At 40.4% G+C, this 115,343-nt stretch carries 121 protein-coding genes (1 of these 121 running past the window's edge); 85 read left to right on the top strand and 36 right to left on the bottom strand.

The window, feature by feature from the left end; translation table 11 throughout:
• The 5 genes from OQE68_RS31105 to OQE68_RS30395 form a co-directional block, all read left to right on the top strand.
• A protein-coding gene (locus OQE68_RS31105) for a DUF4279 domain-containing protein (protein ID WP_180571639.1) crosses the window boundary here: on the top strand, positions 1-169 show its 3' portion. It extends 131 nt beyond the left edge of the window; only the last 169 of its 300 coding nucleotides appear in the window; its start codon lies off the left edge, out of view; the stop codon is at positions 167-169.
• Between the two features lie 184 nt (positions 170-353).
• A complete protein-coding gene (locus tag OQE68_RS30410) occupies positions 354-608 on the top strand; it encodes a hypothetical protein (protein WP_180571638.1) in 255 nt (84 codons plus the stop codon).
• Between the two features lie 68 nt (positions 609-676).
• On the top strand, positions 677-1,255 hold the full coding sequence (locus OQE68_RS30405) for a barstar family protein (RefSeq protein WP_180571637.1): 579 nt from the start codon (positions 677-679) through the stop codon (positions 1,253-1,255).
• 93 nt (positions 1,256-1,348) lie between these two features.
• On the top strand, positions 1,349-1,744 hold the full coding sequence (locus OQE68_RS30400; RefSeq protein WP_180571636.1) for a hypothetical protein: 396 nt from the start codon (positions 1,349-1,351) through the stop codon (positions 1,742-1,744).
• Positions 1,745-1,834: 90 nt separating this feature from the next.
• Complete coding sequence (locus OQE68_RS30395; RefSeq protein ID WP_180571635.1) at positions 1,835-2,086, top strand: hypothetical protein; 252 nt, start codon at positions 1,835-1,837, stop codon at positions 2,084-2,086.
• Positions 2,087-2,258: 172 nt separating this feature from the next.
• On the opposite strand, the gene OQE68_RS30390 is transcribed toward OQE68_RS30395, so the two are convergent.
• Both OQE68_RS30390 and OQE68_RS30385 read right to left on the bottom strand, forming a co-directional pair.
• Positions 2,259-3,122 carry a nucleotidyl transferase AbiEii/AbiGii toxin family protein gene (locus OQE68_RS30390; RefSeq protein WP_266195993.1) on the bottom strand — a complete coding sequence of 288 codons (864 nt, stop codon included), beginning with the start codon at positions 3,120-3,122 and terminating at the stop codon, positions 2,259-2,261.
• Between the two features lie 23 nt (positions 3,123-3,145).
• Positions 3,146-3,754: a type IV toxin-antitoxin system AbiEi family antitoxin domain-containing protein gene (locus OQE68_RS30385; RefSeq protein ID WP_219340239.1), complete on the bottom strand. Its 609-nt coding sequence runs from the start codon at positions 3,752-3,754 to the stop codon at positions 3,146-3,148.
• Positions 3,755-4,495: 741 nt separating this feature from the next.
• On the opposite strand from OQE68_RS30385, the gene OQE68_RS30380 reads away from it, so the two are divergent.
• The 4 genes from OQE68_RS30380 to OQE68_RS30365 all read left to right on the top strand — a co-directional run bounded on the left by OQE68_RS30380 (position 4,496) and on the right by OQE68_RS30365 (position 9,627).
• On the top strand, positions 4,496-6,139 hold the full coding sequence (locus tag OQE68_RS30380; protein WP_180571518.1) for a MotA/TolQ/ExbB proton channel family protein: 1,644 nt from the start codon (positions 4,496-4,498) through the stop codon (positions 6,137-6,139).
• Positions 6,136-6,843, top strand: a complete 708-nt coding sequence (locus OQE68_RS30375; RefSeq protein WP_180571519.1) for an OmpA/MotB family protein — start codon at positions 6,136-6,138, stop codon at positions 6,841-6,843. The genes OQE68_RS30380 and OQE68_RS30375 overlap by 4 nt, the downstream gene beginning before the upstream one ends.
• Entirely contained in the window at positions 6,840-7,979 is a 1,140-nt protein-coding gene (locus tag OQE68_RS30370; protein ID WP_180571520.1) for an HNH endonuclease, read from the top strand. The genes OQE68_RS30375 and OQE68_RS30370 overlap by 4 nt, the downstream gene beginning before the upstream one ends.
• Positions 7,980-8,892: 913 nt before the next feature.
• The gene (locus OQE68_RS30365; protein WP_266196050.1) at positions 8,893-9,627 is read left to right on the top strand and encodes a substrate-binding periplasmic protein; all 735 of its coding nucleotides are present in this window, start codon (positions 8,893-8,895) and stop codon (positions 9,625-9,627) included.
• A 315-nt stretch (positions 9,628-9,942) separates the two neighbouring features.
• Here the strand turns inward: OQE68_RS30365 and OQE68_RS30360 are convergent, their stop codons facing one another.
• The 8 genes from OQE68_RS30360 to OQE68_RS30325 all read right to left on the bottom strand — a co-directional run bounded on the left by OQE68_RS30360 (position 9,943) and on the right by OQE68_RS30325 (position 17,051).
• On the bottom strand, positions 9,943-10,509 hold the full coding sequence (locus OQE68_RS30360) for an imm11 family protein (protein WP_266196049.1): 567 nt from the start codon (positions 10,507-10,509) through the stop codon (positions 9,943-9,945).
• Positions 10,509-11,102, bottom strand: a complete 594-nt coding sequence (locus tag OQE68_RS30355) for an imm11 family protein (RefSeq protein ID WP_180571935.1) — start codon at positions 11,100-11,102, stop codon at positions 10,509-10,511. The genes OQE68_RS30360 and OQE68_RS30355 overlap by 1 nt, the downstream gene beginning before the upstream one ends.
• Positions 11,095-11,460: a hypothetical protein gene (locus OQE68_RS30350; protein WP_266196048.1), complete on the bottom strand. Its 366-nt coding sequence runs from the start codon at positions 11,458-11,460 to the stop codon at positions 11,095-11,097. Before OQE68_RS30350 ends, OQE68_RS30355 begins: the two co-directional genes overlap by 8 nt.
• Positions 11,461-11,514: 54 nt before the next feature.
• Positions 11,515-12,000 (bottom strand): imm11 family protein, encoded by a 486-nt coding sequence (locus OQE68_RS30345; protein ID WP_266196047.1) that lies wholly within the window; start codon positions 11,998-12,000, stop codon positions 11,515-11,517.
• Between the two features lie 84 nt (positions 12,001-12,084).
• Positions 12,085-12,654, bottom strand: coding sequence for an imm11 family protein (locus OQE68_RS30340; protein ID WP_266196046.1), 570 nt, complete (start codon positions 12,652-12,654; stop codon positions 12,085-12,087).
• A gap of 3 nt (positions 12,655-12,657) precedes the next feature.
• Positions 12,658-13,671 carry an AHH domain-containing protein gene (locus OQE68_RS31100; RefSeq protein ID WP_266196045.1) on the bottom strand — a complete coding sequence of 338 codons (1,014 nt, stop codon included), beginning with the start codon at positions 13,669-13,671 and terminating at the stop codon, positions 12,658-12,660.
• Positions 13,672-13,718: 47 nt separating this feature from the next.
• Entirely contained in the window at positions 13,719-14,789 is a 1,071-nt protein-coding gene (locus OQE68_RS30330; protein WP_180571743.1) for a hypothetical protein, read from the bottom strand.
• A 1,332-nt stretch (positions 14,790-16,121) separates the two neighbouring features.
• Complete coding sequence (locus OQE68_RS30325) at positions 16,122-17,051, bottom strand: IS630 family transposase (RefSeq protein WP_266196052.1); 930 nt, start codon at positions 17,049-17,051, stop codon at positions 16,122-16,124.
• A gap of 149 nt (positions 17,052-17,200) precedes the next feature.
• Here OQE68_RS30325 and OQE68_RS30320 point away from each other — a divergent pair, with 149 nt between their 5' ends.
• Entirely contained in the window at positions 17,201-18,664 is a 1,464-nt protein-coding gene (locus tag OQE68_RS30320; protein ID WP_266195432.1) for an ISNCY family transposase, read from the top strand.
• A 196-nt stretch (positions 18,665-18,860) separates the two neighbouring features.
• Here OQE68_RS30320 and OQE68_RS30315 read toward each other — a convergent pair whose 3' ends face one another.
• Complete coding sequence (locus tag OQE68_RS30315; protein WP_266196044.1) at positions 18,861-19,028, bottom strand: hypothetical protein; 168 nt, start codon at positions 19,026-19,028, stop codon at positions 18,861-18,863.
• Between the two features lie 133 nt (positions 19,029-19,161).
• On the opposite strand from OQE68_RS30315, the gene OQE68_RS30310 reads away from it, so the two are divergent.
• The 6 genes from OQE68_RS30310 (at position 19,162) to OQE68_RS30285 (ending at position 23,999) form a co-directional block, all read left to right on the top strand.
• Positions 19,162-19,317, top strand: coding sequence for a hypothetical protein (locus tag OQE68_RS30310; RefSeq protein WP_180571498.1), 156 nt, complete (start codon positions 19,162-19,164; stop codon positions 19,315-19,317).
• 47 nt (positions 19,318-19,364) lie between these two features.
• The gene (locus OQE68_RS30305; RefSeq protein WP_180571499.1) at positions 19,365-20,294 is read left to right on the top strand and encodes a hypothetical protein; all 930 of its coding nucleotides are present in this window, start codon (positions 19,365-19,367) and stop codon (positions 20,292-20,294) included.
• A complete protein-coding gene (locus OQE68_RS30300; RefSeq protein ID WP_266196043.1) occupies positions 20,245-20,925 on the top strand; it encodes a peptidase associated/transthyretin-like domain-containing protein in 681 nt (226 codons plus the stop codon). Before OQE68_RS30305 ends, OQE68_RS30300 begins: the two co-directional genes overlap by 50 nt.
• A gap of 145 nt (positions 20,926-21,070) precedes the next feature.
• Positions 21,071-23,152 (top strand): phospholipase C/P1 nuclease family protein, encoded by a 2,082-nt coding sequence (locus tag OQE68_RS30295; protein WP_180571501.1) that lies wholly within the window; start codon positions 21,071-21,073, stop codon positions 23,150-23,152.
• Between the two features lie 133 nt (positions 23,153-23,285).
• The gene (locus OQE68_RS30290) at positions 23,286-23,642 is read left to right on the top strand and encodes a hypothetical protein (RefSeq protein ID WP_180571502.1); all 357 of its coding nucleotides are present in this window, start codon (positions 23,286-23,288) and stop codon (positions 23,640-23,642) included.
• Between the two features lie 33 nt (positions 23,643-23,675).
• Positions 23,676-23,999, top strand: a complete 324-nt coding sequence (locus OQE68_RS30285; RefSeq protein ID WP_180571503.1) for a DUF5992 family protein — start codon at positions 23,676-23,678, stop codon at positions 23,997-23,999.
• A gap of 45 nt (positions 24,000-24,044) precedes the next feature.
• Here the strand turns inward: OQE68_RS30285 and OQE68_RS30280 are convergent, their stop codons facing one another.
• From OQE68_RS30280 to OQE68_RS30265, 4 genes are all read right to left on the bottom strand, one after another.
• The gene (locus tag OQE68_RS30280; RefSeq protein WP_180571504.1) at positions 24,045-24,377 is read right to left on the bottom strand and encodes a hypothetical protein; all 333 of its coding nucleotides are present in this window, start codon (positions 24,375-24,377) and stop codon (positions 24,045-24,047) included.
• 303 nt (positions 24,378-24,680) lie between these two features.
• On the bottom strand, positions 24,681-25,592 hold the full coding sequence (locus tag OQE68_RS30275) for a type 2 periplasmic-binding domain-containing protein (protein WP_266195950.1): 912 nt from the start codon (positions 25,590-25,592) through the stop codon (positions 24,681-24,683).
• Positions 25,593-25,891: 299 nt separating this feature from the next.
• Positions 25,892-26,323: a hypothetical protein gene (locus OQE68_RS30270; protein WP_180571506.1), complete on the bottom strand. Its 432-nt coding sequence runs from the start codon at positions 26,321-26,323 to the stop codon at positions 25,892-25,894.
• 325 nt (positions 26,324-26,648) lie between these two features.
• Positions 26,649-27,155 (bottom strand): GNAT family N-acetyltransferase, encoded by a 507-nt coding sequence (locus tag OQE68_RS30265; RefSeq protein ID WP_180571777.1) that lies wholly within the window; start codon positions 27,153-27,155, stop codon positions 26,649-26,651.
• A gap of 614 nt (positions 27,156-27,769) precedes the next feature.
• Here OQE68_RS30265 and OQE68_RS30260 point away from each other — a divergent pair.
• From OQE68_RS30260 to OQE68_RS30250, 3 genes are all read left to right on the top strand, one after another.
• On the top strand, positions 27,770-28,027 hold the full coding sequence (locus OQE68_RS30260) for a WGR domain-containing protein (RefSeq protein WP_180571776.1): 258 nt from the start codon (positions 27,770-27,772) through the stop codon (positions 28,025-28,027).
• A gap of 101 nt (positions 28,028-28,128) precedes the next feature.
• The gene (locus OQE68_RS30255) at positions 28,129-28,560 is read left to right on the top strand and encodes a LexA family protein (protein ID WP_180571775.1); all 432 of its coding nucleotides are present in this window, start codon (positions 28,129-28,131) and stop codon (positions 28,558-28,560) included.
• 63 nt (positions 28,561-28,623) lie between these two features.
• Positions 28,624-29,313 carry a DUF4097 family beta strand repeat-containing protein gene (locus tag OQE68_RS30250; RefSeq protein ID WP_180571774.1) on the top strand — a complete coding sequence of 230 codons (690 nt, stop codon included), beginning with the start codon at positions 28,624-28,626 and terminating at the stop codon, positions 29,311-29,313.
• 57 nt (positions 29,314-29,370) lie between these two features.
• Here OQE68_RS30250 and OQE68_RS30245 read toward each other — a convergent pair whose 3' ends face one another.
• Complete coding sequence (locus OQE68_RS30245; protein WP_266196042.1) at positions 29,371-29,571, bottom strand: hypothetical protein; 201 nt, start codon at positions 29,569-29,571, stop codon at positions 29,371-29,373.
• Between the two features lie 359 nt (positions 29,572-29,930).
• Between OQE68_RS30245 and OQE68_RS30240 the strand changes: the two genes are divergently transcribed.
• The 12 genes from OQE68_RS30240 to OQE68_RS30185 all read left to right on the top strand — a co-directional run bounded on the left by OQE68_RS30240 (position 29,931) and on the right by OQE68_RS30185 (position 38,499).
• Positions 29,931-30,530 (top strand): hypothetical protein, encoded by a 600-nt coding sequence (locus OQE68_RS30240; RefSeq protein ID WP_180571568.1) that lies wholly within the window; start codon positions 29,931-29,933, stop codon positions 30,528-30,530.
• A 1-nt stretch (position 30,531) separates the two neighbouring features.
• Positions 30,532-30,840 (top strand): hypothetical protein, encoded by a 309-nt coding sequence (locus OQE68_RS30235; RefSeq protein ID WP_180571569.1) that lies wholly within the window; start codon positions 30,532-30,534, stop codon positions 30,838-30,840.
• On the top strand, positions 30,837-31,907 hold the full coding sequence (locus OQE68_RS30230; protein WP_180571570.1) for a hypothetical protein: 1,071 nt from the start codon (positions 30,837-30,839) through the stop codon (positions 31,905-31,907). The genes OQE68_RS30235 and OQE68_RS30230 overlap by 4 nt, the downstream gene beginning before the upstream one ends.
• Entirely contained in the window at positions 31,904-32,404 is a 501-nt protein-coding gene (locus OQE68_RS30225) for a hypothetical protein (protein WP_180571571.1), read from the top strand. The genes OQE68_RS30230 and OQE68_RS30225 overlap by 4 nt, the downstream gene beginning before the upstream one ends.
• On the top strand, positions 32,397-33,926 hold the full coding sequence (locus OQE68_RS30220; RefSeq protein ID WP_266196041.1) for a tail fiber domain-containing protein: 1,530 nt from the start codon (positions 32,397-32,399) through the stop codon (positions 33,924-33,926). Before OQE68_RS30225 ends, OQE68_RS30220 begins: the two co-directional genes overlap by 8 nt.
• Positions 33,916-34,782: a hypothetical protein gene (locus OQE68_RS30215; protein WP_180571573.1), complete on the top strand. Its 867-nt coding sequence runs from the start codon at positions 33,916-33,918 to the stop codon at positions 34,780-34,782. Before OQE68_RS30220 ends, OQE68_RS30215 begins: the two co-directional genes overlap by 11 nt.
• Complete coding sequence (locus tag OQE68_RS30210; protein ID WP_266196039.1) at positions 34,773-35,492, top strand: hypothetical protein; 720 nt, start codon at positions 34,773-34,775, stop codon at positions 35,490-35,492. The genes OQE68_RS30215 and OQE68_RS30210 overlap by 10 nt, the downstream gene beginning before the upstream one ends.
• Positions 35,470-36,495 (top strand): hypothetical protein, encoded by a 1,026-nt coding sequence (locus OQE68_RS30205; RefSeq protein WP_266196038.1) that lies wholly within the window; start codon positions 35,470-35,472, stop codon positions 36,493-36,495. The genes OQE68_RS30210 and OQE68_RS30205 overlap by 23 nt, the downstream gene beginning before the upstream one ends.
• Positions 36,479-37,213 carry a phage baseplate assembly protein V gene (locus tag OQE68_RS30200; protein WP_266196037.1) on the top strand — a complete coding sequence of 245 codons (735 nt, stop codon included), beginning with the start codon at positions 36,479-36,481 and terminating at the stop codon, positions 37,211-37,213. The genes OQE68_RS30205 and OQE68_RS30200 overlap by 17 nt, the downstream gene beginning before the upstream one ends.
• Positions 37,213-37,506 carry a PAAR domain-containing protein gene (locus OQE68_RS30195; RefSeq protein ID WP_266196036.1) on the top strand — a complete coding sequence of 98 codons (294 nt, stop codon included), beginning with the start codon at positions 37,213-37,215 and terminating at the stop codon, positions 37,504-37,506. The genes OQE68_RS30200 and OQE68_RS30195 overlap by 1 nt, the downstream gene beginning before the upstream one ends.
• A gap of 74 nt (positions 37,507-37,580) precedes the next feature.
• Complete coding sequence (locus OQE68_RS30190) at positions 37,581-38,060, top strand: hypothetical protein (protein ID WP_180571790.1); 480 nt, start codon at positions 37,581-37,583, stop codon at positions 38,058-38,060.
• Positions 38,047-38,499: a hypothetical protein gene (locus OQE68_RS30185; protein WP_180571789.1), complete on the top strand. Its 453-nt coding sequence runs from the start codon at positions 38,047-38,049 to the stop codon at positions 38,497-38,499. Before OQE68_RS30190 ends, OQE68_RS30185 begins: the two co-directional genes overlap by 14 nt.
• 126 nt (positions 38,500-38,625) lie before the next feature.
• On the opposite strand, the gene OQE68_RS30180 is transcribed toward OQE68_RS30185, so the two are convergent.
• Positions 38,626-39,360, bottom strand: coding sequence for a hypothetical protein (locus tag OQE68_RS30180; protein WP_180571788.1), 735 nt, complete (start codon positions 39,358-39,360; stop codon positions 38,626-38,628).
• A gap of 217 nt (positions 39,361-39,577) precedes the next feature.
• Between OQE68_RS30180 and OQE68_RS30175 the strand changes: the two genes are divergently transcribed.
• The 13 genes from OQE68_RS30175 to OQE68_RS30115 all read left to right on the top strand — a co-directional run bounded on the left by OQE68_RS30175 (position 39,578) and on the right by OQE68_RS30115 (position 51,087).
• Positions 39,578-41,137, top strand: a complete 1,560-nt coding sequence (locus OQE68_RS30175) for a DUF8615 domain-containing protein (RefSeq protein ID WP_266196035.1) — start codon at positions 39,578-39,580, stop codon at positions 41,135-41,137.
• 76 nt (positions 41,138-41,213) lie between these two features.
• Positions 41,214-41,471 (top strand): hypothetical protein, encoded by a 258-nt coding sequence (locus tag OQE68_RS30170; RefSeq protein WP_180571909.1) that lies wholly within the window; start codon positions 41,214-41,216, stop codon positions 41,469-41,471.
• On the top strand, positions 41,468-43,288 hold the full coding sequence (locus OQE68_RS30165) for a hypothetical protein (RefSeq protein WP_266196034.1): 1,821 nt from the start codon (positions 41,468-41,470) through the stop codon (positions 43,286-43,288). Before OQE68_RS30170 ends, OQE68_RS30165 begins: the two co-directional genes overlap by 4 nt.
• Positions 43,289-43,307: 19 nt before the next feature.
• The gene (locus OQE68_RS30160) at positions 43,308-43,949 is read left to right on the top strand and encodes a hypothetical protein (protein WP_180571415.1); all 642 of its coding nucleotides are present in this window, start codon (positions 43,308-43,310) and stop codon (positions 43,947-43,949) included.
• A gap of 4 nt (positions 43,950-43,953) precedes the next feature.
• The gene (locus OQE68_RS30155) at positions 43,954-44,556 is read left to right on the top strand and encodes a hypothetical protein (RefSeq protein WP_180571414.1); all 603 of its coding nucleotides are present in this window, start codon (positions 43,954-43,956) and stop codon (positions 44,554-44,556) included.
• Between the two features lie 29 nt (positions 44,557-44,585).
• Positions 44,586-45,074 carry a hypothetical protein gene (locus tag OQE68_RS30150; RefSeq protein ID WP_180571413.1) on the top strand — a complete coding sequence of 163 codons (489 nt, stop codon included), beginning with the start codon at positions 44,586-44,588 and terminating at the stop codon, positions 45,072-45,074.
• Complete coding sequence (locus OQE68_RS30145; RefSeq protein ID WP_180571412.1) at positions 45,071-45,631, top strand: hypothetical protein; 561 nt, start codon at positions 45,071-45,073, stop codon at positions 45,629-45,631. Before OQE68_RS30150 ends, OQE68_RS30145 begins: the two co-directional genes overlap by 4 nt.
• 4 nt (positions 45,632-45,635) lie before the next feature.
• Positions 45,636-46,133, top strand: a complete 498-nt coding sequence (locus tag OQE68_RS30140; RefSeq protein WP_266196003.1) for a hypothetical protein — start codon at positions 45,636-45,638, stop codon at positions 46,131-46,133.
• Between the two features lies 1 nt (position 46,134).
• Positions 46,135-46,914: a hypothetical protein gene (locus OQE68_RS30135; protein ID WP_180571410.1), complete on the top strand. Its 780-nt coding sequence runs from the start codon at positions 46,135-46,137 to the stop codon at positions 46,912-46,914.
• Positions 46,915-47,015: 101 nt separating this feature from the next.
• Positions 47,016-49,022 carry a hypothetical protein gene (locus OQE68_RS30130; RefSeq protein ID WP_266196033.1) on the top strand — a complete coding sequence of 669 codons (2,007 nt, stop codon included), beginning with the start codon at positions 47,016-47,018 and terminating at the stop codon, positions 49,020-49,022.
• Positions 49,023-49,024: 2 nt separating this feature from the next.
• Positions 49,025-49,372: a hypothetical protein gene (locus OQE68_RS30125; protein WP_180571409.1), complete on the top strand. Its 348-nt coding sequence runs from the start codon at positions 49,025-49,027 to the stop codon at positions 49,370-49,372.
• Positions 49,369-50,769: a baseplate J/gp47 family protein gene (locus OQE68_RS30120; protein WP_180571408.1), complete on the top strand. Its 1,401-nt coding sequence runs from the start codon at positions 49,369-49,371 to the stop codon at positions 50,767-50,769. Before OQE68_RS30125 ends, OQE68_RS30120 begins: the two co-directional genes overlap by 4 nt.
• 48 nt (positions 50,770-50,817) lie before the next feature.
• Entirely contained in the window at positions 50,818-51,087 is a 270-nt protein-coding gene (locus OQE68_RS30115; protein ID WP_180571407.1) for a hypothetical protein, read from the top strand.
• A 72-nt stretch (positions 51,088-51,159) separates the two neighbouring features.
• On the opposite strand, the gene OQE68_RS30110 is transcribed toward OQE68_RS30115, so the two are convergent.
• Positions 51,160-51,717, bottom strand: a complete 558-nt coding sequence (locus tag OQE68_RS30110) for a hypothetical protein (RefSeq protein WP_180571406.1) — start codon at positions 51,715-51,717, stop codon at positions 51,160-51,162.
• A gap of 224 nt (positions 51,718-51,941) precedes the next feature.
• On the opposite strand from OQE68_RS30110, the gene OQE68_RS30105 reads away from it, so the two are divergent.
• From OQE68_RS30105 to OQE68_RS30050, 12 genes are all read left to right on the top strand, one after another.
• Positions 51,942-52,760, top strand: a complete 819-nt coding sequence (locus tag OQE68_RS30105; protein WP_180572047.1) for a hypothetical protein — start codon at positions 51,942-51,944, stop codon at positions 52,758-52,760.
• Positions 52,757-53,188 carry a hypothetical protein gene (locus OQE68_RS30100; RefSeq protein WP_219340378.1) on the top strand — a complete coding sequence of 144 codons (432 nt, stop codon included), beginning with the start codon at positions 52,757-52,759 and terminating at the stop codon, positions 53,186-53,188. The genes OQE68_RS30105 and OQE68_RS30100 overlap by 4 nt, the downstream gene beginning before the upstream one ends.
• A gap of 18 nt (positions 53,189-53,206) precedes the next feature.
• Positions 53,207-53,830, top strand: coding sequence for a defense against restriction DarA-related protein (locus OQE68_RS30095; protein ID WP_266196032.1), 624 nt, complete (start codon positions 53,207-53,209; stop codon positions 53,828-53,830).
• A 3-nt stretch (positions 53,831-53,833) separates the two neighbouring features.
• Positions 53,834-54,940: a defense against restriction DarA-related protein gene (locus OQE68_RS30090; RefSeq protein WP_266196009.1), complete on the top strand. Its 1,107-nt coding sequence runs from the start codon at positions 53,834-53,836 to the stop codon at positions 54,938-54,940.
• Positions 54,941-54,956: 16 nt separating this feature from the next.
• Positions 54,957-55,280, top strand: coding sequence for a hypothetical protein (locus tag OQE68_RS30085; RefSeq protein WP_180571447.1), 324 nt, complete (start codon positions 54,957-54,959; stop codon positions 55,278-55,280).
• Positions 55,281-55,282: 2 nt separating this feature from the next.
• Complete coding sequence (locus OQE68_RS30080; protein ID WP_180571448.1) at positions 55,283-57,034, top strand: hypothetical protein; 1,752 nt, start codon at positions 55,283-55,285, stop codon at positions 57,032-57,034.
• A gap of 32 nt (positions 57,035-57,066) precedes the next feature.
• Positions 57,067-57,783, top strand: coding sequence for a hypothetical protein (locus OQE68_RS30075; protein ID WP_180571449.1), 717 nt, complete (start codon positions 57,067-57,069; stop codon positions 57,781-57,783).
• A gap of 185 nt (positions 57,784-57,968) precedes the next feature.
• Entirely contained in the window at positions 57,969-58,451 is a 483-nt protein-coding gene (locus OQE68_RS30070; RefSeq protein ID WP_180571450.1) for a DNA N-6-adenine-methyltransferase, read from the top strand.
• Positions 58,452-58,489: 38 nt separating this feature from the next.
• A complete protein-coding gene (locus OQE68_RS30065; RefSeq protein ID WP_266196031.1) occupies positions 58,490-64,615 on the top strand; it encodes an SNF2-related protein in 6,126 nt (2,041 codons plus the stop codon).
• A gap of 2 nt (positions 64,616-64,617) precedes the next feature.
• Positions 64,618-65,046, top strand: a complete 429-nt coding sequence (locus OQE68_RS30060; protein ID WP_266196030.1) for a hypothetical protein — start codon at positions 64,618-64,620, stop codon at positions 65,044-65,046.
• A gap of 184 nt (positions 65,047-65,230) precedes the next feature.
• Positions 65,231-66,793: a portal protein gene (locus OQE68_RS30055; protein ID WP_266196029.1), complete on the top strand. Its 1,563-nt coding sequence runs from the start codon at positions 65,231-65,233 to the stop codon at positions 66,791-66,793.
• Complete coding sequence (locus OQE68_RS30050; RefSeq protein WP_180571537.1) at positions 66,771-67,799, top strand: hypothetical protein; 1,029 nt, start codon at positions 66,771-66,773, stop codon at positions 67,797-67,799. The genes OQE68_RS30055 and OQE68_RS30050 overlap by 23 nt, the downstream gene beginning before the upstream one ends.
• Positions 67,800-67,912: 113 nt before the next feature.
• Here OQE68_RS30050 and OQE68_RS30045 read toward each other — a convergent pair whose 3' ends face one another.
• The 5 genes from OQE68_RS30045 to OQE68_RS30025 all read right to left on the bottom strand — a co-directional run bounded on the left by OQE68_RS30045 (position 67,913) and on the right by OQE68_RS30025 (position 74,006).
• Entirely contained in the window at positions 67,913-69,010 is a 1,098-nt protein-coding gene (locus OQE68_RS30045; protein ID WP_180571653.1) for a ParB/RepB/Spo0J family partition protein, read from the bottom strand.
• Positions 69,011-70,345 (bottom strand): AAA family ATPase, encoded by a 1,335-nt coding sequence (locus tag OQE68_RS30040; protein ID WP_180571654.1) that lies wholly within the window; start codon positions 70,343-70,345, stop codon positions 69,011-69,013.
• 245 nt (positions 70,346-70,590) lie between these two features.
• Positions 70,591-71,667: a replication initiation protein gene (locus OQE68_RS30035; protein WP_180571655.1), complete on the bottom strand. Its 1,077-nt coding sequence runs from the start codon at positions 71,665-71,667 to the stop codon at positions 70,591-70,593.
• A gap of 495 nt (positions 71,668-72,162) precedes the next feature.
• Positions 72,163-72,903: a recombinase RecT gene (locus OQE68_RS30030; protein ID WP_266196028.1), complete on the bottom strand. Its 741-nt coding sequence runs from the start codon at positions 72,901-72,903 to the stop codon at positions 72,163-72,165.
• Positions 72,900-74,006 (bottom strand): PD-(D/E)XK nuclease-like domain-containing protein, encoded by a 1,107-nt coding sequence (locus OQE68_RS30025; RefSeq protein ID WP_266196027.1) that lies wholly within the window; start codon positions 74,004-74,006, stop codon positions 72,900-72,902. The genes OQE68_RS30030 and OQE68_RS30025 overlap by 4 nt, the downstream gene beginning before the upstream one ends.
• 324 nt (positions 74,007-74,330) lie before the next feature.
• Here OQE68_RS30025 and OQE68_RS30020 point away from each other — a divergent pair, with 324 nt between their 5' ends.
• Positions 74,331-74,723 carry a hypothetical protein gene (locus OQE68_RS30020; protein ID WP_180571392.1) on the top strand — a complete coding sequence of 131 codons (393 nt, stop codon included), beginning with the start codon at positions 74,331-74,333 and terminating at the stop codon, positions 74,721-74,723.
• A 154-nt stretch (positions 74,724-74,877) separates the two neighbouring features.
• Entirely contained in the window at positions 74,878-75,372 is a 495-nt protein-coding gene (locus OQE68_RS30015) for a ParB/RepB/Spo0J family partition protein (RefSeq protein WP_266196026.1), read from the top strand.
• Between the two features lie 85 nt (positions 75,373-75,457).
• Here the strand turns inward: OQE68_RS30015 and OQE68_RS30010 are convergent, their stop codons facing one another.
• From OQE68_RS30010 to OQE68_RS29990, 5 genes are all read right to left on the bottom strand, one after another.
• Entirely contained in the window at positions 75,458-75,832 is a 375-nt protein-coding gene (locus OQE68_RS30010; protein WP_180571390.1) for a DUF2750 domain-containing protein, read from the bottom strand.
• A 524-nt stretch (positions 75,833-76,356) separates the two neighbouring features.
• Positions 76,357-77,001 (bottom strand): response regulator, encoded by a 645-nt coding sequence (locus OQE68_RS30005; protein WP_180571618.1) that lies wholly within the window; start codon positions 76,999-77,001, stop codon positions 76,357-76,359.
• 13 nt (positions 77,002-77,014) lie between these two features.
• Positions 77,015-78,490, bottom strand: a complete 1,476-nt coding sequence (locus OQE68_RS30000; RefSeq protein WP_180571617.1) for a sensor histidine kinase — start codon at positions 78,488-78,490, stop codon at positions 77,015-77,017.
• Positions 78,487-79,518 carry a type 2 periplasmic-binding domain-containing protein gene (locus OQE68_RS29995; RefSeq protein ID WP_180571616.1) on the bottom strand — a complete coding sequence of 344 codons (1,032 nt, stop codon included), beginning with the start codon at positions 79,516-79,518 and terminating at the stop codon, positions 78,487-78,489. The genes OQE68_RS30000 and OQE68_RS29995 overlap by 4 nt, the downstream gene beginning before the upstream one ends.
• Positions 79,488-80,189 carry a class I SAM-dependent methyltransferase gene (locus OQE68_RS29990; protein WP_180571615.1) on the bottom strand — a complete coding sequence of 234 codons (702 nt, stop codon included), beginning with the start codon at positions 80,187-80,189 and terminating at the stop codon, positions 79,488-79,490. Before OQE68_RS29990 ends, OQE68_RS29995 begins: the two co-directional genes overlap by 31 nt.
• A 1,103-nt stretch (positions 80,190-81,292) precedes the next feature.
• Here OQE68_RS29990 and OQE68_RS29985 point away from each other — a divergent pair.
• From OQE68_RS29985 to ssb, 12 genes are all read left to right on the top strand, one after another.
• Positions 81,293-81,637 carry a hypothetical protein gene (locus OQE68_RS29985; RefSeq protein ID WP_266195960.1) on the top strand — a complete coding sequence of 115 codons (345 nt, stop codon included), beginning with the start codon at positions 81,293-81,295 and terminating at the stop codon, positions 81,635-81,637.
• Between the two features lie 35 nt (positions 81,638-81,672).
• Positions 81,673-83,433, top strand: a complete 1,761-nt coding sequence (locus OQE68_RS29980; protein ID WP_180571677.1) for a hypothetical protein — start codon at positions 81,673-81,675, stop codon at positions 83,431-83,433.
• 50 nt (positions 83,434-83,483) lie between these two features.
• The gene (locus OQE68_RS29975; protein WP_266196025.1) at positions 83,484-91,367 is read left to right on the top strand and encodes an RHS repeat-associated core domain-containing protein; all 7,884 of its coding nucleotides are present in this window, start codon (positions 83,484-83,486) and stop codon (positions 91,365-91,367) included.
• Positions 91,364-91,657 (top strand): S1 RNA-binding domain-containing protein, encoded by a 294-nt coding sequence (locus tag OQE68_RS29970; protein WP_180572010.1) that lies wholly within the window; start codon positions 91,364-91,366, stop codon positions 91,655-91,657. Before OQE68_RS29975 ends, OQE68_RS29970 begins: the two co-directional genes overlap by 4 nt.
• Positions 91,658-91,670: 13 nt before the next feature.
• Complete coding sequence (locus tag OQE68_RS29965) at positions 91,671-92,021, top strand: hypothetical protein (protein ID WP_180572009.1); 351 nt, start codon at positions 91,671-91,673, stop codon at positions 92,019-92,021.
• Positions 92,022-92,036: 15 nt separating this feature from the next.
• On the top strand, positions 92,037-92,594 hold the full coding sequence (locus OQE68_RS29960; RefSeq protein WP_266196024.1) for a DUF416 family protein: 558 nt from the start codon (positions 92,037-92,039) through the stop codon (positions 92,592-92,594).
• Positions 92,595-92,994: 400 nt separating this feature from the next.
• Positions 92,995-94,260 carry a hypothetical protein gene (locus OQE68_RS29955; RefSeq protein WP_266196023.1) on the top strand — a complete coding sequence of 422 codons (1,266 nt, stop codon included), beginning with the start codon at positions 92,995-92,997 and terminating at the stop codon, positions 94,258-94,260.
• 1,420 nt (positions 94,261-95,680) lie between these two features.
• Complete coding sequence (locus tag OQE68_RS29950) at positions 95,681-96,820, top strand: hypothetical protein (RefSeq protein ID WP_180571417.1); 1,140 nt, start codon at positions 95,681-95,683, stop codon at positions 96,818-96,820.
• Positions 96,786-97,238 carry a hypothetical protein gene (locus OQE68_RS29945; protein WP_266195966.1) on the top strand — a complete coding sequence of 151 codons (453 nt, stop codon included), beginning with the start codon at positions 96,786-96,788 and terminating at the stop codon, positions 97,236-97,238. The genes OQE68_RS29950 and OQE68_RS29945 overlap by 35 nt, the downstream gene beginning before the upstream one ends.
• Before the next feature lie 57 nt (positions 97,239-97,295).
• The gene (locus OQE68_RS29940; RefSeq protein WP_180571419.1) at positions 97,296-97,976 is read left to right on the top strand and encodes a hypothetical protein; all 681 of its coding nucleotides are present in this window, start codon (positions 97,296-97,298) and stop codon (positions 97,974-97,976) included.
• Between the two features lie 84 nt (positions 97,977-98,060).
• The gene (locus tag OQE68_RS29935) at positions 98,061-98,459 is read left to right on the top strand and encodes a putative endonuclease domain-containing protein (RefSeq protein WP_219340231.1); all 399 of its coding nucleotides are present in this window, start codon (positions 98,061-98,063) and stop codon (positions 98,457-98,459) included.
• On the top strand, positions 98,444-98,917 hold the full coding sequence (gene ssb / locus OQE68_RS29930) for a single-stranded DNA-binding protein (protein ID WP_180571420.1): 474 nt from the start codon (positions 98,444-98,446) through the stop codon (positions 98,915-98,917). Before OQE68_RS29935 ends, ssb begins: the two co-directional genes overlap by 16 nt.
• Positions 98,918-99,614: 697 nt before the next feature.
• Here ssb and OQE68_RS29925 read toward each other — a convergent pair.
• The 3 genes from OQE68_RS29925 to OQE68_RS29915 form a co-directional block, all read right to left on the bottom strand.
• Positions 99,615-99,740: a hypothetical protein gene (locus OQE68_RS29925; protein ID WP_255491078.1), complete on the bottom strand. Its 126-nt coding sequence runs from the start codon at positions 99,738-99,740 to the stop codon at positions 99,615-99,617.
• A 137-nt stretch (positions 99,741-99,877) separates the two neighbouring features.
• Entirely contained in the window at positions 99,878-100,054 is a 177-nt protein-coding gene (locus tag OQE68_RS29920) for a hypothetical protein (protein WP_180571421.1), read from the bottom strand.
• Between the two features lie 83 nt (positions 100,055-100,137).
• Positions 100,138-100,404, bottom strand: coding sequence for a hypothetical protein (locus OQE68_RS29915; protein ID WP_180571422.1), 267 nt, complete (start codon positions 100,402-100,404; stop codon positions 100,138-100,140).
• Between the two features lie 196 nt (positions 100,405-100,600).
• Between OQE68_RS29915 and OQE68_RS29910 the strand changes: the two genes are divergently transcribed.
• From OQE68_RS29910 to OQE68_RS29880, 7 genes are read left to right on the top strand one after another with little or no spacing between them, the layout of a single operon-like run.
• Complete coding sequence (locus OQE68_RS29910; RefSeq protein WP_180571423.1) at positions 100,601-100,849, top strand: hypothetical protein; 249 nt, start codon at positions 100,601-100,603, stop codon at positions 100,847-100,849.
• The gene (locus tag OQE68_RS29905; protein WP_255491079.1) at positions 100,812-101,333 is read left to right on the top strand and encodes a transglycosylase SLT domain-containing protein; all 522 of its coding nucleotides are present in this window, start codon (positions 100,812-100,814) and stop codon (positions 101,331-101,333) included. The genes OQE68_RS29910 and OQE68_RS29905 overlap by 38 nt, the downstream gene beginning before the upstream one ends.
• Entirely contained in the window at positions 101,333-101,671 is a 339-nt protein-coding gene (locus OQE68_RS29900) for a hypothetical protein (RefSeq protein ID WP_180571424.1), read from the top strand. Before OQE68_RS29905 ends, OQE68_RS29900 begins: the two co-directional genes overlap by 1 nt.
• Entirely contained in the window at positions 101,640-101,870 is a 231-nt protein-coding gene (lysC, locus tag OQE68_RS29895; RefSeq protein ID WP_180571425.1) for an Rz1-like lysis system protein LysC, read from the top strand. Before OQE68_RS29900 ends, lysC begins: the two co-directional genes overlap by 32 nt.
• On the top strand, positions 101,863-102,312 hold the full coding sequence (locus OQE68_RS29890) for a hypothetical protein (protein WP_180571426.1): 450 nt from the start codon (positions 101,863-101,865) through the stop codon (positions 102,310-102,312). Before lysC ends, OQE68_RS29890 begins: the two co-directional genes overlap by 8 nt.
• Complete coding sequence (locus OQE68_RS29885) at positions 102,309-103,424, top strand: hypothetical protein (RefSeq protein WP_180571427.1); 1,116 nt, start codon at positions 102,309-102,311, stop codon at positions 103,422-103,424. Before OQE68_RS29890 ends, OQE68_RS29885 begins: the two co-directional genes overlap by 4 nt.
• On the top strand, positions 103,417-104,913 hold the full coding sequence (locus OQE68_RS29880) for a terminase (protein ID WP_266196022.1): 1,497 nt from the start codon (positions 103,417-103,419) through the stop codon (positions 104,911-104,913). The genes OQE68_RS29885 and OQE68_RS29880 overlap by 8 nt, the downstream gene beginning before the upstream one ends.
• A gap of 8 nt (positions 104,914-104,921) precedes the next feature.
• Here the strand turns inward: OQE68_RS29880 and OQE68_RS29875 are convergent, their stop codons facing one another.
• On the bottom strand, positions 104,922-105,200 hold the full coding sequence (locus tag OQE68_RS29875) for a hypothetical protein (RefSeq protein WP_180572105.1): 279 nt from the start codon (positions 105,198-105,200) through the stop codon (positions 104,922-104,924).
• 235 nt (positions 105,201-105,435) lie between these two features.
• Between OQE68_RS29875 and OQE68_RS29870 the strand changes: the two genes are divergently transcribed.
• Together OQE68_RS29870 and OQE68_RS29865 are read left to right on the top strand one after the other, a co-directional pair.
• Positions 105,436-106,050, top strand: a complete 615-nt coding sequence (locus tag OQE68_RS29870) for a recombinase family protein (RefSeq protein WP_266196021.1) — start codon at positions 105,436-105,438, stop codon at positions 106,048-106,050.
• Positions 106,051-106,166: 116 nt separating this feature from the next.
• Complete coding sequence (locus tag OQE68_RS29865; protein WP_180571830.1) at positions 106,167-106,742, top strand: hypothetical protein; 576 nt, start codon at positions 106,167-106,169, stop codon at positions 106,740-106,742.
• A 91-nt stretch (positions 106,743-106,833) separates the two neighbouring features.
• Here the strand turns inward: OQE68_RS29865 and OQE68_RS29860 are convergent, their stop codons facing one another.
• The 3 genes from OQE68_RS29860 to OQE68_RS29850 all read right to left on the bottom strand — a co-directional run bounded on the left by OQE68_RS29860 (position 106,834) and on the right by OQE68_RS29850 (position 107,984).
• Positions 106,834-107,256, bottom strand: a complete 423-nt coding sequence (locus OQE68_RS29860; protein ID WP_180571829.1) for a type II toxin-antitoxin system VapC family toxin — start codon at positions 107,254-107,256, stop codon at positions 106,834-106,836.
• Positions 107,247-107,525: a type II toxin-antitoxin system Phd/YefM family antitoxin gene (locus OQE68_RS29855; RefSeq protein ID WP_180571828.1), complete on the bottom strand. Its 279-nt coding sequence runs from the start codon at positions 107,523-107,525 to the stop codon at positions 107,247-107,249. Before OQE68_RS29855 ends, OQE68_RS29860 begins: the two co-directional genes overlap by 10 nt.
• Before the next feature lie 258 nt (positions 107,526-107,783).
• Entirely contained in the window at positions 107,784-107,984 is a 201-nt protein-coding gene (locus OQE68_RS29850; RefSeq protein WP_219340270.1) for a YhfG family protein, read from the bottom strand.
• An 80-nt stretch (positions 107,985-108,064) separates the two neighbouring features.
• Here OQE68_RS29850 and OQE68_RS29845 point away from each other — a divergent pair, with 80 nt between their 5' ends.
• On the top strand, positions 108,065-108,355 hold the full coding sequence (locus OQE68_RS29845) for a MarR family winged helix-turn-helix transcriptional regulator (RefSeq protein WP_266195975.1): 291 nt from the start codon (positions 108,065-108,067) through the stop codon (positions 108,353-108,355).
• Between the two features lie 7 nt (positions 108,356-108,362).
• Here OQE68_RS29845 and recD2 read toward each other — a convergent pair whose 3' ends face one another.
• Positions 108,363-110,516 (bottom strand): SF1B family DNA helicase RecD2, encoded by a 2,154-nt coding sequence (recD2, locus tag OQE68_RS29840; protein WP_266196020.1) that lies wholly within the window; start codon positions 110,514-110,516, stop codon positions 108,363-108,365.
• 263 nt (positions 110,517-110,779) lie between these two features.
• Between recD2 and OQE68_RS29835 the strand changes: the two genes are divergently transcribed.
• From OQE68_RS29835 to OQE68_RS29815, 5 genes are all read left to right on the top strand, one after another.
• Complete coding sequence (locus tag OQE68_RS29835; protein ID WP_266196019.1) at positions 110,780-111,115, top strand: HU family DNA-binding protein; 336 nt, start codon at positions 110,780-110,782, stop codon at positions 111,113-111,115.
• A 521-nt stretch (positions 111,116-111,636) separates the two neighbouring features.
• Positions 111,637-111,840 (top strand): type II toxin-antitoxin system VapB family antitoxin, encoded by a 204-nt coding sequence (locus OQE68_RS29830; protein WP_180571991.1) that lies wholly within the window; start codon positions 111,637-111,639, stop codon positions 111,838-111,840.
• On the top strand, positions 111,840-112,223 hold the full coding sequence (locus OQE68_RS29825; RefSeq protein ID WP_180571992.1) for a type II toxin-antitoxin system VapC family toxin: 384 nt from the start codon (positions 111,840-111,842) through the stop codon (positions 112,221-112,223). Before OQE68_RS29830 ends, OQE68_RS29825 begins: the two co-directional genes overlap by 1 nt.
• 605 nt (positions 112,224-112,828) lie before the next feature.
• A complete protein-coding gene (locus tag OQE68_RS29820) occupies positions 112,829-114,313 on the top strand; it encodes a tetratricopeptide repeat protein (RefSeq protein ID WP_180571600.1) in 1,485 nt (494 codons plus the stop codon).
• 315 nt (positions 114,314-114,628) lie between these two features.
• The coding region (locus OQE68_RS29815; RefSeq protein ID WP_266196018.1) for a substrate-binding periplasmic protein at positions 114,629-115,343 on the top strand (715 nt) is incomplete at its 3' end.

Below are 115,343 nucleotides of genomic sequence, written 5' to 3'. Positions count from 1 at the left end.
TCAGTTCATGTGCTGGAGATTAAATAGCGGGTATGATGATAGGGAACCTTTGGAAACCCACATTGAAGAGTTGCTCTACATGTGTAACGCAATGGGAGACAAAATTCGTTCCCTTAGCCCTGATTATAAGGTATATATTACTTGTGTTGGTTATTTACCCAGGAAGTAATCATCGCTTGTACCTTAGACATGAATGGATAAAGTCTGCTAGTCATCTAGGTCTTGAATTCGACTGTGACTTTTACTTCATATCGGATGAAGATTGGGAAGATGGCTAAAAAAATCAATTTCGCTCTTACTGGTCGCCAGACACAGGAAAACTACGGTCGGTTATCTGCTTAAGGAGAACAAAATTGTCTGAAGCGGGTTATGAAGCTCTATTTTGGTTGTTGTTATTTGTCCATGTCGTCCTGGCCGTTATGCTTTCTATAGAGTTGACTGAGATAATTATTTTATCTCAATCAAAAAAAATATTGTGGTATTGCTTGGTGTGGTTTTTCCCAGTTGCAGGTTCACTCATTGCACATCGTGCTTTTAAGGTCGGCATTGCAAAAGGTAATGGGCTGCAAGGCCACATTGGCACGACACCGCCGAACGATGGTTTTTAGCATGGAATCGAGGTAAGAGCTGGCACTTTGCCAACACCGCTGGCGTTCTGGTGACTTAAGTATTAAATATGAATGACATACAGATTTACATTGCACTATCTGAGTTGATTTCCATAGTGCTTATTGTCCAAATATGGAAAAACGAGGAATATCTTGCTTTTAAACTACTTATATCTGCTATAACACTGATTCCATTTATTGGGCCAGTCCTTTATTTTTTCGTAAGTGACAAAACCCCTCCTCAAGAAATATCACTACAAAATAGAGGTGCAAGAGGTGAATATACCCATAATTTTATTAGTTTAAAACCTGTGCTAGATAGATTTAAGAAGAAAGATCATAATGATTTAAAAAAACTAAATAATATGGAGATTACAGTAGACTGGAAACAGATTCAGTCAGAAGGTGATTTCTACGATATATTTCTCCCTCAGATTCAAGCACCTGAATGGCATGGTAGAAACTTAAATGCTCTGATTGATAGCCTGGTTGCAGGAGATATAAACTTAATTGAGCCTCACTATACAATACGTAATATAAATATAGCTTCTGTACCTGAGCATTTATCTAGTTTTCAGCTCATAATTTTAAACACCTTTAATAAAGGTATTGCCGAAAATAGAGGCATTAAAATTGTTAACGAGTAATAACCTAAATAGGATAAGAGTTGATATCTAGCCAGCTCTCCAAACCACCAGAGTCAGAGTGAAGTCCATTAGTAGTTATATAGTGTGAATATTATGAGTACCGAAAGCAAAATTTACTATGAAGAGCTGACGGAAAAAGATTTTGAAATTTCAGGATGTTGGCTTCTAAATATACATTCAGATAAGGTTAGCCCTGTAAATGGCATAAACCAATTCAATGAAGATATTCCATATGTGTCTTATGCCAAATACAAATTAGTCTGTGGTATCGAGCTAAGTGGTTATATGTGTGCATATGATAGAAGTGGAAATAGAGTTTTTCACAATGGAGATAACATTCCGTTGTGCATGTATTGCGAAGCAACTATTGAAGAGGCAAATAGTTTTAGTAAAAAAATAGGCTTATGTGTTCATGATATATTCCCTATAGAATATAATACTGTTGTAGCCTGTATGGGACATAACACTGGCACTATTAAAGTTGAGTAGGTAATAGTCTCAAGTAATCGGGTAAGATCAGGTGTTCTCCACACGCCCCTACATAGGTCTTACGCATAATTCAAACTCAATGAGAAAAGCATGAGTAAAGTATTTGGAAAAGCTGAAAAAATAATAATGGCATTAATTTGGGCTATTCCAGGTGCTTTTATTGGGGCTCTTGTTAGACTATTTTCGTACCCTACTACATTTGAGTCTGTATCTAGCTTGTTATGGCAATATGTACCTTGGATGTTAGGATTTTCAATATTGTTAGGAGCTTTTGGTTTTTTATTTCCTAGAATAAGTGCACTTATTTTAGAGTTTTTACTGAGTATAGAAATTGGAAAATAATATATTCTCTAAAATACCTATCGAAAGTTATCTGCCTATCAGTAGATAACTAAAAATAGCCGATAATCTACCATATTGGCCAACTTTCAGCCAAAAACTCATTAACTTTTGTATAATAGTTAACCAGTTTTCATGTTATAAATCAATCACTTAGGGTTTTGCTACACAGTCACTAATTCCATGGGCCGCCTGGACTCCACTCAAGCCTGAATGTTGTATTCATGATAGGAGGCATTAGAAAATCAATTAATGTTAGGGCAATATCAGGTAAGGATACGGCTTCTAAATTATTTTTGCGAATGAACGCCTTCCACTGGGTTTGTTTTTGAGCATCTTGTGTGAAAGCCTCGGTGAGGCCAAATGGTGTTTGATCTGGTAGCGAAGTTTTTCTCCTCTCGAAAGTTGCCTGTATGGCCTGTTTAAGAGTTTCCCCTTCAAAGTTTGAATGTTGGGAAAGTACCCATAGGTCGAAATAGTCCTTCATTCGACTATTTGCAATGCCTAAGGATGTGAGCGCTTGAAATTTCTCCGCAATAACAGTGTACTTTGGATATACCAGCAGTTTTGGAGCATCAAACTCAGGGAATATTACAGGATAATCGACCGATTCTGGAGAAGGTGTTACTGCGTCACCAAAACCAATATCGACCTGTACTTGGCATCGAGCACTATCAAGAATACACAACAATGTAATACGTACTCCAGCATAGTGTGAATCTTTGCGGATTTCCGCCGCGTTGACAGTATCTTTTTGAAAAAGGATTCCATCATCTACTTCAACGGTGCAAATATTCTTGAAAATTTCCTGTAGGTGGGGCAATTCAGCTGAGCCAAAACCAAGAAAATCTACATCTCGGGTAGGCCGGTGTGGAATATCAAACCAAAGATCAAAAAGTAAGGCTCCCTTCAATAAAAAAGTATTGGAATGCGGTGATACGCTGATCCGGTATAGGAGCCTTTCAAGTGCATAACGGGTAAGTACCAGATTGAAATCTTGCTTAGTCGCTCTGGCATGATTTAGTAGACGGGCTCGCACAGATGCAGCTATATTTCGTTTACTCATGAAGTCAGGCTCTCAAGGTAAGGACGGATAACATTAGTGACACGGCAAATACTGGCATAACGCCATAGTTCATCAATTTGCACTCGCCTGTTTTGCCATGACTCATTCAGTGCCTCAAGAGCCACATCTAGGCCTATTTTATTTCGGAATTTAAAACAGTCAGCCACAGTCTTAGCAACACAAGTTATGTGAACAGTTACGCCTTCCACTAGATGATCTTCAACCCCTTCAATTAGCGACTTCCCGGAGAATCGTACGACACGAAGCGGCGGATATTCTATTGCGGGAGCATGAGCTTTATTTGGTATGGCTATCCAAACTTCAAATGGTGCCTGGGTAGTTAGTCCATGAAACTGAAGTGCTGATAGTAGACAAACCAGTGCTTGAGGGTTCTTTCGGGATACCTCGGCTAGGCTGGTATGTTCTGAAACTGAGCGATCGGGGATAGAATAGAGCCCCCGATCAACTCTAACAAGTAGGCCACGTCGAACCATTCGCGTGAGAGTCACTCTCGGCACGTTGACAGCGTCCAGATCATGGCTCCTAATCAACCCATGAGAGCCCACCAGCTTCAGAACTTGCTGAAAATGTGTTTCCGTTTTCATATTCTTATGATGTTCCATATTCTCGGTATTTGTCAATATTTACCTAGAATATGGAACATTTCGGGTAGGGGCTAATAGGCCAACCCTCTATGATGGTTTTGTTCGCCGTATGGGTGAAGTTTAAATTATTTACCTTGGGTGGCCTCATAAGTCCCATCAGCAAAAGTGGCAAAAGCTGGGATGACCTTAAAAAAACGTGAATTCGGAGTAAAAAATACACAATTAGTAAATTGTTTGAACAGTTTGATTGCTTGTTGCTCTAATTAATACCTTTTTGGCTCTGAAACAATAGAGAGTAAGCCTACATAACAAGTCACTAATAAAATCTTCTATGCTTTGCAACTACTTGCAAACCTTATAAGCTCATAAAACCCTCAATTTTTGGTTATTTTTTACTCCGAATTCAAGTTAAAAAAGGTGATGCTCTAACAACCAAATACAACTATTTACTCAAAATGCTTAAGTATCTCGCTGCTGCTTTGGCTATATATTTGGGGATATGGAGACCTCTTTCGGTAGTTATCTGGGGTTGAGGAATTGAACCAGAGGGCGGCCTATCAGCCTCTGTAATAAGGACTTTTGGCCAACTATTAACCATTTAGCTGCTTAATTAATGCAGGAACCATTGCAGACTCTCATTAGGATAACTATACCTCGAATAATCATGGACGCAATCTGACTAATTTTAGTAACCTCTCTGGCTAAATTTTTCTGTCACAATGTTAAAAAAGGAATTAGCCAATGTTGTCAGGTGTCATTGAAGAGGGGTTGAAAGCGGTTAAACCGGAATTCCTTACAGATGTTATCCTTGTACTTCTTTTCCTGGTGCTTATTAGCGCCATTTATTACAAACGTAAAAATGAGCATACAGGATTTACCAACTATGCTCCGACACTACTGACATCATTTGGTATATTTGGCACATTCATAGGTATAGTGGCTGGCCTCTTGCATTTTAACACTAGTGATATTGAAGGCAGCATTGGGCCTTTACTTGAAGGATTAAAAACTGCTTTTGTAACGTCTATTTTCGGTATTCTACTTTCCATTCTTTACAAGCTAGTTGACTCCTATATTGAACAAAAAAACTCTTCTGAGGGCGAATATCGTAAAGATAACGTGGACGCTTCAGATATTTATGAGGTTATGTCTCAACAATTAGCTATATCCAGTGAAGTCAAAGTTGCCATAGAAAAGGGTGATGGTAATAACACCAGTTCAATTACTCAGTTGAAGGAGAAAATGGAGGAGTTTATTAACACAGGTAAAGAGAGGGAGAGCAATTTTGCGGAGTTCCAAGAGCGGCTGTGGAACAAGCTTGATAATTTCGCAGAGCTAATGTCTGAGTCAGCAACAGAACAGGTCATCGTAGCACTAAATAGTGTAATCAAAGACTTTAATAATCAGCTTAAAGAACAATTTGGAAAAAATTTTTCAGATCTAAACGAGGCTGTATTTAAGCTTGTAGAATGGCAAGAAAATTATAAGATCCAATTGGCAGATATGCAGGAAAAATATGCGCTAGGTGTTCAGGTCATATCTGAAACTGAAGCCTCAGTATCTAAAATTACCGAGCACACCAGCTCCATCCCTGAAAACATGAATAGTTTGAAAACAGTTATAGAGGTCAACCAACATCAAATTAAAGAACTTGATAAACACCTCGATGCATTCGTTCAAGTCAGAGATGCAGCAGTTGCATCTGTTCCAGAGATAAAAGAAAAAATTGACTCTGCAATTGAAGGCGTAAAACAAGCAAATGACTTGTTAGCAGAAGGCATTACTACTAGCGCAGAAAAAATTGAAAACGTCATATCTCAGAGTGCTGACCAATATATAGAATCTGTAGATCAGACAAGAGCTGCATTAACTGAGTCAGCACAAACTACAGCAAATGCCAGTGACGAAATTAAGGAACAATTTTCAATCGTGCTAGAGGACATCAACGGACAAATGCGTGTATTGATCGAAGAACTTAAATCAGGAAGCTTGGAAGTTGGCGCATCACTCAAAAATGCTGGTAACAACCTACTTCAAGATACAACGGAGTTTTCGCAATACTATAACAAAGAACTAAACCAAATCCGTGATCAACTTGCGATCACAGTAGAAGAGCTCACTAAACTCCACAGGCAAGAAGTCGAGAAACTATTTGGTGGTATCGAGCAGTCCATGGAGCAAACGTTACTGAAAAACAATGATACTATTTCAACGTCAATGAAAATGATCGATCAATCCATGGGAGAAGAGCTAGAGCGAGTGATTCAACAACTGGGTAGCAATCTTGGTGCTGTTACAGAAAAATTTGCGTCTGACTACACCAGGTTAATTAAAGTTATGGAAAACGTCTTGACTCAACAACCGATCAGCAGGGTTGCTCAATGAAGGAACTCATGACTGCTCAGGGAAAAAATAATCAGGAGGAGTCACATTGGTTATCTATATCGGATTTAATGGCAGGTCTAATGGTCGTATTCATGTTCATTGCCATTGCTTTTATGCTGAATGTGCAAAAGGATAAAAACCGGATTGAAGGAATTGCTCTTGAGTACAGGGATACTCAATTGGCGATATATAGAGCTCTCTTGCTAGAGTTTGGCGAGGACCTTAAAAGATGGGATGCTGATCTAAGTAAAAAGACCCTTACATTAACATTTCGCTCTCCAGATATTCTGTTTAAGGGAGGAAAGTCTGAAATTAATGAGCAGTACAGACAGCTGCTAAACGAGTTTGCACCTCGTTATTTTAGTGCGTTAACACCATTTTTTGATGTAATACAGGAAGTACGAATAGAAGGTCATACAAGCTCCGAATGGGAAGGCAATACTCCCCCTAAAGAGGCATACTACCAGAATATGGAATTATCTCAGGAGCGCACTAAATCTGTTCTCACACATCTTTATGCCTTACCTCAAATCAGTGATGACCTGTTTATAAGAAGTAAACTCGTTGCCATCGGATATTCTTCATCTAGGTTAGAACGACACAAAAATAATTCTGAAAATAAAGAAGCGTCTCGTAGAGTGAATTTTACAGTGATAACCAATGCAGATGCGAAATTGAGAGAGATATACAAGGATAGATCATGAAGCTAAATGTTGATTTTTCCAAGTTAGAAAGAAGTTTGGTGATGATGGAAGCTGAGTCATGTGATTTCGAGATTGAACCAGCGATGCCAGAAGCTGAATTTGCTTTTGACCAAGAACTAATTGAAGGTATTCAACTCAAGATAGATCACGTTCAGACTAATACAGGCCTAATAAGTACGAATGGGAGGCAGACTTTACTATACATCCCTGACCACAAAAACATAGAGGCTGCACTTAAAGATGGCAGTGAAGGAAATAAGTTTCATGTCGCTGAATGTAAAAAAATCATTGAAATGAGGGAAAAGGATTCAGGTGATCGCTATATTGTCACCACAGGAACTTCGGGCAAGTTTAAAATATATGGTGAACGGCGAAGTAATAAAAAAGAGATATCTGGAGAAGTGAAACTTCGGGTATGCAAACTGTGTTTGAGATATCTGAATTACAACGGTTACGCAAACGCCCCCTTAGAAGCAAAAGAAGAAATTGTTAGCAAATTCGATCTGAAAGAGTTTTTTTCTACTTATAGCTCAATGTTTCAGCATCTACCCAGAGAACAGTTTGCTCACCGGCACCGTGGCTATGATGATGACTTTTATGAACGCTCAAAGGCATGTAGGAAAAGGGTTAATTACACATGTCAAAACTGCAACGTTAATCTTCGAACGAAAAAGCACTTATTAGATGCTCATCACCCTGAAAGAATCAAGTCAAACTCGTCTATACAGGACTTAATAGCACTCTGTAAAGACTGCCACCGGAAAGAGCCATTTCATCAACATATGCCAGTCTCTTTTCATCAAATGAGCACCATAACTAGATTGAGACGAGAGCAAGGGTTAACAAATCCAACAAATTGGCAAAGTGTTAGAAAGTTTGTTGATCCTGCCTTATTTGGTTTTATTGAAATGTGTCAGTCGCTTGGTTTAGAGTTACCGCATGTACAGTATCCTGTCACTAATCAGCAGACTAATGAAACTATTTACTTAGACATTGCTTGGCCGAGCAAAAGAGTAGCACTGCTTAGTGGGAAAGCTGTAAAAGTAGACAAGTGGTATATTTTAGAATTTAAAGACGCACACAATGTTTTGAATAAAAAAGAAAGGTTTAGTAAATTTAAGTCTTATATGCGCTAATACAATTTGCTAAACCAAGTGAGGGTAGCCTAGGCCTCTTTCAGGAGAGTCTGGCAAATAATTCATTAGTAATAATATAGAAAGATAAGTGAAACATATCCTACGAAGAAAGTTTATAAAGTATGTGAGAATAAATTCATTAGTAAAAGCTGCACTAGTTAAACATATAATTTCTATTTTATATATTGTAGCAAGTGTAATATGGTTCATATTTTGGGGAATAGAGTTAATATTTTTAACTATGCCGTTACCTTTAGCGAAAATAGGTGGAATAATAATTTCGTATTTTATCCCAGTAATATACTTTTACTATGACTATAAAAAGCTAAAAAGAGTGAGCCTTAGAAGAAACGTAATAAGAAAACAGTTTTGATAATAAATAATACTGCCACATAAAATACCATCCTAATCATGGTCTTATCGGCTGTTTTTGAGAAGACGACAGGAGAGGCGGGTAGGGGATGGAGCATTGAGGAGAGTAGTGGCTTAGGTATAGTGATAATTAGGTATAAGTTTGAGTCCCTATGATAGTTAGCTACCGAAAATCAACTTATATGGTATTATATAAAAGCATAATGGTAAGATATCAACTTATATTATTCGAGATCGAGTAAGGAAAACAAATTATAAATAATATTTTTTCACAATTAATCTCATTAATATAAATTTAAGTTACTCGATACTTTTTAATTTTTACATTAGTATTTGGTAACTATCTTAGTCTGAAGAGTTGTTTCGTTATTATATGATTATATGTTCTATTACCCACCCAATAATGGTTGTTCTAAGGGGTGGCTTTATTTTCCCGCACACATCCAAGGCCTGGAGCATTTAGGTGCCCAAAATATGACGAAAGTTGGGAGGCGATCTTACTAAAGACTTTATTTGTCTACCCACCAATGAGGTTGATAGTATGTATGGTTTTTTTTATAAAGCAAATAAATATATGATAATATCACTTTTATTATTTTATTCACATGCGTTTGGAAGTTCTAATTCGATAATGCAGATAACAGCTGACCTTCCTCCATTTACAGTAGAAGATAGTAAGGAACAACGTGGTTTTTTATACGAAATAGTAGGTTTGATGCACCAGCATGCAAATCTTCCCTATAAACCAAGATTTTCACCCTGGCCAAGAGCTCAAAAGACAGCAAGAGAAAAAAATAATTATTTAATTTTTGGGCTAACTCGTACTAAAAACAGAGAACCTAACTATTTATGGATTGTGAATCTTTTGTCTATAGAAGTCAGCTTTGTCATGATAACAGGTTCTCCTCCTAAGACGCTTGTAGAAGCAAAGCGACTTTCTATCAGTGTGGCTAGAGAAACCCCTTGGAGTCGTTTCTTGAATAAGAACAATTTTAAAAGAATACAGTTAGTTACCAAAGAAATTCAAAATGCTAGGATGTTAATTTATAACCGTGTTGACGCATGGTATGTTCCAACCGTAAGAGCATTTTATTTACTTAAAAAAGAAGATATTACAAGACAACCATCATATAGTATTTCGTTCCAAAATGAGGATTTATACCTTGCAGGTAGTTTAAAGCTTTCTAATGAAATCGTAGAGAAGCTTAGAAATGCTTTTGATACAGTAAAGAAAAACGGGTCATACGAAAAAATCTATAAAAAATATTTTATTTAGATTAAAATAATTAATAAAGGGTAGTGGGCTAGAAGGAGGGTTCGGTCGGATTGTTCTGGCTGTTCCACTCCCCCGAAACCCCAAGAGGTATGGCCATGATTCACACTATGTTCAGTAGTTCATAAACACTAGTTCTAATTAACTCTCTTTAGCATATAATTTAACATAAGATAGTTTATGCGAAGTTAACCTGTTACCGTCTTATAGAGTTATTACTAACTTAACTTTAAAGAGCGAGAGTCTCTGCTAGATGTTTGGTCAGGTTGCTGACTGTAGCCCTTATGATTAAAGGGATGTGGTGGATTACAGGTTATATTATGAGTAGTCTTCAGGCCTATAAAAAACAAACCCTGTAAAGCCTTCTGCCTCAAATTCCTGCTTAATACGATCATTTACAACAATAAGCGGCAAGAATTCTCCTAACCGGAAGATTTCAGGAAGTTTATCTTCATCTAGATCAATAAAAGCCAGCTTTTCAATAAAGAGAATAGAGCCTGTACTAGATAACACTAAGTCACAATTATCATAATCTAGACAATTAACAGCCCCTATAATATTGGCTATTTTATAGTCTATAGTCTCTTTTTTGGTGTTTTTCTCTATTAATTTAAGATCAAAATACTGTAAATTATTTATATCTAGCTCTTTTATTTTTTGTCTAATTTTTTCGTTAATAACCAACCCATGACACCCTAAAGCAGCAAGGTTATCAGTAAATACTTCGCCTGGCTCTTTTTCATAATTCAACGATATTTCAGGGTATGTATTAGTTATTTTTTCACCTTCTTCAAAGCTAAGGTCATGCACTTCAATATATTGAGGCGTTTCATAGATAATTATTTCATCATCATCTTGAAGTTCCGTTGCCATTATCCAGTACATTAAGAGTAATACTCTTCAGGTCTATAATACTTGAACCCTGAGTAATCTTGTTTATCCAAAGCTTTTTTAACTCTATCTGTTATGATCACTAATGGCAGAAATGATGATAACCTGAAGATTTCTGGTGGCTCCTGGTCACTGATATCTTTAAAAACAAAGCTTTCAACAAACTCTATATCGCCATCGTCCCAAAATGTTAAGTCAGATTTATCATAGTCCACACAATCATAGGTGCCGATAATATTTGCGATGTAGTAATCTTCAGTTGACTCCTTTGTTTTTTCATTAATCAGCTTAGTTTTAAAATACTGAATATTGTCCAACCCTAAGATTTCTAGTAAGCCTTTTACCTTGTTTCTAATCAGTAGGCCTCTAAAGCCTGGAGAAACTAAGTTATCTGTCATTATCTCATTAGGCTCAATTGTATAAAGCATTTCTATTTCTGGTATTATTCCTGTAACAGCAGATCCTTCTTCAAAGCTCCATTCATTTGTAGAAATGAGTGGAGGCGTGCCATCAAGGTAAAATTGATTATCATCAGACCTTTCACTTATTAGAATCCAGTACATACTTTTAGGCAATAAATCATCCATAATCTATGAGTCTAACCTTTGCGTCTACTCCATGATACCGAAGCATAGCAATAAGATTCCCATCTAAGTTTAAATCATCAGCATCAAATTCATCATAATCAAAGCTATCAACACTAGTCCTTGCTGAAATATGATAAGTTTTTAAAGGGGGATCATCTGCAGATAAGTATATAGTAAAACCAAAGCAAGAGGAAATATAAACCTCTTCTCCATCCCAATCGCCAGACTTATCAAGAGAAAACTTAGGAATCTGTAAAGCACTAGAAACCAATTTCAAAACTTCATCAATTCCAGAGTCAGACTCAATAGTTGCATCACCACTCATCATATATGTTTTAAGCTCAGTATTAGTTGACAATAATTTTTTTCCTTTTCTAACTGTCGGTTGATTGGAGTTCGGACTTTATATGGGTTACAGAGAGTAATCTTCAGGCTTATAAAATACAATCCCGGTAAATTTATGCTTTTCTAATTTTTTCTTAATTTTATCACTAACTATAACAATTGGTAGGAACTTGGCAAGTCTGAATATTTCCAAGCTATCTTTGTTATCAAAGTACTGAAAAACAAGCTTATCTATGAATTTGATACTTCCATCATCGCGCATAACTAGTTCAGACTTATCATAGTCCAAGCAGTTTATCCTGCCAACAATATTAGCTAATTTATAGTTGCCATTTTCTTCTTTACTGTCTTTATTTATTAGTCTGGTTTGATAATATTGGATGTTATTGACTTCCAAGTCATCTAACACAGACTTTACTCTATTGTGGATTAGTAGGCCATTGCAGCCAGGCGCAAAAAGATTATCTGTAAAAATTTCATTTGGTTGCATATCATAAAAAATATCAATCATTGGAAGTGTTGCAGCACAAAACAACCCTTCCTCAAAATTCAAGTCATATTGCTCAATAAGTGGGGGGGCATCCATCTATTTCAAGATCATCTTCACTTGTATATTCCGTTGCCATTATCCAGTACATTAAGAGCTAAACTCTTCAGGCTTACAAAAAACTAATCCTGTAAACCCTTTAGCTTCAAAAGCTTGCTTTATTCTGTCACTTGTAACTATAAGAGGTAAATACTCAGCTAGTCGGAATATTTCTGGTAGTTTACTCTCATCTAGCTCTTTAAAGACCATTTTTTCAATAAACATAATTCTTCCTGAACTAGTAGTTTCAAATACGCATTTATCTATATCAAGACAGTTAAAAGCACCAACAATGTTGGCTATTTTATAGCCTGAATTTTCCTCTTTAGTCGTTTTTTCAATAAGTCTTAAATCAAAGTATTGTATGTTGTTAATTTTTAAGGAATGCAATTCTTGAATAACTTTATTATTTAAAACCAGCCCATTACAGCCAAAAGCAGCAAGGCTATCAGTAAATATGTCGCCAGGCTCTTTTGCATAACTTAATGATATTTCAGGGTATGTGCTAGTGATTTTTTCACCTTCTTCAAAGCTAAGGTCGTACGCTTCAATATATGGAGGTGTATCGTAGATAACTATTTCATCATCATCTTGAGGTTCTACTGACATTATCCAATACATAAACTAGTCCTCATCCCTTTTCTTCATAATTTTTTCATATCGATTAATACTTTTTTCTTTATTATTAAAGGCTTTCCTAGATAACAAATATTCCCAATTAATAATTTTTCTTTTAACGATGCTGGACAGACTATCTAGGTCGTCTATAAGTTTTTTCTGGTTTAGTATGTTACCTTTTACATCTTTTTTACAATACTCTTTACACTCTTGGTTTATTACTTTCAGAGCTTTTAAAACTTTTGAATCATAAAGTTTTCTGCTATGTCGGCCTCTGTGTAACTGTAGATCATGTTGTACTATGTCAGCAATGAAGGAAGGTAGGCAAATACCATTGTTAGAATTATTAGCATCATATCCAATTAGTTTTGCATTATCTCGCAGCTGTGTTACCGAATCAAACAGTTTAATTGATATTAAATGATGTTTTTGAGTATGGTATTCAGGGTATATCATAGCTGCAGCTGTACCAGTATAGTTGGCATTAGGGGCTTCATCCTTGTAGTCAGCCAGAGTAGCATAACTGTTTCGGCCTGGACCATACAACACCCATGGCTCTAAGCCTGCACGTATCCAGTCAGAGTCATAAGTGTTATTTCTTTGAACACTGCCATTGCTTGGATATCTGATTTTTTTCTCATGATTGCCTTTACACTTATTCCATTCACATTTATATTTTTTATTCTCTTTCTCAGCTTCATCAGCCTGTTGTTTTTTCTCTCCTTCATTAAAGGATTTATTTTCTTCAATATGCTTAATTTGGTTTTTCTGCTGGTATTTTCTAGTGCCGCCCCATTGGTGAGCAGATAGTTTTTTTATTTTTTCTGCTATTTCCATTAATATATTGATTATGGCTTCAAGTAATTTCCCCCCTTTTCGGCCTGCTGCGGCTGTAAGTAATGTAGCAGCTGCAACGGGAGCGCCTACACCACCGGCAAGGGCACCGGCAGCAGTTCCGCCAGAAACAATCGTAGCATCAATACCTGTTTGAGTTGCCTGAGAGCTCAGTATTTCAGTCACTTCGTCAGGAGGGAGTACTTGCAATATTCTAAATGGAATGCTGGCAATTAACTCTCTGCTCTTCTCATCTCATCTGATAGCAGCAGTATAAGCATTTCCATTGCTTCACTGGCTTTTGCAAATCCTTTATTATCACGCTGCCAGGCTTGGAACTTCGTTTCTAACTCATCTACATTACCTGTCGCAATTGCATCAACTAGATCAGTTACATCAAGATCAACAGCATCCATTAAATCACCAAATTCTCCTAAATCTGGCACGTACTCAGAAAAGCCTTTTTTAACCCCGGTAGTTACTGATTTGGCTTGCTCCCAAGTCTTCTGTAAAAAAGTTTTTTGATCATACTCTTCTGCTTTGGCCTTATATTTTGCTAACTCCTTTTCAACAGCCTGTTTAAAAGCTTCTTTGATATCAGCTGGTGGCTCTTCTGCTTTAGGTTGGCTACGTGCTACCGCTAACATATGTTTGCCAATCTGTTTGGCTGCATCATCTAATACAAAAGCAAGCTGCTGGTAAGCACCGATGATTGAGTTTGCAGCTTCATTAAAAGCTGCTTCATCACCAAATGTAACCTGAGCCGGTAAATCTGGTGCATTTGGTATGGTTGCACAGCCTTTTTCATCCAAAACACCAGCAATACATTCATCATTACTGAAAGTGATCTTGAAAGGGGTTTTGCCTGCAGGCGTTTTTTCTAAATCGTCGTAAAACAGTTCTAGTTCAAGAGTTTTTTGTTTAGCTTCAGGCTCATCAGCTACACTATCAATGGCTTTATAAGCCAAGCTATCCAGGCTGACCTGCTTTGCTTTTTGAATCATTGGAAGGAGTGGAGGTTCTTGGTTGCTGTAAATGAAAATCTGGTTCCATTCGACGGCTTCAACAAAACGCTCTTCAAGTGCTTTTTCTGAAAGGTTCAGACCAAGTAAATACTGCATGATCGTGAGCCCATCTGTGTAGCCATCAGGCGATTTGCTGGAAAAGCCAATACAACGCCGGAAAAACTGACGTATTTGATGATTCCCAAGAAGCCCTTTGGGATGATAGCCCTCGCTAGGCTCATCAAAGCTTCTATGAAACTCGTAAATAGCGCCGTTTAAAAACTTAATACGGTAACGCATATTATTTGGCGCTCCTTAACTACTAACTGAAAGCACTGCTGTATAACAATCCGATATTTCAACAAGAATAGACCGTATGCCTGATAAGTAATACTCAACTTAGCAAAAGAGCCGTAAACCACGCCCAATGCAGCTAAAGGTAAAACGACTAGTGTTACCTACGGCCACGGGCACACCTACTAATGATGAAATACAGGGGGCTACATTAAAAGGCGAAGGTCAAACGCGCAAGAGCAGAAATGGTAAGTCTATAACAGAACTGCCGGTAGATAATTTGAGTCATTTGTATTTATTAATAATGATTTCCTAGCTTATGGGTTCGTCACAAGCTTAAGCTCACTTGAATCAACGCTGTATGCAAAAGGTCTAAGTAAATGATATTAGCGTTAAAAGAGTTTAATATTTAAACAGTTACTGGCCATTCGAGATAAACAGAAATCTCGTAAAAGCTCAGACAACTCCATATATTTCATCCCAAAGGTTTACTCCATCACACCACTTTTGGAGCCAATTTTCTAAACCGTCTTCCCAGTCGCCATCATAAATATTTGGGTCAAACAGTATTATTTCTCCAGTATCACAATCAAGGCAACTTCTGATTGCACAGCTCCAATCGTTTAGTGGTAATAGCCCTGCTGTTTTGTTAAAACTGGGAGACTCAGCTCTCCCAGTACCTTACCTGTTATGGCCAGAATAAGGCTTGTCTAATCTACCAAAAGCCTACCAGTCGAACAAGGGTTGCACATATTTTCCAGTGTAAATAATTACTTTGTTTATTGTTGAACATTTTTCGTTCATTTTATGAAAATATTTCTAGTTCTACTATGAATATTAGTCATATATAGTAATTATTAAAGAAATGTGAAGAATTACCCCTGTCTTGCTATTAATTTATTTGTTTATAATTCGATTGGTATTACGTGATGTAAATATTAATAAGGATTAATATTGATGGTTTTATGTAGTCATTATTTTGCCCTTTCGATAGATCAAATAAGCGATTATCGATATTCACCACAGTAGTTATACTCGGAAATTACGTCTCAATTTCTTCAATAACTCTATAAAGCCTTACAAAAATAAATCCATTTTTAAGGTAGCAATAACATGATAAGAAGTGCTAGATTAGTAACATTTTTTAGTTTGGTTTATTTTTCTCTGATTTACGAAACTTCTGCAAATACCTTAGCAAAAGGGAAAATTATACAGGTCTCTAACATGACTAGTCAGCCTGGAAACTTTGTAATTTATGTACAAGGGGCTGATAGTTACTCATGTAATAATAAATTGCTTATAGCTTTCCAGAAAATTAAATTGCAACGAAAATTCTGATTATGCGTCCAATAACTCGTCGTATAATCCAAATAAATTTAAAATCTCTTTGGGTGCATTTTCAAATTTCACTAGCATCTCATTGACCTTACCAACCAAATCTTCAAATGTTGGGAAGTATTGCAAATGGGTCCCTTTTTCTTTTATCTTCTTCCACAACATCTCAATTGGATTATAATCGGGAGAGTAGCTGGGTAAATTGTATACACTAATCCTTTTTTCATGTTTCTTGATAAAATCCTTCACAACTGCCCCTTTGTGGTAGGGAGCCCCATCTTGTATAAGAATAATTGGTTTTCTGGTATTTTTTAAAACTTCCTTTAAAAATTCAATATAGCACTCTCCATTCAGGCGACCTTCTACACCCTTTGAAAAGAATCGGCCTGTAAAATAGTCAATGAGTCCAAATACTTTATACCCTTTCCTTTTACCTGTGGTTTCAATCACAGGCTGTTGCCCGATAGGTGCCCAGGTATAGCTTAAAGTTCCCCACTGCGGAAACGAACATTCGTCACCAAACAAAACATAAGCATTCACTTTACCTGCTCGCTTGAGTATTTCTGGCCACTGCCTCTCAAGCCATTCCTGACGCTTTTCTTTATTCTGCTTGCTGGCCACGAACTTGGCTTTTTGGAACGAAAAACCAAGGCTTTTTAATAACTCACTAAGGTATTTGGCGCTATAAAATACGTTGAATCGCTCTTTGATTAAGTGCTGGATCATAGGCGATCGCCAGCAGGCTCCTGGGAAGCCAGATTTACCCGGACCGTCTTTAATCAACTTACAAAGCTCTTTTCTCTGGCTCTTTGTTAGTTTTGATGGTCTTCCTGATCGATGTTTGTCCAGCAAACCTTTTATTCCACTACTCAGGTAAACATTCAGCCATTGTCGTACAGCTTCTTTGCTTACTTTCAACACTTGAGCAACTATCTCGTGCTTGACCGAAAAATCATAACTGATTGATAAATAAGATAATTCATCATAAATCCGTCATCGAAGATTGCTATATTAAGTCCTCATAAAAATGAATCGGCCTAGGTTTTTAGTTAAAACCAGCCAAACTTCGCGGAGAATACGATATGAGGCAAGTCCAAAACCCACAACTTCAATTCGGCCAAACAGATATTACCGAGATCAAGTTTGACCCGAAGTCTAGAGATGATGTGCCTCAATTGTTAAAGGGATTACAGTACATTTATATTACACCCGAAGTTAGAGAGCAGGTATTCACTATTTTAGAGGAGTCTATAGTGGGTAAAACGAATCCAAGACTTGGAAGGCCAGGCATGGAACTTTGGAAAATACTGGTGATGGGGGTTTTGCGCATCAACTTAAATTGTGACTATGATCGTTTGCATGAATTAGTGAATCAGCATCGAACTATTCGAGCGATGTTAGGGCATGGTGTCAATTGGGAAGATCTGACAGAATATCACTTGCAGACCATAAAAGATAACGTCTCTCTTTTGACCCCAGAAATTCTGGACAAAATTAACACAGTTGTCGTCGAGACAGGGCATAAACTGTTAAAAAAAAACGAAGAAGCAAGCCTTGAAGGGCGTTGTGACTCATTTGTGGTAGAAACAGCTGTTCATTATCCCACTGATATCAGTTTATTATGGGATGCAATGAGAAAAGTGATTAATCAACTAGCTGATATGGGCGAAAACTACCATTTAAGTGATTGGCGACAACATAGGCACAATCTGAAGTCACTTAAAAAATGCTTTAATCAGGCAAGGCAAAGCAACCAATCAAAAGCAAAAAATGCCGATGACAAGAAACGTGAGACACATATCAACTATCTGAATAAAGCGCAATGGTTTATTGATAAAGCTGAACTCACATTGGATAAGCTTAAAGCCATAGCAGCCCCGATTTGGTTATTACGAAATATTGCCAACAATCTTTCTCATGCTAAACGGCAGGTGTCGCAAATTCACAGGCGAGTAGTCGAAGATGAAAAAGTCCCAGCTGATGAAAAAGTTTACTCAATATTTCAACCTCACACTGAGTGGGTGAGCAAAGGGAAAGCAGGGGTACCAGTGGAATTAGGTATTAAAGTGTGTGTTATGGAATGTCAGCATGGCTTTATTCTTCACCATCGTGTGATGGAAAAAGAGCAAGATGTTGATGTTGCCATCGTCATGATCAGAGCAACCAAAGCTAAATTCCCTGAGCTCAACCAGTGCAGTTTTGATAAAGGGTTTCATTCACCTGAGAATCAGTTGAAGTTGGCCGAAGAATTAAATCGGGTAGTGCTGCCTAAAAAAGGACGTTTATCAAAAAAGGAAACAGAACGTGAAAACGATGAGGCTTTCAAAAAAGCAAGAAAGCAGCACTCAGCGGTTGAGTCTGCTATTAATGCGCTTGAAGTACATGGCCTTGACCGATGTCCAGATAGCGGTATTAATGGCTTCAGGCGTTACGTTTCATTTGCTGTATTAGCACGAAATATCCAAAAGTTAGGTGCCTTATTGTATAAACAAGAAAAAGAGGAGCAATACCGTCAAGCCAAAAGAATACGTAAAAAAGCAGCTTAATAGTCCTTAACTGAGATTTAAAATAATTTTCCAGTGAGCCTTTGCCTAACTGGCTAGGTTTGGCTGTCTGTGAAAAGACGATTCTAAAGAAGCTTGATCAAAAAACAACCTTATTTTATATACCCAAGTCAAAAACAGTCATAAATGAGTAATATTAACTTATAAGACCAAAATAGTTGCCCCTTCAACTGGCAAACTAGACTACTTTTCTGTCAGGCACTATCTCTTTACAATGGCCATCTGCCAGTGAAAATAAGGCTAGTATTCGCTTTATTTCATTAAACTTGCCTTTTTTCTCTGACTTTTTCAGCTCGCTATCGAACAATTTTTTTTGTGCGTTAGTGAGTTTAAGTAAAAAATCCATTTTGTTCCCCCCATGCACATAAAGCCGCAAACTTTATGTGTCTTATATTCTTCTTGCTGAGGGCATATTATAATATTTCTGTAATAAGCTCTAACTTATTTATTGCCAACTTACTTTTCTGGAAGTCTATAGCATGTCAGAAAGCAATTACCCTGATAAAGGAAGCTTTAACAGGGCTTTTTCAATGGCATTAACAGCTTATGCTGCTGACTATGATGTAGCGGTTTATAGTGGTCCTGATGTACAAGACTGCTCACAATTACATGCACTTATGTTTTTAACAAAATAATTATTTATTTTAGCAAAAAAAATAATTTAAAAGAATATTTAAGTATTATGCCTAGATTTTTATATTTTAGTGTAATTTTCACCCTGTTATTGTCTACTACTAGTCATGCAGAAGCCCATGGTAAATCATTACTTCACGGCAGTAAAGTCTATATAAATGGTGAAAATATATATTTAAAAAGCACGAATAAAATTATTTTTATACATGGGGATATCATAACTCCCATCATGACTGGAGGTAATAAAGATGTAGAAATTTATCCTAGTAGTAGCCGCTCAATAAAAGATAACTTACCAAAAACCTGTCATGGCTCAGTTTGTTTAACAGAACTAAAAAGTCAGGAAAGGGTTGATGAATCTAGACTTATTGCCGCTGGATACAAATTGTCCACCAATGCTGTAAGCCTTTATAGTGGTGACTTTAATAAGAATGGTGAGAGAGATATTGTTTTACTCTATAAGGGTGGTAGACAACTTCTGTATGCTATTAAGGACTATAAAGATGGATATAAAGCAAGCAATATTCAAAATATCACGGATTATATAGCAATCAGTGATGTAACCCTTGAGATAGACGACCTCAACAGTGATGGATATGACGACATTATTGTCTATAAAGATGGTGCAATAAACACAGTTCTATACTCGGACAAACATGGTGTTTTTGCAAAACCAGAAGCTGAAAATGCAGTTAGTGCGGTATGGGCAGGCTTTAGAAAGCACCTAAAATCAGGTGATACTGTCGCTTTAGCAGAACTATTTACTGTTAACTCAAAACCTACCTATCAAAAGGCTTTCAACGATATTAAAGATAGTCTAGAGGAATTAAATAAAAAAATTATCTCTATTAATTTCGTATCTACTACGCCTGAGTATGCCATTGGATTAGTTGAATATAGGCGGACGGATGGAAACATACAGAAACAGTATGTTTATTTTCTCATGGAAGACGGAGGATGGAAAATTGAAGGACTATAAAATATTTACTTTGCTTGCTGTAGTATTTCTCCATGGTTGTGCAATTTACTCAGCTGCACCAGTTACAGGAGTGGTGAAGGATGCAGAAACACAGCAACCAATTGAGGGAGTAGCAGTACTAGCTATTTGGGGGCTACAGGGGGGGTATGAGGGTGACAACCCCATGGGGTTACTAGATACCAACTCAACCGTTACAGATAAAGAAGGGCGTTTTAATATACCTGGCTGGTCATTTGAGCCTGTTAATCTATTAAGCAAACGCGCTAATAATCGTAATCCTGTAGTTTTAATGTTTAAAGAAAACTACAGCCCTTATGTTTTTAATAACCGGGCTAGTGCTGATAGATATGGCATAAATCCAGCTCCTTGGCGCATTCAGTGCTGTTCAAGAAAAGAGCACTTTATAGAAAAGTTCACATTATCCAATAGAGAGTATCTTTTTAGCATTAATGAAAAATTCGAACCTCATTTAAGGTATTTAAGATTCCCATGGCTCTGTACTGGTGATAAAGCTTATAAGTTTGAGAAAGAGTTAAACAAGGTTGAAAACCGATTTACTAATAGAAGAGAAAATAAGTATAGAAATTTTGACCCTATTAGAAAAATAAATGAAAAAAATTGTTGGTTCTAAGTAGGATATTATGAAGTTTTTTAAATTAAATTTAATCTTTGGCACAATTGCTACCATATCAGCTACTCTGTCAACACATAGTACTGCTTATACCCAAAATGTTCATAGGTATTTGTCAAACTATGCAGCAAAAAACACAGCTTTAATGAAAAAAAATTTTTGGCTTAGCAAGGGGTTTGATAATATTGATAGTGATATTGGAGTACCTTACTTTCCTAATATTCCTTATTTAGCTGAAGATACTCAAAAGCATATGGCTGCTTTTGAGTTATTAGGTGAAGGTGCACATATTGAGGACACCAAAATTGATATAGGAGTATACTCAAACCACAGATCACTATACCATTTTTTTGATCCCCAATATGTTGATGACCATGGCAATCGTGGGCGTGGAATGCCTCAGCCAATACGCAAATCGATATCATCTCCAGACTGGATTTTAGAAGATCGATTTACTGTAGATCATCCACGCCATCACGTTCAACGGTTTTCATTTAGAGATGCCAAAGACGCTTATTTTAGAGCGCTAACTAGTCAAAGCAAGGGGGAACGTGATCAAGCGATGGGCCATGCATTACAAGCGTTAGGTCATGTTGTACACCATCTGCAGGATATGGCCCAGCCACAACATGCTAGGCTGGATGACCATTGTAATGAATACAAATGTGCTGTCATAAATAAATATCACCCCAGTTTGTATGAGGCGTATACAGATGACCAATTTGAATGTGGTAAATTTGATCAATCTAAACCTATTGGAGCGAGCTATTTATGTGAGAGAGAAGGAGAGGATATTTTTGGTCGCGCCGTGAAAATTAAACATAAAAAACCTACTACAAGGATCAGCATTCAAGGCTATCCTGCCGTAGAGTTTTCAAGAGCTAGAGATTTTTGGTTAAACAGCGATTATAACGGAATAGCAGAGCTATCCTCGTTTAATTTTGTTACACAGAATACTAGCTATAAAATTATCAACAATAACCCTAGTAACTCAATAGGAATTGACGACCTTATACCTACCAAATTCCCATTACCTGGCAATGAAAACCTAAGTCTAAATCTATACAATGATAACGATGCAGGCCGTATTTTATATGTCAGCAACTCATTTAGAGACAAATATACTAGGACGCAACACAAAACCAAAATAACAGGGTTTTCACTACTCAATGAAACCCTAAAAGTAAAGGGAAAAAATCCAATTGGTATAGTTGATCACAACATATTTGAAGATCGCTATAAAATCCTGCTACCCGCTGCTGTGGGCTATACCAAGGGAATGATCAATCACTTTTTTAAGGTCAACCTTGCTGTACAGAGAAAAGACAGAAAAATCACTATACAAAATCAGTCAAGCGTACCTATTCACGGTGATTTTTATCTTTATAAGACAGACAATGGACATCGTACCTTTACTAATCAAAAGTGGAATCTCAAGATTCCAGCAAAAGGTAAATCCAGTCAACTAGTCTTACCATCACAAGTTAAATCAGGCGACTTTCTAGTTGTGTTTAAAGGCCAAGCTGGTGGAGAACCCAATTTACCAGGTGCAGTCAGGTTTGAGATTGACAAACCTGCAACTCCTTGTGGCACTCCAGTAAAAGCAAAGGGAGGGACAGAAGGTTATTCTGGTATTCACTCATTAGGTGGCGAAGCAGGCGAAGTTACTATTTCATTTGAAGCTTATAAAGTACCTGACTCGCTTACCATAAGGAAACTCACAGGTGAAACTATTTTCCAAACCAACGGGTTAGTTTCAGGGCTTCACCAAAAAACGTTTTATTATAATCCTTCGGAGTTCAGTAATGAGCAAGTGGAAGTAGAGGTAAAAGGTAATCAAAACATTACTACAACCCAATGGCAATTAGGCATTGGCTGCCCTGGTAAGGGCTCTGCATTTGGACGTTTCAATGTGACAGGTGGTTATCGTTTTAACTCTATGGGTAGTTGGTCTTGTCATGCAAGATTAGCAATTGATGGGAAGCTACTGGAAGATAGAAGCAGCTGGAATACCTATTTATCTGAAGGCACCCACTCTGTTGAGTTTAAATATTCATGTTTTTGTGCAGACTCATGGGGGATTTGCAATGGTCCTGCAAACTTTTCTGCAGCCATCAATGCCGGTAATAACAACCTATTTTTAGAAAATGGTAGTTATCCTATAGAGATTACTAACACTGGCTTTATTAAAAAGGGAGTCTGGAGTAGTGGTGGCGGGCCTTTCTAAGAAAGGCCTTTTTACTATTAACTTAATATTATGTTGATGGTTATCCAGCTCTTAAACGAATGGAGTTGATTGTAGATACATGAGTTAAAATATACCTAAAAAAAATCAAACTATAAATACTGTAGAGAAAACTATGAGAAAACTGTTTACACTATTATTTTTATTAGTATTGACAAATTTTGTTTCTGCTGGCGTGTGTACAAACTGTAAGATTAAATCTATAGGGATTGGTCCCCATTATGATAATCTTTGCATCAAAAACGCATGCGCCTTTATCTTGGTAGAAGGAAACTTAAATGACATCGTCCCATGTTCAACTGGGTCTTGGCATTTTGTAGTAGATACTACTACTGACAGTGGAAAAAGTGCCTTATCACTGTTATTAATGGCGCATGCAGCAGATAAAAGAATCAGTATAGCTGGGGATGGTAGCTGCAATTATTCAAGGGAAGCTGAGACTTTTTTATATAGCTATTTGGCTGACAAGTAAACGACCTATCATCAAACTGAAGAGAAGTATACGATGAAAATATTTCAACTCTTTTTTATAATGCTATCAGTTAATATTGCCATAGCAGATCCGCTAGTTACTAATGCTAAAATAACTGGCATTGGCAACACGCCTGACGGTACAGAAAGTTTTTTTGTGACTACAAGCGGCGGCACTGGTCCATGTGCTACTGGCGTGATCGTTTTTCCTGAAAGTATTTCAAGTCAATCTAAGTTCAACAGAGCCTACAGTACAGCATTGACAGCATATACGACGGGCAATGAACGGGTAAATATTGAGACGTTAACAGCGGGTGAAACAAACTGTCGAATGGCTAGTTTTATTTACCTTCGCTAACAAAAAAGCCAGCTATTTTGCTGGCTTTTATCTACATAAAAAGTCCTAGCTCAAATGGCTTAAGGCGGTTTTCAAAACTTTCATTCCATCATCATTAACATAAACTACACGTTGACGATGATCATCAGCATAAGTCCCAGATTCAATAAAGCTGGCATTTGACTGCTTTCGTATTGTGTGGCCATTAAAAAGAGGCTCAATTACATCAGCAAAGTTATGATGAGACAGATTGAGCTTTTGTTTTATATCGGCTGATCTTAGAGGGCCTTCTTTGCCAAGAGTTAATAGTACAATTAACTGGTCAATTGTTAGGCTTGGGTCAATATCTCGAAAAACTTGTAGTGCGCTTGTTAGTGAGTCCGTTTTTAAGTCTGACATTTACCATTACTTCCAAAGTTTACACCTGTTGTATGGTGGATTATTTTACTAATAAATGCAACACAATAGATGCATAAAAAAATTTGTTATGAACTACAGAGGCAGGAGTTTATCCTTATTCTTAACCGTGACATGCTCATGATAGCTCAAAGCCAGTTAATTACTGCTCTTCTCCTTCATTCCTAGAGTGTAGCAAAACCCTAAGTAATTGATTTACAAGATGCAAACTGGTTAACTTTTATACAAAAGTTAACCAGTTTTTTGCTTTGGAAAGAGCTGGTTATATTTCTGAATATGAGCGTATCACATACAGACTTGGTTATTTTCACTAAACCATAATTCCTTTCTTTCAATCGGTGTTGTTTTAAATAAAAATGGACTTTTAAGCTTTATGATAGTTCGTTCTTTTAAATTAGTTTTTCTTATTGCATCACCATTCACTTCACAAAATATCCTATCAAAGGTGCCATCTTTTAATAAAATTGATAAACCTTCATAGAGTCTATTATTTAGTTTTATATTTTGTTTTGAAGTAAATAAATAGCTTGGTTTAGTGTAATGTAAAGCAAGTTTTTTCTCTACAATAAGTTCTGGAAGTAAATTTTTCCTTGCTTCTAACTCAGGAAAGGCTTCATTAATTCCTCTTGAATAGTAGTCGAATCGCTTACTATTAAGCATATGAAATAAACCTTCGTAAGTTGGACTTGAAATATAAGGAAGGTTATTTAGCTCCATGATGTTCCGATTTACCCAAGTATGGCCAAGCCCATTCGTATATTTTCTCAAGTCTTCGATAGATTTTACTTTACTAAATTTATTTTCATCTTCTTTTCTAATTAAAAAAATTCGGTAACCAACAATACCTTTTTGAATTGGTATATACACAGGTAACAAGTCTTCTTCGAGAGTCTTCGTAGTATCCAGCCAAGCAACTGTCACTAGTTGGTTTTCACTTTTTTTTAGTAGATCAATAACTCTAAGTTCGTTTATATAATCTGATGATGGTTTAAGTATATATTTTCCATATTTAGCTTCAGTTCTATTTAATGCTTCGAGTATCAAGGCGATAACTTCTTGTCTTCGAGTATCTGTTGCTGAATGTGGTTTCGGGTAGATATACACCATTGGGTCTGAGTTTGGTGATCCAAAAGTAGTAACTGATGTTAAAGCAAGTAGCATAGTTGCCTTTAATAGAAAAATTTTTATCTTATACATGGAGTAATATGTAGTTTCTTAGTATCGACATAATGAGTATAGAGCTAATATGAATGTAGTTGATCTGCGTGTCGTTTTCACCATAAGTTGGTAAAAGAACGCGAAAAGAACTCCATTTGTTGTCAGTTACACTAACAGTTAATAGTCATCATCGTTTAACAACTACCCTCTTGTCTCCTTTCCCTACGAATGCACTCTGCTCCCTTTCCAAAACCCGCCGATAACTCTTCTACTTAGCGGCAGTTACCGGGAAATATATGACAGTTTGGTTGTAGGTTGATCTATTTTGATTATATGAATTATAAACTATCGTAGTAATCACCAGATCGATGCCTGAAAAATACATTACAATACTGAAGCTCCACTTTAAGTGGTTTTTTGTTAACTAAGTTAATATAAGGGTTTAACTCCAAAACAACGTTTACTTCCTTTTGAGCAACTAACTTTTTATACAAAGCTTGCTTCTTAGTTTCATTATCAGACCAAGGCATTCTAATAATTATATTTTCCTTACAGTTTGGAGCAGGTACAGAAAAATATTGTTTAGGTACTAGTACTTCAAACTGACCACCTTCATTAAATCCATAGTTCGAATTTATTTTATATTTCCCACTTTCTAGTTTGTACATCATATGGTAGTAATCAGAGTATTTTCCTTTATTGACTACTATTTCTTGTGCTTGGATTTTGCTCATCACTATCACAGAGAAAACTGCTAATAAATATCTCATTTTACTACTCACATACCTAACTTAATTAAAATTACATTGATCAATCTATGGACACTGTATTCTGACTGAAAAACGCAATATGGTCTAATTTTAATGTGCACAAAACTAAACCACCTGGCTCTCAATGCTGCTCAGTGCTCTGTTTTCCTGGTCCCTCCCCTCAAGCCTTTGCAAAAATAGCCGATAACACCCACTTATCGGTAGTTACGAGGAAATATATGGCAGTTTGGTTGTAGTTTGATCAACTTAGATAAGGAGGGCCCCCGCACTAGGACTAATGCAGAGTGGTGTGGGTAGAGCTGGATAGATACCAGCTCTTACCTGATTAACTCTTTGCAGAAAAGGATTCATGATAAGTGACAATTCCTTGAGGCAAATCTTCTTGAAATACTAGCGCTTGAAAATATTCCTCTGGTACATCTAGAAGTACCAATCCTTCTCTAGGTCTAAAGCCAAAACGATGATAATAGTTAGGGTCTCCGAGCAATACGCAACCTTTCGCTTTTATATTCTTTAGCTCTTGAATAGCTGCATTCATAAGTTTTGAACCAATACCTTTATTCTGATTGTTCGGATGAACTGATATTGGGCCCAGACCATACCAGCCATCTGTACCGTCAGAAATACTGACGGGAGAAAGTGCTACATGCCCAACGACATTACCTGCCTCATCGGCAACAAGTGAAATCGATAATGCGCATGATTCACGAAGAGCTTTAACAATAAATTGCTCAGTATGGTCGGTATGCTGTGCTTCAAGAAATGCAGCAACAGTAACCTCATGAATACTTTGAATATCGCTTGGTTGTTCTTCTCGGATACTAATAGTCAATCTTGTATCTCCTTTGCGGTTAACAATTAATGAACGTCACTCTGAAGCAAAATACTATGTCGCATAACTAATTGGCATATTTTAACCTAAAGGTTCTTAAATTTACTCACTGCTCCATCCCCAATTGACCTCAACTGTAGTTCTTTCAGAACTAGCCGAAAATTCGTTATGGCAGCAGTTACCAGGAAATATATGACAGTTTGGTTATATTTTGATCAAATCTACCTGATAGGTCTAACCCTTCTGACGTCTATAAAACTCAACTGCCAGGCTCTGAGGGTTTCTCAGTGCTCCATCTCTAACCAACCTGACTTAAGCCTTTTTAAAAATAGCCGATAAGGCCAAGAACCGGACAGCTTCCTACTACGCTGGTAGTATGTTATCAAAAGGCGTAATACGTAATATGATGCATCTGTTATTTATCATTAGTCTTCATACTAAACTGGTAGCCTATGATTGTGAGTAGTTGCTTACAGTGAAGTGAAAGTGTTTATTTGGGAGTACACTATTGTCTAATAGTATTCACCTATCAATATGTAGTCACAAAAAAGTAAATTGATCAACTTGCTTTACCCTGGTTAACTCAAAGCCAGCCTATAACCAGGTGGCCATGGATGATTTACCTAAAACTCAGTGATCCTAAGACCAACACTCACAAGTTTTACACGCTTTTGATTCAGAAAGACCTGTTTGGTAATTGGGCGCTATTACGCCAATGGGGAAGAATTGGCACCAAGGGGACAATCAAGGTAGACACCTTTGATCTTTACGAAAAGGCATACACTGCCCTCGAAAGCATAAAAAAAGAGAAACTGCGCAAGGGCTATTCTCTCAAGCACTCTCAGCCAGTTATAGAGCCCCATGTAGGCTAGTATCTCTATCAACTATTACTTCATCAATAGAAATTTCTGATTGTGAGTAGCTGGCTTTAGGTTAGAATACTGTGATTATATACAGTATTTAGTGGTAGGCAATGCAGGTCATTCAACGCTATACAGCCAAGCAACATGCATCTCAGGTAACAGTGCCCCTATTGTCCAGTCATGTGGCGGCAGGGTTTCCATCACCTGCAGATGATTATGTCGAAGCTGACTTAAATCTTCACGACTTTGCAGTGAAGCATCCAGCGGCAACCTTCTTTGTCCGAGCTAAAGGTGAATCCATGGTAGAAGTGGGGATTCAGTCGGGTGATATTTTGGTGGTAGATCGGGCACTGACACCACAAAACGGTGATGTCGTCATTGCTGCACTTGATGGTGAGTTAACTGTAAAACAGTTGCAACTCGCAAAAAATAAGGCCTGGCTCATACCACGTAACCCACAATTCAAACCGATTGAGATCACAGAGCACTTTGATTGTGTGATCTGGGGTGTGGTTGCACATAGTCTGCATAGTTTTCGCTAGTCATTATTCAACCACTTTTATTAAAAAACTCTATTTGTTTAATTCGTACATAGGATATATGTGATGCAGAAAATTTTGTTATTGGCTGCTGCATTGACGGTCATTAGTTCACTAAGTACTACAACAGTTGCTGAAGATAACACAGTACTATTAACAAAAACGTTTTCTGATAGCCAGGCAAGCTATAGTGTACACATTGATAATGGTAGTATTCAGGTTTTACCTTCAAAGACACAAACAGCACATTTTAATGTTTATTTGAAGCCTATTTGCGTGGAAAAACAATCCTCTTATGATGAGATACCTAATGTAAATCTGAAGTCAGCCTGTCAGCTAAACAAAGAAAACTTTACAATTCAGACGAGTAAGGTTGACGGTAAAACCCTCCTTACACTCAATCAACAGGTATATATTGAGCAGAACTGGCAGGTATTTTTACCTGTGCAAGCGAGCTTAGATATTCGAGCCCGTCAAGGTAAGGCGGATATACAAGTGGTTTCTGGGGATTTAGATGTAGGCATTGTGTCTGGTGATGTTAATTTAATCACATCACCTACTCAGTATAAAAACATGAAAATTATTGCTCTGGCTGGCAATATTTATTCTCAATCGAAACATGTTAGCAGTACTGATTACAATCCCAATATGGTGAGCTTAAGCAATCACATTGATATACCTGGCTCAGGTGATGCCAATATTAAAGTCATTGTCGCCACAGGTGATATCAATGTTAAAGAAAGTGAGTACTATTAAATATTTTCAGTAATTAGTTTTTCTTCTTAAAACTACAGTGCATAGGTACTAGCCAGATTAACCGGCTAGTTTCCAATGCGTAACTAATTTACTGATATTATGACCGACGGTCGTTAAGTAAAATTCGCCGCTATTGTCGTGGTATGCGCGTATTTTTTCAGTAATTAAATCATCTCGATCATGGTATCGACAAATTACGTCAACACGGCTATTTATAGGTGGTAAAGAGGTATTGATATCTTGGTAGTCGTTCGTCATAGAGGCTTTCTGTTGTATTTAATTAATCCCATCATAACCCATTTTAAAAAAATGACATACGATATTTTTTTATCATAGACAGCATGAAAATTTTATGAATAATAACAATTCATGCAGGCGGGTTACCCGTAAGTTGAAACTGTTCATTCCCTCCTTTACCCCCTTACCCGCCTGCTTTCTCCTTATGACCCTTTGAGTTTGCAGGCTTAGTGCCTGCTTTTTTTTTTGCCCATTATTTTTATAAGGTGCAATATTTTTTTATCATGGACGCTCCTGTTTTTTTCTGAATAATAGATCTTGTTCTACATGTAAAAGCCAGCCTTAGGGCCTGCGCTTTATTAAATTGAGGGGGCTGTTGGATGATTAAAAAACTCTGTGCCGTCTCATTGGTAAGTCACCCGAAAGTGCTGGCACAAGGGGCTTTCAACGGTGAATACTTGATTGTTGACCAGTTAACTCCTTTAAGTGGGCGGCTTGAGCAGTGGCAGCCAGGATTATTAGAGACACTCAATCATACATTGAATAAACAGTTTCTGATTTTAGTAGAAGACGCTAGTCGTTTATTTAATATGGGTTATACCTTGACCTTGGATCAATCCGCACCGGCAGAAAACCGCAGTTATCAAAATATTGCTCTGGATTATTATTTTGCTTTAAGTGGTTTAGGGGAAATCCAAGGTAATCAATTAGGTAATATTATTTTTCAACATGGCTTGCAACGTCATCAAATTCACCGAAATTCGATTAATATTGATAAAGACGACAAAGGCCGCAATCGTTATGACATTGATTACCAGAGATTTACCGGTTATCAACGAGCGGTTTTATTATTAGTACTGGGAGCCTTACACTTTAATCCCGCGTCTCATGACTATTTAACCCTATTATTAGGCAGTAAACCCCCTGATAAGCTAGCCCACTTACCGCCAGGATTAGCGGCGATTATCCGAGGGCGCTAGCATGCAACATGCGCGGCTATCCCCGTTAACGATCCAGGATCCCTTATTACGTACTCAGTTTTATAAGGCATTGCGTAATCCACTGCCTGAATGGCAAATCCATGAAGTGGCCCTGGATGAAGTGTTGATGCCAGAGTTAATTTCGCTTCGCTTTTATGGCACTCCCCAGCTCAAAAAAATTGTGGTGATTATTGCTCAGCTAGACGACATGCGCGGGGCATTAAAAGCAGGCACAACCCTACAGTTGCCGCCCATTAAATGGATTCGCCAACAAATCAAAGCCTATGCTGATTCTGAGGGGCGCGCATGAACCCTTTTAAAGGCGTAAATTTTCGGCATCAGGACCGTGAGTTTGCGGAGCTACGCCGCCAACTACGTCAGAGCCGAGGCAGTGCCCGACGCACCTTATCACCGAATCAAATCCGCATGGCCATTCGCACGGGGGAAATGCCCCCCAATGCGGAAGTATTAATCGGTACCCGAGAAGACGGCACCCCATTTACTATCGAGGATTTAACCGGGTTTGCTCAAGCCCAAAAACGCCTGGCTAAGCAGTTTGGTTCGGCTAAGGGCGTGCCTACAGATCAGCTAATTGCTTCATCTCGGGCGATTGATGTGGAACGGGCTAACCTGGAGATTCGCTCCGCTCGACTTTATAAAATACACGGCTCTACCCTTACCTTTAGCGTCACAGCCAGCGGTAAATACCAAGCCCAGTTTCACCAGGTCAAAGTCAGGTTAGAAGACTGGTGGCGACATTTAACTGATGCAGGCAACGTTAACCGAGCCATGACCCAAACCCTGGCCGGCCCGGTATCGTTTGATTGTGATTGTGGGCGTCATCAATTCTGGTATCGCTATGTCGCGACGGTGGGTGGATTTGCGATTCAGCCGTATGAAAAAGACTTCCCCAAAGTACGTAACCCACAGTTACGCGGCTGCTGTTGTAAACATGTATTGAAGGTGTTTCGGGCTTTAAAAAGCCCTACCGTGAAAACTCAGTTAACCCAACAAATGATTCGCCAGGCTGAACAGGCGGGTTTTGCTGGCGATACCCGTCATCAGTTCATGACTCGGCAAGATCATCAGCAACTCAGCCGGGCGCGGGTGGGTGAGTTAAACCAGGAAAAAATTCGTGCTGAACTGGCCAGGCAAGCGAATTTAGGGTTACGCCGTCACGTAAATACACCCGCTAACCGTAAAAAAATTAATCGTGTGAGAACGAAAATGACTCAACAGCTAACCGCACAACAAAGAGCCCAAATCCAACAAGAATTAGCGTTTGCTCAGCGTTACAACATACCGGCAAATACCGTGTACCAAAAATTTGCGGATGAATTAGGGATGTCTGCAGAGGCCATTCAACAGCAATTATGATTCAACCCCAGGACTTTTTAGCATTAACTGAACGGCTGGCGAGTGATACGAAACAATTTTTATTTCAGTCGCGGGATACTCGGCAAGTGATGTTATTTAAGGCTCTGCAAGACCAGGCGTCAGATCCTTTGGACTTGGTAGGTACTCTGGAACAACGCGAAACCACTGTCAATTATGCAGCACCGATTATTGTGAAAGCGCGTTTTTTCCCCAATGACAATCCACAAAATTTATTAGCATCAGGGTTTCAGTCAGCGCCTGATTTTGAAAGCCCTAAAACGGTCTTGCTCGATTCAGAGCCCGTGCCTGAGCAAAGCATTCTCTGGTGTGAAGATCGTTTACCCAATGACAAGAAAACCGTGGAATTATTTTATGTATTGGCTGCTACCCCAATTGGCAAACACGGTTTGGTGGGCGCTAAACACCAGGTATTGCCCATGAGTCATGCCGACACACAAGCATTACTGGCTTTAATTGATGAGGTAACCCATGATTAATGCGAATAGCTGGCCACAACAGCCGGCTAATGATTTACGCATAGACACGGCTTGGCGTGAGAATTATTCCGGTGCCACCATCAACCGTAAATTATCAGGTGTCGTGCCCGCAGGTATTTATAGTGGTTTTCATGTCACCATTGATGCAAACAATCCACTCACTGTTTTGGTGGGCGATGTGATTGAAGAGTCGATAGCCGTAGTTGAAACCCAAGGATATTCACTCACTGCGAGAATGCCAGCAGGAATGCAAAAAGCATTAACCATTACTCCAGGTGACACCCAACATATTATTATTCAAGTGGATTACCAACATCATCAAGTGAGCACGGTGGAACTGGTGGTAACTACCGCCATTACGCCTCATAGTGTTGTGCTCGCTACGCTACAAGTACCGTCAGATGTTGAGCGTTTAACCACTGATATGCTGGACGTTAGCCGTCGTATTGAACGGATCCCGGTATTAACCCATGAACAAAAAAGCAATCCACATCCTCAATATCAACTAGCGGCAACAATGCCCTTAATTATTGATCAACTCAATTCTGATCAAGCGGATGCCAGTTTATCCGCAAGACAAGGCAAAAAACTGCATGAGTTAATAAAAAGCCTACCCCCAACCATTGATCATTTACGTTCACAATCAGCGACCGATATCTTATCAGCCAACCAAGGTCGTATATTAAAAGAAATGATCGATACCATTAATGCTTTTTTATCCTCGGATAGCAGTGAAATTGAATCCTTAAAAAATATTGTTGAATATATTAAGCAAAATAAAGAAAACCTACAGAACTTAGGTATCGATAATATTGCAGGGTTACGAGATGCTTTAAATACCAAACTGGATAAGGCCCGATTTGACCAACTGGCTATCCCAGATGTAGCTCAATTACCCGCAGTATTAGCCAGTAAAGCCAATGACGAGTCGGTTTATAAAAAAACGGGCGGCACACTATCAGGCTCCGTGCATTTTGATATTGTTCAAGGTGCATGGAGCCATGGCATTAACTGGACTGGTTTAACGGATATATTTTCAATTCATGTGCGTGAAACCGCAGGTGGTGAAACTTGTGGGCTGTATTTTCAAGCTCAAGATAACACGAATGATTTATTTGTATTTGAGCACTACAACGATACTCAACCTAAACAGATTTTAGTAATGGATCATAATGCTGCGACCATGGATGTTAATTTTACCTGCAATGGGGCGATTTACGCGAAAGGGGATGTCACGGCATTTTCAGATCGACGATTAAAACAACATATTAACCCTATTTCCTCGCCACTAAATAAATTGCACCAACTTGGCGGTTACCACTATCAGCGCTCTGATACGGGTGATTATCAAGTGGGGGTAATTGCTCAAGAAGTACAACAAGTATTACCTGACGCAGTAAGAACAACAGAGGACGGCTATCTATCCGTTAACAGTACTGGCGTGGTCGCTTTATTAGTGGAAGCGGTGAAAGTCCTTTCTCACAAAGTCTCTGTTTTAGAGGAGCAATTGCATGGCGGTTAGGTGTGAAGGGCCAATCACATTTACGGATATTGCCACTGAATTTAAAGGCAATAAACCGTTCAGCTTATCGCAGTATTACCGGGGTAAAAGCCTGGTTCCTGATGCCCCTTCCAATGCCAAAATTGCCACAACAGGGGTTATTGCCTTTAGTCAGTTTTACTGTAGTGCTAATCAGGTAATTAAACGTATCAGTAGCGCGGTAGTGAATGGGACCAATGCCGATGCTTGGTTTACACCAGGCGAACGACAGGCCTCGTGTATTTTAATTGTCAATCCAGGGGTGTATGTCACCGGGCATGGTGGGGCTGATCGACATGGTGGCGGTCATGGTAATGCTGGGGGTACTGGCATGAATGTCAATATGGCGCATTTTCCTGGTGGGTTAACGTTAGAAGTCTACGGCCATATTTGGGGAGGCGGTGGCGGCGGCGCGGGTGCAAACTATCGGCACAGTTATACCGGTGGGCATGGAGGAACAGGTATTGTCGTGAATCATGGCACCTTAAGACTAAAAGTCCATCCGGGGGGCAGTGTTGTTGGCGGCGGTGGTGGAGGTGGTAGTTCAAGAGAAAATAAAAATGATGGAGGTGGTGGCGGACAGCCCTACGGTGGAAGAGGGAGAGGCGAGTATCATAGCGGCGCAGGTCGAGGCAGCTTATATGGTCCAGGTCATGGTACTGATTATCGATGGGAGTCTTGTCGTACTCATGGTCGTGGTGAAGAGCGCACTTGTAGTAATAAACGAAATTATTCCGGTGCGGGTGGAGCTGTTGGCCATCATGGCGCGGGAGGTAACCGCGGTTCATCGGGTGGGCGTGCTGGTGCGGCTACTGCTGGGAGTGTTCAATGGCTATAACCTCGCCCCCCACACTGACTAACCTATCAAGAGTAGATAAAGCGTTTGGATGTCACCTGGTAAAAGCCTATGAAAACATTGGATCTGATGACTCTAATTTACAATCTTTTTTTATTAGACCATCCCATCATAAAATATTTAGAGGTGAATTAGACAGTCCTTTAGTATTCATGAAGCAATTGGGCAAACAGGGTTATTTTCAACAACAAAACCAAACGGCTGCCGTTACCCTACCCTTAATTTATTATTTTCGGGATATCAGTTTAGCCAGTGCCGATCCCGAACATTATGGTGGGATCTATCAAGATATACTCTGGTTAAAGGATCTAGAAACACCTTATCAACTACAGGTGATGTATTTTGATATTACCTATCGATTGGTTTTTGTCGGTCATGAGCGCAATCACCCGGAACAATTAGCCCTTGCCTGGTATTTTTTTATTAACCAGAAACAACATAATCACCACAAAATTCCATTGATCTATCTGATTGCTGATGAAAAATTCACCGCTGAAGCTTATATCCGAGAACCGGAAACCCTACTGGCAACAGATATTAGTTTGGACCCACATCAAGAAGCCCGGTTATTTGCACTGGAAGTACAGCACACCTTATTAACACCCATTCTGGTAGGAAATGAGGGCCAGTTAATCGAACCTATTCAGTTTAATTTACGAGTATTTCCGTTTGGCAGCCAACCCAACATTTGAACATGTCTTAATTCAGGAAATTCGTTATCAGGATAAACCCTTGGATTTAAGCTGGTTAATTGAAGCGGTTTATATTGAAACGTTGGATTTATCCGGGCCTAAATTAATCTTAAAATTGAATGATCGCGAAGCGATTTTTCGGGATGACTTAGGCATTAGACCTTTTGAGACATTAACAGTTACCCTTGCTGATCCCTACCGACGGGATGAATTAGACACGATAGAGCACTTTGTGATTCTGACCATGCCCATGGATGCTGAATCCGTTTTAACCCTGAACTGCTTGAGTGAGGTGATTTTTCAATTAAAAATGCCAGCAACTCAGGCTCGTTTTTTTGTGGGAGAAGCCCCTGAAACCGTAGTTAAATTCCTGGTAAATCACACGGCGATCAATACCAGTGCATTTCCAGCCATTGAGGATTATCACCTATTGCCAGGTATGCGGCCCAGTCGCTTACTTAAGCAAATTGCCCGTGAAACAGCAGCGGTGATTCATTATCAACGCCAGCAGTTTACTTTTAAGCCCATTTCAGCACTACTCAAAAAAACAGCTCTCATTTCCTACCACTATGACGATGCACGCCAGCAAAATCAGATTCTTTCATTCAAAAAAACCAATGCGGATCCACTCATCCAGAGTTTTACGCAACGCCAGTTTACGGGTTGGCACTTAGCTCAAGGCATTCTTAATTCGAGTAATGCAAATACTACTGATTCGTCCACTGTACCGCGTGAATTGGCAGGATTTAAGAGCCCAATTACGTTAGCCAATTTAAATACCCTGTTAACGCCAACACTGGAATTTACTTGCTTAGGCAATGGAGCGCTGCAAGCGGGTATTACTCTTCAGCTGGCGTTTAATCGTAACCATACGGAACTACCGATTGATGAAAGTTTACCCGACAAAGTGATTATTCAGTCAGTGGCACATCGCTATTCTGCTCAAAAATACCAATGCCGGGTTAAAACCTGTCTGCCTTTAAACAATGAACAATACCACTGAGTTAAATCCTCCCCTCTCACCAAACCATTATCACGGCCAGGTAATTAATACCGATGACCCGAAAAAATGCCTGCGGGTACAGGTACAGATTTTAGGATTAACCGAAGGGGTGCCAACAGACAAATTACCCTGGGCCGAATATTTATTACCCATTGGTGCTCGTTATAACGCTGGCAGTTTTACTCCAGTACAGGTAGGTGACTGGGTTTGGTTGGATTTTCCGTATATCAGCCACGGCCAACCCGATACACGACGCCCACGGATTATTGGCAGCGCCCACTTTTGTCCTGCAGGCCAACCTAATACCCCTCATGAGTCGTGGGCTGGTCCCGAATCATTTAGTCATCAACGCACCGATGAAGAACCCAAGCCAGCGGTAGCACAATATCACCAATCATCAGTGATTACACAGCATGGGATTACCGTCGAGTATGAGCCGCCAGGCTGTTACCGTGTCACACATCGTGCTACTGGGACTGCTTTTGAGTTAAACGAACAAGGTGCCGTATTACATAGTGAACAAAAAAACCTGTTTTCGAGCAAAACCAAAACCAAACTGATTGCAGGCAATCAATTAACCATTAATGTCCTGGCCGGTGATGCTACCCTGAATGTACAAAGTGGGAATTTATCCATAAAAGCAGCAAAAAATATTATTTTCGAAGCAGGCCAACATTTTATTGTGAGAGCGAAAAAGTTTATTGAGGAGTTGGGGTAATGCCAGCTATTGCAATATTAGGCTCCATCTGTAGTGGCCATGGTTGTTGGCCACCTCGTGCAAACAGTGAAGGCGAACCCCTGCATACCATCAATGGAAAACCGGTGCATTGTAAGCGGCATGGCTGGCTACCCCACACCTGTCCTACCATACCTGAAACGCATGCTGGCGTGACTTCAAGTGGCAGTCCCAACCATATTATTAATGGCAAACCTGTAGCGCGAGTCGGGGATAGTGTCAGTTGCGGGTCTACTATTGCTACAGGAGAAGCATTACATACAGTTGATAGATAATAACTACTCATTGATTTACCTCTAATGCTACATTATTATTGCGCGCTTATTGAACTATGTCGCACAAAATATCAATGCCAATATACCAAAAAGTTATATCACTTATTTTTGTCAGTATTTTCCTTGTTGCATGCCAAACAGCTCCTTTGATACCAATTAATGGAATTGCAGCAGGCGTTTTATCAGACACTGGCACCGTGCTGACAACTGAAAACAGTGGTCAGCCTATAAAAAACAAGCAGTCTAAAAGAAACGATTATTTTATTAAAATATTGAAAATTAACGGACACCCTATTCGTTTAGCTTCTAATGAAAGTAGCTGTAAAAACAACTGTGATGCTTTTGACTCTGTAGTAATACAGCCAGGACCAGTTCATGTTCTATTTGGAATAAAGCAAAAAAGCTATTCAGGTTCAGGTCATGCAAAAGCCCAATTATTTTTTACGGCAGAAGAAGGAAAAAAGTATGTAATGGCCTTTTCAAGAGATAAGAACGGAAAAATCTACTTTATTAGTGAGATGGTAAAGGTTGTAGAGAAAAATGCAAAAAATTAAACTGCTTATGCTAATTTTTTGGTTAGTTTTCCTAGGGGCATGTACTGCCACTGGCCCTATTTATAAACCTCATAATAAAAATAATGATAATAATGCTATTATTTATATTTATAGATATCAAGACCCTTCACTGATTGGAGGAGGTGAGTTAGTCGATGTTCCCTATATTTATGTTAATGATCAGAAATTATCTCGACTTCGATTGCTTGGTTATTCAGTTTATGAGACTGAACCTGGTCCAGTAAGAATCAGCGTAAGGTTACCTATAATAGGAATACCTGCCAATACACTTTTAGAATATGACCTTTTAGCAAAACCTGGTCAGTCTTATTATCTTAGCCTTAATTATTTTGATACTACTGATTATATTAGGGTACTTATGAATCAAGTGCCTGATGATAAAGCTAAACAACAGTTAAAGTCTCTCCGCCTTCAGTAAATTTATCTAGTTAAAAGCTGTTAACTTTTTAATCGTTTTGGTTTTTTATATATAAAAAGCCCCTCTCAAGGGGCCTAAGATAATTATAGTAATGCCTTCTTCTTTTTTAATCACTTTTCGCTAGATTTATTCGTGTAACCCCCAATTACGCCTTTCATCATTACGACGATTGCTCTTATGGAAACTTGCTTGCTTAAGTTCCCTATAATTGCCATCTAAGTCAGTCCAGCTAAAGATAACTTCACTATCTTGACTTTTTCTTGAGTTACTACTGTAGACCGTCACACCTTTTGTGACAGATACACCGCCAATATCAAGCTTAAAAGTGCCTTGTCTATAACCAAAATGTTCTACAAATACATCATTGAGTAAGTAATAACTAAATTCTTCTAGTTTTATTCTATCTGGATTTTTGATTAACGTTTTATACGCTTTAAGTTGTCTTTTATGGTCTTTTTCTTGCTCAGAAATTTTCTGTTCACTTGCTGTATAATCAATCAATTGCTGGTCAATAGTCGATGGTTGTTGGCTCTTACCTTTCAACTCAAAGTAGCCGTCGTTATATAATTTAATTAACAACGAAGCTCCATAGGGTGTCACTTTAGGTGTATCAGATAAGTCACCGCCAGATTCAAGAATATGTCTGAAGTCATCACAGGTTAACTCTGTGTTACCTAGAATAACTTTACATGCTTGCTCATCAAACTCACTATCTGTCTGTTCTTCCATTTCCCATTGTCTTGCCCATAACTTACGCTGCTCATATTCAAGGTCTTGTCTTGCTATCCGAGGTTTAACATTTGGTAAATACGACAGTGCTGTTTGTAGCTTCATCAAAAACTGACTTTGTAGAATATCCATCAGTAGCCTTAGTTAAGATTTTGTATCATTTTTCCAAACCCAGTTATTCAATCTGAATATGCAGTATTTGGCAATAACTAAGATAGTTATCTATTAATTAGCCTTGACAAAACAACAAAAAATAAATATCTGCAATATTTTTCAGTCAGCGGGTGGTTTTAATCTTCTATGTTAGGGTGGTGCTCTATCAGTCTGATACCCGGAGTATTCACCTGCTATGGTCGCAACGATCACCCAATACCACAACCGAATTAATACCATTAATGAAAAAGCCGCCCTATTCCGCCAGGCGGTAATCAATCCCCAAGTTGAATCCGCTAACACCAACCGATTTATTACTGACAACGCCGAACGTAACAGCCAGTTAAAAGCCGTTGTTAAAGATACGATTTTTGATGCGGCAGGCGAGCAAGGCCCTTTATTGTTAGGGGTTACTGCGAATGCCGTGCGTGCTTATTATGATCAGCGCGGCTGTTTACCCTCTGCGGAAATGATGGCCAGTGCCTATCACACCATCGAAAATATGCTGGTGAATACTGCTAACCATAAAATCATGGATGCGGCGACATCAACCAGTGAGGGTATTATTAAGCGTAATCACCAGGTTGCGTTAATTGTCCCTACCATGTTGACCAGCATTACCAATGATATGGTCACGCATATTCCACCCAATTACGATAAATCCGAAATTTTTGCGATTACCCGACGGGCGGGCTCTACCTTTGGTGACCTAAAAAAAGGTGATTTAATTGACTATTCGTTCCATGGTCAGTATTCCTCCATGAATCAACGACAGCCCGTGGCGACTGGGGATGGTACTACTAAGGAATTCACCAAAAGTATTGGCATGCCAGTGCGTAAAGAGCTGGTACGGGTTTACCATGATCGTAACCTGGTAGCTGAAGATTTAAATGGTCGTGGGTTGTTATCTGGGCATTTCGTTGATGCTGATGGCCAGGCCGTGACGGTGACAGGTTCTATAGACCATGATAATGGTGGAATTACCATTAATTTTTCTGTGCCACCTAAAAATGGCATTGAAATTCATGTGGCGTATGATGTCTCTATCGAAAAAGACCCATCATTAATTCCTAAAATTGATCATGAAATGGAGTCCTGGATCGTCTATCCGCACGAATCCGCAATTGCGGCCAGCGCGACCATTCAAGCAGTATTCAGCGCCCGTCGTGAGTTCAGTATTGACCTGAATGCATTAAATTTCAGTTCGGCTAAAAACATTCTCGCCGCTGAAAAAGACCGCCGCCGTTTAATCGATATGTATTTCTTTGCCATGGGTAATCGTCAATGGAAATACACGGTCCCCAGTGCCCTTAAATTCACTGATCATTATGAAACTCTACGCCAGACCTTTTATGAAATCAGCCAGGATTTAATGTACCGCACTAAAAAAAGTGGTTTGGTGGGGATTATTGCTGGCCCCAAAGCCTCCGCGTTATTGAAGTCGATTGGTGCTCCCCATGTAAAAATGGCCCCCGGTTATCGTCATACCCCTCAACCCCATTATGTGGGCAAGGTGTTTGAATTTGATTTTAAAGAAGATCCGTTTGCCCCTGACTGGCAAATCTTCTGTTATGCCAAGGGTCGCGATCATGGTGATTCGGGTTATGTGGCAGCCGATGCGATCAGTGCCATTAATTACCAGCACCCGATTGATGAAAAATTACGCCATAGTAATACCCTGTATGAATTAGCCTACCGGGATTTGCACCCTAAAAATGGCCGAACCTATTACACCCTACTCACCTTAGTGCCTTAAGCGGCACTGAGTTAATGAGTTATTTTTTGATTCTTTTTTTTTCGATTGTTTTTAATTATTTTTTGGAGTGTAGGCTATGGCAACTCGCCGCAAAAATACGTCAACTGACACCGCTACTGAAGATAAACCCGAGTCAGCCGAACGCTTTTTTGAAGTGGTTTTTAAAAATGCCAGTGTGTCACCGTTGGAATGCACCTTGAGTAAACGTCGAATCTGGATTGCTGGGCATGCGAATACTGCCCCGGATATTTTTACAGAATCAGAAGTCGTGCATTTAAAAGAAGTGTTAAAAGGTTTTCCAGCGATTACCATGCGTATTGATGAGGTGGCATGATTAGTCAAACCATAACGGAGAGTGCGGGAATTACCGTACTCAAACCCATTGATAACAATATTTCGCTCACGGGCAGCAGTCAGACCATTGGTGCAACAGTCGTAGCAGCCTCGCAAGGCCCGGTCGGTAAGCCGGTCACGGTTACGGCGGATAATTGGCAATCGATTTTTGGCAAGCCTTTACCCATGTCCGCCGGTACCAAAGCCGAGGGCTTACGGCATCTGAAGGATGCATTAACTGAGTGTGCTGCCTGTCAGGTCGTTCGTGTGGTTGGCACTGGGGCACAATTTCCAAGCCTGGCATTTCCGGTAAAACCCGAAGCCCCCGCCGCTAAAGATTATAAAGTCACCATACAATCCACACCGATAGTTGAAAGCGACACCATTAAAATACTGCTATCGTCGTCTGCTTTAGATTTTACTGTGAGTGCTACTGAAGCAGATGGCTGGACCGTAGACATTAACAGTCAGCTGTATAACCTGCACCATTTTCAGCATGGCGCTACCCCGGTATTGTGGATTGCTAAAGACGACAGTCTCAATCTGGAAGCCATGACCAGTGGCACCAAGCTGGTGATTCATGGCAAGGTCCAGCAAACACCACCTGACGTATTAACCGCAAGTCATCCTTATGGCACTGACATGGCAGTGGCTCAGGATTATTGGTTAGTGGTCTGGCCGGTAGATGGTCACCCCAGTGATCACCGCCGAGTGGAAATTACCGCCCTGGATGATGTTGACCAGCGTTTTACCCTGGCTTTTTATGAAGATCACTATGGTCAGTCACGGTTAGTAGAATCCTATCAGGTAGGCATTGATACTGATGATATTGATGATCAGGGCCTAAGTGCTTATGCCCCAACTGTTTTGGAAGAACGCTCTTCCCGGTTTCGGTGCCAGGTAGCGTACAACGCCCGCTGGGCTGATGTAATGCCATTGAGTGGCGCTTTTACAGGTGGCAATAATGGTGAATCACCAACAACTCAACAATGGATCGAAGCATGGTCACGCCTTAAATCCGATGATGTGGCTTTTGATTTATTGTTTGCCGCAGGGCAATACGACACTGCTGTATTAGCCCACGCGATTGAGATTGCTGAAGGTCGGTTAACCCAATTAAAGCTCGATGTGCCTCCTTACTTAACGGAAAGTGCTGCGCTTAAATGGCTGGAAGATGCCAATTTGGAAAGCTATCAGGCTCAGGCGATACATTACCCCTATAAAGCGAATGATGAGTGGTACGGTGGTAAAAGTTTGTGGGGGGCATCTGGTGCATTGGTGGCAGCCAAGGCCCGTTGTTATGCGACACCGACCGGCCATGGCGCTGTTTCGGGTGCTCATTATACGGCAGCGGGTGAAAGCCGCGGCCTCATTAATCGGCGTGGGATCGAGCCCTTACACAGCACCGGTTTTGTATTACCGGATGAGCGCGTAGAGGCTCGGATGAATCCGGTTGATAAAGGAAAATTTATTAATGACTGTTTAAATCTCTGGCCCAAAAATAATTATTTACGGTTTGAACATGTGGTGGCGGTGTTAAATGCCATTTCCCATGAATTTATTCAGGCGGCGAGTGTCGCCAAGTTTGAACCCGATGGGCTAACCCTCTCGTTATTAACCACCTTAGCCAATGACATTTGTCAGCGCCGGGTAGATGCCGGCGCGTTTGTGAATCCCCGAAACCCCGAGCGTGATGGGGAAAACCCGTTTCGTATTGATATTAAACAACTGGAAATTGATCTTTGGCAAGTCGAGGTGAGTTTTGCACCCACCGGTGTGGCTCGTCGCATTGCCCTGCAACCCAAATTAATGCGCTAATTTTTTGAGGAATTTATTTATGTTTGATACCGGCTCCCCTGGTGATTTACAAACGACAGATATCGACTATTGGTGTCTGGATAATAGCAACCCATTAATTATGGATAGCATTATTGACCAATTTGGGGATCAACAATTACGGGCAAGTGCCATGGCTAGCGCGTTAGCCTGGGTAGAAAATGATGAAGTGACCCCGGATGCACTGACCGAAATTGTCTCCGGGATGGCGGACGTTGCTATTGAGGATGATATCACCCAACCGGAAGAAGATTATTATGAAGATTTAACCCGTGAAACGGCTATTGCCCTTACAGCATTAGGGGCTGAAAATCGGGATGTGAAAACCCTCTTTGAACGCCAGGATGAAGCCAGTGCGTTAACCGTCGCTCAGCAAATTGAAGATAAACTCAGCACCGAGCCTAAAGACGACGGTACCTTAGTCGCTGAATACGCCATTATCCGTCCAGAGCCGGTGATGGATAAAGCCGAACGACGTGTCATTGATGGCAAGATTGTCCTGAAAAAAATCCCTGTTCGTAAACGCCGGATGACGGCTGCGCAAAAAGCCGCCTTGAAAAAAGCACGACGCAAGGCACACAGTGCCGCCGCCAAACGGGCACGGGCCAAAGCCATGAAGTTGCGGTCACAGCGAGGCTTGTAATTAAATGGCTGGGCTCTGGCAACAAGGGGAGCTGACGCAAGTGGGGCTGAATGACAATCGGATCAGCCCTTACTTAAAATGTTGGATTCATCAACATACCACATTGGTAGTAGGTGCCATTGGTGAGGGTACCACCAAAGACATCAGTGCCACCTGGTCCAGCCCTTTTGAAACTGATTCGCTCGGCGCACAAGAGCCGGTCCAGAAATCCGCTGGGTTAACTCAATCGTTAACCGGGCTAACATCGGTCACCACCTTGAATAGCCAGCAGGTATGGGAAGGTAATCAGCCTCATCAGTTTACGTTGAGCTTGCAATTGTATGCCTTAGTTGACCCTAAAAATGAAGTCGAAGCGGCCATTAAAGCGCTGGAGTTAATGGCCACACCTGACGTTAATGATTTAGTGCCACTGGGCCGCAAACCCGAATCTGTCTGGATTAATATTGGTCGCAATGTGATGTGTGGGCCTTGCGTGATTGAAAGCTTGCAAGTGCCGCTCGATGGGCCACGGGATAAAAACGGTTACTTATTAGAGGCACTGGTACAGCTATCTATAAAAACCGAAAAAATGCTGGCCCGTCGTGATATCCCTGCCACCTATGGTTAATGGTTTTATTTTCTGGAGTAACAGTGATTATGTCACGTATACCCAATGTTAAAGGCGATATTCCCTTATTAAAACGTGCTTACTCAAAAAACGTGGCCATGGGTGAGCGTGCGGTGGCGTCTGATTTTGAGATGACCATCAAAGGCTATGAGGATTTAACCGTATTAGTCCGTACCGCCCAATTACCCGAGATTTCCCGCGGCGAGCCGGTGGAGGACTTTGGTTTATACGGCCAGGGTTTTCAGCAATACGGTGCCGTGAAACGGGACGGTGATATTACCGTGAATATGGTGGAGTTAAAAACCGGCCTGGTCCAAGACACTTTATTTGAAATTATTGAGCAGAAAAAATACGTCACTATTGAAATGGTGTTAGTCGGGGAAGGTCAACAGCGCCGAGGCTGGCAACTGGAAGACTGTATTGTAAAAGCCGATCCTGGGGAATTAGATACGTCTAACCGGGTGGGTACCGTCCAAATTCCAATCACCATTCACTACAACTGGTGTGAACGCCTATGACACCATTGGATTTATTAGCCGATATTAAAGCGGAGTTTTCCTTATTATTGTTGGATGATGAAGTGACGTTTTTAACCTTATTAAAACGCAGTTGTCGCACCTATCATGACAGTATTGGTTTTCAGAAAACAATGGTATTAACCCCTGAACAATTGACCGAGGGTGTTGAAGCCCCTGACGATTACGAAGGATTATTAACGGCTTATGATGAACGCCAGCAACCGGCACCGATTATTTTGCATGGCAATACATTAATTTATAAATTTGGTAAAAAGTCAGCCGGTGATGTCACGGTTATTTATTTTTCGGACCTTACTCGCTGGGATTTCAATAAAGACCATTTTCCACCCCATACCAAAGTCAGTTTTATTCATAGCCATTTACACGGGTTGATTAGCCTGGCGAATAATGAGCGGCTACGGGGGATGCACCAGGCTGCGGAATTATCCGCTGACCATTTACCGGTAGAGGCGGATATTCGAGGGCAATTAACTGAACTGGAAGCAATCATGAAAGAGCATCCGCCCTTTTTAACCGCAGCCCAGCTGAGTCATTAAGTAAATGGCTATCGATTTTACTCAGCAACGGTTAGCGGTTAAACGCAGTGTCCAGCAGGCTTTTCAACAAAACTGGCAATTTAAACTTGAGATTGAAGGCCAACCCACTGACTTTGCGCTGTTTGTGAAAGACGTGACCTATGGGCTGTTTACGATTAATACTAACCCCATTTTAACTGGAGCGAGTTTTGTTAATTTACCCCATCAAGCGGAACCGGGATTACTAACAGTCACCCTACGCGATCACCAAGACCGGCGCATTCACCGTTGGTTACTCGATTGGATGGCCAGGATTCAGAATCCAGATGGTACCTTAAATCCACCCTTACACCCAACACTGGGTTATGTACGACAGTTGCAACTATTGCAGCTTACTGAACAGAATAATGAGCAATTAATTAACACCTTTTTAGTGTATCCCAGTCAGGCTGGCGAGATTACCGAGTCTTATACTGAGCCTGGATTTTTAGAGTTTTCCGTGACCTTTACGAGGTTTCGATAATATGCATTATTTAGCCCCCCTACCCCGCCCCAGCCAACCGGAATTAACGATCCGATTACGAGAAGCGACAGTAAAAGATATGCTGGCAATTGCCGATACGCAGCCAGAACTAGAAGAACACATCACCACGGAGTATTTAAATCAATTACAGGCCCCTGAAACCTACAGTGATGCACGCCAATGGACCGGGGATGACAGACGCCTGGCGGTGTATTGGTATGCCCTGCACACCTTGCCAGATACTCAGATGACCCTGGATTATACCTGCCCCAGCTGTGATAAAGCGCTGAGCTACCGCTTGGATTTAAGGGATTTGGCTGATAGCAGTACAACACTTAAAGCTAAGCCTTATCGAGAAGTTGTTTTTAAGGGAGAAGTATTGAATATTAAACCACTGACAGGTGAGGCGTTAGAGCAACTTGAACAATTTAAACTCATTCTCAATCAGTTAGAGAATCACAGCGCCGAATACCGACAAAAAAAAGCGGAATTACCATTATCAGAAATAACCTATTGTCTGGATTTTGCTGAGCAAAATGTAGAGGATGAAGCCAAAAAACAATGGTTATTTAAATTAACGGCCAGTGAGTTTATCCAATTAAAACAACTGATCAGTGAAAAACTCACTGAATTACAACACGGCTTGCCGTCGGTCATGCATGATGGCCAACTGCAATTAACCACTCAAGTACCGACTTGTGATTGTGAGGTGCAAAAAAATAATGACGGGTTAACTTTATTTTTTCCCTTTCGGGATTACTTCCAGTTGCCAGATATATAACCTAAAAGGCTGGCATATTTTATTAGCCAATTTATGTTTACAGGGCCAACAAAACTTAGGGGATTTACTCGCTTGTGATGTGTCGACGGTAATTAAATTACATGACCAGCTCCAACAACGAAACCAACGTCGCCGCTAATAGGACACTGATAGCGGCTACACCCGTAGTGGATACCGAATCACCAAATACTGTTTTATCCCCATGGGACAGTGAAATTGTCGATTTATTGGAAACGGTCGCAGACAATACTGAGGGGCTGAATGCTGGTGTAACGGTGCAGGTAGAGCCAACAGCGATTACTGCTAGCGCAGCAGAGTCAATTCCTGCCAACACACCATTTGTCGTTGAAAATACCCTGGTAGAACACACCGTCATTGCCGAACAAAACCAGCCACAACCCGAGGTTGTAGCCGCAACACCTGCCGAAGCAGATCAACAACATAGTCTGGCAGGACTACAGGCCGCTCATTCTACGTCAGATGGAGACCAAACAACACCAATCACTACAAATGAAAATACAACCGCTGCCGCCAATACGACTCATCAAAGTGCGCCAATTCGGTTAGCTAACGGTCAGTTTGCCAGTCGTGCTCAACTCAGCACGCAGTTTGGTAAATTGCAGGCTTCAATGGGAACCCATCAAGGGGATTTAGCGGGCTATGCATTAGGCGGAGGGTTATGGTCAGTCGCTAAAGAAACCATGGGGTTAATGCACCACGCCCAGGGGTTATTTAATCGTGTCCGCGGGGATCGTGCTAATACCAATAGCACTCAAAATAGAACAACTAACCGCGCAAACCGACCTAACCGCCAAGCAGAAAACAGGTCAGCCAATACAACACAGGCGACCAACACCAATAGAGCAAATACGACACATTCCAATACGACTCGGGCAGAAAATACCGCAAGCGCCGCCAATGTCAGTCAGTCAGCAACACCTCAGTATCGTGCAACAAATGACCAACGCCCTAATCAACCCGACAGCGCTCAGGCAGCGCCAGCCATACCCCCAGCTTCTGAAACACCACAGTTGTCGGTGGGACAGCAACAACACGCAGCAGTGCAAGCGCAGGTACACCAAAGCCAGCAACAGCAACTCGTCAGTGATCAATTGGAACGGCAAACGTTTTCGTTAATTAGCGAGGAAAGAAATACCCAGCAGTTGCTGCAGAATATTTCCAATCAACTCGCCCAACAAGCCAGCTGCTGTTGTGGCAGTGATAGGCCAGATATAGGCCTTGATGAATTAGACAGACAACAGCGGTCGAATGATCAAGACAACAATCGTCGTCGTAATAATCGTAGCCGTCGTTGGTTATCCAAACTTGGTAAGCTCGCTAAATTTGGTGGCCCAGTGGCAGGTGTCGTCACTGCCGCAACGACTTATGAAGCCTTACAAGATCGTGAGGATTTATCAGTGCCCCAAAAGGTAGTGCAGATGGGCGCTGCAACTACAGGGACAATGGGAGGTGCCGCTGCGGGGGCAATGGCGGGTGCCTCGTTAGGTAGTGTAGTGCCATTGTTAGGGACAGCCGTAGGCGGATTGATTGGTGGCATTATTGGTGGAGTGGCTGGTAACTGGTTAGGTGATCTAGCTGGCCAGACTGCCAGTGATTATTTAGCAGAAAAGCCTACTACAGCTGCCGTATCTGTGTTGGAAACCCCAAAAGCAGATCCTCAAACTATCGAGGTAGATCACTCTGAATTACAGTTTAAAGATACAGACAAGCTGGTGGTGAATACTGCGACCACCAGCCAACATCAGGGTAGGATTAGCTCTACTACTATAGCAGAACCTGTCTCAGCTGATGTGAATCGGCATTCTTCCCCCGTTGATCCAGCGCCACTCAATATTTACGACAGGCCAAGTACAGCAGTTGAAGGCCATGATTATATCAATACAGCAGTGGCTAATTCCCCTTCACCCACTGTAACACTAGACGAACAAAAACTCGGGCAAGCCTTAGCGAAATCGCTGCAACAATTACCCACTGTGCGACCGGTGCAGCCAACTTCTATGCCTAATTCAGCCCCGTCGGAGTTTTCGTCGATACCCACGGAATTTGATGACGTGGTGTTAACCCTGATGAGTCACGACCGGATTTAACTGTGCAAGCACTGGATCATTTACTGTCAGTTTCCGCCGATGGATTAACCATTCATCATGATAGCCAAGCCATTCATAACAACGTGCAAGAATGGTTTGCTAATGCGCAATTTACGATTGCTGACAACCCTGCATGGGGACATAACCTGTCGCCGTTTCGGTTTGCACCACAAAATGAAGATACAGCCGTTGCCCTGGAAATCAGTATCGTGAAAAAACTCAGTCAGGATGTAGAGGGCTTATCGATTCAAGGGATCCGAGTCAGCTGGCCCGCGATTGATGTTATGCAGGTGGTGATACGCCACCAGATGGGTGCAACCAATCTACAACTGTCGAATAAGGAATTATGATGTCGCTGGATAATCACCAAGCCGCTTTAAATGAATTTATTCGAATTATTGAACAGCAACCGGCATTGCAACCTTTAGCCCGTTCACAAGTCATGCAGGGGCTGAATATTTTTCAGAATTTAGCCTTGTCGTATGCCTTGCATCGAGTCGAACGCGCTCACCAGGAAAGTTATTTATCAACCGCCCTTAACCGGTCAAGTATTTTAGCCCTGGCAGAAGACCGGCAATATTTACCGACTCGTCCGGCACCGTCTCAAGGAACAGCTACCATTATCAATAACAGCGCTGAAACAGTTGGGCTACCGGCAGGCCTGGCGCTGTTATCAGAACAACAACTGCATTATCAATTGGTTGAAGGTATCAAAATACCCGCCAATAGCCGTGCAACCGTTGCCATTACCCAGCTAAAACAACAGCAACTGACGTTTACGATTGAAGAAGAAAAGCCATTTATTGAGTTACTACTGGAAACTGCCTTAAGTACCACCATCCATCAATTACAGGTCTGGGTGGATGAAGGCGAAGGACCACAGGAGTGGCAACAGGCTCGATTATTTAGAAATACCGATGGGGATAGCCTGGCATACGACGAGTTTTACACCCATACCGATCAAGTCGGCATCCGGTTGGGTAATGGAATTTTTGGGAAAATTCCGGCACGGAATGCAACGGTGACGATTGCACTACAACTGACCGAAGGACAGACCACTTTAATGCCCAGTCAACCGTTATTTCCGCTGCAATCCGGGATTGCCAGCGACATCGAAATAACGACCGCAAATGTCATTGAGGGGGGCCGCCCAGGTGAAAGCATAGAAGCCATTAGACGTAATGCATTGTATTACCCGCTCTATAACGAAAATAAAGTGTGGGATGATGATTATGTGTTTTTTATCAAACGCAATCATCCCAGTGTGCTTTGGTGCAATGTGTGGGGCGAGCAAGAAGCAGAAACCATGCACGGCACACCCAATGTGGATTTTATTAATAAAATTTTTATTTGTGTGTATGCGCCCGATGATGAGGCCATTGGCGATAAAATATTGGCTTCATTACAAGCCGTGCCCCAACTTAACCGCCGCTATGAGTTAGTCAAACGTAACGATGTGGGCTTTGCCGTCAACATTAAAGGCACGCTTCATCGATCAGTGGTGCTCAGTGAAGCCAGGCAGAAAATACAACAATTACTCATTCAGCATTATGATAAGCACTCACCACTAAAGCGGGAAAAAGCCCAGGTAAGGGACTTCTATCGGTTAATGAATAATCTGGGAATTTTTGATCAACATGCCGATATTGCAATTAGTATTGATGGTCCAGCAGAGCCAAAAAACCTGTCAGAAATGTTATTTATTGATATAGAAAAAACTATGGCACAATTAACCCTAACCTATTAGAAAAGGCTTTAAGTCAACAACCCAAATCAAAGGATAAGGACTGAAAAAGTGCCCTGTTATCATTTAAATGAAGGTGGCATTATTTGTGGTGAGTTAGGCCCACATTGCAGTGACTGTTTAGATGTTTGCGAATATTTATGTGACTTTCCGGTGGGTAAAGGTAAAACCTGCGATAGGCGACTGTGTACAACCCATGCTCACGAAGTTGGAATAGACCTTCATTATTGCTCTAATCATTTAAGCGAGTGGCAACACTTTGTTGAAAGTGGAGGAGTTATTAAAGCGGTGTTGGAAAATATAAAACCCTTTAAAAAATAATTATTTTAATTTTCCAGTCCATTAAACAAAACAAATTTTTTGAACCAATGGTTCAAGCAGAGTAATTACTGCTCAAAATATTCTTATCGGATAAAGTTTGAGAAGGCTGTTCACAGGCTCTACTTCATCAATGACGGCTGATACATCCATACAATTTGGTTGCAGGTAGCAAATTAAGACTACTTCTACAATCCATTGACCTAAAAAGGTGACATAACTGGTTTCATAGCGCGTCCCTACCTGCCATTTTTCTTTAAGCGCTAACACAGTAAAACGCTGTCCTCCCATATCCGTTTCATAAACAGGCTTGATTAGCTGAGCCCCCTCACTCATAACCAGGCTTTTTTGATATTCAAGTGGGGTTCCGCTTATACCCTCTTTAGGCATAGTGCTAATGATCAGGGTATTTTTTGGATTTTTATGCTGATAATAAATTTCGACTACTCTTGACTTGTCAAATGTGAAAACATATCGCTTAGTGGGTGAGTTTGGTTTGTGAATATAAAAGACATTGGTTTTTTTAATCCACCAGTCTTTGGGTAACTCAATAGTGACATTCACATCCACTAACTCTATTGAGTGAGTTCCAATACTCATTAATGATGTAACAATGAATAGCATCCAGATCATTCTATACAACATAACACTATCAATAGCATTCAACAGTCATTTTTTACTTATTTATTTATCATAGCCAAGCCTGGAATACTCATTGTAAAAAATCGACGATAGTCAGTAATAAAACAAGCTACAAGCTCCAATCACCAGCCATTATCCCGACATTTTTTTATCGTCGCCCTTTTCCTCGAATTTACAGTATCCTAACCGAATGATTATTCAGTTAGTGGTATGGCGTGCAACACTGGTTAGTTAATCGGCTTACAGTCAGTAAACAGTCCTCTGAGCGTTGGGTACAGCTGGCTATGGCCCTGGAATTATTTTGGGATCAGCAATTTACCCCGGCTATTGAACGGGTCGAAAACAGCCGCTCGATTTTTACCGCCAGCCCGGAAGACCTGGAAAAAGCGTTAGCCGATATGGGCAGTTTTTTTGATGTCTTTATGCCCATTGCTGAAACCAATAAACCCTTAGCCATAGCCTGGCGTCGCGATGAGTTGCACTACAAAGACACTTCGCTACCCGTGCAATCGATTCTGGCGCGTAACTTCAGTGGATTAAATACCCGCTGGGAACCTTTGTATGCCAAAGATACAGAGTCTTATCAGCAAGGTACTTTTTATTCAGCTGATGAAGTACACGACCTGGGGCATGAGTTGAATGATTATTTTTTAACATCTCGCGGCCGGCTATGGGTTGATCTAGGGCACTTACGGTTATTGCAAATCAGTCGCGGCGAATTCGAAACCATTGTGCGCCAGGAAATTGAGAAGATCCGCCCGACCCATATTGTCTATGAAGGTGAATTATTCCAACTGAGTATTCATTTCAAAGCAAAACCTGATCGGTTGCTAATTGAAACCCTGAAGACAGAAAGGCCAGCTCATTTAGCTTATCAAGATCAGTTCATAGCCCCTCGACTTGATTGGCAAACCATTCAGCAACGAGAGTTAACACCACTCTTACAGTATAACGAAATCCCCTATTTCTGTTTTGATGAGGTACCCGCTGACTATACCCCGCTTGATACATACGTTGAGAATGTTAATGCATGATAACCAATAACAACACCTGGCAACGTGCCCTGTTGTTGCCCCGTTACTATGAAAAAAATGCCCATTCCATTGCTGGTTTAAGCTCTCAGTTTCAGATCAAAAAATTTCAGTTAGGTCATGATCCTGAGTTAATCGATGAAACAACCAATCCACCTGGCTTGAGAACCTTTGATACCGCATTAAACCAGTTAGCTAATGTGTTTTATGAAGCCCCTTTTAAGCCTGGTGACATTGTGTTTGCCAATGGTCGACTGCTGTTTAAATGCGTGATGCCAGAAGGAGCGATTGCCGCACCCGCTAAGTATTCATTAACCGGTTTAATAGATCAGGAAGACGACTTAATCGCTGTGTCATTGGATTTGCCTGATTGGGTTACACCAACCGAAGGGGTACGCATTCACCCGTATATTAATTTCCCAATAGGTTAATTATTTAAAAGGCGTTCTATGGTTGACCGTAATAAACAACACCTACAGTTTGATTTTGATAATTTCAATGCCACTGGCTTAAAGCCGCTTGTTAAAGCGTTAAAAAAGCGAGATGTGACAGTAAGCGATATAGAAGGCAGTAAGCGTGCTGTCCGTAAATCCGGTGTCCTGACTAAAAAAGCCACCTTGTTTTTAGCCGACGGTCAAAAACTGATTATTGAGGCTACCGCCCAGGGGGCTATTTTTCAGGTGAAATTAAATAACCAGGTATTGGCCATTAAAAATGTTGATAACCTGAATAAAGCCGTAAAAGAAATTGCGGGCTTTGTTCATAAAAACTCAAAAAGTTTTCAAGCAAAGCTTAGAAAAATTGCTGAGCGTAAACAGGGTCAGTCCAATAGTGGATCCCGCCAGGCCAAACTGAGTACCCAACAGCAGCTAGCCGAAAAACAACAATTAATTGATGACTACCGGCTAACGGTCGAGCAACTTACAGCAGAATTAAATGAATTATTGCAAGCCATTACTAAATTGGAAAACAGCAATGCGGCATTAACGACGGAAATTACCGAGCTACAAAGCCAGATCAATTCTCAACAAGAAACCCTGGATCAATTAATTCAACCACCGATTGCAGCCTAAACCATGAATAAGCTACAGGTTCACCTGGATTATGACCCACTCGCAAAGGGTTTTGATAGCATTACCTTGGAAGAGTGGTTTGACCAGCTTTCAACTGCAGACAGCCTCGACTTACTAACAGAGCCGCTACCCTTACAGGTGCTGGATGATGCGTTTTATCCAGAGGATGAGCCTGCTTTAATTCTGGATATGGTATCCGCCAAATACCAGCGACTCCCGAGAACCCTGGCCGCTTTGCGTCGTGTCATTCAAAAAAAGCTGGCGACACTAGACGGCAACCTGGTGATTGGTGATGCCACAATCAGCAAACCCCGTAAAAATAAATTATTTGCCACGGTCACCGCCCAATTTATTTGCAGTGACGGCCAAACGTTATCAGCGCAATTTCATGCCCCCGATAAAGACCCGCTGATTGTTAATCAAAACGACACCCTGATCGCTTATCGCTGGTTATTAAATAAGCGGGACATTACCCACATAGTGTCAGCTAAACAGAACGGAAATACATTAACTGATATTAGCCTGGATGAACTCGCCTTTAAACTGGCACAGTTAATCAGTGGTAATTCCGCAAAATTCATTGAGCGCCAACAACAGCTAAAACAAGCCCAAGCCGAACTACAGGCCGCAGATGACGAGCTAACCGCCCTGGAAAATCAGGCCACGGAATTAACGACACAAATTGCAGAACAACAGCAAAAACACCAGGACTTGGAAGAGGAGAACCAAACGTTGACGGCCCAACGAGACGAGTTAAAAAAACTACTGGAAGAAATGCTTTCGGAAATTGAAGCCGCCAAAGCAGAAGCCGATGAGAAACGTCAGCAAGAACAGCAACAACCCCAAACTACCACAAGTGAGATCACTGCCGCCAATGATGGAGACAATACCTCAGCAGATGAAAACGACGAAGAGCAGCGCCTAGTTAAAATCCTTGAGGATATTTTGGAGGGTAAATACGACCATTTAGGCTCATTTGGGATTTTCGATACGTTAGAACCACCTGCAGATCGATTAATCGAAATGGGGTTGGGTGAAAAATACGACGAGTTAATTGGCAACGTCGCGGAATATTACGCACGCAAAGATGCTGAAGAACACCCGTTGTAATAGGAGTAATTAATGCATGGCCCAAGGTATTGAAAAATTACGTTTTGCCAAACAACTGAAAAAACTGCAAGAACAAGCGTTTAGTGAAAACACCAAAGGGATTGAAAAGCTCAAGCTGGTAAAAGAAATTAAAGTGGTGCGAGAAGCATTAGCGGTGAATAGCAAATCCACCATTAGTCGTTTTCAGCAGTTATTGGCAGGTGAATTTAATAAACTAGACCCCAAAGCCTTTATCAAAATGGTTAAATCCATCGTGGTGGATGAAGAAGCCAACGTTGATGAAATTAAACAACCGGTCGTCGACTATTTAATTAATCACCTCAACCTAAAAGCGGCTTAACTATGAATGCTGTTTTTAAGCCGATTACACAAGCGGTTAGCTGGTCAGGCATTGAGGAGGCATTTTTTCTGTTGCTGGAGACACCACCGACAGAAAGTGCTTTTCAGGTAATGGGAGCGATTGATACCCTCAAACAAACACCGCTAGGCGAGTTTAATTCGCAAGTTCAAGCTGCCTGGTTACAACTGAATCACTGGCAGCGTAGACTACAAATTCACCCTGATGCCTCATTGGCTGAGCTGATCCACCGGAATACTCCTTTTTGGGACTTGAAAGGCCTACTGAATCAATGGGGTCCGCCAGATAATATTGGCCAAGCCCAACTGGAAAAAAACAGAGCCCAGGGTCAACAGCTTCGCGAGCAGCTGATTGAATCAGAAAATGCTCAGTTAGCCAGTGAAATACAACAATTACAACAGTCACTGGATGACATTAAAGCGCCTTATCAAAAGTCCCATAAGGAAATCAGCCGCATATTATCGGATATACGAGAACAGCATGGCTTAACTGAAATGAGACTGAATTTAGAAGTTGAAATCAGTTTATTCAACAACAAGGCCAAGCATCGAAATAGAGATTATGAAGCGCTGGTAAAAGAAGAGCAGGCCATTCGTGCTAAAGCGGATCACTATCAACAATTAGTCAATCAATATATAAAGCCGGTTCAAGACGAGTGGAATCAAACAGCGCTCTACAAACCCGATGAAGCCACCAAACAACAAGTCGTTGAAACACAACAGGCAATTAACCAAAAAGCTGAACAGCTCATGTCGGGTGTTTATGATCAACTAATTAATCAATCGACTATCTCTGCGCAGGTAGCTCAGCAATGGGCAAAAGAGCAGTCTATTTCAACAACTGTTATAAACCGACTCAAAAAAGTGGGTTACAGTAAAACCCAGCTATTAAAAGACATGGCTGAATTTTATCGGCTCACCCATGGTCGATTATCTCAGGTATCCGTTGTCAGTGATGGAAGAAAACGAGCAGCAGCTTCTGTTACAGAGGGGATCGTCTATGTTGATGGGGATTTTGATAAAACGACCTTGTTTCATGAAATGGCCCATCTATTAGAAAACGATCCAGTCACCAAAGCCACAGCACAACAGTTTGTGGAATCACGAAAAGAAGGGCCACTTCAACCATTACAAGAATTGGCAGGTAACACCAACTACCGATCAGATGAAAAGGCCTACCCAGATTCGTTTATTAACCCTTATGTAGGTAAATATTATGCTGATGGCAGTACAGAAGTCATGTCGATGGGGTTAGAGCACTTTGCTTCTTCAGTTAAATTATACGAGCTATTCAATAACGACCCGGATATGTTTGATTGTTTATTGGGTTTTTTAAACAATACATCGACTGCAGAGCAAGACCTTTTTAAACAAATCCGCCAGCAAAAGAGTGCTGACCATGATTTTTATCAACAACTGTTTAAACGAGTCAAACCAATTAAAATCACTAAGGAATTTATTACCGCAGGGCCTTTGATGGGGTATCAGTTTTTAAACTCAAGTACCAGAGACCGCCATACAGGACGCAAAAAAACTGGTCGATTGGTGGTGGCGCCAGATGGCTCAAATGATTTTATGGCATCAGAGTTAGATGCTAAAGCCTGGGCTTATTTACACCAGATGAATCAGCAAGGCATTCAATCTCATCCAATAGAAAACTTAAAAAAACTGATTACCCATCGCCAGGCACCTGATTGGTTTCAGCCTGGAATGGTCATTCCTGAACTAAAAAGTTAACGGCTTTATACTACATAAGGCATAGCCAATTTATGTATCGATTTAAAATTCAACATTATTTAGGCGATCCTATTACCATTACATTGGATGCCGAATGGGAACAAAAAGCGACAGCAACCATAGAAGGCCCCGACTTTGATAGTTTCTTAGTCACTGACTATATGCGGCACCATGGTTATACGCCTTTTGGCAAAACCGCTGAATTTCCACGCCTGGCACCCATGGATATTCATTGCACCTATTCAACCTCACCGGAATTTGAGTTTGAATTACTGGAAGGGGATTTACTGCCCTATCCACCTTCACCCGGTTTATCAAAAGACAGCTTGCCGCCAGCGGAATACTATGACCATTTATTCCCCGCCTATAAACAGAAAATACAATTTAAGTCATTTGAGGTGTATATCACTCAGCAACCTGGCGATATCTTGCAAGGATATACTGACAGTGGTGAGCCCTGGCAACGTAAAGTCACACATTCTCTAGGTTATATGCGTGATACCAGTCAGTCCGTTTCACTCGATATTATTGTGGGGCATCAAATGGAATCTGAGCGAGTCTTTATGGCAAAACCGCCTGGTGAATACCCAGTGTATTTGTTAGGGTTTAGTGACAAAGCAGAAGCAACCCGCATCTTTCATCATCATTACCCGAGTGATGACCAAACGCCCCTGTATAAATTAAGTGAAGACAGTTTCGCCACAATGTTGGATTTTATTGGTAGTGATAACGATGAAGTAATTGACTAACTAATATTAAAGGGCAGCTATTTAGCCTGCCTTACGCTTTTATTTTTATTCACTTTTAAAAAACAACAATTATTTTTCCCAATATTTTTATATCAGCGGTCGATTTTCACATTTCAATTTACAATGGTTCCAATTGTTGAATAGGAGATTTTTTCAATCTCCTAAGCTGTTATTGGAGCCAGTATTTGAGCCTTTCTTCTCACCAGTCTGCACGCATGAAAAACGATGAGTGGCTTACACCACCTAGTATTTTGACGACTCTTGGCTCATTTGATTTAGACCCATGCTCTCCTATCAATCGCCCCTGGCCTACAGCGACAACTCACTATACCAAACAAGATAATGGCTTAACAAAGCCCTGGTTTGGCCGGGTTTGGTTAAATCCCCCTTTTGGCCAAGAAGCCAAAAAATGGTTTAAAAAAATGGCTGAGCATAATAACGGTATTGCACTCATTCCTGCTCGAACTGAAACACATCTCTTTTTTGAGTTTATCTGGGATAAAGCCAGTGCCATTTTATTTTTAAAAGGTCGACCGCGTTTCTATACCGTTGATGGAAAAGCCGCCCCGTTTAATTCAGGTGCGCCTATCTGTTTAGTGGCCTACGGGCAACAAAATGCAGTCCTGCTCAAGCAATCGTCTCTCGGTTTTTGTGTTTGTTGTAAATAGTCGTTTATTAATCACTTTCATGGTTAATGTAAAGGTTTATGCAAAATACGTCAGATACTTCCTTTCAAGCTATCCACGCCGCCCACTCCCTTTCTGATTTAATTAATGCCTTCTGGGGCTACCTTAAGCCGGCAGATCCAATCGAGCCTGAGCCTACACCGGATGATTCCACGACAGAAGCAACTGATACCCTGTTTGGCTTACAAAAAGGTGGCAAGGTTTATCGTGAAAAAATCAATGCCCAAACCCGTGAGATTCTAGAACGAGTGAAAGGCGATCCTGAAGCCTTAACCGCGACAGATCGAGCTATCTTACGACAGTACAGTGGCCGCGGTGGTTTAAAAAATGAAGCCAGTTTATTTGAGTACTATACCCCTACCCCAGTCGCTGAAGGCATTTGGGATGCCTTGTCTGTCAATGGCTTTGCTAACGGTAATGTCTTAGAACCCTCAACGGGTGCCGGTGTATTTAGTGCCACTAAACCTGAAGGGGTGATTATTTCCGGGGCCGAAATTGACGAAACCGCCGCCCAAGTGAATCAGCTGTTACACCCCACCGATAGTATTAAAAACCAGTCCTTTGAAGAATTATGCGCCAATACCCCGGATAACAGTTTTGATTCTGTCGTCGGTAATGTGCCATTTGGGGAAGGACGGCAGTTTGCCCTGCATGACCCCGCTTACCGACAAACGAAATCCATTGAACAGTATTTTGTACTCAGGGCAATTGATAAAGCCAAGCCTGGGGCACTGATTGCGTTAATCGTGCCACCCCGGATAGTCGACAATACCCGACTGCATGCTTTCCGCGCCAAAGTCAGTAAAAAAGCCGAGTTTTTAGGGGCGCATAAATTACCCTCAAAAACATTCAGTCAACAAGGGACCGATACGGTTACCGATTTAATTGTGTTAAAAAAACACCCCGCCGACTTAGCGGAAAAAATCGATGCTTTATCTAAAGAGGTATTAGAGGAAGCCAATGTCCTATGGACGCCGTTTATTAAAGGGCAATATTTTAAAGATGAAGGCAAACGTTTTATACATAAACGCCCGGACAGTACTACCAAAGCCGCCCAACAATCATTAAATAACACTGCGATTAAACGGGCTTTAGCCCACAAGTTCACCAGTCGTATTGACTGGGATTTATTGGAAATTACTGAGGCTACCGTTCCCCTTTATCAAGACGGCGATACCCGAGTCATCAATGGTCTGATGCATACCCTCAAAGACAGTGAGTGGATAGCAGATGTCAAAGGCCAACCCAATGTGATTGATAAAGCTACTTATGGGGTTGGCTCCATTGAAGAGTTAACTGCATTATTAGAGAGCCCCACTGGTTTACTACAATTGTCGTTTGAGCAAGTTGAATCGGCTTTTACCACCTGGCCAGCATTATTTAAGCCCCACCAACGGGATGTGATCACCCATGCCCGACAACAGCCGGACGCCTTGAGAGAACAGGTATTACGGGGCGGTTTGCTAGGGTGTCAGGTGATTCGGCTAAAAAGCCAGTTGCAACAAGGCGAAGCGGCAGATGATTTAGGGGGTTTACAAGCCTTAATTAAAGCCGAGTTTGAACGGTATGGACCACCGTCTCGCAGTAAAAAACTGATTATTAAAGACAGCACTGCTAAAGCCTGGGGTGCATTTTCCAACGCTACTGACAAAGACGGCGAATTATCACCCTTATTACAGGGCCAGGTCACCGAACAGGCCCAAGGTTATGACCCCACTCATGCCTTATCCATCGTTGAATATTTATTGAATGTTGAGAAACAACCTTATGTGGAATTAGCCGACATTCAGCGCTTATATAACGGCTCCCCACCCATCGAAAACTTAGGGGATATTACCCGGTTTGATGCACTGGCCATTACTCCTGATGGCCATATTTTACCAACCAATGATTATTACAGTGGCGATGTTGTAGACAAAAGCCAACAGTTGTTATCGGTAATGGCTGATGAAAAAGACCAGCGGCTTATTGATAAATGGCAGGCACAAATTGATGAGATGCAACGCCGCCGGAGTCACACCGCTTTAAAAGATGTGCAATTCAGTTTGCGCCATAAAACCCTGGACCGACACTATTTGCTGGATTTTTTAAAGGAACAACAAGGGTTTCAATTTTCATATAAAGTCGAAAAGTCAGTAGCCACTCGACTCCCCAACGGTTCAATAGAAGTCAGTCAAACCCGTGTGGTCGATACTAAAGATCCCAGCGGGCAATTTTCAGCGATTGCTCGTTGGGGTGAAAAACCCAAAGGGTTTGAGCTGCAATTACTCAATTATTTAAACGGCAAACCTACCCGCGTTAAAGAAGAAGACCAGGCGTATTTTCGGGAGCGAATGAAACGCTTGGAGTCGCAGTTTAATTTATACCTGCAAACCCATGTGAATGCCGAACAGATAGAGCAGGATTATAACGACCAAGTTAACCGCTATATTACCCCTGAACTGTCTGGCGAGAATTTAAATCTATCGGACACCTCCGGTGCAGTAAACCTCCATGATTACCAGAATAAAGCCATTCGCCAATTAAGCGAACAAGGCGCAGGTTTTTTATGTTTTGGTACAGGGTTAGGTAAAACATTTTCTGGTTTAGGCCTTGCGCAATATAATCTGGACATGGGGCGTGCTAAACGTACCTTGATTGTGACACCCGATAGTGTGCTGGAAAACTGGGGCCGTAATGCCCAACAATTCTTTACTAAAGGCAAACCCTTTTTATTGGTGGGCTATCACACCAAAAAAGACAACGATGATTTAGTCGTCACAGAAGTCGTTGTTGATGATCAAGGTAACCCTAAGCTAGATAATAACGGTAAGCCTATTAAGCGAGAGGTGATGGTTAAAGATGATCCCCAAGCTATTTTTAAAAAATGCTGGGAAATTCCTCACGGTAAATACAGCCTGATTATTATGTCCCACCAGGTGTATGAGCGCCTGCCATTAAAACCAGAAACCAAATTACGCTACCAAGAAAAATGGTTTAACAATAATTTAATCAGCAATACCGAGCTGAACAAAGCAACCGAGAGTTATAAAAAGGAAAAAGAAAAAGCCCGTATACAAGGGGAATATGGCGATGAAGGTACCACTAAAAAAGACCAGCTCCCCTACTTTGAAGATTTAGGGGTTGATAGTGTCATTGTCGACGAAGCCCACCGTTTTAAAAATTCCCATAAATTAGGCAGCAAAGGTAATAACCTGGCGTATTTATCCAAAGTCAGTCCCTCACAACGGGCGAAAGATATGTCACTCAAAATGGATTTTTTACGGGATAACAACAACGGTCGTGGACCCTATATGCTGACTGCCACACCACTGACCAGTAGCCCGGTGGAAGCGTTTAATATGTTATCCCTGACGATGCCAATGGAGAAATTTCATCAGCTGGGTATTTATACGCCTGATGATTTTATCGATGTATTTGGCGAAATCGATACGGTCAGTAAACTTAAAATCACCGGCGATAGTGTGGCAAAAGAAGGCCTGGTCGGTTTTAGAAACTTAAGTGGTCTACGCAGTTTATTTAAAGAGCAGGCCATAATTAAAAATGCGGACGATGTGGGCTTGGAAATCCCCCAAGCGGAAGAAGTGACAACCGATTGTCAGCTATCTGATGAGCAAGCAGCAATTTATGAAGAGTTGCGCAAAGAAGCCGAAAAAGGCAGTGACCGTCCTATCTTTTCAGTGATGCGAGAAATGGAGCGGGTTGCAACTGATATGGACTTATACTCAGGCACCTTGACCAGCTATATTCCGAAAAAACATCACAAAGCCTTATTGGCAGTTCTTGCTGGGATGCCTGAGACTAAAACCATTAATGTGATTATCGAAGGTGAAAAAGATAAACAAGACATCCTATTGGATGATGAGTTAGACGAAGCATCCGATCCCATGCAACTCGTTATTCACCAGGCCTTTGAAAAAGAATTCGAACAAGGGTTAAAAAAACACGGTATTCCCATCACCGATGTGACCCACCCCTTAACACCTAAATACAGCCAATTAATGGAGAATTTACGTGCCGAATATGACGGTGGTGGAAAGCAGCTAATATTTTCGTCTGAAAAATCCCAGCACCGTAAATTAACCCGATTAATTCAACACCATTTACCCATGGATATGAAAAAAATCGGGATTATTAATGCGGATGAAGCTGCCGGTGCCAAAACCCAAAAACTGGCCCATGCTTATAATGCCGGGAGTATTCAAATTATTATTGCCAATGAGCGAGCAGAAGAAGGTGTCGATTTACAGCACGGCACCTCGGCTATTCATAACCTGACGTTCCCCTGGACACCCGACAAACTCACCCAACGTAAAGGCCGCGGGGTTCGCCAGGGGAATACCCAAAGCCGAGTTAAGATTTATAACTATGTGGCACAAAGCACCCTGGATGAATATCGCCTGCATTTAATTGGCCGTAAAGAAGGCTGGATTAATAAAATCCTGACGGATAACACGATTCATCAAGCCAAAAACGGTGACATGTTGGACCCTGAAGAATTAGCCATGTTATTGGCCTCTGATCCTGAAGCCTATCAACAAAAAGTGGCTGAAGCGAAAGCCAAGCGTGCCAAACAAGAAACCGCTAAAGTCCGTGCCGATATTGTTCGGGAATTAAAAAGCCTATTAAATGCCGAAGCCGCGTTAATTGAACATCAAACTGAAAATACTGCGCTGGCGAAAGAAAAGCTGCAAAGTCGAGTGGATAAAAACAGTAGTTCTATTGCGGCTATCAAAATCCAACTCGTCCACAGTAATGACCCTGCATTGCAAAAAGAGCTGGCTCGCTATCAGTCCCAACATGACAAACTCAGCCACCAATTAACCAACTTTGATGAAGACCATGCCGCCAAGGGTGAGCAACTAGAGCACAAGATTAAACGGCATCGGGTGTACCTGCAGGACAAATCCGAAGAAGGCAAATTATTTTTTGATCCGAGCGTGATCACTAACACGGATCAAGTATTTATTCTAGATAGTCATTCAGTCATTACGAAGGGGGTTGTACTCGAAGTCTCTGACCGGATTTGGGGTGATAATAATGTGTATAAAGTGGTTAATATTGAAGCAAAGCATGGCTACCTCAACACTATTAATGTTAAAGGTCAAACCAAACAGTTCTGGTTACAAGAACTGGCCCAGGGTGATATCAAACTGTCGTCTTTATCATCGGCTGATTTTGATAAACAACAGTTACTGTCAAAGCGATTAACCTATGAAAGCTTGGAGACTATTGAGCCATCCACTTATCATCAGCTGGTAGACCAAATTAACTTAGAAGATGATGGCTTTTTAATTCAGACCAGCAGTGGTGCATTACAACTGATTAATGGCAGGCAAGCCACCGCCAAGCAAAAAGGTCAGGTGCTTTGGCCTGAGTCAACAAATCAAACTCAATGTAAACGGGTGATGGAATTTTATGCCACTTTTATACGGGAAGAGCCTGATGAAAGTGAGCGTTTTGAGGACCTGGAAAGTGTCATGAGGACCTGGTTTGGCCGGTCCTATGAAAGGAAAGTGACTTATTATCTAGACTCTGCTACCCAGGCCGATGTTAATGCCCAACTGGCTAAGACTTGGCAAATCTTATTTCAAGAGCAAGGATTAGCCACCAGTGACCACCAAAAAAACCTAGATTTGTTTTATGGGAAGCTGGATGAACTGAGTAGCAGCCTATTTGGTACTGTTAAAGGACTTGGTGCCAATTTTAATGAAATACAACATTGGGTAGATAACTTTATTGCCTCCCAAGAAAATCAGTTGATCATGGCAGCCGATCAACAGGCTACCCGAGAAGCAGAAGCAGCAGTAAGAAATCACGACGATTTTCGTGAAATTCCAAAGCACCTGGCAGATCAATTAGCGGAGGTTGGCATCACCGCGCGCTTTAATACCACTGATATGACCACCGCCACCAAAAAAGTAAAACGTCGGACCTGGGGTGGTGAATTTATCCCCGCTTTTGAGGCACTGTTTTTACATGATCGGTATGCAAAGAACGGCAAGCTCTATGCAAACAAAGACAGTTTGAAATCGCGTTATGGAGCCTCATTTACGATGGACAGTCCAGGATTTGAAGGGTCATGGTGGTGGCTACGTTCACCGGCAAACGAAGATTTACAACAGATAACTGAATTATTGGTGTAGCAATGGCAATTAACGTATTTACTGAAACTGAATTACAACCCCTGCTCGATGAGGCTACAGCAAACCAGACTAAGGAACAGTTTATTAGCCGCACCGTTGAAAACCTGATCAATACGTTACGGCGTAACGCTTTGCACTACCGAGCCTATGGTCCCTACTGGTGGTGGCTAAAAAAATTACTAATGGAGCAAGGCGATACACGTACATTATTTCCAGTCGGTAATCTCGATGAGGAAATACTGAATCAATTGACATTCAATGACCCGGCTTACGGGATCGTTGCTGCTTGGCAATATGCTGAGTGGCAGTTTGAAATGGGGGCACAGGCGAATACTCAACATGTGCTGGATACTGAAGAGGGTGACTTCTTAACCTATGAACTCTTTGACGAAGAACTAGAAGTGAGAGCTGTATTACGCCAAGCACACTGAAGCATGGCACCTAACCTGGCAGCAGGCTATAGCTATCACCCACTTTCCGTGGAACATAAAAAATGCTCCACGTGTAACTTGTGTAGCAGTGCTACACAACACATATACCCCACCCACATACAATATTTTTTTATCTGCCGTACTTTGTGTCAAACCGTTATATACTCGCTGAAAAGGCGAGTTTATGGCAGTAAAGACCGAAAAACCCAAGCAGAAAAGCCGTTGGAAGCGTTTGTTTTCCGGCTTTAATGAAAATGAGCCAGCTATTCATGATAGCCAGGTTAATGGTATTGCGTCTGATATCTCCAGTGTTGAACGACTACTGAATCAACCGCTACAAACCGATGATGCCAGCCACTACGAACCACTAAAAACCCCCTTCCCCACTGACCGTACCCAGCAATACAACATCTATGATGATATGGCGGTGGATCCGTCTATTGATGCAGCCTTAAAAATGCACATTCAACATGCCCTTTCTGCCACCACTGACACTAATGAGATCATTTTTATTGAGTCAAAGGACGGTCAACCAAACCAAGTGATTTCAGATTTGAATGACACGTTTCGGGATTTGTTTAATGCGCAATTGCATAATTGGGCTTATGAAGCCGCTAAGTATGGGGTCTGTTATGTGCGGCATGACCGTTATACCCATCCTGTTTCAATTAAGGAGTTTGAACGAGCTGGTTTATTAGTGGGTTATCGATCAAAACACCAACCCGCCGAACAAAGACAACAACTGATCGAACCCTGGAAAATCGTTGGCTTTAAAATCCCGCAATGGTCAAACCTCTGTTGTCACCAACAACACCAAGTCTCAAGAGAGCAAGCCCATTTTAACCTGGCATCCGATGACTATGAAAATGACCCGGTTGTTGAAACCACCCATTATGGAGAATCACTGTTAAGAGCGGCTTTTGATCCCTGGCAAAAACTCGAACAAGCCTCAATGGCGTTAAGTGTGGCTCGCTGGAATGCCGGTAAAAAAGATCGGTTTATTGGAGTCAATGTGGGGCAAGAGTCACCTCAAAAAGCTGCGGGGTATTTCAATACCATTGCCAAGATTTTAAAACAGAAAGCTGACCACTCATCCAATCAAGCGATGTCCCGCGGTTTTTTTAACACCATCAATAACCTGGTGTTTCCGGTGTGGTCGAGTGGATCCGGTAAGGTTGATATTCAGACCGAAGTGAATGATGTGAATATCGCTTCCATCGAAGACGTGAATTTTATCATCAACCGCTTGGCATCTGCACTCAGTGTCGATAAATCGTTATTGGGGTTTACAGATGATCTGTCAGGTGGTCTGGGGGATGGTGGTTTTTTTAGGATGGCCATTGCCGCAGCGATTAAAGCCAACCTGGTTCGAAATGCAGTACGTAATGGTATCGAACGATTATTCGAGATTCATGTAGCGTATAAATACAACAAGGTATATACGCCCGACGACAAACCCTGGGTGATTAAATTCAACAGTATTAATACCGCACTGGAACAAGAGCAAGCTCAAGCCCAAGAAGTACGAGCCAACTTTGCAACATCTGTCGTTTCATTGATTCAGCTAATTGATCCTGAGTTCCAACTACTGGATAAGAAAGACGCTCTGAACTGGGTCATGACAGAGTTAATGCAATTTCAGGCAGACGACATTAGCCCTCTGTTTACTTCCAAAAAACCCTCCTCTACTCAAGACCAGCCAAGCAAACCAAACGAGCCCAAGCATGAGCAAAAACAAACTCAATAAAGTCACTTGTACATTTAATATCTTTGAAAACGGTAGAAGCTACTCAGGCAAAGAACGTGGTTATGTGCTCGATAACTTTAAGAAAATCATTGACTCACCTGAAACCCAAGAGCGATTGAAACTTAGGGAGATGGTGGGTTATGTGGGTCATGGTATTCGCGAACTGACGAATAAATTGTTCCCTGGTGAAACTGATGTTGCCAAACTGGATAGTGGCAAAGAAATTGTCATCAAAGCGATTCCAGCTTGTGTATGTACCGAACTTAACATTGATGATGAAGGCAACGTTACACACTCACAAGAAATTTTAGACAACGAAGAAGGTAAAACCCTACTTGGGTTACACAACTCGAAAGTGGGTGGTTTTTCAATTGCGGCACGAGGAAGTGAAACAGGTGCGAATACATTCTTAAATCAGATCAGCGGTTTTGATTATGTAATCAATCCAAACTTTGCTAACAACCGTGGCTATGTCCTCGACTCCACAGCAGAAGAGAAACCTAACTTTGCAGCCATCCTTGATGCCATCAAGCAAACAGGTGTAAATGAAGAGGATGCAGAAAACAGACTTCAACAGTGGTTTGATTCAGTTGAACTGTCATACAACCAGAACCAAATGTACTTTCATGAGCTGGTGAAGCTACAAGCGTTGTATGATCACTTAAACCAAGAACACACAACACTGGTTAATGATAATGATACGCTGAAGCAAACCATCGAAAAAGAAGCACAACAGAGGCAGTCCTTGTTTGCCGAATTTGCTAAAAACTCACCTGTCGTAATAACCGATGCCGTAGCAAATGCCCTGGTTAACCCATCAACTGTAGAAGACCTGGAACCACTCAAAGCCTTGCTAGATAACGCTACGAAGATAGATGGTAAACAACTACCGTTGAAAAGGAGTAAACGCTCTCAAGAGCCCCCCTCCCCTACTCCAAGCTTTTTAGTCAGTGACCCAATGGAGTATGGAGCGATTGAAACTGCGCCAGAGGTTTCTATGTATTAAGGGGAAAAATTTTCCCCTTAATACATAGATAAAATTATTTTTTTTACTTAAAAATCAACAACTTAAACAAAAACAGAATAATATTTATACAAAAAGTCCCAATTGGGACTTCTTTACTGAGCCTCAGCCTTAAACATTCTAACTAAGAATGCTTTAATTTTATCTATTTCTTCTGTGCTTGCATCTAAAATTTCAAACTTACTGTTATTATTGGAAGCAAGACTGTGCTTGAATTTTGGTGTCCCTTTTGCCTTGTATACTACTGGCTTCTTTCTAGTTGGTGTTGATTTACCCCCCTCCAATAGAGAGCGTTTTAGTTCTTTAAGGACTAGCTCAGCAGATAAAAGCTTATAGCCATTACATATTTTATTTACCTTGTCATCAAGCAAATCTTTAGCTTTACTAATGAGGAGTTTTTTAGTCTTTTCATCCTTCTTTAAAGCACTAGTTATCCAATCAGCTGCTGTTACTGACATATCATTTGGGCTGGTAAATAACTGCACAAACACTTCTGGAAGTTCTACTAGTCTTTTATATCGAAATGCAGTACTTCTAGCTATATCTTCAACTTCAGCCAACTGCTCCCAAGTTTTGTATATTCCAGAATTTATATCGTTATAGAAACTCATTGCTGTTTCATAGGCAGATATTGGTCGTTGTTTATTTTCAACTCTAGATAGATGCCTAATATCTTCATCAGGAACATCACCGATAAGAGCTAAGTACTTTCGGCCAGGAATTTGCTTAACACAGTAAAGCCTTCTTGAGCCAGCTATTAGTTCAAATCGTCCGTCTTTAGTTGGACGTAAGTAGCCTGGTTCTGATTGCCCGTTTTTTCTAATATCCGGAAGGATATCCGATACTGCAGCATCATTTAAAAGTGATTGAATACGCTGATTTATAGTGCTTACATCAATTAAACTGGGTTCAATTTCTCTAAGGGTAAACGAAACACTTTTACCTGAAAAAGGCATTCGAAGCTCTATTGAACTGGAAGAGCCATTTGCTTGTTTAAGCTGTTCTTTGAGCTGTTCTATTTCCTTATCTTTAGCTTTCAGTTTCTCACCAACCATATGAGGAGCACTATCCTTACCAGCTAACATTGAAGCTGGATTTACTCCCATAAACTTCTTACCGAAAGAGCTTCTCTTCGGCTTTTCTTCTTCTACTTCAGCAGTTACATCATCAAGATCAAGTAGGTCTTTGCTCATTTATAAAACCCCCTCAGTTTCAAGCGTTTTAGCAATAGAAGACTGTTCTTTTATATTTTCTTTCGACTTTGAAGGCCAAAATGGAAAAATAACATCTGTGAGTATTTCGTTGAAAGGTTTTTCATACATATCTAAGGCTGACTTGATACCTTTCCGGTTGCTTGCTTCTTTTAAATCTTCCTCATAAATGGTTGTCATTTTAGTTCCTTTCTTACCTACTTCATCGGTTTTCTTGACCACATTATGTAGAGTTAAATCACCAAATGTTTGACGTATTATTTTAGCCATCCAATCTGCATAGCCAGCAGTTGCAAATTTTGTTATTAAAACTCTGATATCTGGTACAGGTATTGAGAAGTTACCTTCTTCATAAAATTGAACGGTTTCACCAATAGTGTTGAAAAATTGCATTGTACTTGCAAAGTCAGCCATTTGAGCAGGACAGGGAACAATAGCAACATCACAAGCAGAAAACACATTCATAGTTAATGTGTTCAAACTTGGCGTTCCGTCAACTATAACTACATCATAATCTTTTTTAACCGACTCAATACCATTGCGAATTAACTGGAAGTAGTATTGTTTTTCTTCAATAGTAGATGCAGCTGAAATTAAGTGAGGAAGTTGCATATCTATTGATGAGATAGATAAGCTCCCTGGAATTAAATCAATATTGGGCCAATGAGTGTTTCTAATAGCATAGTGGAGTGAACCAAACTCAAACCCTTTTTCATTTATAGTTACTTCATCTCCTACAACATATGGGGCAATAGTATCTGAATAATCACAGTCAGTATCAGGCCTGCACCCCATGAAAAAACTCAAAGTACCTTGAGGATCTGTATCAACAAATAAAACTCTATAACCTAAAGTTGCTAAATGTTGACCAAATAACAAAGCGAGAGTAGTTTTCCAGGCTCCGCCCTTAAGATTCAAAAAGCCAAGTGTTACTGCACTTTCATCATCAGCTTTATGAGGTAATGTGCCAAAAACCTCTCTCATATGGTTTAGCTCAGCAAGAGTGTAGCCAGCCCTAACATTTCTAACACCTGCTGCATTTTCCTTTAACTTAGGTGGTGGTAGCTTTCCATCTTTCTCAGCTGTATATATAGCAGCAGTAGTAACACCTACTAGATTTGCTGCTTCATGGCCTCTAAATCTTCTGTTAAGAGAACGGCTTGTAATTTGTAAAACTTCTTTATCGTTGTCACTAAGCTGGTTATTAGACTTCTTCGCTAAAGCAGACTGAATATTGTTTAGGAGTCCTTCGCCACGATTAGTTATTTTTTCAACGTTTGTAATATAGTTATGATAATGGGAGTCAATAGCAGTCATCTATAAAGTCCTAGTAAAAAACACGAGTACTTATATAATATATAACATAACGATACAATTTATATAAGTTTTTTGGTTTTATAAACTAGTTTATCTATTAAATTGATTAAGGAGTACTCAAAAGGGGGCTTTACAATACAAGTTATGCCTGCTTTTTAGGCAGGATAAATAAAGCAAGAAATGAAAAAGGGAGGATTTCTCCCTCTTATAATCAGAATATTAAACTTTAACAGTCCATCAGACGACTATACATCAATATTTTCATCACCATCCACAAACTCATCTAACATCACTTTTGCCCAATCATCATCTAACAACTCTTTAGCCAATCCTCTGGAATCAGCATCGCTAGATGTATTATTTTGCGTTGGCTTATAGTGATCATTCAGTTTCTTACAAATTCCAAAGTAGTATGACTTAGGGTTTTTAATATCACGTCCACGCGTTTGAGCTAGAAAGTACGTGAACATAGCTTCCTGGAGCACTTCTACAGCATAGAACTTTAGTGCAGCCTTAACCTCTTTAACTTCAATTCCTTTTATTAGCGTACTCAGGTCAGAAAATAATTGTTCTTCCTGTTCAGTTAATACTTCAGGATCATCTTTGTTAGTAGCTTCTTGTTTTATATTTCGTTGATTATGATAAATAGTAAATTTTATGCTACTAATTTTTCTTGCTTTTCTAAGCATTTTAAATTTAAAGGTTAGGTCCGTTTTTTCAGTAAGCTCTTTTTCAGCTCTCTTTAAAACATATTCTCTTAAATTACTGATTCTCTGGTGCTTACCTTCTTCGATCCCCATCATAGACCTAAATTCATCAATACCAACTTCATAGTATGATTCAGATCTACTGCACTTAATAGGATGATACTTTCTAAGTACCTCATATACTCGAATTGAATACTTTGAGTTTAAATTTCTAATTTGTCTAATTTGGTACTTAGTGAAATTCCTACGAAAGTCACGTATATATGGTTCTATGTCTGGGTGAAACTCGAACGTTACCGACTTATCAGTTTCATCATATGTGCTTCTTAGAAAAAAGTTCGACTTAACCAGCTTTTTTTCATCAAGCTGATTATGTCTAATAAGAATTCTTCCTAACTCATCAGTTATATTGTCCATTTCACGATAGAAGTACTGCTTAGATATACCAAGTAACTCAATCGCCTCACGTGCTGACAACTTAATAGTTGGCAAACTATCTGCTTCGGGATTTACTTTAGCTATTACTGCAGCAGCCACTTTTTGAGCAACTGCAGAAAGAGAGTAGTTACCTTCAATGAGCTCATTTCTCTTTACTACCAAGTTGTTTTGCGCCAAGTCATGAATCTCCTATAAACGTGCCAATTAGCATATTCAGCTCTTAAAAGATAAGAAAAGCTGGTCAACTAAAACAAGTTGTTTCAATGTATTGCAAATAGCAGTCAACTTAAACAAGTAATTATGAGCAAAAGATGAAACTATAAATCAACTAAAGCAAGTGATTTAAGCTCCAACAAGCTAAAAGTCAACAAAAGCAAGCTATTTAATAAAACCGTATATGAGTAAGTCAATAAAAGCAAGTTATATAGTCAACTATAACAAGCTATTAAGTCAACTATAACAAGCTATTAAGTAAACTATAACAAGCTATTAAGTAAACTATAACAAGTTATATAGTAAACTATAACAAGTTATAAAACTCATGAATCCCTTGGTATATAAGGCATGTAGAGGGATATAAAACAAGTAAACAAGAGTTATTAACAAGAAAATTTTTTAAAACACACAAACTTACGTATGATAGTTATTAGAAATAAAATTTTAAGTGTTTGATTAAAAAGCATCCACATATGTGCTGCTGTTTAACATTTCAACTGCATTACTCAACCGACTGCTTTTATCTCGAGCTTTTGGCCAAAGCTTAAATGCACGCTTGATACAGGCTTTCTTTTCCATCTCTCCACGAAAAGGGCCAAACCAGACACTACTATTGAACCCATTTTGTTGAGCACAAGCATTCAATTCAACCTGTGTCATAAATGTAGTCATGTAGTCGTTGGTAGCTAGCTTGGCTACACAATAAACACCTATACAGTTGCCTTTCTCTTGATCACTCAAAAAAGGGTTTTTGGTTTGGTGCTTTGGTGGCAGCAAAGGACCTAAATACTCAAACCCACCGTTCTGAATATCACTTTCAAATACTCGCTCAGCCACTACAAACTGTACTACACCCGTTTCTAAAGCCAGGGTATAAAGGCCGTGATAAGTGATGTCCAACTTACACTCTAAAGCTAGAAGTTCTTTGTTATACCGGGTTGTTAGGTAACACAGTTTCTTCTGGTGATTAAGCGTTAATCCTAAGCTGGCCGCTTGCAATAAGCTGTCGTGTATCGACTGTGGGGTACAGTGCTGTAGTTTTGCTGTTTGTGCAATTTGTGTCTTAGCGAACTGAGCTTCTTCATGATAATTGAGGCTATATTTGTGATGCTCGACAATGTGTTTAAAACGTCCTTCAACTTTAACAATGGCTTGTATATAAGAGGGTAATGGTGGGGTAGGGGAGTCATTGCTCATAGTCGTACTTTTGATAACCAAGGAGTTAAATTAAGTATGGTTGTGCCAGCATCGGTATAACCTGGCCACTGATTGTCTTCTAAACAGCTTTTGAGTTTGAGTAATGCTTGAATCACTTGCTCGTCAGCTAATTGCTTGGTTTTCTCGTTAAATGTGATCGGCTCACAAATAGCGACGTCTTGATATTCAACCACTAAAAAGTCAAAGCCACTGGGTAGCAAACCTGTGCACATCTCAAACACATAGCGATAAAATGCGTCTTGGTATTGATATCCGTATTTAGCAGCTTTGCTTTTCCAAAGAACTGGATTGGCTGTATCTGCTGTTTTCAGATCCCATAGGTGAAGGGTAGGGGTTAGCCAGTCTATACGGCATTTAAGGGGTAGCTGAGTGATAGGACAGGTAGCAAATAATGACAGCTCACAGATACCAGCTGATAATGCTTCTCGGGCTTCTGGCCGTTCATAGATAGCATTGATTGCTTGGTGGGCTTGTAACCAAGTAGTTTTAGCAATAGGTGTCTTATGTTGATGCTCTGGCTGTTCACGGTGATCCAGCAACAGCTGATCCCAAACCTCTATATCAGGATCCACTGACAACAACCTGGCAATTTTACCAGCTTTTCGCTCCCCAATTTTAGTTTTAGGCTGTTTTAGCTGGACTAATGCTCGATCAATATCAGTGGTCGTTTTTAGCGCTGTTGGATAGTCTTCAATGGCTAAATCACAGTAGTAGCGCTGATAAACCTTGTCAGGCTCTAAGCACAGTGTATGAATAAACTCTCCCGTTGTTAAATAACTGGCTGGTTTTTGGTTGTTAGTTGTTTTGTCTGATTCGATAAATTGACAATAAAAGTGCTTGGCTGATTGGTTAATTAACACCTTTAGCTGGCTATGTGAATAAGCTGGTGCCTGGTGATAATCAGCCGCTGGCAAATTTCTATAAACACCGGGGATACATTGCCCCAGTTCGTCCAGGTAGTGCCGTATGACACCCGTTTCAGTGTGAGTTACCGCTTCATTGATAGTCAGCCCAAGCGATTCAAATAATGCTAAATCGGTGTGAGAACAGGGCGCTAATTTTTCAGAATCAAACTGAATCATGTTTGATAATTAACAAATTTGTTGAAAACGTGAATTGAAAATTACTAATAAATTACTCAAAAAAACACCAATAAATAACGAAAATTCAATGATAATCGTTGATCAAAAAAATATGGAAATTTTAAATATTAGGTATTTAAATTTGTTTCACGTAGTGATAAATTTTCTCCCATCACTGATTCGACGTTAGCCTAGTGTTGCATGGATTAATGACTCTTTAGAAATAAATAAAAAAGTTGCAGCTATTTTTTTATCAGTGATAAACAAGGGGAAAAACAGGATGGGAATGAAGCATTGGTGTTAATAGGATTAGGAGTTGATACTATGAATCCAGCCTTTATTGAAGCTTCAATCGAAATCTTAAAAGGTGCACGACCTGTAGATTTATCAAAAATCCATAACCTTCATTATGGTGCTTTACGAGATAGTGTTCACCGGTTTTGCCGACAAAGAAATCGCATCTTATACAATGAGTTATTAGTACAGGCAGCACATTACAACCGTTCTCAGCCCAAACTGTCAGTGTTACGAGCACACAAAGATGAATTCTTAGGCACTGAGCGCAGTCAGCGTCCTGCTACAACGGTTGAAAAAGAGATCAACTTGTTGGAAAAACAATACCAGCAACTTAGCCAGCAACATCGGGAAACGCGGGCACTACTCGAACAACGCCGACTTGAACTGCAGTCTATTGAAAATCAGGCACTAGCCTGTTAATAAATAGCAGCAAACACTTAAATAGTGTTATCAACAGAGAAGATGCATGAGTAGCGTTTCAGAGAAACTGTAAACAATAGTCGACCTAGTAAACCAATTATGTCATAATAACTTGTAGCATTGCTACAAGTTATCCATTAAACAATAACTCAGTATGAATGACATTTGGAAAGCCGTTAAACGGTGCAAGCAGTTAAAAGAGCAGGGCTTATCACAAGCAGATATTGCCATGCGAATGAAAGTTTCACGGGCTGAAGTATCACATCTATCGCGGTTTGATCAGTTACATCCAAAGGTTAAAGCTCTATTAGATAAGTATACTCTCCCTGCTGCACATTTACGGGAGCTGGTCACCGTCAAAAATATCTACCAGCAAATGCAACTGGTTAAGCAGGCTTATATACACGACTGGTCAAGTCGTGACCTAGCTGGTGAAATTCAGTTACTGGAAGAAGTTGATACGTTGGCAAAATGGCAGACAATGAAGGATGATCAGCTAGGCCAAAAATTATCAACGCTCACGGGATTTACCTCCGTGGTTAAACGTGGGAGACGAGCTAAAAATAGCACCAATGGTGGCTATGTGGTGCTGGCTTTTAGCAACGATGAGGAATTGGAAGCCATCATCAAAAAATTAAGGAAGAACTAAAAAAGGCCAGTACAACATAATCTGGCAAACGGGACATAGTACCCCTACGACCCAACGAAAATAATGAACGCAAAATACTTTTTAATTACATCAGGCCTAACAATTCATCTTTTAATAACTGCGTATTAATAATGGTGCCCCTGTCAGAGGGTGTTTGAAAAATGGAAGGAAACCATAAACTGTTATCCAGCATAGGAATGACTTCGTTCAACACAATCTCAATAGTAAATTGTATGGGTTTAAAATATTGCCATTGTTTAATTGCACAAATTGTGGCAAAAGCCCCGTTAGGCCAAAGAGGAAACGTTTGATAACCGTTGGATTGTTCGATGGCCCAGCTTCCTCTATATAATGTCCAGATTTGATTGGTTTCAACCGCTTCTTCAAAAAAATAGCAATAACGTTTTAATCGTGGCCAGGTGACAATGGTAGCCAAATCATCAGGCAATGGAGACCGCATTTAATTACCCCATTTAATTTTATTATAAATAATATTTGATAAGTAAAAAAATGGGGGCAAAGAGCCCCCTAAACCAGAGGTTCCAGTATGTCGTTTAACAGACACACTCTACACAAGTTAAATTAAGGATTATGAAATGAACCCAGAATGGATCTGGGCTAATTACAACAGTGGTTAGTCATTGGATAAATTGCCTAATACAATAAGAGTAGCACTACCTAATGGTATGAGATATTAGTTAGGCTGAAACTTAGATTGATTGGAGACAGTACCGCCTGACTGCTTCCTCTGTCGTGTGTCTACTATAAATTGGTATGCAGTTAATAATCAATATATAAAGAATATGAATTTTAGTAATAAAATTTTAAAAATAGTTTGTTAGGTAAAATTAAAAAAACACTCTTAAATTTTCTAATTCTTACGCTTAATAAAAAACCCGTTGACACAAAAAAGCATCAACGGGTTAATCTCTAGTGCTGTCTTAATGGAAAAATAAACTACTTTGCAGCAGTTATTATTCTGTATTAAAAGTCATCAATTAGGCCCATTCGAATCGCACAATCACGAAAGCCGCTGCGACTAACACCAAGCACAGGTTTGATCTTTTGTGTAATTATATTTTGTATTGTCTTTTCACTGATATTTAGCTCTTGAGCTACATCAGATATGTCAATGTTCTGAGCAAGTGAAAGGAAAATAGTTTTTTCCCGATCATCGAGCTTTTCCAGTGGATCATATAAACTGCTGAGTCCAACTTTTTCAAGAACACCTGGCATGAAGTACTTTTCACCTGAATGAACAGTCTGAATGGCATCCAATATCAAGCCACTATCCGCACTTTTGCTCACATACCCTTTAGCACCTAACCGGTAACAGCCTATAATGGTAGGCGTCTTGTTTCGCATCGAAAAGACAACAATTTTAGCTTTTCTGTTAATGTCTAGTATTTTTTGAATAATACCCACATCGCCCTTTGTCCCTTCGAAGCCTAAATCAGTTATAAATATATCAATGTTTTTCCTTTTAGCATTTTTAGTTAACTCGTCCACGTTGCTTGCACTACCAACAATATTGATCGAGAAATCACCAACATAGTTATTAAGCAACTCAGTTAGGCCGGTTCGAACAATTTCATGGTCATCTGCTATAAATACATTAATTGGTTTCATAATGGCAAAATTGCTATGGGATTGAAAAATTCAAGGGTAAAATTACCTCAATACTAGTGCCCTGGTTAAGGTCTGATGTAATCTCAAAGTGTCCTCCTAACGAAACTGATCGCTCCTTCATGCTGGACAAGCCATGTCCACTTTTGATTGATTTGTAGTCAAGTCCTTTGCCGTTATCCTTAATAATCAACTGTAAACAGTCTTCTTGATTACAGCTTATTGCATTGATAGCTATAGTCACAGCAGTAGCTTGCGAGTGTTTAACAATATTAGTCAATGCTTCTTGCACGATTCGGTAGGCTGAATGAGTAACTACATCTGGAAGGTCTGTATCCTCAAAATTAAAGGAAAAATCCACAGTAAATGATTTTAACTCCTCCCACTCACTGATAACAGATTTTATTGCTCCTTTTATCCCAAGTGTGTCAACTACTTCTGGCCTTAGAAGTTCTATGATGTTATCAGTGGCTGTTAATAAATAGTCTACGCTCTCTAAAGCAGTACGGATTAAGGGTAAATCTTTTTCATTATGCTGGTTTCGTTTAAGTATCTCGGCTATTTCCCACCGTAGCTTTATAATAAAGGAACCTAGTGCATCATGAAGCTCATTCGCAATCTTTCGCTTTTCTTGTTCAGCTGTAACAGACTTAGTTTGAAGTAACTTATACTTCATACGAATAGCAACAATTTCTTCTACAGTAGACTCAGCGTATCCAGAAACGACATTTTGTTTGTTATGTTTACACACAGTTGTCAAAGGGTTAATAACATCCCTTCTTAATATTTTTCGTATATGCCTTTTAGAGTGATAACCTACCCAGGCAAGCCCAGCGATTGAAACGATGAATAAAGGCCATATTGGTACGTTTTTTGGAGTTGCATATTCAACATCCAATTGTACATTGGATTCTACATTAAAAAAGCCATATTGATCTGACTCAATAAATTGAGTAGGTGAGCAGCCAGGGCAATAACGAATATTTTTATTTAATCGATTCAACTTGTTGATTAAATTATCAACATTAAAGTAAATAAGTAAGCTAGCTATACATTCACCATATTGAGCGCTTAACCCTGTTGATAGGTAGCATAGTTGAAGGCGTACAAACTGTTTAGTGCTAGTACCAATATTAATCAGGGATTTTCCTTTATCTGATACAAACTGCCAACCAGCGACTTCGTTGTCTTTTGGCATCCTTGCCATGACTCTTAATACACCTGTCTTAAGCTCACTTCTTGTTTTTTTTCCTGACTTGAAAAAGTCAACAACCTCTGTTGAGGTAACAAGGATACCTATCTTAGAAAGGAAGTTGTACTTGTAGTTGTCAATAACTCGAACAAGCTCTGTATTGGCTATTTTTTCATTGCTATCTGTATATCTGTTGAGTACATAGATATAAGAGATGCTGATTACAATAATTGATGTGATGACGGAGATAACAACAGAAATGACAAGATTGTTCTCCACTGTTTTTAGCGTTTTGCTCAAGCTTTGTACCCTAAATCAACCTTGATCTGTAGCCACTTTTTTTCAAAAAACTTATTTTCCTCTACCGTAAACTTTTTTAGCCAGACTAGTTCTCCTATCTTTGTATTAAACTCTTTGTAAAGCCTGTCATATACTGTATTACCGGCATGTGACTCCTTTTTGTAGGGAGAAAAATAGAATGATCTTTCAGCAACATCTGAAATAAATTTTTTACCTGTAAAAGCCTTCGCGACGCATAAAGAAGCACTATCACTAGATAAAAGTGAAACTAGGTCTTTAGAGATATGGGATAATGATGGATGCATCATTGCCTTGATATTTTGGTTTGTTTCGGACATAGAGATGATTGCTTCACCAGACCAGGCATAACCGATGGCAAAGTCCTTACTTTTAAGAATTCGACCTAAGTTGTTGGTAATAATTAGATTGCTCCCCCCCAGAACACTCTTTAGCATTGAAAAAATATCAGCTTTTTCGTGATGTTTCTCATTCATCAATAAAGTTAATATTTCAACATAGTCATCAAGGAGTGCGACAGTTTTACCTTTACCTTTGTTGAAAATATCTGAGATTGAATCATTGCTCGTGAGGCTTACGAGGTCTGCATTCCACAAGAACACAGTACCTGAAAGCACAAAGTAAAGTGTGTTTTTTGCATGTTGCTCTTGTTTAAACTGATCTCGAACGACAGGATGATAGCTATTAGCAATATCGCTCAGATCAATACCTGGCATAGGCATTTTTTTTTCTACAAAATCCCCTACTGTATCTGAGTAAATGAGCAGATCATATTTGCGCTCTTGACTTCTCCTAATAAATTCTGGGTTACTGTAGAACTCATCATAGCTGATATTTACTTTACAGGCAGTTTCCACTTCTCTGACTAAATCATCATGATCTAGGTATCCCCACCATGTTAGTATACGTACTGTTTTATCATACTGAAGTTCACTTGCTAAACAGAAGTTAGTGCTAAGTAAAGAAAGTAAAGCAATAGCTACTTTTTCTTTAAAACGAAGTCTACCCATCCAGGTTCTACCAATTCACTTTTGTCTTTATTGTAGTTTTCAACTACATCGATTATATCTAAGTCAGTACTCCGTAAATATGGAGCCAAGTCGGCTGCATTTTCATATACTCTAATGTCGTGTTCAAGTAAAAGCTGTTCGTTATCGGTTTTGAACACATCAGTCCACTTCGCCTTTTTCTGATTTCTAGCTGTTAGGTCAAAGGAGGGTAGATAGGTAATATTGCTGCCCTTGTACTGGAAGGCGTCTATTGCTGCTTCGTGCCAATAATCTGGATGATAATAGCTAAATACAGCCATTCCACCACTGTTTAACCAAGAATCAAGGTTCTTAAAAAACGCAATAATATCTTTGTCTTTAGTTAGTAGACAAAGAGAGTTGTAGGCTGCTATAACACGATCAAATGTTCTTAATGGTTTAAAATCTAGCACATTACATGTATGAACCCTGTTTGTGGGGAGTTTTATGTATTTTGAATACTCATTAAGTAATTCAACTGATTCTATGTCTACATCGTGTTGGCATAGGAAATTAGTTACACGCCCATAGCCTGCAAATAACTCAAGTGTAGTATGGTCTGTGCAAAACTCTAAATAGAAGTCTAAGTCATCGGTATAGTTTTCAGTAAAAGCTTTGTTTATTTCGTATACATCATCTAGAACGTTATTCATTATTTTACTCACTTCATATACTTGCTCTGGCACCCATAACGAATTTGGTTAGCATTAACGTATTTTGAATGCTACTTGGTCAAAGAATAAAACACTTAACTTATTCTTTTGATCGTGCCTTTTAAGATTCTTAATGTCGAGATTTTATCAGATATAAATAGAAAGAAAACCACACAGAAATAAATGTGATTGCCTACTTACTTTGTGCCGACTTTAAACCATGAGTTTTACTGCATTTGTAAAATGAAAAGTGTTCTATGAATAAAGGTGGTCGGGATTAATATCCCGATATGCGGGATTTAGTATTGCGTTGTTTAGTAAGTTGTGTAATTATACTGATGTATATAAGCGACAAGGTAAATACCACTCCTGAAGACTATTTTATGAGTCTGATTTTAAAGTAGTGCGGATAGTAGTGGATTGATGTGAGAGTAAATTAAAGCATACGCATAGAAGCGCTTTAAATCTCTCGAAAAGCATCGATATCATTTGTATTAGCTATATTTTTCGGCAACAAAGATATAGCTAATGTTTTCTGCTGCTTGATAGAAAGAGAATGCTATGACTTTCTGTCAAATGGGCTTTGTAGGTATAAGTAATTTATAGTTTTGTACATTTAAAATGTATAGATTTATTTAATTTAATATTTACTTGGACAGTAATTAAAGGGATAGTATTAAGTGAAGTTTGTATGTCAGGGAAATAATTCAGAGCGTTGTTCGTCGACTCTACTAAAGTGGATCTTAGACGAATTAAAAGCAGAAGAGCAAAAACAGCCTATCAAACAAGGTAATAGCTTAACGCTAGGTCTTTTGTCATACCATGCAACGTGCAATAAAAGGCATGAAGAATTAATGCATGCTTACTTTGCATTAAAAAGAGAAAAAAATTTGTCGAAAGCAGAAGCGATACTTAATTTATAAATATTTACTTAGTTTCACTATACCTGTGGTGAAGTAAGACATGGAGTATTTAGTAGTAAGTTGTCTTACAATAGTGAAGGATTTCACCTGATATTGTCAGCGGCAGGTGAACTATAATAACCAGGTCTTTAAGCAGTAGACATTGGATCGTTTATTAAAGAATTAATTACTAGGTGTATTATGAAAAGGAATTATATTTTAACTGCAGTTTTCCTGCTATCTACTCAGTTATCATCCACTACCTTAGCAGGGGAGTGTACCAACTATTCATGTCAAAAAGCTGCTATCCAATCAATTAATATTAGTCGCAGCGGTAATATTGATGTTGTTTTATCTGATTCATTATCCGCTTTAAAATGTAGTACTTCGGAGCAACAGGTACAACTTACCAAACAAGATAACCCTAATTTCAGGGAGCAATTTACTGCACTTTTATCTTCTCAAAAAACTAAACAGCCAGTGGATCTGATCTTCAATCAAACAGCAACAACATGTGTGATTGACCAGATTGCCGTCAAAAACTGATTTACGTTTAATTCATTAAAAAATTAGGTAATGACATGAAGCCAATGTTTCGTTTGAAGCCGTTGGCGGCGTTCTGCTGTGCCTGTTTTTTTGCCAGTACTGGCTCACTGCAAGCAGAAGAACCCAATAACGAATTAACAAACCCTTATCAAACCCAAATTGAGCAGGGTTTGGGGTATTTATTATCTCAACAAAAACGTGATGGTAGTTGGGGAGAAGGAGCTGAAGCGATTCATTTGACAACAGCTGCTGTTGATGCGCTCTATCACCACCACATTAGAAGTATTGAGTATCAACGGGCGGTGACTTGGTTGGCCAATCACCCAGGAGAAGATGCAGCCACATTGGCTCGACAAATAGTCGTACTGAAAAAAACGGCTGCAATACCCTATTCCCTTATTAATAAGCTAAAAACATTAAAGCGAACTGTGTCCTTTCAAGTAGGAGATAAATGGCAGGATGCTTATACCTGGTCGGTTAAGCCTCGTTTTCAAACCACGTTAATTGATACAGCACTGAGTGGCTTAGCCATGATGGCTTCTGGTAATTATAATGATATGGCTATTTCCCGTTATTATGCGTATCCATTCCAGGCGCTTCAACACACTGACACCCCAGGTCATTTTACTGATCCTAAGGGTCATGGTTGGGGATATGCCGATATTTTTCATGGTAAAAAAACGCCAGAAAAAGTCTTACCAACGGCTTATGCTGCTCGTTTTATGCACTCGGTGATTGTGCGCTATAAAACAGCTGAAGAACGGGAAAAAGGTTATCTACCCAATTACGGTAATTACGCAAAAGCGGGTGCTTTGTGGCTAGCAAGCCATCAGCAAGCATCCGGGGCAATTACGGATACCCCTAACCTGGCTATTTATGAAACCGCTGAAGTGTTATTAACACTACAGGTATTTAAGGCGTTTCACCCGGAGCCTTTGCTATTTACCGATACCTTGAAAAAAGGGCGGGATTATTTAATACAACAAATGCAGTCAAATGGTAGCTGGAAAAATGATGTATTAATCACTGCACTGGTGGTTAACGCATTGGATACAGACGGTATCATTCTAAAAAATACGGATGACGACTGGTTACCCGATAGTCTTGAAGCGGCAGTGGGCCGTGATGCTAATAAATATGATCCACCCGCTATTTATCAGCCAGAGAGTAATGGCGTGGTTCAAACTCGATTAAAAATGGTGAGTGTGTTAGCTGGCAGTCAATTACCTGCGCTTGACCCATTAGGTGGGAAGGTGGTTCAAGTGGTCACAGAAGTACCCACAACAAATGGAGTGTTGTCACAACCAGGCTTATACATGCGGATCTACATTATTGAGCTGGCAGATGGCTCACGGCAGGTAGTGTCTGTTCCTGTGTATGTGTCTTCGCCAGAGGCAGACAATGATAATGATTATATGCTGGCACGCTTTGAAGCCAACCATCACTTAAATGATTTTAACCCCGCTGATGCATTGGAAGATACGGATACAGATGGCTTAACCCATGTAGAGGAATACTGGTCAGCAACTCAGCCCTTTATCAATGACAGTGATCATGATCAGATGCCAGACGGCTTTGAGGTACGCTACCGGCTTAATCCCAATAACCCGGCAGATGCTAAACAAGACCCCGATCAAGATCAGCTGAATAACCTGCAGGAATATCAATGGCAGTCAAATCCCAGGTTAGCCGATACGGATAATGACGGTATTCAGGATGGAGAAGAAGTAAAACAAAAACGCCATCCAGCCGTACATGAACCTGCTTTACAGATTGTGTTGGATTACCTGTTGTAGCAAGCCAAACACAAATAAAAAAATTAAAATTTAACACATGAGATATTGCAATGAAGCGCAGTAGCCGCACATTACTTCATAGCATGGCTTTCTCATTAAGCCTGCTTACGCTTAATTTATCAGCCATTGAAAATACAGTCCCCATTCCCAGTGAAGCGTATTTACCGGTATTAAACAGCTTTACTCGGGAAGATAATTTAGCTGAATTACAAGCCGCCATTGACCAACAGTTGGAAGTAACCACCAAAACGTTAGTGGAAACCAAAAATAACCTGGAAAATCACGGTGGTTTAACAGGCCGTATTCGTCGTTTATTTGATAGCTCACCCACTTCATCATTGGATAGTGAATTAACGCAGTGGCAATCATTACAGACTACTTGGCAGCAGCAATTTCAGCCAACATTATCAGGAGCCCGGGGCAGTCATGCAGTGGCTGCAGACAATGAAGAACAAGTGACTTTTAATCAACAGGTGTCTGAGCGTTATCAACAATTAATAAAACAATTACAACAGATTCAATCGGCTGATAACCGAGAAGATCAACTTATTGCAATTAATGAAACTCATGCGTTAATTGCCAAGTGGCAGCAAGTACGCCAACAGCCGTTTGTTTATGATGTTACTGCAAATGGCTTTACCCATTCACCAGCCTATAGGGCAGAGGCAACGGCACCTGAACCGGTATCTGCTCGTGAAGAATTATTGGCTCAGTGTTATGCCGGTAATGACTCCCAACAGGCTCAGGATTTGGCTGCGACTAATGAGGTAGTGATAGATGAGCGTATCAAAGCCCTCGCAAAACAACTAAATCACTCACCTAAACAAATACTGGAATATGTCACTAACCAGGTTGAGTTTGAGCCACGCCCCGGCATCACCAAAGATGCACCAACCACCTTATTAGCAGAGAAGGGTAATGCGATGGAGCATGCCACTTTGCTAATTGCTTTATTGCGTGCATCCGGTTATCCCGCTCGCTATGTCAAAGGGGAAATCTTTTTAGAAGCCGCCAAAACCCATACTGGTTGGTTGAAAATGGCGACCTTGCAGGGTGCTAAACAGCTATTGAATACCATGACCTTGTACACAGATGAAGGCGAAACATTTTATCTAACTCGCAGTATAGCCATGAGCCATGTGTGGGTTGAAACCTGCCTTCCTTATGGTAAAGACCGTGGCCAATCAGAAACAGCCGACAGTTACCGCTGGTTAGCGCTGGACAGTAGCTTTAAATACCGCAAGCATATTCCAGCGACTAAAAAACATGAGGTGAAGTTTGATTTTGAGCAATATGTCTCTAAACGCACTATAAAAACCCCGCTGGAATATTATCAAGAGGCGGTATTAACCCAGGTACGGGCAGAAGATCCTAATATTACGCTGGACCAGGTGATGGACCGTTGGGAATTAATGCCTTTAAAACTGGAAGCGTTGCCAACCACCTTACCTTATAAAGTGAAACGTTTTACTCAATGGCAAGGCACCAATCAGTCAGCCATTGCAGCAATACCTGATGCTTATCGATTAAAGCTAAAAGTGTCGTTAAACGATACCCACCTTGCAACGGTTAATTTAATTGATATGGCTCGTAGCCGGCTTACCTTGAACTTTGCAGGTGTAGATGCAGCAACACAACAACGGTTGGATAACTGGCGGGCAGGTAAAAGTGAGGCATTAGCTTGTCCTACCCAGTTAACTGTCAAACCGGTGTTGAATGTATATGGCAAACCCATCACCCTGATTAATCAGCCACAACTCAATTTATGTGAGGGTGACAATTTTACCTACGCCAAAATAACCCTGGAAAATCTATCGAAAGACGGGGTGTTTGCGTCGGATGAGTTTGACGGTATTACCTTACTTGATGTGTATGCCCTGCAGGGATATGCCCGACAAGCGTCTGATAAGCTGCTGCAAGCGCGGGTAAAAAACCTGCTCACCAATATTTTTCAATACCAGTCAGCGCCTTGGGAGCATACCGATGCGGTAGTAGGTGACTTTTTGGATGTCGTGCTATTGAAGTACATGCACTATGTAGAAAAGGAAGGCGAAGCTATCGCTGCCCTGGCCAACGGCTTAAATAACGGCCAGTACCATATGGCACTGACTCGAACCAGAGCCGATATTAAGTACCTATTTGACCTGCCTTACGCCATTAATTCAGATAATTTTATTATTGATGCACCGGGTATGGTATCAAGCCCCATTGATAACCAATTTGGCCAGCTCGATAAAAATATTTTTTATACAGTAGGCGCAGCCAGCTCGTTTTATGAGAGTTATATCTGGCAGGAAACTATTTTAAGGGAAACCTTAAGTACGGTGAGTGCGTTGCAGTACTCGGTTGATCAAGGAAATAATCTTATAAAAATTGATCAGCAATTCGAATTGGCAAGTATAATTGATTCGTCGGTTATTAATAGTTGTTTAAAGTGTCTTAGGGTTCTAAGATGTGAAATATTTGCTAGGCATGGAGAAATATTTCTTTTTCCAAAGCTTAGTAGAAGGGAGGAAGGCGGTAATATTTCCTGTCAAGGTTGTTATAATTATTATAGAGAAAAGCCTTGTTATGATGTTAGGCATATACACTATTTTTATGAGACTGCTCAGAAACCTGATACTGTATTATACCTGAATAAGGCAGCTGTTGATTACAAAGGTTTTTATGGTGCTGCGTTTGCTAGGTTAAGTTCAAAAGAAGCTCAATTTGCCATCGGCCCATACGATGGTGGCTATACCCTAAAACCACCTTCACCACCACCTCGTCCACCCAGCTGGAATGTCAATGTTAACTGGAATATTAATCGTTATAACCCAGACTCTGGTTTTGGTTTAAATGCAGTTACTTTTTTAGCCTCCAGTTTGAGTGTCAATAATCATTATGGGGTTGAGTCTGCACTTAATACGTTTAATAAAACCCTGGATATTTTACATACGGTTAATTCTGTTGTGTCGTTAGGGGGTAACATGTTATCCACCTGGGCGGGCGATCCAGTGAATATGGTGACGGGTAATATGTATCACCATGAAACTGATCTGAATTTACCTGCCCGTGGTATGCCGGTTGTGTTCAAGCGTTCTTATAATAGCCTGGCACGGGAAGATGGCCCCTTGGGCTATGGCTGGACCCACAGTTTTAACCACTATTTATTATTTTTAGATGATGATGCCAATGGCAAAGTTGATACCATTGTTTGGTCTGATGGTATGGACGGTAAGAAATTTATTAAAGTACCAACAACAGCGTTTAGGTTTGATGGAACCATTGAATTAGCATCCGGTGTAGCAGGTATACCTGATGGGTTTTATTTTACTTTTACTCGCCAGAAAAACAGGGAAAATGGGTATTTTGTTTTAACCGAAAAAAGCGGCCTGGCTTACCACTTTAGCAATGTACCAGGTAAAGCAGGTGAGGTAGCCCAGCTGGTAGCGATTGTTGACCGTCATGGCAATAAGCTTACCTTACAATACAAAGACAATCGTTTAAGTATGGTGACTGACCCTGATGGACGACAGCTCACGTTTACTTATAACAATCAAAAACGTTTATCGGTATTAAAAGATTGGACGGGTAATGAATACCGCTACCAATATAATGATGAAACTGGGGAATTAACCACTTATTACAACCCGTTAAGTGGTGAAGAACCGGCCACAACCTATACCTATTATGGTAAAGAAGACGGCCCTTATTTGCACCATGCGATGAAGTCATTTGCTTATGCCAATGGCTATCAAATGACGTTTGAATATTATGCCAATGGTAAGGTTTCTCGCCATTATAATGCAGTAGGTAATACGGCCCATTTTGCCTATAACCCTTTCCGGCGTGAATCGGTATTTACCAATGAGCGAGGGCACACAGAGCATTATTTTTTCAATAAAGAGGGGATGCGAATAAAAACCATTGATCACAATGGTGGGGTGCATGAGTATAAATACGAAAACCCGAATAACCCGTATTTAATGACACATTATTATAATCCAATGGGGTATTTAACGCGGTATGAATACGACGGGCAAGGCAATAACGCCAAAACGATATTGCCTTCTGAGGCTATTGTCGAAAGCTTTGATCATAATGGGTTTGGTCAACCAGGTTTAGTGAAAAATGCGGCAGGGCATTACCAACGGCATGTTTATGATCAACACGGTAATTTAACCGATTTAGTCACCTTTAAATCCTCCGCAGCCAGTTTAGTTCATAACACACCATTTAACCCAGAATCACCAGGTGCCTATAGCAGTCATATCTTAAGCTGGAGCCGCAATGTTTATTACCCCAATGGCACCTTAAAAATCAGTCGACAAGTGCGTGATTTTACCCAGCCTGATAGTGGTCCATACAGCTTGTACCAGTATGAAGACAAGGTAAATAAAGTCACAGGGGCTTATCCAGTTACTGTCCAGCACTTTGGGGACAAAAATGGTGATGGTGTCATTGCTGATGATGAATTTGATGGCCCCTTTACCCTTGAATACGACAAACGCGGCAAATTAATTAAAGGTTATGATGAGGCTTACTATCCGCTGCATAGTGAATACAACCAAATTGGCCAATTAACCCGCAGTAAAGATCGTTTTGGTAACTGGTGGTATTACAGCTATGACAAAAGTGGCTTGCCACTGGGTAATAGCTTAATGCTGCTAGATGAGCAAAGTGGTCAGCCAAATGTTGCTGATCAAACGGTACACCAATACAACAAAGCTAACCGTTTGTTAGCGACCTATAATCATGCAGGTGCCACAGTACGCTATGAACATGATGCCACTGGCAATATTGTTAAAAGCACCAACCCAGACGGCTACAGTGTGCATTATGAATATGATGCCAGTAACCGCTTAATTAAAACCATAGACCCCAGCAACCGTGTATCAGAAAGTCGTTATGATCTGCTTAACCGAGTGCTGTGGGAAAAACAAGCAGATGGAGTAACAACCCATTATGCCTATTACGGCGCTGAACAAAATGGTCTGTTAAAAACCATTACTCGCCCTAACTACGCACTAAAAGACAAGAGTAATAATGTACTACCTTTACGGAATACCCACTTTGAATACGACACATTAGGCCAGGTCATTAAAGTCACGGATAGTGCCGGGCGCACTACCCTGACCGATTATGATGAGCTGGGTAGGGTAGTCAGGGTTGTTCAACCAGTCTATGAAGATGATCTATTAAAACAGGTCAGACCAGTGACTCATCATCATTACGATAGTTTAAGCCGTTTGATTGCCGTTTATGCGGGGCATACGAACGCTGCTGCTGATCGTTCACAGGATAACGTCAAATTACAAATGACGTATACCTATGATGACTTTGGGCGAATGTTGTCGAAAACCGATGCCTTAAATAATACCTGGCGTTATAGCTACAACGAGCGAGGACAAATACAGACCAGTACAGATGCGAAAGGACAGCAAAGCACTTATAGCTATTACCCATCAGGTTTGCTCAAGTCAGAAGAGCATCAGTCAGTGGAAGACGACAGTTTATCAACCGTTGCTAATTATCAATACGATAAGCAAGGGCAACTGCAATCTGTCTCTTCAAATAATGAGTCTTACGCTTTTGCATACGATGAGCAGCACCGTTTGAAGGTGAAGGTCAATAACCAAAGTGCGAAAAAAGGAATTCAGTATTTTTATTCGCCAGGGGGCAAACTGTTAAAACAGATCAATAATGATGGGGTAGCGGTTCATTATGCCTATGATGACGCGGGCCGTTTAACGGGTATTCAAGGGGTACGGGCCGATTCTATTCAGTATATGTATGAAACCTCCGGCCGGCTGAAATATGCACTCTATCCCAATGGGATAAAAATGCACTATACCTATAACCGCGATGGCTCAATCAACCGTATTTACATCAAGCGACAGGAGACAGATAAACCTGAAAAAATTATCAGCCAGCTGATTTATGAATATGATGATCATGGTCAGCTAACCAGAAAAACCCATCAAGTCCCGAATGGCAAAACCATCACTGACTTTTACAGTTATGACGGCTTGGGGCGTTTAAGTAAGGTTGAAGGGACTGATAATAACCTGAAATATCAGTTGAGCTATGACCCGTTTGGTAATCGACGGTATTTTGCAACTGCGAAGGAAAAGCACGTCTATACCCATAATGCGTTACATCAGGTACTCAAGATGCATAAGGGCAGTACTGATGGAGAGCTTATACGGCAGTTTGCCTACGATAAAAATGGCAATCTGATCGAGAAAAAATACGGTGAAAACAGCTTAACCTTTACCTATAACGCCTTGGATCAGTTGGTTAAGGCGTCCTATAACGGCCAATGGCTTTCGCAGTATTTGTATGATTATGCAGGGCAACGGGTAACCCGAGCGGCCCTCACGGCAAGTGGTGTTAATATCCAGCGCTATTTTTATAGTGGTGGTCAAATCCATGGGATTTATGATCAAGCCTGGCAGTCTAGAGGCTTTTATGCCTACGCTGGTCTGGATCAGCCAGAAATGATGATCACACCCAATAATACCAACTTTTTTCATCAGGATGCCTTGGGCTCAGTTGTTGCCTATACCGACTGGAAAGGGGACTTAGAGTCTTGGGCCGCGTATGAACCTTGGGGGGATATACTCGCTAAGTCTGAATCCATGAACTCACTGTTTGGGTTTGCTGGCAGAGAACCCGAAAACACAGGGCTGATTTATTTTAGAAACCGCTATTACGACCCGGAAATAGGTCGCTTTACCCAAGCCGATCCCATGGGCTTTGTGGATGGTGTTAACCGTTATGCCTATGTAATGAATAACCCTGTCATGAATGTTGACCCTTGGGGGACATGGACCAAAGGGGCGGCGACGAATATGACGGGCTGGAAGTATTTTGGCTATGGGATGGATTTTGCTGGCCATTTATTTTTAGATGAATTTATGAAGGAAAGGCAGCCTGGCACATGGGGTGACTTTACTGTTGGTGCAATGAAGAAAAGCTACCAGATGGCTAATGATGTTTTTGCGCTGACGCCTCAAGGAATGATGATGGGACGGATTTTGCCTGATGTACAAATAACCCCTCAAGAGCGTGGTGGTGCACAGTCATTGCAAGCGCTGTCATTATTCGGAGGAATCGCCAAGTTAGGACAAACAACGGTTTCTAGAGCAAGTAGTACGCTGGCTTCAAAATTAGCTTCACATACAAGCTTTTTAAAGAAATGCACCTGTTGTTTTGCGGCTGGTACACCTGTGTTAACTGAAGATGGACCACAAGCCATCGAAACAGTTGAAGTCGGGCAAAAAGTCTATTCCAAAAATCCAGAAACAGGAGAGGTAGCATTAAAACCTGTTACTGATCGTATTTTAACTGAAGGAAAACCACTTTATGCACTAGTGGTAAAAAATGCGAAAGGAATAGAAGAAACCATAGAAGTAACCGATAACCATCCATTTTGGGTGAAAGGTAAGGGCTGGGTAGATTCAGCCAAGCTTGAGCCAGGTATGATAGTGGAGGCTTATCAAAATAAGACACTGGAAGTTATCAGTCTAACACCGTTACATCGTATAGAAGACACTTACAACCTTACAGTTGCAGACTTCAATACCTATTTTGCTGGCGAACAGCAAGCTTTTGTGCACAATATGAAGTGTGACTGTTTAAATACAGTTTCTATTTTTAAAGCCCCCCAACGAGGAAAAGGAGCTGATCAGTATAATAATGGTTATAATACAAAAGACTTTTGTGATGGCGATCAGTGTGCTTATTTTGCAAAAGATAAATCTTTAGCTGAGGATTATGCCAAGCACTATGGTGAAGGTGTTATTGAGCTTAAGGTTCCTCAAGAGGTTTATGAAAGCCGTTTAAAAATATATGAGTATAAATACCAAGGCGGGTCACAGATTGAGCTACCTATACCTCATAGTGAGTTTGATATTTTAAATAGTGTTGAGAGGATTTGGCATAAATGATCAGTAAAGTAACTTGGAATGAATTGAAAAATATATTAAAAAAAGGGTCATTAATTGAAGGTGTTATTAAAAAACATGAAGCATACGGTGTTTTTGTAGATATTGGCTATAATTTTGAAGGTTTAATTCAAATAACTGACTTTAAAGATAGTGGAGTCATGACCCCAAATGAATATCCAGCTATTGGTGAAAAAGTTGAAGCTGTTGTCTTAGGGTTTAAAGAGAATAACCAACAGATTTGGCTTGGTGTGAAAAATAGCCAAATAAGAGCAGCAAAGAATAACCTTTAGATGAGTAAAGTAAATGGGAAACTATGGATATAACTCCGAGGATACAAAGTCAATTAACCTTATTAATAAAAGTCTTGTAGAGGTTTTGTCTGAAGTTGAGAAACGCCCTCTATTGTGGTTAAGTGAAAGAAATATTCAGTGTTTAGACTCATTTTTAACTGGATGGTTTATAGGTAAGGGTAATCAACAAAAAGAAAGTGATGTATTAAAGGGGGTTCAGAAGTTTATTGAAGCTAAGTTTAAACAAACTAACACATCATTAGGATGGTGTGACATTATTGTAAGTAATGTTGACCCTTCTGAGACACTTGATGTTTTTTTTAGTCTGTTTCATGAATATATTGAGTCCCCTATTTCAAAGTAAAATATTAACATTGAAATGTATTTCATAGAGCAAATTACTACGCTACTAGATGGGTTGGAAAGCCCATTAGTAGCTGTATATTTCTTATGCTGTTCAGAAAGGCTGTTTCCAATGTATAAAGCTTTTTCAAGAAAAAATAATTGGGGTAATGAACAGCATCTTCGTAAGATCATGAACATTTTATGGGAGAATGTTAATTCCGAGGCTATTTTATCATATGAGGAATTTGTAAATGATATAAATAAACAAATCCCGCATGTAGATGATTTTGACGCTTTGGAGACAACTATTGCACAAGATGTGTGTATTTGTGTTGATGCTGCTTTACAAGCCTTATGTAATAAGCCTAAAACAAGCTTGATAGAATATGCCTTTGAACCATTTCGTTTGTCTATTTGCTACCAAAAAACAGGGTATCTCGATGTTGGTTCTGATGGAGAAGAGGAGTTTGAACAACTATTAATAAAAGACCTTCGCATTTTGTCTGAGTTTAAATATCAAGATGAAGATCTTTTATTTATACAGAAAAGTGATGGTGTGAGTTTGGATGATATAAAAAAAACTGAAGTATAGAGCTGAACATAATAGTTGGTCATTAGAGCGTTTGTCAGTTAGTTAGTAAGCTAAACTGTATAGTTTAATCTAAATGGAAATCAATAAGCAGCTTATGCTGTTTATTGATTGTGTTTTATTTTTAGTTGGGGGCTTATTAATTGAATTGACTTTTTAGTACCCAGTTTACATATCACTGATATTTTTTTATCAGCGGTTGATTTTCACATTCTGTTGTAAGGTGTGTCTTCTGTTTATACCTTAGCTTGAGCGTTATAGTCTAGGGGGATTTATTGAAGATATAATCTACAAGACCACCTATCCATCAGCGTTTTTTAAGCTGTTAGGTGTTGGTCAAGAAAAATACTGTCGTGCGTTATGGAGACAAAGTAACACTGCAAAAAAAGCACGTTGGGGCTTTATGGGTAATCGCCAAAATGGCCGGCCCGTTACTACATTGCTTGACTTCAAACTGCAGGCAGAGAAGTGGATTCCTGAAATTGGTGATAACCGCTGTTCAGTTGATGTGTATTTCTCTCCTGCTGAGTTCTTTAACTGGCGTCGAACACGGCAGTTAGCAAGACTTCATGCTAATTGGATTGAAATTGACCTTGTAGAAAAAGCGCAAGACTATTCTGCAGAAGTGGAAGACGAAGTGGTTAAAGAAGTCTTTGCTCAAATTGCTCAGTCTGGCCTTCCAGTGCCAACAGGTTATGTATTATCAGGCTCTGGTGGTGTTCATTTATACTGGGCATATGAGGCAGTTGAAGCATATCGGTGGCGTGTCAGGCAGTGGCGATTAGTTAGTCGTGCAATTAGCAAATGTTTAACAGGTGGTCGTTATTGGCAGGTAGATAAAGCAGCGACTCATGGACCCGCCAGAGTGTTAAGAGCACCTGGGACTATTCATGGTCGTACTGGACGAACTGTGGTTAGTAAACTGGGTGGACCTTTCTACACATTTGATTCGCTAGCCAATCAGTTAGGCATATTAACAGAGCCTCCAAAAAAGAAAGATGCTCAAAGCAAGGAGGATTATAAAAGAAACGCAAATTTAGCGAATAACGGTAACCCAAACCATAATGACCAATCTAAACAAACTCGAAAGCACACGATAGGTAAGTGGTGGGCCAAAACTTACTACCATGTCCTTAACAATATTCAGCAGGGAGTATCTGTTGGTAAGCGTAACAATACGGCTTTTATACTGTTTATCGCTTTAAAACACATGATGTCTGAAGAGAAGGCATTGGAACAAATCAAAACTATCAATAATCGATTGATCAAGTTACCTGAAGAAGAGCTACTACGTAACCTATCAACCGCACGCAAAGTACACTATAAGTTTAGAAAAGCCTCGTTAGCAGCGTGGTTGGACACATTGGGCATTAGCTCAAATTATTTGTTCGTTACTAGAAAGCCAGCTGCGCTGAATCGAGGTGAAATTAAACAGCGTCAGGTGTTAGCAGCACTTAAGGTTGCGCAGGTAAAGCAGCAGCGTACTTTGATGATAATAGGCCAGGCAATAGAAAATTTAGTGGAAGCAGGCATAAAGGCTACACAGAAATCTATTGCTCAAGTGGCGAGTGTATCAGTACGAACTGTTCAACGTTATTGGGGAGCATTGAAAGGCAAAGACGACATTAGCTCTACGCTCTATATATCCCCCCCTTACGCTAGTATCTAGTGCTAGCCTTATTATTCGTTTTAGTAGGTTAATTGTTAAGCTAATTTATTCTTGTTAGATAATGCTTATGATTAATTAATAAAGAATTAACTGAACAATAGTGTACAACCAAAATTTGCGTAAACCTGAAAATTATGGGCAGATGAATGAAGGGAAAACACGATAGGAAGCTGGCTGCTGAGCATGACAAGGCTAAAGTTGTTGGACACATGGCCAAATAGTGTAATTCAACTGATGTCTTTTTGATTAAGTAACTTCAGTTTCAATTAAGGCTAGATCTTTATCTTTCGTTCAAAAAAGCGTGAATGAAAATGAATTTGATGTATAACAGCAACCGAAAATGGCATCATTGGTTAAGTGAAAGCAAACTTTCACGAAAACTAACAAAAAAGCAGTACGATAGTTTGACTTGCATCACAAATGTTTGTAGTCTTCCTTGTATATACCTGCATTATTTTGAATGCCCACCAAAGGGTGAAACGGTGGGGCGTTGTCCTTCAAAATAAAGCCCAACAGTTGTGTTGTAATTAACTATATGCGAACAAGTAGTTCTGCTGAAAAAATGGAGAAATCGCATGTTAGACAGTAGTGAATACATTAATTAACACTGGGTTTTGTTTTAATCCCTTTTTTTCAATAACTATAATGATCGGTATTTGATCATTATTTATTCCAACTAACCGTTTGTGGCGTTGCATTGCTGCGTATTTTTTATGCGCTCAGTGGGTGCTATGTGCTGCAAATTAATTTTGCCTAAACCACTGTATGCAATTACAGTGGTTTGGTATACTCTACTGCTTTTGATGTACGTCTAATCGGCGTGAAATAGCCTGTAGCAGCGAATTGAGGCAAAACATGGCAATTATAGATTAATTGACATTAACCCCTTTACAGAGGCTCTAAGGCTGTTATAGTGGCATGGTGAAAATTATACGACACTTTAGTGTCACAAAGTATTGAAATAGACGGTTTATATAGATACTGATGCAAAAGTTGAAGGCTAAATACCAAAAAACCCCAGTGCGCCAACACTGAGGTCTAGTGGTTCAGCTTCGTAAAACGCTGCTGAGTTTAGCCTGTACACAATATATAAAAGTATACAAAAGCACACACATAGAAGTGCTTAATATACTGTACAGGCTGGATCAGTTACAACCTTTTGCCCCATAAAATGGTCCAAATATGAATAAATTGACAAAACCTGTATCAGTTTTGAGTAAAATATATCCATTTCTCCTACTTAACCTGAATAGTTATAGGGTTATTTTGTGTAAGTTTACAACAGGTATTATTACCCGAAATTTAATTGCACAAAAAAACGCCTAATGCTACTGAGCAACTAGCGAGGTTGCTGGTTGTTCAATTTCTAGCCGTTTAAAAACTAGTTACTTATTTTTTATACATGCTTGTAGGGTTAAGTATGGGATCTCGCACATCTAAAAATAGCTTATTAATTGGTAATATCCCTGTTGTTGTTTCGCAGGAGCTTGCAGTAAAGATTGGTTTGGATGAAGCGATATTTTTAAACAAGCTTCATTACTTGCTCACACCTAAAGAAAATTTCATTAATCATCGTCTGCATAAGTATGGTGGGAAATACTGGGTTTACCATACTATCGAAGAATTAATCGAAAAGGTTTTTCCTTATTGGTGTGCCAGTAAGGTCGAACGTTTATTAAATAAACTACGCAAATTGAAGCTAATCAAAACCGCTCATTTGCACTTTAGTGTGTTAGGTATCCGAGGTGTCAGGACGCTTTGGTACACCATTAATTATGAAGCGGTTTCGAGTTTAGAAAATACACAAGCAAGTGAGACAGAGCTTGATATAACTGAGAGAAATCAGTCTGTAGACCACGTAGTTTCTGGAATACCGCAAAATGAGGAAATCGAAACCCGCAAAATGCAGGATTGTACAACCCTGCAAAATGAGGAAATGGTCGAGGGTATATCAACACCGCTAGAGCCGGCAGAAAATAAGGCTTGTGACGTAGTTGGCACAGATCATGCAATTTCTTTAAAGAATAATTTAAAGAATATAAAAACTACTAACGTTTCTTGCTCAGAAACGAAACAAGAAACGGTTGATGATTTTGTAATCAATGAAATGCGAAAAAAACTGAGTGATGAGGAGTTCCAAGAGTTTGAATCTCAGATCAAAGCAAAGATTTTTGATTACAAGAGTTTTCAAATTAATAAAGGGCAGTATTTAATTAACCTTGGTGGAGCCCTGTTGTACGTACAGAACGGGATAAACTTTCTTCGTAATAGTTTGCGACGAACAGCTAAAATCACAGCTGCACTCGATAAGAAAAATACGGCGAATGCTAATTACCAGGAACAACTGACAAAGAAAATTCAACGCAAAACCGATGATCTCGCCTGGTCACAACGATCTACAGCTGAAGTAGTGTTAGACCAAAGTTGGGCTGATGGGATTAACTTTGATGATGACCTGGATAACCCTCATGCAAGGGATACGATGGTAACAGACGTGTATTCAGCACCAGCAGCTGATAGCAGTGATGTTGATTGGCTCATGGGGGATTGCTATGCCTAAGCCGAGTATTCAGGTTAATGAGCGTAATTTTCTTGATATTCTGGGTTATCTAAATAACCACATTGGCAATCATAACTGGTCACAGCGGTTTGAATTATCCAGTGAAATACACGACTCGCAACCAGTGTTACAAGCTATTGTACCAGTTGCTGAAGCTGAGCAAGTCAACAAACTACAGGCGTGGTGTGATGAGTGGCTGGATGCTAAAAACAACAGTCAGGCCTGGCAAAAGGTAAAACGAGCGGTGTACTTAAAATACAAGCAAGTTGATTGTAGAGAATCTGATCACCGGGTTATCAGTACACCACTGGAGGCTAGAGCCCATTTAATCCTCAGCTCTATTGCTGGTCATAAAACCATGTCGATGTCTGATGTGATTGAAAAATATTTAGGACCAGTGCAAAAACGCTTAGGTTAATTTTTTATTCAACAGTTTAATTAATTATATTTTCGTTTAATTTTCGAAAGGGTTTTCATGGCTAAAAAAATCAAAAGCACAGAGATTATTGGACCCATTGATGCTGAAGGCGGCATGATGCTGGATGTGGAATTGGGAATGGATCATTACACCTGCTGTTGGTTAGCAGGTAACGATGCATTAACCGCTAAAGGTGAGGAAGCGTTTCAGCAGTTCTGTGATTACATGAATGCCAATCAGCAAATATTATTATTCAACGGCAGCATTATTGTGGTGGGAACAAGAGCCTTTACTCAACAGGATATTATTTCAACGCTGCAACAGTTTGAAAATGGCGATATTGTTTGCTTTCAAGGTCATTACGAACCTTCTGACCACCTGTTGATTCGAGCAGGATTCAATGTGATAGATACCTTCGAAGTGGAAGAAATGAGCCAGTTAGAACGACAGCTGGTGGGTGAAGCCACTCACATTCAAGCAGATATTATTAGCATTGCTAAACGTTATCCTGCAGCACCAATGGAGGACACTCTATTTGGGCAGTTGGCAAATCATATCCAACAACACTGTATGCAACTGACATTGATTACCAACATTGCTGAAAAAAGAAATGGCGGGTTTTCAGGTGAAGGGGCAGAAGAGTTAAATAACCTGCTAATGGAGTTGGATTATGGGCTAAAAGACTCGTCACCCTGGGTTCACACCATTACTCAGCAGCATTTGCCAGCAAGTATTTAATCGTTAATGCGATATTTATTTATCGTCGTGGGTCGTTGAGTTATTCAGGTAAAATAGGAGGCTACTATATTTTTAGTGAATCAAATGGCTACCTCAAAATCAGCTGTATCTAATCAGTCCAGAATAGAAAACTTATTTCATCATCAAATTAATATTCCAGGTTTTGCCAAGTTTATGAGTGAATATCGATTTCATCCTAAGCGGTTATGGCGGTTTGACTTTGTATTCCTGGATTACAACCTGGCTGTGGAGCTGGAAGGGGGTACCTACAGTCATGGTCGACGTACTAAATCTGGCCAAACCCTTAAATCCAGGCACCTAACGCCTACTGGGTTTTATCAGGATTGTGAAAAATACGCTGAAGCAGCGATTCAAGGCTGGTCAGTATTACGCTTTGATAGCCGTATGGTTAGGGAAGGGAGTGCATTTGATTACACGGTCAGAGCATTAGAATCGCGAGGCTTTCGATGGAAAAAGGCGTAAATAAAGTAATTCTGGTAGGCAATCTTGGAGCAGATCCCGATGCGCGATATTTGCCAAATGGCACCGCTGTCACCCGGTTAAGTGTGGCAACCGGGGAAAAGTGGAAAGATAAACAAACTGGACAAGTTAAAACCCAAACTGAATGGCACCAAATAGTTCTGTTTGGAAAGCTGGCTGAAATAGCTGCCCAATATTTAAAAAAGGGTGGAAAAATCTATGTGGAGGGGAAATTAAAAACCCGCAAATGGCAGGCTAAAGATGGCTCAGACCGATATACCACTGAGATAGTTGCAGATCAGTGGCAAAGAATCGATAGCCAGGCTAAACAGAATCAACAACAACCAACAAACTATCAGGCACCACAAAATACGCCAGCAGCAGGACAACAGTCGATGTCTATGCCGGCGCAGCAAAATTATCAGCAACCGCCAGCTGACTGGGATGACATCCCTTTTTGAGCGGTCTGAAAGCTGCTCAGTATATACGGCGTTGTCGTTGCTCAAGACGACCAATTGCAACATAAGAAATTAAAAGCACTGTTCCAGCTATAAAGCTGAATATTCCAATATTGATGTCATGTAATAGTGAGTGGAGTAGGTGAGGTAGTCGGTCATGCAGGATACTAAAGTTAAAGCTGACCCAGCTATGTGCATCCAGGTAATGTAATAACTGTAAGAAGGCAGTTAGAGTGGCGAGTAACAGCAAGAAGCTGCCCAAGCAAAGTAGAAAATACCTGATTAAAGTGATCATTCCAGCTGAGACTAGTTTTGAGTAACGGCGTTGTTTGTAAGAATAAGCTAATAATTAAAAACATGTTGGGCGGTTGGCTCAGCTGTAGTATAAGTACCCTGTTACCAGAAATGGTAATATCTGGCATGTTCCTCTAACGAGGAGCTTGGTATAGGCCCGCAAAAGGGCCTTTGCTTAACTTCATAGATAGTATTCCACAAACTAACATTTCCAATATTGACTTTTATTCTCAAAAGTGAATGTATTTTAACCAGTTTTCCACAGTTATAGTGGATAACCTTGTGCATAACGTGTAGTAAGTTGGCTGCTTGTTTGATGTCATCGCACTGCAAAGCCGCTGGCCAAGAAAAGTGCTATACTTAGCAGCCATTAAACAAACAAATCAGCCTGAATCTTCATACTCTATCAGTCGTCTTCAGTAATTGGTTGTGTACTGTGTTCTTCCAGTAAGCGGTCTAAATCGGCTTTATTTTTTACTAGGCCTTGCTCAATTAAATATTTTTCTAAATGAGCCCATTTTGAGGTAGGCATATTTCTATATCTTCCTGTCCCTTTTTTTGATCGCCAGGTTGTAACTGTATTGCGACTAGAACAGAAACAAATTACAGCAACTTCATGGGCCTTCAATTTGAAGGCCTTTTGTACAATTTTTAGTTTTTCGTTGTTGGTCATGTAGGTACTAGTTGATTATTGCGCTCAATCTCATCAGCAATTCGTTTGATAATGGCCTTACCTACTATGGATTTACAGGTACAGGCATAACGTAAAACTTCTGGGATTAAGTCGGATGGTATAGGGCGGCTTACCTTTAAGTTGCGCACTGTGTTATATTCAGCCTCAGTCATTGGCAGACTCCTTTTTTAATTGGTGATGTTGGTGACTAGGGGGTTTTGGTTGTCCGTGCAAAGATTGACCAAAACTCCTGCCTTTACTTTTTTGCTGTTGGTTTATTCCTCACGACATCTATTCCTGCTTCATCTAGTGCACCCTCTAAAATAAAATCCATAGTAGCTGGCACAATTAAATTACCCATTTTTTTATACCAAAGCGCTGTTCCTGCTTCATAACCCAGGCCCATGACACAATTAGTGAGTACAACATTATTCACTGAATCGGTCAGTTCCATGGCTAAAATCGTGCGTTGATAGGCACTGATACAGCTTGGTATAACTGGATCCTTTCGTTTTCTAAACATATCCATACATTCCAATATTTTTTTATCATCCAGGTTAAAAAGTCATCTGTGATACATTCATTACTCGCTGATGACGGCAAGCAGTATATTATATAAATGCGCACATTGAACACATTTTTTTTGTAATACTTAAGTCGTAGATCAGCGTGAATTGAGTTAATTTTGATCGAATCAGCAACCATTCAGAGGTGTATTAATGGATGGAGTTTCTACTGACTTATACCAATCTCTTGGTATTTTCACGCTCAGCATTAAACTAGCGTATTTATTAATCGCAATATCCGCCTCATTAGCATTACTTCGAATTTACGATAAACGCGCAAAAATTTCTTTTTCTGAGTGGCTAAATAATGCAATTGAAAACCAATTTTTTACGGCGGTGGCTTTGTATTTTGGTATGCGTTTCTTTGCCGTGTGCTGGCTTATCAGCACCATTTTTTCCTGATCAATACGATGAAATGATTCGGTCAGCGAGTAAGTTATATTTACCTGAGATTGACTGGCGATTATTTAAAGCCCAGCTCTATCAAGAGTCTCGACTTAAGCCCAATGCTGTATCACCGGCTGGCGCACAAGGGCTTGGTCAAATTATGCCGGGTACCTGGTCTGATATCAGTCGACAGTTGAAGCTAGATAAACACCTGGTGTTTGACCCAGAAAGTAATATTCAAGCTTCCGCTTTTTACATGGCTAAGATGCGTAAGTTTTGGACGGCACCACGACCAGCAGCAGACAAACATTCATTGGCATTAGCCTCATACAATGCCGGTGCCGGTAATATTCTGAAAGCACAGAAACGCTGTAACAATGCACGACTGTATCAACTGATTATTAAGTGTCTTCCCAACGTGACTAGTCATCATGCTAAAGAAACGACAACTTACGTTAAACGTATTTGGCGCTATTGGGTATCCATGTTGGTAGGTTAATGCTGAATAAAGCAATATTTATTATTGGTACATTATTATTTTCAGGTTGCTTGCTGCAATTCTGGCAAGTCAAGGATCTGAAAAACACACAACAGTTACTGGTAAATAAAAATCAGCAATTAGTCAATCAGCTATCGGAATCACAAGCAGCGAATCATCAATTACTGCAATCACTGAATCAACAACGGCAAATCGCCAAAGAACGCGCCGCCAATCTAGATACAATTCAACAGCAACTAAACCGTGCGTTAGCCACTATCAAAGCTCATGACAAAACGACTTGGAATACTCAGCAGTTGCCTGATTATGTTGTCCGCCTGTTCACTGATCACCCCTAAACCCACCATTAAACCAGTGATTATCCGGCAGGTACCACCTGTCGAGTGGCTACAACCTTGCCCTAAGCCAGAGCTGACAGGTCATACCAATCAAGAATTATTAACGCTAACCACAACAGCATTAGCAGTGATTGATCAATGCAATGCGGATAAAGCAGCCATTAAGCAGTGGAGTGAAAGCGAGTCTAGCCATGAATGAGTTGTTAAATACCACCAATATTATATTAACCAGTAGTGCCGCTGTAGCCGGTGCCATTCTAGGTAACACTGGGTTTTGGAAGTTTATTCTCAAGAAAAAAGAAGAGAATTTAACCCATGCGAAAGAAAAAGAAGCACTGTTGAATGCCAGTAAAAGCCTGGTGGATATGCAGGCCAGCGTCATTGATTCGGTTAGAGAACATTTTGATATTACTGTCACTAACATCAAAAACGATTATGAAGAAAAGCTCACGGCTGAAAATCAGAAATTTGAGCAGGCTTTATCAACCATGCGGCTGAAGCTGGATAACCTGGACCGGGCTAACCGTGCCTTACATGAAGAAGTAAAGCAACTGAAATTACGTAACGAAGAACTTGAGCAAGCGAACAAACAATTAACCCAAATCCTACAATCATTTGAGCATTTGAAAGGTGAAGTGTGAGTAAAGGTAAAGACTATTGGGATAAATTAATTAAAGAATATGCGCAATCGTGGACAAAGACAAAAATTAGTCCGCGCAAGTGGTATGATGAGCATGTCGGTGACGATCGGTGGAACACTGCTAGACGCCATATTACAAAGGCTGCAGCAGAACTAGCATTGGAAAAAATAGCGACAGGAACTGCGCAAAAACACGCGCAATTAGAAATAGAAACGCGCAAAAAAACTGCGCAAAAGTCGACTAAAGTGCGCAAAAATACTGCGCAAATTTACCAAAATGCGCAAAATGATGGTGATGAAAGTGCGCAAATTGAAAAATGCGCAAATGTTATAAATAATGTGCAAGATAATTTTTCTGTTGGGGGGACAAATGGCACCATCGACTCCCCAAAAAATAAAATAGTTAAATGTGACACTCAATCAAACGGTCGCGGGGGCAAGCGTCCAGGCGCTGGGGCACCTCAAGGCAACCAAAATCGTTATGAGCATGGTTTATACAGTCGCTTTTATACCGATGAAGAGCGCCGATTTTGTAATAACAACCAACATTTACAGCGCTCGATTAAAGGTGAAATGGATTTAATTCGAATTCGCCTAGCTCGCACTGTTGCTTTAGAGCATGCCATCGATGAAGAAGAAGCCGAGTTGCCAGTCAGTGAGGTTGTTGATATGGAAGGTGATAACGGCACGGCCCCTACGAATAGCCGCACTGAAATCAGAAGGCGGCCCGACTTCGACAGCATTATTCAACGGCTAACGGGCCGGCTAAACCAGCTCACTAACTTACATGAAAAGCTGAAAAATGATGATGATCTGACGAAGCGTGATAAGCTCACGATTCAAACTAAAGTACTCCAGCAGCTCAAAGACGACAGTATTTCCCCAATACAAGCAGCTTATCAATTAGAAGGGCAAGGCATACCGCTACCTGACGTACTCAAACTGCAAGTAAAACAAATGCTCGATAATACCGAGCCCGAGACTGAGCCTGGTATTTCTGAAGAAGAACTAGACGCCTTGTGTGCTGAAAACAAAGCCAAGCAAGAAAAAGAAGCGAAATGGTTACAAGAACGCCAGGCATGGTTAACGGAGTGGCGTAAGGAAAATGGCTAAGCGCAAAACAGCGCTATCTTCCCCAGAATACCCGGCTTATGTTGCCCGCTATCGACATGACTGGGAGCGCCTGGCATTAGATGTTTGTGGGATGCACTTAACTCACCAGCAGTGCCCGTTAGCATTCTCAATACAACAAGAAGGGTGTCGTGTGTCGGTGTCATCTGGTCATGGTACCGGTAAATCCAGTTTGCTAGCGATGTTGATTATTGCCTTTATGACCACCTATCCAAAGGCGCGGGTAGTTATCACGGCAAATAAGGTCGAGCAGGTAAAAATCGGGATATTTAAATATTTAGCAGACTATTGGCAAAAAGCCGTCAACCGATTTCCGTGGCTGGATGAGGTCTTCACGCTGACGGCGGAGCAATTTTACGCCGTTGGTTTTCAAAAGTCATGGTCTGTTGGTATTAAAGGTTATCGATTAGGTAATGAGGAAGCACTGGCAGGCGAACACGCTGACCACCTGTTGTATATCGTCGATGAGGCTTCAGGCTTATCAGATAAGGCATTTGATTACATCACTGGTGCACTCACACAAACGGATAACCGATTAGTCTTACTAAGCCAGCCTACTCGCATTACGGGTTATTTTTATGAATCACACCACTCTCTAGCTAAAACCAGCCCTGATGATCATGGCTTTACGGCATTTCAGCTTAACAGTGAAGAAAGCCCCCTGGTCACTCAGTCTTATATAGTTGAAAAAGTAAAACAATACGGTGGTCGTCAATCACCAGAATATTGCATTCGCGTATTGGGCGCTTTCACTAAACAAGCTGAGGGTATGCTGATAGGTCGTGATGATGTCGACCGAGGCTTTATAAATGAAGTCGAGCACCGATCGGAATGGGGTTATATTGCCATTGCAGATATAGCAGGTGGTGAAGGTCGCGACAGCTCAGTATTAAACATACTCAAGGTGTCGGGCTTTGATGATGAGCGGGTAGCTGAGTCCGTAAAATTATTGGAAATGAATACTGGTGTGGATGGGGTTGAGTTTGCGGAAATTGTTGAAAAAGAAACCCAGTCATACCCTAATATTACAATTGGAGTAGATGCTGACGGCTACGGATTAATTACGGCTCAAACCCTGGAAAAAAGGGGGATTGATGTTATTCGGATTCACTGGGGCACCCCGGTCCATAGTAAAACCCAGAAAATTCGGTTTAGAAGTAAGCGCGACTTTGCATCAGTGATGGTAAAAGAAGCCTTGCGCGATAACCGCTTGCGTTTAAATGACCACTATTCAGTAAAACAAAAAACGCTAAATCAGTTTGTGAAAATTCCCTATAAATTTAATGAGGTTGGCCAGTGGCGTATCGAATCAAAAGAAAAAATGCGAGCGGAGGGCATTAAATCCCCGGATATTTTTGATACTTACGCTATGGCCTGGTTAGTCGACTATATACCGGCTGGCATGGAGTTAGACCACACCAATAGTAGTGATGAACTATTAGCCTGGGCTAAACAAAGCTTGTCGCACTGATAAATAAATTAAGGGCCATCAAGGCTCATGATTTTTAAGTAAGCGGGCGTGCTGACAGCATCGCTGGGAATAAACCCGTTTAAATCGTCAATAGTCAGCGGGTAATTATGGACGACATTAAACGCTTTTTTTACCCCAACTGATAGAGCTTTGACAACGCGATTGGTTGAATGATATGGCACTTTGACGGGTGTTTTTAGCCATTTGGGCTCAGTCACTTCTATATCTCCAATAAAAAATTTATAGGTGCTATCGGGCTCCTCAACCCAATGTAATTTCGGAGTCATGCAACCCCCTTGTGTTAACCATTAATAATAAGGATAGAGATGGTTAAGTTTTGATCGTTTGATCGCCTAATTGATAAGTTAATTAATAATAGTTTTTATTGGTTTGGTTTACTTTGATTAATTAACAAGTTAATTTACGACATGTTACCACATCTACAGGTCTTCTTTTAGTGTTAAGCAAACGAACGATTAATTAACTTACTAATCAGATTAAAAATCATACAAAGGATGTTTTATGTTGATTGGCTATGCCCGTGTCTCTAAATCAGATGGTTCTCAAGTATTGGACTTACAGCAGGATGCATTAACTGCTTATGGCGTATCCCCTGACAAAATTTATGTAGACCAGGCATCAGGGAAAAAAGATGATCGACCCGGCTTAGAGAACTGTTTAAAATCCCTACGTGAGGGAGATGTATTAGTTGTTTGGAAACTAGACCGTTTAGGGCGAGACTTACAACATTTGGTAAATATTGTACAAGATTTAGATAAAAAAGGCATCAGCTTTAAAGTGCTAACAGGTCAGGGGGCTGATATTGATACCACCACAGCAAGCGGCAAATTAGTATTTGGGATATTTGCGGTATTAGCTGAATATGAGCGTGAACTAATCCGAGAACGGACCATTGCTGGCGTAAAAGCAGCAAGAGCCAGAGGCCGAGTGGGTGGCCGTAAATTCAAACTCACCAAAGCACAAGTGAGGTTGGCTCAAGTAGCCATGCAAAACCGCGATACTTCAGTCAGCGAACTATGCCAGGAATTGAAAATTACCAGGCCAGCGCTGTATAGCTACGTTGGCCCTAATGGTGAGCTAAGAGAGAATGGCAAAAAAGTGCTAAATATAAAGTGATCTTAGAAAGTTGGTGATTTTCAGCCATATTCTAATAGCTTTTCAAGTATGAATAGTGTTTTATTAATCCTTATAAGCCTAATACAAATAATTAATTCAAAATAAATGATTGCTTTATGAAAATATCGATGCTATTTAATCGTGCTAGTCAACTCGAAGTTGAGCATAAATATACATCCTGTAAACCACTTGCACATATTAATGAACTGTGTAAAACCAATCCTGGGGTGGTAAATCCTAATTCAACGGAATTTAATGGCGAAGTGCTTGCTTCTACTGTTTATATAGAAGCTAAAAAGCTCCAGGATCCTATCAATTTCTTACTTGTCATCAATGAAGTATTAAAAAATGCAACCTCATCGCTATCGAATGACTTTAGTCAAGATAACTTGATGGATATCAAGCACGATATCTCAAAAAATATAGTTTGTAAGTTGCATAGAGATGAACGTGAACATATGTCTGAGTTACTTAGCTCTGAAAGGCTTCATGTGATTGCAGCTAAATTAGTCTATGTCCAAGACTGTTATAGTGGCAGTGGTGATGTGAGAGGGTTTCGAGCGCTTGAAATATTTAGTATGGTTAATTTTCTACATAAGTATTTGCATGGTGATGATATTAAGGAAGCTGACCCTGTTCAGCCAGCCTCGTTGGATTGGGAAGTATTAGATGAGGTTTTATCAAATAATTAACAACGCTTGCATTGATTAGAGTGCATATATTTTTCTATATAGAAAAATTAAAATACACACGCTCACCGAGGAAACATCTAAATACAAATAATTATTTATTTTTAGAGTTTGGTTTAACCACTTTTAAACCTGGTACTTTTTCAAAATCTTCAACATTACTGGTAAGTACTGCAAAACCATGGGAAATAGCAGTAGCAGCAATTTGCAGGTCATGAACATTTTTTGCTGATTTATTGCGAGGCTTTAAAAAATGGCTATAGAGCTCACCATAGGTTCTGGCGACTGACATTGAAAACTCCATAATAGGAATATGTTTAATAATGCCCTCTACAAAAGCAGAACGTCTGATACGTATATCAGCCGTTTTTGCCATGTGAACACCTACTAATAGCTCAGAAACAGTAACTGCCGCAATAAACGCATCACCATGAGCTGAAAGCCCAGACAATATGCTGAGATCTAAACGGCCATTTTCCGCGTCAATAAACACATTGGTATCAATGATTAGTCCCATGGGTTCTCCGGCAAATCAGCGTGGCTTCGGGCGTCTTTGAGATCTTCAGCCATTTGTTGAGCATCATTACCCAGAGAAGGCAAACTTTCCAGTAAGCTGCCAAGCTGTTCAATTGGAAATCCTTGTTTAGGCGGCGGACTTAGCTCTGCTACAGTTTGTGAGCCTTTCGTGATGTACACGCTATGGCCTGACACCCTTACTTTATCTATCACTGATGCCATATTACGGGCCAATTCAGTGGCTGAAATTGAATCATGTTGCCAGTCCATAACAAAACACCTTTGCTAAATAGTTGATATGTCTAATTATACATAAAATACATATAGTATGTAAAATATGTATTTTATCTTAAAGGTTGAGGAGGTCACTTTTTTGCCAAAAGCCCACAAAATAACTTAGCCAAAAATCGTTAGTACTGTCTTTGTCCAACGCTTTTTATAATCAGAATTGAAGCGGGTAAGCATGGATAACTCCAACTCTGTTTACTCTAAAGCTTGTTCGTGGTGGATATAAGGTATTGGGTAACATCAAGATTTTGTGGCCTTATATTTTTCTAGTATCTTAGCTTTGTTTTGTGCGGGTGGAATATTCGGCACCTCAATACCTTCTAGCCGCAAACTTGCCTGGTAATTATTTAACCTAACTTTGGCAAAATAGGCTTTTCTTTTATTGAGTTCTTGATCTGTCATCGCTTCGCCTAAGATAACACAGCGTAATTGAAGAGGCATAGGCTAACAGCCTTGATATTTCTGGGCTTCCTGCCATCCTTATTGATACTTCAAGTTGAAATAAAAAAGAAGTACCTATAATGAACACTAAAAAGCTTACCAAACTGTCGATGCAACACCCTCGTATAACGGTTCGAACACTGGCCACTTTAATGGCAATCAAGGATAACGAAGGCTGCTCAGTTTCCGAGTTATCCCAGTTTATGGGTGTTAATGAAAAAAACGTAGCGACCACTATCCGCCGCCTAGAAGAAGGTAGGGAAGGAAGTGGTGATGTGAAGCTAATTAAGGTCAAACAAAGCAAGGAAGATCAGCGCTTTAAGCTGATATGGCTAACGGCAAAAGGCAAATCCTTGTTACAAAGGTTGTAGCGAAGGGTTAGCCAACTTCAGATAGCTGTAATTGATTAACCAAATTAGTAAGGCGTTTTGCTGAGGTTAGCCGCTTACTGGCCATGGCTACTGCTTTAGCTTCGCCAATCAACACAACCATTTGTTTGCCACGAGTAACACCGGTATACAACAAGTTTCGCTCTAACAACATAAAATGCTGCATAGTCATGGGAATGACAACGCATGGATATTCAGAGCCCTGTGATTTATGGATTGTAGTGGCATAGGCCAGTGATAATTCATCCAGCTCATTAAATACATACTCCACTTGTCGCCCTTCAAAATCTACCCATAATTGATTTTCTTCCAGGTCTACTTGCTGAACACGGCCAATATCGCCGTTAAAGGCTTCTTTGTCGTAGTTATTAATAGTCTGAATGACTTTATCACCAGGCGCATAAGTCCAGCCAAACCGGGTCACTTGTGGGTGTTGGTCTCCATTTAATTGACTTTGTAAGGCAATGTTTAAACTGCGTGCACCAAGCCCCCCTCGGTTCATTGGACAAAGCACCTGAATATCATCAATAGGATGAAAATCATACCGCTTGGGTAACCGTTCAGTGACTACCTTCATGAGCATTGCTTGTGCTGCTTCTGCAGAGTCCACAGTAATATAAAAGAAATCGGTATCCTCGCCTTTTTTTGAAGGATAAGGAGGCTTCCCCCGATTAATTGCATGGGCAGAGGTAATAATTTTTGAAGTGGCGGCTTGCCTGAATATTTCTGTTAAGCGAGCCACGGGTATTTGTCCTGACTCAATAAAATCGGCTAAAACAGAACCTGGCCCTACAGATGGCAGCTGGTCAACATCCCCCACTAAAAGTACGGCAGCGTAATCAGGTACTGCGCGTAATAGCTGATTCATCAGCACTACATCGACCATTGACGTTTCATCAATGATTAAGCAGTCTGTTTCTAGTGGATTATCTTGATTACGTTTGAAATCAAAAGCAGATGGGTCAAACTCTAATAGCCTGTGAATGGTAAGCGCTTCTAATCCCGTTGACTCACTTAGCCGCTTTGCCGCCCTTCCAGTCGGCGCACATAATAAAACAGAAGCCTTTTTGGCTTTAATAATTTTAAGAATGCTGTTGACCGTCGTAGTTTTACCGACACCTGGGCCGCCTGTAATGACACAACACTTGTGATTAACAGCGGTTTCAACAGCTGAACGTTGCGAGGTGGATAACGTTATTTCGTTTTTTTGCTCAACCCACTGAATAGCGGCATCAATATCAATGCTACCCCAGGGTGTTTGCCCCTGTAGAAGTCGTTGTGCATGATTGGCCACCCCTTGCTCTGCTCGGTACAAAGGAGTAAGAAATACCACTTCTTGTTCGTTAATTTGATCAGGCTTTAAACGCTCTTCGGTAATTTCTTTAGCCAATGCTTCGCTTAAAATTGGCTGGGGGATTTCCAGCAAAGACTCTGCTGCTTTGAGTAAATTCTGAATAGGCTGGGCACAATGACCTTGAGAAGAAAACTCCTGCAACGTATGGCGTAACCCCGCCTGAGCTCGGATTAATGAAGTAGGCGCAATACCGATATTCTGGGCAATTTGGTCGGCTGTTTTAAAGCCGATTCCATGAATATCCAGTGCCAACTGATACGGATTTTCCTGCACTTTTTGGATGGCTTGATCACCATAAGTTTTATAAATGCGTACGGCTCTTGAAGTACCCACTCCATGGGACTGTAAAAACACCATAATATCCCGCACCACTTTTTGTTCAGCCCAGGCGGAGGTAATCTTTACTTGCCGCTTTTTACCAATACCCTCTAACTCCAACAAGCGTTCTGGGGTTTGCTCAATCACATCAAAAACTACGTCTCCAAAGGCTTTGACTAACCGCTTTGCAAAGTGAGGCCCAATTCCCTTTACCATCCCAGAACCTAAATATTTTTCGATGCCTTCTAATGTTGTTGGCACAATCGTCTTGATGGTTTTGGCTTGAAATTGAACCCCGTGCTTGGGGTCATTAATCCAAATGCCGGTAGTTTCAATATATTCACCTGCTGTAATTGAAGGGGTATTGCCGGTGACAGTCACCAGGTCTCGCTGGCCTTTGACTTTGACGCGAATGACAAAAAAGCCAGATGCTTCACTGTGAAAGGTGACCCGCTCGACAGGGCCTGACACATGAATTAACGGCTGGTGTTGGTGAATGGGCTGGGAGTGGTTAATAACTGAGTCTCTTATTTTAATACTACACTGATGCAGCCCATTTTAGCGGATACGAGTATTAATTAAAAAGAGTGAATTAATTGTCTGGGCGGTTAATCTGAAAGGACAGCTACAACCAGAGAAATCTTGTTCTATAGTTTTCTAACCTATTTACCAGCTTCAAGGTATCTGCTATCAATAACTATTGGCCATCCAATAACCAGCACTGGACGCTCAACATGACAACAAAAAAACTCCCTGCGATAAAAGATCGATACACAAAAACACAAATATTAGCTGAGTTAGCAGCAAACACCGGGCTGACAAAAAAAGAAGTCACAGCTGTTCTTGATGAACTGACTGATTTGATGGAGCGACACATTAAGAAACGGGGTTGTGGTGAGTTCACCCTGCCTGGCTTGATGAAAATAGTGACTAAGAAAAAGCCTGCTACCAAAGCCCGTAAAGGAGTGAACCCTTTTACAGGAGAAGAAATGATGTTTAAGGCTAAACCAGCCTCAGTGCAAGTTAAAGTAACACCGTTAAAACGCCTAAAAGACTATGCGTTATCATAGTTGAGTTACATCAATAAAGGCCTTTGCAGTAAAGCCTTTATTGACGGTTAAACAGACATTACTTAATACTGTCAACACCAACTTAAAAAGTCCGTTTTTTGCCAATTTAAATTACAGACTCAAAAATCAGCCCTGGACTAATACCAAATCGTTTACTTAAAGCAATGATGTGCTGCTTAGTTAAGTTTCGCTTTAGACATCAAGGTTTTATCACCAATTTCAGGAAAGTCTGAAAGCTTTGATTGGTGTTGATCAATGATTAGCAGCAATATAGCTACATCAGCAGGCGCTTGATGAGTTTTTTTCTCGAAGGCGTCTTCGTAATGTTCCTTATTTTTGATGTTGAGATAAGGATCAGCTACAAGAGCAAAAAGATCCCACCTGCTTTAACTGATTCAATGCTCATAATTAACGAGCTTCAATCCTAATAGCCATGGCAAGGCGGCGTTGATGAGTTCAAATCTTGCTTAGATGATAATATTGATTCATAATTACATCAATATTGATTCAGGGATATTGCCATGCGTACTACAGTGACTATTGATGATGCCTTATATGACAAAGCTCTGGAAATGGCTGACCCTAATATGGATAAGTCAGAGCTTTTCAGAGAAGCAGTCAAAACATTCGTAAGAGTACAAGCAGCTAAACGCCTTGCGGCTTTAGGTGGTGCAGCACCTGAAATGCCGGATATTCCTCGCAGACGCGAGGAGCCCTCTGAATAATGAGCGTGCTTGTTGATACTTCTGTATGGGTCGATCACTTCAGAAACCGAAACAACGCCTTGGTTAATCTTATTCAGATTGACTTGGCATTGACTCATCCAATGGTTTTAGTTGAGCTTGCTTGCGGGACTCCTCCAGCCCCTCGCTCTAGAACACTCAACGACATTGGGCTTTTACAACCAGCCAATCAAGCTAGCTTGAACGAAGTGATCGAGTTTATTGAGCGTGAAAAGTTGTATGGGAAAGGATGTGGTTTAGTGGACACAGCGCTACTTGCTTCTACACTGATTACCCCTGGTGCTAAGTTATGGACACTTGATAAGCGTCTTGCAAGCTTAGCTGAACGCTTCGACGTGAGATATCAGCCAGCTCTATCAAATTAAAACTAGGAGGCTCAGCCCTCCTAGTACCTTGTCTGTTATGGCCAGTTCAAGGCGGGCCAACACTAACAAAAACCCATAGATAGCACAAGTTATGTACACCTTTTGCCGTGTAGCAGTGTCACAGATGTTCTACGACGACGGCCTGACAGATTTAGCCCACTTAGCTAAAAAATCAGGTATATATCTGGTTGGCCAAGGGTGATGGCATTTATGAGGTAGTTAAGTTTAATTCGGGGCTGCCAATAACTATAACTTTAAAGCAGGAGATTTTGGCGGGTTTTACTTGACCACTTGTAGTTACTTATCGCACGGGTGAAATTTTTATGCACCCTCAATTACGTAATCCCCTCTGCACTTTCTCTAGAAATATTATCTATGCTATGCAATAGATCGACGTAAAAGTTTTGAGGGGGCGAGCAATGAAACTTAAGTTAATAGCTTTTTTTATCACTCTTAACACCTTTCTTTGCTTCACCACTTCTTTTGCACATCAGGACAACAACATAAAAACCGACCGTAAAAATATCGGTAAAATTGAATTTCACATTTCCTGCAGTGATGAGGCCCGACAAAAATTTGAGCGCGCTCTGGCTTTGCTACACCATATGATGTACGCACAGGCCAAAGAACACTTTACCGCCTTAACTCAGCAGGAGCCCGGTTGTGCTATGGCCCACTGGGGGGTTGCGATGACTTTGTTTCAGCCCCTGTGGCCGGGGCATCCCAGTGAGGAGAAACTTGACGAGGGCTGGCAGGCAATAAATAAAGCCAAAACCATTCAAACTATCAGCCCACGGGAGAAAAGCTATATTACTGCCACAGAAGCATTTTTTAATAACAGGCAATCTCTAACACACCCTCAACGGATTGCCGCCTGGGAAACGGCGCAACACAAAACATTTCAACAATTCCCCGATGATATCAATGCTGCGGCCTTTTACGCTCTCTCTCATCTCGCTACTGCTCCCAAAGAGGATAAATCCTATAGCCACCAAAAAGAGGCGGGAAAACTGTTGGAAAAGCTTTATCAACGAGAGCCCCAACACCCTGGCGTAATCCACTATACGATTCACGCCTATGACAACCCCATGCTTGCTAATCGTGCTATTACTGCTGCCCGCGCTTACGATAAAATCGCCCCAGATGTACCCCACGCACTCCATATGCCCACCCATATTTTTGTCCGTATAGGCCTCTGGCCTGATGTAGTTCAATGGAATGAGCGGTCCGCAAAGGCAGCGTTGAATTATCCTGCTGGAGATTTTATCTCCCACCACTATCTACATGCTTTGGATTATTTGCTCTATGCCCATTTACAAGGTGGGGATGACCAAGCGGCTAAAAAAACACTTAAGGAAATGAAAACCGCTAGCAAGCACCAGGAAACCTTCGTCAGTGCCTATGCCTTAGCTTCAATGCCAGCTCGTTTTGCACTGGAGCGCCATTACTGGCAAGAGGCTGCACAATTAGAATCTCGCGTGCCCGAAAGCTTTCCCTGGGAGAAATTTCCCCAGGTGGAGGCGATTAGTTATTTCGCCAAAGGCCTAGGAGCGGCAAGAAGTGGGGATCTCGCATCAGCCCAGCAGAGTATTCAGATGATGGACCAGCTTTACGCAAAAACCAAGCAGGCGGGTAGTAACTACTGGGCAGTATTGGTGGAGGCCCAGCGCAAAACTGTCGTGGCCTGGATTCATTTTCTGAAAAGAGACACTAAGACTGCTCTTGCCATGATGCGTCAAGCTGCAGATCTTGAAGACTCTGTCGATAAACACCCCGTCACACCCGGAGTGGTGCTACCTGCCAGAGAACTACTGGGAGATATGCTGATACTAACGGCAAACTATCAGGATGCTATAAGTGCTTATGAAGCCAGTCTTGCTATTTCACCGAATCGTTTAAACAGCATTTATGGGATTGGCTATGCGAACGAGCTGGCGGGTAATTCCACCAAAGCCAAACTCTATTACAAGAAGTTATTTGAGATTGCCGCTCCTTCAGTAAAAAAATTGGCACAAAAAACAAAAGGGAAAGATATTAGAGAGAGTCTCAAGCAAAGCAGGAAATTTCTTGAGAAACATCAAGCACTCTAATCTCTGGAAATTATCGCCCTGCAATCCCTATAAGAGGTATTACTTTAATTTGAGAGAAGCATTATTATAAGAAGTGCCACATAGATTTTAACACTTTTTATAAATTAACCGTTTCCCATTGGCAAGTGTGCTCTAGCCGAAACCTCTTTCGAGCGCACGGCTGTCGAGGGGATACGAAACATCAAATTACACCATGATAATTAAAGACTAGCTATACACCTGAAAAGCAAACACATATATTATGTTGGTGTGAGACCAATAGGTTACATATACTTAGTAGCTGATCCTCTTTGATTTCTAACAAGGATCTGCTTGATGGCTCAGTACCTCCGTTTATTCATATCGATAGTGATACTCTTATCTTTAAGTGCTCATGGGGTTTGCGAAAATATTTGGCATATATCTACAGGCCCAGATTTTGAGACAGATATTGACTCACAAGTGATTTCGATAGTCGTTAAGCAAGCATATGAACTTTCGAAGGAAAAAGTTAGGATTACCTCTTCCCCTTCATGGAAAAGATCTTTAATCGAAGCTAATGCTGGCCGTGTAGACGGAGAACTTTACCGTATCAAGGGTATTAGTAAGAAGTTTCCAAATTTAGTTATCATCCCGATCCCTGTAGGCAATGTATCTGCATTGGCTTTTACCAACAAAGAGAAATTAAAATCACTCAAAATAGATAGCTGGAATAGCCTAAGTAATCATAGTATTGGGATATTGAATGGTATTTTATATATTGAGGATGAATCGAAAAAAAATAATTTAAAAATGATTGAAAAAGTTCAAACCTATGACCAATTATTGAATGTTGTTTATTTTAATAGGGTTGACTTTGGCGTATGGTCTTACCCTACCTATCTCTCCTTTATTAAAGATAAACGATTTAATCAACTACATATATTTAAGACACCTTTATCTGTGGAATATTTATATCATTACATACATAAAAAAAATAAAAACTTAATAGTAAAGCTAACTAATGCATTAGGAATTATGCAAGAAAATGGAGAAATTAAAAAAATAAGGA

It is taken from the genome of Spartinivicinus marinus, from assembly GCF_026309355.1.
Taxonomy (GTDB): Bacteria; Pseudomonadota; Gammaproteobacteria; order Pseudomonadales; family Zooshikellaceae; genus Spartinivicinus; species Spartinivicinus marinus.
This window is presented reverse-complemented; position numbering and strand designations above follow the sequence as displayed.

Excerpts from the sequence above, each read along its gene's own strand:
- OQE68_RS29860 (WP_180571829.1), bottom strand. The coding sequence starts at position 107,256 with ATGGGACTAATCATTGATACCAATGTGTTTATTGACGCGGAAAATGGC.
- OQE68_RS30250 (WP_180571774.1), top strand. The coding sequence starts at position 28,624 with ATGCAGAAAATTTTGTTATTGGCTGCTGCATTGACGGTCATTAGTTCA.
- OQE68_RS29865 (WP_180571830.1), top strand. The coding sequence starts at position 106,167 with ATGAAAATATCGATGCTATTTAATCGTGCTAGTCAACTCGAAGTTGAG.
- OQE68_RS29975 (WP_266196025.1), top strand. The coding sequence starts at position 83,484 with ATGAAGCGCAGTAGCCGCACATTACTTCATAGCATGGCTTTCTCATTA.
- OQE68_RS30385 (WP_219340239.1), bottom strand. The coding sequence starts at position 3,754 with ATGAAAACGGAAACACATTTTCAGCAAGTTCTGAAGCTGGTGGGCTCT.
- OQE68_RS30380 (WP_180571518.1), top strand. The coding sequence starts at position 4,496 with ATGTTGTCAGGTGTCATTGAAGAGGGGTTGAAAGCGGTTAAACCGGAA.
- OQE68_RS30340 (WP_266196046.1), bottom strand. The coding sequence starts at position 12,654 with ATGTATTGGATAATGTCAGTAGAACCTCAAGATGATGATGAAATAGTT.
- OQE68_RS29845 (WP_266195975.1), top strand. The coding sequence starts at position 108,065 with ATGAACACTAAAAAGCTTACCAAACTGTCGATGCAACACCCTCGTATA.
- OQE68_RS30395 (WP_180571635.1), top strand. The coding sequence starts at position 1,835 with ATGAGTAAAGTATTTGGAAAAGCTGAAAAAATAATAATGGCATTAATT.
- OQE68_RS30270 (WP_180571506.1), bottom strand. The coding sequence starts at position 26,323 with ATGAGATATTTATTAGCAGTTTTCTCTGTGATAGTGATGAGCAAAATC.
- OQE68_RS30055 (WP_266196029.1), top strand. The coding sequence starts at position 65,231 with ATGGCAGTAAAGACCGAAAAACCCAAGCAGAAAAGCCGTTGGAAGCGT.
- OQE68_RS30180 (WP_180571788.1), bottom strand. The coding sequence starts at position 39,360 with ATGGATATTCTACAAAGTCAGTTTTTGATGAAGCTACAAACAGCACTG.
- OQE68_RS30095 (WP_266196032.1), top strand. The coding sequence starts at position 53,207 with ATGGTTGACCGTAATAAACAACACCTACAGTTTGATTTTGATAATTTC.
- OQE68_RS30365 (WP_266196050.1), top strand. The coding sequence starts at position 8,893 with ATGTATGGTTTTTTTTATAAAGCAAATAAATATATGATAATATCACTT.
- OQE68_RS30360 (WP_266196049.1), bottom strand. The coding sequence starts at position 10,509 with ATGTACTGGATAATGGCAACGGAACTTCAAGATGATGATGAAATAATT.
- OQE68_RS30030 (WP_266196028.1), bottom strand. The coding sequence starts at position 72,903 with ATGAGCAATGACTCCCCTACCCCACCATTACCCTCTTATATACAAGCC.
- OQE68_RS30015 (WP_266196026.1), top strand. The coding sequence starts at position 74,878 with ATGAATGACATTTGGAAAGCCGTTAAACGGTGCAAGCAGTTAAAAGAG.
- OQE68_RS30040 (WP_180571654.1), bottom strand. The coding sequence starts at position 70,345 with ATGACTGCTATTGACTCCCATTATCATAACTATATTACAAACGTTGAA.
- OQE68_RS29990 (WP_180571615.1), bottom strand. The coding sequence starts at position 80,189 with ATGAATAACGTTCTAGATGATGTATACGAAATAAACAAAGCTTTTACT.
- OQE68_RS30150 (WP_180571413.1), top strand. The coding sequence starts at position 44,586 with ATGTCACGTATACCCAATGTTAAAGGCGATATTCCCTTATTAAAACGT.
- OQE68_RS30165 (WP_266196034.1), top strand. The coding sequence starts at position 41,468 with ATGATTAGTCAAACCATAACGGAGAGTGCGGGAATTACCGTACTCAAA.
- OQE68_RS29960 (WP_266196024.1), top strand. The coding sequence starts at position 92,037 with ATGTATTTCATAGAGCAAATTACTACGCTACTAGATGGGTTGGAAAGC.
- OQE68_RS30215 (WP_180571573.1), top strand. The coding sequence starts at position 33,916 with ATGGCGGTTAGGTGTGAAGGGCCAATCACATTTACGGATATTGCCACT.
- OQE68_RS30310 (WP_180571498.1), top strand. The coding sequence starts at position 19,162 with ATGTCAGAAAGCAATTACCCTGATAAAGGAAGCTTTAACAGGGCTTTT.
- OQE68_RS29820 (WP_180571600.1), top strand. The coding sequence starts at position 112,829 with ATGATGTACGCACAGGCCAAAGAACACTTTACCGCCTTAACTCAGCAG.
- OQE68_RS30230 (WP_180571570.1), top strand. The coding sequence starts at position 30,837 with ATGAACCCTTTTAAAGGCGTAAATTTTCGGCATCAGGACCGTGAGTTT.
- OQE68_RS30085 (WP_180571447.1), top strand. The coding sequence starts at position 54,957 with ATGGCCCAAGGTATTGAAAAATTACGTTTTGCCAAACAACTGAAAAAA.
- OQE68_RS30170 (WP_180571909.1), top strand. The coding sequence starts at position 41,214 with ATGGCAACTCGCCGCAAAAATACGTCAACTGACACCGCTACTGAAGAT.
- OQE68_RS30025 (WP_266196027.1), bottom strand. The coding sequence starts at position 74,006 with ATGATTCAGTTTGATTCTGAAAAATTAGCGCCCTGTTCTCACACCGAT.
- OQE68_RS29835 (WP_266196019.1), top strand. The coding sequence starts at position 110,780 with ATGACAACAAAAAAACTCCCTGCGATAAAAGATCGATACACAAAAACA.
- OQE68_RS29970 (WP_180572010.1), top strand. The coding sequence starts at position 91,364 with ATGATCAGTAAAGTAACTTGGAATGAATTGAAAAATATATTAAAAAAA.
- OQE68_RS29950 (WP_180571417.1), top strand. The coding sequence starts at position 95,681 with ATGGGATCTCGCACATCTAAAAATAGCTTATTAATTGGTAATATCCCT.
- OQE68_RS30300 (WP_266196043.1), top strand. The coding sequence starts at position 20,245 with ATGTTTATTTTCTCATGGAAGACGGAGGATGGAAAATTGAAGGACTAT.
- OQE68_RS30175 (WP_266196035.1), top strand. The coding sequence starts at position 39,578 with ATGGTCGCAACGATCACCCAATACCACAACCGAATTAATACCATTAAT.
- OQE68_RS29995 (WP_180571616.1), bottom strand. The coding sequence starts at position 79,518 with ATGGGTAGACTTCGTTTTAAAGAAAAAGTAGCTATTGCTTTACTTTCT.
- OQE68_RS30065 (WP_266196031.1), top strand. The coding sequence starts at position 58,490 with ATGCAAAATACGTCAGATACTTCCTTTCAAGCTATCCACGCCGCCCAC.
- OQE68_RS30280 (WP_180571504.1), bottom strand. The coding sequence starts at position 24,377 with ATGTCAGACTTAAAAACGGACTCACTAACAAGCGCACTACAAGTTTTT.
- OQE68_RS30200 (WP_266196037.1), top strand. The coding sequence starts at position 36,479 with ATGAACAATACCACTGAGTTAAATCCTCCCCTCTCACCAAACCATTAT.
- OQE68_RS30220 (WP_266196041.1), top strand. The coding sequence starts at position 32,397 with ATGATTAATGCGAATAGCTGGCCACAACAGCCGGCTAATGATTTACGC.
- OQE68_RS30120 (WP_180571408.1), top strand. The coding sequence starts at position 49,369 with ATGATGTCGCTGGATAATCACCAAGCCGCTTTAAATGAATTTATTCGA.
- OQE68_RS30225 (WP_180571571.1), top strand. The coding sequence starts at position 31,904 with ATGATTCAACCCCAGGACTTTTTAGCATTAACTGAACGGCTGGCGAGT.
- OQE68_RS30185 (WP_180571789.1), top strand. The coding sequence starts at position 38,047 with ATGCAAAAAATTAAACTGCTTATGCTAATTTTTTGGTTAGTTTTCCTA.
- OQE68_RS30155 (WP_180571414.1), top strand. The coding sequence starts at position 43,954 with ATGGCTGGGCTCTGGCAACAAGGGGAGCTGACGCAAGTGGGGCTGAAT.
- OQE68_RS30330 (WP_180571743.1), bottom strand. The coding sequence starts at position 14,789 with ATGCGTTACCGTATTAAGTTTTTAAACGGCGCTATTTACGAGTTTCAT.
- OQE68_RS29925 (WP_255491078.1), bottom strand. The coding sequence starts at position 99,740 with ATGCCTACCTCAAAATGGGCTCATTTAGAAAAATATTTAATTGAGCAA.
- OQE68_RS30045 (WP_180571653.1), bottom strand. The coding sequence starts at position 69,010 with ATGAGCAAAGACCTACTTGATCTTGATGATGTAACTGCTGAAGTAGAA.
- OQE68_RS30320 (WP_266195432.1), top strand. The coding sequence starts at position 17,201 with ATGAGGCAAGTCCAAAACCCACAACTTCAATTCGGCCAAACAGATATT.
- OQE68_RS30195 (WP_266196036.1), top strand. The coding sequence starts at position 37,213 with ATGCCAGCTATTGCAATATTAGGCTCCATCTGTAGTGGCCATGGTTGT.
- OQE68_RS30075 (WP_180571449.1), top strand. The coding sequence starts at position 57,067 with ATGTATCGATTTAAAATTCAACATTATTTAGGCGATCCTATTACCATT.
- OQE68_RS30160 (WP_180571415.1), top strand. The coding sequence starts at position 43,308 with ATGTTTGATACCGGCTCCCCTGGTGATTTACAAACGACAGATATCGAC.
- OQE68_RS30010 (WP_180571390.1), bottom strand. The coding sequence starts at position 75,832 with ATGCGGTCTCCATTGCCTGATGATTTGGCTACCATTGTCACCTGGCCA.
- OQE68_RS30005 (WP_180571618.1), bottom strand. The coding sequence starts at position 77,001 with ATGAAACCAATTAATGTATTTATAGCAGATGACCATGAAATTGTTCGA.
- OQE68_RS29985 (WP_266195960.1), top strand. The coding sequence starts at position 81,293 with ATGAAAAGGAATTATATTTTAACTGCAGTTTTCCTGCTATCTACTCAG.
- OQE68_RS30315 (WP_266196044.1), bottom strand. The coding sequence starts at position 19,028 with ATGGATTTTTTACTTAAACTCACTAACGCACAAAAAAAATTGTTCGAT.
- OQE68_RS30050 (WP_180571537.1), top strand. The coding sequence starts at position 66,771 with ATGAGCAAAAACAAACTCAATAAAGTCACTTGTACATTTAATATCTTT.
- OQE68_RS29825 (WP_180571992.1), top strand. The coding sequence starts at position 111,840 with ATGAGCGTGCTTGTTGATACTTCTGTATGGGTCGATCACTTCAGAAAC.
- OQE68_RS30090 (WP_266196009.1), top strand. The coding sequence starts at position 53,834 with ATGAATAAGCTACAGGTTCACCTGGATTATGACCCACTCGCAAAGGGT.
- ssb (WP_180571420.1), top strand. The coding sequence starts at position 98,444 with ATGGAAAAAGGCGTAAATAAAGTAATTCTGGTAGGCAATCTTGGAGCA.
- OQE68_RS30210 (WP_266196039.1), top strand. The coding sequence starts at position 34,773 with ATGGCTATAACCTCGCCCCCCACACTGACTAACCTATCAAGAGTAGAT.
- OQE68_RS30370 (WP_180571520.1), top strand. The coding sequence starts at position 6,840 with ATGAAGCTAAATGTTGATTTTTCCAAGTTAGAAAGAAGTTTGGTGATG.
- OQE68_RS30130 (WP_266196033.1), top strand. The coding sequence starts at position 47,016 with ATGACCAGCTCCAACAACGAAACCAACGTCGCCGCTAATAGGACACTG.
- OQE68_RS30100 (WP_219340378.1), top strand. The coding sequence starts at position 52,757 with ATGATAACCAATAACAACACCTGGCAACGTGCCCTGTTGTTGCCCCGT.
- OQE68_RS29870 (WP_266196021.1), top strand. The coding sequence starts at position 105,436 with ATGTTGATTGGCTATGCCCGTGTCTCTAAATCAGATGGTTCTCAAGTA.
- OQE68_RS29850 (WP_219340270.1), bottom strand. The coding sequence starts at position 107,984 with ATGCCTCTTCAATTACGCTGTGTTATCTTAGGCGAAGCGATGACAGAT.
- OQE68_RS30245 (WP_266196042.1), bottom strand. The coding sequence starts at position 29,571 with ATGACGAACGACTACCAAGATATCAATACCTCTTTACCACCTATAAAT.
- OQE68_RS30290 (WP_180571502.1), top strand. The coding sequence starts at position 23,286 with ATGAGAAAACTGTTTACACTATTATTTTTATTAGTATTGACAAATTTT.
- OQE68_RS29880 (WP_266196022.1), top strand. The coding sequence starts at position 103,417 with ATGGCTAAGCGCAAAACAGCGCTATCTTCCCCAGAATACCCGGCTTAT.
- OQE68_RS29935 (WP_219340231.1), top strand. The coding sequence starts at position 98,061 with ATGGCTACCTCAAAATCAGCTGTATCTAATCAGTCCAGAATAGAAAAC.
- OQE68_RS30400 (WP_180571636.1), top strand. The coding sequence starts at position 1,349 with ATGAGTACCGAAAGCAAAATTTACTATGAAGAGCTGACGGAAAAAGAT.
- OQE68_RS30275 (WP_266195950.1), bottom strand. The coding sequence starts at position 25,592 with ATGTATAAGATAAAAATTTTTCTATTAAAGGCAACTATGCTACTTGCT.
- OQE68_RS29910 (WP_180571423.1), top strand. The coding sequence starts at position 100,601 with ATGGATGGAGTTTCTACTGACTTATACCAATCTCTTGGTATTTTCACG.
- OQE68_RS29890 (WP_180571426.1), top strand. The coding sequence starts at position 101,863 with ATGAATGAGTTGTTAAATACCACCAATATTATATTAACCAGTAGTGCC.
- OQE68_RS30235 (WP_180571569.1), top strand. The coding sequence starts at position 30,532 with ATGCAACATGCGCGGCTATCCCCGTTAACGATCCAGGATCCCTTATTA.
- OQE68_RS30145 (WP_180571412.1), top strand. The coding sequence starts at position 45,071 with ATGACACCATTGGATTTATTAGCCGATATTAAAGCGGAGTTTTCCTTA.
- OQE68_RS30020 (WP_180571392.1), top strand. The coding sequence starts at position 74,331 with ATGAATCCAGCCTTTATTGAAGCTTCAATCGAAATCTTAAAAGGTGCA.
- OQE68_RS30135 (WP_180571410.1), top strand. The coding sequence starts at position 46,135 with ATGCATTATTTAGCCCCCCTACCCCGCCCCAGCCAACCGGAATTAACG.
- OQE68_RS30285 (WP_180571503.1), top strand. The coding sequence starts at position 23,676 with ATGAAAATATTTCAACTCTTTTTTATAATGCTATCAGTTAATATTGCC.
- lysC (WP_180571425.1), top strand. The coding sequence starts at position 101,640 with ATGTTGTCCGCCTGTTCACTGATCACCCCTAAACCCACCATTAAACCA.
- OQE68_RS29875 (WP_180572105.1), bottom strand. The coding sequence starts at position 105,200 with ATGACTCCGAAATTACATTGGGTTGAGGAGCCCGATAGCACCTATAAA.
- OQE68_RS29900 (WP_180571424.1), top strand. The coding sequence starts at position 101,333 with ATGCTGAATAAAGCAATATTTATTATTGGTACATTATTATTTTCAGGT.
- OQE68_RS30240 (WP_180571568.1), top strand. The coding sequence starts at position 29,931 with ATGATTAAAAAACTCTGTGCCGTCTCATTGGTAAGTCACCCGAAAGTG.
- OQE68_RS29965 (WP_180572009.1), top strand. The coding sequence starts at position 91,671 with ATGGGAAACTATGGATATAACTCCGAGGATACAAAGTCAATTAACCTT.
- OQE68_RS30305 (WP_180571499.1), top strand. The coding sequence starts at position 19,365 with ATGCCTAGATTTTTATATTTTAGTGTAATTTTCACCCTGTTATTGTCT.
- OQE68_RS29940 (WP_180571419.1), top strand. The coding sequence starts at position 97,296 with ATGGCTAAAAAAATCAAAAGCACAGAGATTATTGGACCCATTGATGCT.
- OQE68_RS30405 (WP_180571637.1), top strand. The coding sequence starts at position 677 with ATGAATGACATACAGATTTACATTGCACTATCTGAGTTGATTTCCATA.
- OQE68_RS30060 (WP_266196030.1), top strand. The coding sequence starts at position 64,618 with ATGGCAATTAACGTATTTACTGAAACTGAATTACAACCCCTGCTCGAT.
- OQE68_RS30255 (WP_180571775.1), top strand. The coding sequence starts at position 28,129 with ATGCAGGTCATTCAACGCTATACAGCCAAGCAACATGCATCTCAGGTA.
- OQE68_RS30295 (WP_180571501.1), top strand. The coding sequence starts at position 21,071 with ATGAAAAAAAATTTTTGGCTTAGCAAGGGGTTTGATAATATTGATAGT.
- OQE68_RS29945 (WP_266195966.1), top strand. The coding sequence starts at position 96,786 with ATGTTGATTGGCTCATGGGGGATTGCTATGCCTAAGCCGAGTATTCAG.
- OQE68_RS30110 (WP_180571406.1), bottom strand. The coding sequence starts at position 51,717 with ATGATCTGGATGCTATTCATTGTTACATCATTAATGAGTATTGGAACT.
- OQE68_RS30375 (WP_180571519.1), top strand. The coding sequence starts at position 6,136 with ATGAAGGAACTCATGACTGCTCAGGGAAAAAATAATCAGGAGGAGTCA.
- OQE68_RS30190 (WP_180571790.1), top strand. The coding sequence starts at position 37,581 with ATGCCAATATACCAAAAAGTTATATCACTTATTTTTGTCAGTATTTTC.
- OQE68_RS29980 (WP_180571677.1), top strand. The coding sequence starts at position 81,673 with ATGAAGCCAATGTTTCGTTTGAAGCCGTTGGCGGCGTTCTGCTGTGCC.
- OQE68_RS29830 (WP_180571991.1), top strand. The coding sequence starts at position 111,637 with ATGCGTACTACAGTGACTATTGATGATGCCTTATATGACAAAGCTCTG.
- OQE68_RS30140 (WP_266196003.1), top strand. The coding sequence starts at position 45,636 with ATGGCTATCGATTTTACTCAGCAACGGTTAGCGGTTAAACGCAGTGTC.
- OQE68_RS30355 (WP_180571935.1), bottom strand. The coding sequence starts at position 11,102 with ATGGATGATTTATTGCCTAAAAGTATGTACTGGATTCTAATAAGTGAA.
- OQE68_RS29855 (WP_180571828.1), bottom strand. The coding sequence starts at position 107,525 with ATGGACTGGCAACATGATTCAATTTCAGCCACTGAATTGGCCCGTAAT.
- OQE68_RS30260 (WP_180571776.1), top strand. The coding sequence starts at position 27,770 with ATGATTTACCTAAAACTCAGTGATCCTAAGACCAACACTCACAAGTTT.
- OQE68_RS29955 (WP_266196023.1), top strand. The coding sequence starts at position 92,995 with ATGGGTAATCGCCAAAATGGCCGGCCCGTTACTACATTGCTTGACTTC.
- OQE68_RS29915 (WP_180571422.1), bottom strand. The coding sequence starts at position 100,404 with ATGTTTAGAAAACGAAAGGATCCAGTTATACCAAGCTGTATCAGTGCC.
- OQE68_RS29920 (WP_180571421.1), bottom strand. The coding sequence starts at position 100,054 with ATGACTGAGGCTGAATATAACACAGTGCGCAACTTAAAGGTAAGCCGC.
- OQE68_RS30080 (WP_180571448.1), top strand. The coding sequence starts at position 55,283 with ATGAATGCTGTTTTTAAGCCGATTACACAAGCGGTTAGCTGGTCAGGC.